The 111875-nt window shown below is 65.2% G+C and carries 108 protein-coding genes and 1 other RNA gene (1 of these 109 running past the window's edge); 60 read left to right on the top strand and 49 right to left on the bottom strand.

Features of this window, described 5'->3' with window-relative positions; all coding sequences use genetic code 11:
• Window positions 1-54 precede the first annotated feature (54 nt).
• Complete coding sequence (locus A9O65_RS07695) at window positions 55-531, top strand: methylglyoxal synthase (protein ID WP_064699802.1); 477 nt, start codon at window positions 55-57, stop codon at window positions 529-531.
• Between the two features lie 54 nt (window positions 532-585).
• Window positions 586-2250 (top strand): glucose-6-phosphate isomerase, encoded by a 1665-nt coding sequence (gene pgi, locus A9O65_RS07700; protein ID WP_064699803.1) that lies wholly within the window; start codon window positions 586-588, stop codon window positions 2248-2250.
• Window positions 2251-2289: 39 nt separating this feature from the next.
• Here the strand turns inward: pgi and A9O65_RS07705 are convergent, their stop codons facing one another.
• On the bottom strand, window positions 2290-2676 hold the full coding sequence (locus tag A9O65_RS07705) for a fluoride efflux transporter FluC (protein ID WP_064701797.1): 387 nt from the start codon (window positions 2674-2676) through the stop codon (window positions 2290-2292).
• Complete coding sequence (crcB, locus tag A9O65_RS07710) at window positions 2673-3059, bottom strand: fluoride efflux transporter CrcB (protein ID WP_064701798.1); 387 nt, start codon at window positions 3057-3059, stop codon at window positions 2673-2675. Before crcB ends, A9O65_RS07705 begins: the two co-directional genes overlap by 4 nt.
• A 221-nt stretch (window positions 3060-3280) precedes the next feature.
• Between crcB and ybiO the strand changes: the two genes are divergently transcribed.
• The gene (gene ybiO, locus A9O65_RS07715) at window positions 3281-5623 is read left to right on the top strand and encodes a mechanosensitive channel protein (RefSeq protein ID WP_064701799.1); all 2343 of its coding nucleotides are present in this window, start codon (window positions 3281-3283) and stop codon (window positions 5621-5623) included.
• 290 nt (window positions 5624-5913) lie between these two features.
• On the opposite strand, the gene A9O65_RS07720 is transcribed toward ybiO, so the two are convergent.
• Genes A9O65_RS07720 through hemC form a run of 4 tightly spaced genes read right to left on the bottom strand, consistent with a single transcriptional unit; the run spans window position 5914 to window position 10450 of the window.
• Window positions 5914-7167: a heme biosynthesis HemY N-terminal domain-containing protein gene (locus A9O65_RS07720; protein WP_064699807.1), complete on the bottom strand. Its 1254-nt coding sequence runs from the start codon at window positions 7165-7167 to the stop codon at window positions 5914-5916.
• The gene (locus A9O65_RS07725; protein WP_064701800.1) at window positions 7164-8720 is read right to left on the bottom strand and encodes a uroporphyrinogen-III C-methyltransferase; all 1557 of its coding nucleotides are present in this window, start codon (window positions 8718-8720) and stop codon (window positions 7164-7166) included. The genes A9O65_RS07720 and A9O65_RS07725 overlap by 4 nt, the downstream gene beginning before the upstream one ends.
• A gap of 6 nt (window positions 8721-8726) precedes the next feature.
• Window positions 8727-9515: a uroporphyrinogen-III synthase gene (locus A9O65_RS07730; RefSeq protein ID WP_064701891.1), complete on the bottom strand. Its 789-nt coding sequence runs from the start codon at window positions 9513-9515 to the stop codon at window positions 8727-8729.
• Window positions 9516-9517: 2 nt separating this feature from the next.
• Window positions 9518-10450: a hydroxymethylbilane synthase gene (gene hemC, locus A9O65_RS07735; RefSeq protein ID WP_064699999.1), complete on the bottom strand. Its 933-nt coding sequence runs from the start codon at window positions 10448-10450 to the stop codon at window positions 9518-9520.
• 255 nt (window positions 10451-10705) lie between these two features.
• On the opposite strand from hemC, the gene argH reads away from it, so the two are divergent.
• Genes argH through A9O65_RS07770 form a run of 7 tightly spaced genes read left to right on the top strand, consistent with a single transcriptional unit; the run spans window position 10706 to window position 16855 of the window.
• Window positions 10706-12124 (top strand): argininosuccinate lyase, encoded by a 1419-nt coding sequence (gene argH / locus A9O65_RS07740; protein WP_064701801.1) that lies wholly within the window; start codon window positions 10706-10708, stop codon window positions 12122-12124.
• The gene (gene lptM / locus A9O65_RS07745) at window positions 12124-12306 is read left to right on the top strand and encodes an LPS translocon maturation chaperone LptM (protein ID WP_064699810.1); all 183 of its coding nucleotides are present in this window, start codon (window positions 12124-12126) and stop codon (window positions 12304-12306) included. The genes argH and lptM overlap by 1 nt, the downstream gene beginning before the upstream one ends.
• A 2-nt stretch (window positions 12307-12308) precedes the next feature.
• The gene (lysA, locus tag A9O65_RS07750; protein WP_064699811.1) at window positions 12309-13598 is read left to right on the top strand and encodes a diaminopimelate decarboxylase; all 1290 of its coding nucleotides are present in this window, start codon (window positions 12309-12311) and stop codon (window positions 13596-13598) included.
• A complete protein-coding gene (gene dapF, locus A9O65_RS07755; RefSeq protein ID WP_064699812.1) occupies window positions 13598-14431 on the top strand; it encodes a diaminopimelate epimerase in 834 nt (277 codons plus the stop codon). The genes lysA and dapF overlap by 1 nt, the downstream gene beginning before the upstream one ends.
• Before the next feature lie 36 nt (window positions 14432-14467).
• Window positions 14468-15187: a DUF484 family protein gene (locus A9O65_RS07760; protein WP_064699813.1), complete on the top strand. Its 720-nt coding sequence runs from the start codon at window positions 14468-14470 to the stop codon at window positions 15185-15187.
• Entirely contained in the window at window positions 15180-16106 is a 927-nt protein-coding gene (locus tag A9O65_RS07765) for a tyrosine recombinase XerC (RefSeq protein ID WP_064701892.1), read from the top strand. The genes A9O65_RS07760 and A9O65_RS07765 overlap by 8 nt, the downstream gene beginning before the upstream one ends.
• Window positions 16103-16855: an HAD family hydrolase gene (locus A9O65_RS07770; protein WP_064701802.1), complete on the top strand. Its 753-nt coding sequence runs from the start codon at window positions 16103-16105 to the stop codon at window positions 16853-16855. The genes A9O65_RS07765 and A9O65_RS07770 overlap by 4 nt, the downstream gene beginning before the upstream one ends.
• Before the next feature lie 300 nt (window positions 16856-17155).
• Here the strand turns inward: A9O65_RS07770 and yihA are convergent, their stop codons facing one another.
• Window positions 17156-17770, bottom strand: a complete 615-nt coding sequence (gene yihA / locus A9O65_RS07775) for a ribosome biogenesis GTP-binding protein YihA/YsxC (protein WP_064699815.1) — start codon at window positions 17768-17770, stop codon at window positions 17156-17158.
• Window positions 17771-18000: 230 nt separating this feature from the next.
• Here yihA and A9O65_RS07780 point away from each other — a divergent pair, with 230 nt between their 5' ends.
• The 10 genes from A9O65_RS07780 (at window position 18001) to A9O65_RS07825 (ending at window position 27758) form a co-directional block, all read left to right on the top strand.
• Window positions 18001-18621, top strand: coding sequence for a c-type cytochrome (locus A9O65_RS07780; RefSeq protein WP_064699816.1), 621 nt, complete (start codon window positions 18001-18003; stop codon window positions 18619-18621).
• A 133-nt stretch (window positions 18622-18754) separates the two neighbouring features.
• Window positions 18755-19387 carry a thiol:disulfide interchange protein DsbA/DsbL gene (locus A9O65_RS07785; protein WP_064701803.1) on the top strand — a complete coding sequence of 211 codons (633 nt, stop codon included), beginning with the start codon at window positions 18755-18757 and terminating at the stop codon, window positions 19385-19387.
• Window positions 19388-19389: 2 nt separating this feature from the next.
• Complete coding sequence (locus A9O65_RS07790) at window positions 19390-20211, top strand: endonuclease/exonuclease/phosphatase family protein (RefSeq protein ID WP_064699818.1); 822 nt, start codon at window positions 19390-19392, stop codon at window positions 20209-20211.
• Window positions 20212-20373: 162 nt separating this feature from the next.
• Window positions 20374-20934 (top strand): TRAP transporter small permease subunit, encoded by a 561-nt coding sequence (locus A9O65_RS07795; RefSeq protein WP_064701804.1) that lies wholly within the window; start codon window positions 20374-20376, stop codon window positions 20932-20934.
• Window positions 20934-22337, top strand: coding sequence for a TRAP transporter large permease (locus A9O65_RS07800; protein WP_064701805.1), 1404 nt, complete (start codon window positions 20934-20936; stop codon window positions 22335-22337). Before A9O65_RS07795 ends, A9O65_RS07800 begins: the two co-directional genes overlap by 1 nt.
• Window positions 22338-22523: 186 nt before the next feature.
• Window positions 22524-23588 carry a TRAP transporter substrate-binding protein gene (locus tag A9O65_RS07805; protein WP_425292858.1) on the top strand — a complete coding sequence of 355 codons (1065 nt, stop codon included), beginning with the start codon at window positions 22524-22526 and terminating at the stop codon, window positions 23586-23588.
• Window positions 23589-23800: 212 nt separating this feature from the next.
• Entirely contained in the window at window positions 23801-24631 is an 831-nt protein-coding gene (thiD, locus tag A9O65_RS07810; RefSeq protein WP_064701806.1) for a bifunctional hydroxymethylpyrimidine kinase/phosphomethylpyrimidine kinase, read from the top strand.
• Between the two features lie 72 nt (window positions 24632-24703).
• A complete protein-coding gene (locus tag A9O65_RS07815) occupies window positions 24704-25549 on the top strand; it encodes a universal stress protein (RefSeq protein WP_064699823.1) in 846 nt (281 codons plus the stop codon).
• Window positions 25550-25649: 100 nt separating this feature from the next.
• Entirely contained in the window at window positions 25650-26090 is a 441-nt protein-coding gene (gene dtd / locus A9O65_RS07820) for a D-aminoacyl-tRNA deacylase (RefSeq protein WP_064701807.1), read from the top strand.
• Window positions 26091-26393: 303 nt separating this feature from the next.
• A complete protein-coding gene (locus A9O65_RS07825) occupies window positions 26394-27758 on the top strand; it encodes a uracil-xanthine permease family protein (protein ID WP_367888821.1) in 1365 nt (454 codons plus the stop codon).
• Window positions 27759-27779: 21 nt separating this feature from the next.
• Here the strand turns inward: A9O65_RS07825 and A9O65_RS07830 are convergent, their stop codons facing one another.
• The gene (locus A9O65_RS07830) at window positions 27780-29723 is read right to left on the bottom strand and encodes an ATP-binding cassette domain-containing protein (RefSeq protein ID WP_064701809.1); all 1944 of its coding nucleotides are present in this window, start codon (window positions 29721-29723) and stop codon (window positions 27780-27782) included.
• 55 nt (window positions 29724-29778) lie between these two features.
• On the opposite strand from A9O65_RS07830, the gene A9O65_RS07835 reads away from it, so the two are divergent.
• From A9O65_RS07835 to bamJ, 6 genes are all read left to right on the top strand, one after another.
• Window positions 29779-30309 (top strand): TIGR02444 family protein, encoded by a 531-nt coding sequence (locus tag A9O65_RS07835; protein WP_064699827.1) that lies wholly within the window; start codon window positions 29779-29781, stop codon window positions 30307-30309.
• Between the two features lie 102 nt (window positions 30310-30411).
• Window positions 30412-31455 (top strand): TRAP transporter substrate-binding protein, encoded by a 1044-nt coding sequence (locus A9O65_RS07840; protein ID WP_064699828.1) that lies wholly within the window; start codon window positions 30412-30414, stop codon window positions 31453-31455.
• 344 nt (window positions 31456-31799) lie between these two features.
• Window positions 31800-32378 carry a TRAP transporter small permease gene (locus tag A9O65_RS07845; RefSeq protein WP_064699829.1) on the top strand — a complete coding sequence of 193 codons (579 nt, stop codon included), beginning with the start codon at window positions 31800-31802 and terminating at the stop codon, window positions 32376-32378.
• A gap of 30 nt (window positions 32379-32408) precedes the next feature.
• On the top strand, window positions 32409-33692 hold the full coding sequence (locus tag A9O65_RS07850; protein ID WP_064699830.1) for a TRAP transporter large permease: 1284 nt from the start codon (window positions 32409-32411) through the stop codon (window positions 33690-33692).
• Between the two features lie 34 nt (window positions 33693-33726).
• A complete protein-coding gene (locus A9O65_RS07855) occupies window positions 33727-34170 on the top strand; it encodes a universal stress protein (RefSeq protein WP_064699831.1) in 444 nt (147 codons plus the stop codon).
• A gap of 124 nt (window positions 34171-34294) precedes the next feature.
• Window positions 34295-35044 carry a BamJ family beta-barrel-assembly machinery protein gene (gene bamJ, locus A9O65_RS07860; RefSeq protein ID WP_064701810.1) on the top strand — a complete coding sequence of 250 codons (750 nt, stop codon included), beginning with the start codon at window positions 34295-34297 and terminating at the stop codon, window positions 35042-35044.
• A 75-nt stretch (window positions 35045-35119) separates the two neighbouring features.
• Here bamJ and A9O65_RS07865 read toward each other — a convergent pair whose 3' ends face one another.
• Window positions 35120-35719: an SCO family protein gene (locus A9O65_RS07865; protein ID WP_082920142.1), complete on the bottom strand. Its 600-nt coding sequence runs from the start codon at window positions 35717-35719 to the stop codon at window positions 35120-35122.
• A gap of 176 nt (window positions 35720-35895) precedes the next feature.
• On the opposite strand from A9O65_RS07865, the gene A9O65_RS07870 reads away from it, so the two are divergent.
• Window positions 35896-36810: an AEC family transporter gene (locus A9O65_RS07870; protein WP_064701811.1), complete on the top strand. Its 915-nt coding sequence runs from the start codon at window positions 35896-35898 to the stop codon at window positions 36808-36810.
• Window positions 36811-37065: 255 nt separating this feature from the next.
• Here the strand turns inward: A9O65_RS07870 and A9O65_RS07875 are convergent, their stop codons facing one another.
• Window positions 37066-37950 carry a LysR substrate-binding domain-containing protein gene (locus A9O65_RS07875; RefSeq protein WP_082920143.1) on the bottom strand — a complete coding sequence of 295 codons (885 nt, stop codon included), beginning with the start codon at window positions 37948-37950 and terminating at the stop codon, window positions 37066-37068.
• A 92-nt stretch (window positions 37951-38042) separates the two neighbouring features.
• Between A9O65_RS07875 and A9O65_RS07880 the strand changes: the two genes are divergently transcribed.
• Window positions 38043-39170 carry a DMT family transporter gene (locus A9O65_RS07880; RefSeq protein ID WP_254783112.1) on the top strand — a complete coding sequence of 376 codons (1128 nt, stop codon included), beginning with the start codon at window positions 38043-38045 and terminating at the stop codon, window positions 39168-39170.
• On the opposite strand, the gene trmB is transcribed toward A9O65_RS07880, so the two are convergent.
• The 3 genes from trmB to thiS form a co-directional block, all read right to left on the bottom strand.
• Window positions 39094-39825, bottom strand: a complete 732-nt coding sequence (gene trmB, locus A9O65_RS07885; RefSeq protein WP_064701813.1) for a tRNA (guanosine(46)-N7)-methyltransferase TrmB — start codon at window positions 39823-39825, stop codon at window positions 39094-39096. The genes A9O65_RS07880 and trmB overlap by 77 nt on opposite strands.
• A gap of 75 nt (window positions 39826-39900) precedes the next feature.
• Window positions 39901-40698 (bottom strand): thiazole synthase, encoded by a 798-nt coding sequence (locus tag A9O65_RS07890; RefSeq protein WP_064701814.1) that lies wholly within the window; start codon window positions 40696-40698, stop codon window positions 39901-39903.
• A gap of 151 nt (window positions 40699-40849) precedes the next feature.
• On the bottom strand, window positions 40850-41050 hold the full coding sequence (gene thiS / locus A9O65_RS07895) for a sulfur carrier protein ThiS (RefSeq protein WP_064699837.1): 201 nt from the start codon (window positions 41048-41050) through the stop codon (window positions 40850-40852).
• Window positions 41051-41151: 101 nt separating this feature from the next.
• Between thiS and A9O65_RS07900 the strand changes: the two genes are divergently transcribed.
• Window positions 41152-41535 (top strand): DUF423 domain-containing protein, encoded by a 384-nt coding sequence (locus A9O65_RS07900; RefSeq protein WP_064701895.1) that lies wholly within the window; start codon window positions 41152-41154, stop codon window positions 41533-41535.
• Window positions 41536-41552: 17 nt separating this feature from the next.
• Here A9O65_RS07900 and A9O65_RS07905 read toward each other — a convergent pair whose 3' ends face one another.
• Window positions 41553-41966 carry a PaaI family thioesterase gene (locus A9O65_RS07905; RefSeq protein WP_064699838.1) on the bottom strand — a complete coding sequence of 138 codons (414 nt, stop codon included), beginning with the start codon at window positions 41964-41966 and terminating at the stop codon, window positions 41553-41555.
• Between the two features lie 102 nt (window positions 41967-42068).
• Entirely contained in the window at window positions 42069-44243 is a 2175-nt protein-coding gene (locus tag A9O65_RS07910; RefSeq protein ID WP_064701815.1) for a malate synthase G, read from the bottom strand.
• A gap of 239 nt (window positions 44244-44482) precedes the next feature.
• On the opposite strand from A9O65_RS07910, the gene A9O65_RS07915 reads away from it, so the two are divergent.
• On the top strand, window positions 44483-45463 hold the full coding sequence (locus A9O65_RS07915; protein ID WP_064699840.1) for an alpha/beta hydrolase: 981 nt from the start codon (window positions 44483-44485) through the stop codon (window positions 45461-45463).
• Entirely contained in the window at window positions 45460-45945 is a 486-nt protein-coding gene (locus tag A9O65_RS07920) for a hypothetical protein (protein WP_249260703.1), read from the top strand. The genes A9O65_RS07915 and A9O65_RS07920 overlap by 4 nt, the downstream gene beginning before the upstream one ends.
• Before the next feature lie 137 nt (window positions 45946-46082).
• Here the strand turns inward: A9O65_RS07920 and A9O65_RS07925 are convergent, their stop codons facing one another.
• Together A9O65_RS07925 and A9O65_RS07930 are read right to left on the bottom strand one after the other, a co-directional pair.
• The gene (locus A9O65_RS07925; RefSeq protein ID WP_064701896.1) at window positions 46083-47588 is read right to left on the bottom strand and encodes a YifB family Mg chelatase-like AAA ATPase; all 1506 of its coding nucleotides are present in this window, start codon (window positions 47586-47588) and stop codon (window positions 46083-46085) included.
• A gap of 93 nt (window positions 47589-47681) precedes the next feature.
• On the bottom strand, window positions 47682-48026 hold the full coding sequence (locus A9O65_RS07930; protein ID WP_064701817.1) for an accessory factor UbiK family protein: 345 nt from the start codon (window positions 48024-48026) through the stop codon (window positions 47682-47684).
• A 294-nt stretch (window positions 48027-48320) separates the two neighbouring features.
• On the opposite strand from A9O65_RS07930, the gene A9O65_RS07935 reads away from it, so the two are divergent.
• The 3 genes from A9O65_RS07935 to glnK all read left to right on the top strand — a co-directional run bounded on the left by A9O65_RS07935 (window position 48321) and on the right by glnK (window position 50435).
• Complete coding sequence (locus tag A9O65_RS07935) at window positions 48321-48659, top strand: P-II family nitrogen regulator (RefSeq protein WP_013330858.1); 339 nt, start codon at window positions 48321-48323, stop codon at window positions 48657-48659.
• Window positions 48660-48704: 45 nt separating this feature from the next.
• On the top strand, window positions 48705-49946 hold the full coding sequence (locus A9O65_RS07940; RefSeq protein WP_064701818.1) for an ammonium transporter: 1242 nt from the start codon (window positions 48705-48707) through the stop codon (window positions 49944-49946).
• Between the two features lie 150 nt (window positions 49947-50096).
• On the top strand, window positions 50097-50435 hold the full coding sequence (gene glnK, locus A9O65_RS07945) for a P-II family nitrogen regulator (RefSeq protein WP_064699844.1): 339 nt from the start codon (window positions 50097-50099) through the stop codon (window positions 50433-50435).
• Window positions 50436-50601: 166 nt separating this feature from the next.
• On the opposite strand, the gene A9O65_RS07950 is transcribed toward glnK, so the two are convergent.
• Window positions 50602-51378: a ferredoxin--NADP reductase gene (locus tag A9O65_RS07950; RefSeq protein ID WP_064699845.1), complete on the bottom strand. Its 777-nt coding sequence runs from the start codon at window positions 51376-51378 to the stop codon at window positions 50602-50604.
• A 145-nt stretch (window positions 51379-51523) separates the two neighbouring features.
• On the opposite strand from A9O65_RS07950, the gene A9O65_RS07955 reads away from it, so the two are divergent.
• A complete protein-coding gene (locus A9O65_RS07955; protein ID WP_064699846.1) occupies window positions 51524-52450 on the top strand; it encodes a LysR family transcriptional regulator in 927 nt (308 codons plus the stop codon).
• A gap of 176 nt (window positions 52451-52626) precedes the next feature.
• A complete protein-coding gene (locus A9O65_RS07960; RefSeq protein ID WP_064701819.1) occupies window positions 52627-53118 on the top strand; it encodes a hypothetical protein in 492 nt (163 codons plus the stop codon).
• Window positions 53119-53142: 24 nt separating this feature from the next.
• Here the strand turns inward: A9O65_RS07960 and speE are convergent, their stop codons facing one another.
• Entirely contained in the window at window positions 53143-54003 is an 861-nt protein-coding gene (gene speE, locus A9O65_RS07965; protein WP_064699848.1) for a polyamine aminopropyltransferase, read from the bottom strand.
• Window positions 54004-54087: 84 nt separating this feature from the next.
• Window positions 54088-55152 (bottom strand): uroporphyrinogen decarboxylase, encoded by a 1065-nt coding sequence (hemE, locus tag A9O65_RS07970; protein WP_137055260.1) that lies wholly within the window; start codon window positions 55150-55152, stop codon window positions 54088-54090.
• 129 nt (window positions 55153-55281) lie between these two features.
• Between hemE and ribA the strand changes: the two genes are divergently transcribed.
• Both ribA and A9O65_RS07980 read left to right on the top strand, forming a co-directional pair.
• A complete protein-coding gene (ribA, locus tag A9O65_RS07975) occupies window positions 55282-55917 on the top strand; it encodes a GTP cyclohydrolase II (RefSeq protein WP_064699850.1) in 636 nt (211 codons plus the stop codon).
• A gap of 124 nt (window positions 55918-56041) precedes the next feature.
• On the top strand, window positions 56042-56332 hold the full coding sequence (locus tag A9O65_RS07980) for a hypothetical protein (RefSeq protein ID WP_064701820.1): 291 nt from the start codon (window positions 56042-56044) through the stop codon (window positions 56330-56332).
• 87 nt (window positions 56333-56419) lie between these two features.
• Here the strand turns inward: A9O65_RS07980 and A9O65_RS07985 are convergent, their stop codons facing one another.
• From A9O65_RS07985 to A9O65_RS08005, 5 genes are all read right to left on the bottom strand, one after another.
• Complete coding sequence (locus tag A9O65_RS07985) at window positions 56420-57973, bottom strand: Na+/H+ antiporter NhaC family protein (RefSeq protein ID WP_064699852.1); 1554 nt, start codon at window positions 57971-57973, stop codon at window positions 56420-56422.
• Window positions 57974-58208: 235 nt separating this feature from the next.
• Complete coding sequence (gene djlA, locus A9O65_RS07990) at window positions 58209-58979, bottom strand: co-chaperone DjlA (RefSeq protein ID WP_064699853.1); 771 nt, start codon at window positions 58977-58979, stop codon at window positions 58209-58211.
• Between the two features lie 127 nt (window positions 58980-59106).
• Window positions 59107-61059, bottom strand: a complete 1953-nt coding sequence (gene dxs / locus A9O65_RS07995; protein ID WP_064701821.1) for a 1-deoxy-D-xylulose-5-phosphate synthase — start codon at window positions 61057-61059, stop codon at window positions 59107-59109.
• A gap of 14 nt (window positions 61060-61073) precedes the next feature.
• Window positions 61074-61955, bottom strand: a complete 882-nt coding sequence (locus A9O65_RS08000; RefSeq protein ID WP_139180667.1) for a polyprenyl synthetase family protein — start codon at window positions 61953-61955, stop codon at window positions 61074-61076.
• Entirely contained in the window at window positions 61942-62226 is a 285-nt protein-coding gene (locus A9O65_RS08005) for an exodeoxyribonuclease VII small subunit (RefSeq protein WP_064699855.1), read from the bottom strand. Before A9O65_RS08005 ends, A9O65_RS08000 begins: the two co-directional genes overlap by 14 nt.
• Window positions 62227-62493: 267 nt before the next feature.
• Here A9O65_RS08005 and serA point away from each other — a divergent pair, with 267 nt between their 5' ends.
• The 3 genes from serA to A9O65_RS08020 all read left to right on the top strand — a co-directional run bounded on the left by serA (window position 62494) and on the right by A9O65_RS08020 (window position 66910).
• Window positions 62494-63744: a phosphoglycerate dehydrogenase gene (serA, locus tag A9O65_RS08010; RefSeq protein WP_064699856.1), complete on the top strand. Its 1251-nt coding sequence runs from the start codon at window positions 62494-62496 to the stop codon at window positions 63742-63744.
• A gap of 401 nt (window positions 63745-64145) precedes the next feature.
• A complete protein-coding gene (locus tag A9O65_RS08015; RefSeq protein ID WP_064699857.1) occupies window positions 64146-65501 on the top strand; it encodes an 8-oxoguanine deaminase in 1356 nt (451 codons plus the stop codon).
• Window positions 65502-65563: 62 nt separating this feature from the next.
• Window positions 65564-66910 carry a uracil-xanthine permease family protein gene (locus A9O65_RS08020; protein ID WP_064699858.1) on the top strand — a complete coding sequence of 449 codons (1347 nt, stop codon included), beginning with the start codon at window positions 65564-65566 and terminating at the stop codon, window positions 66908-66910.
• Window positions 66911-66990: 80 nt separating this feature from the next.
• Here A9O65_RS08020 and A9O65_RS08025 read toward each other — a convergent pair whose 3' ends face one another.
• The 3 genes from A9O65_RS08025 to A9O65_RS08035 form a co-directional block, all read right to left on the bottom strand.
• Window positions 66991-68727 carry an OFA family MFS transporter gene (locus tag A9O65_RS08025; protein ID WP_064701822.1) on the bottom strand — a complete coding sequence of 579 codons (1737 nt, stop codon included), beginning with the start codon at window positions 68725-68727 and terminating at the stop codon, window positions 66991-66993.
• A gap of 244 nt (window positions 68728-68971) precedes the next feature.
• Window positions 68972-70981, bottom strand: a complete 2010-nt coding sequence (locus A9O65_RS08030; protein WP_064701823.1) for a sensor histidine kinase — start codon at window positions 70979-70981, stop codon at window positions 68972-68974.
• A gap of 1 nt (window position 70982) precedes the next feature.
• The gene (locus A9O65_RS08035; protein WP_064701824.1) at window positions 70983-72362 is read right to left on the bottom strand and encodes a sigma-54-dependent transcriptional regulator; all 1380 of its coding nucleotides are present in this window, start codon (window positions 72360-72362) and stop codon (window positions 70983-70985) included.
• A gap of 174 nt (window positions 72363-72536) precedes the next feature.
• On the opposite strand from A9O65_RS08035, the gene A9O65_RS08040 reads away from it, so the two are divergent.
• A complete protein-coding gene (locus A9O65_RS08040; RefSeq protein WP_064701825.1) occupies window positions 72537-73373 on the top strand; it encodes an IclR family transcriptional regulator in 837 nt (278 codons plus the stop codon).
• A gap of 22 nt (window positions 73374-73395) precedes the next feature.
• On the opposite strand, the gene A9O65_RS08045 is transcribed toward A9O65_RS08040, so the two are convergent.
• A complete protein-coding gene (locus A9O65_RS08045) occupies window positions 73396-73857 on the bottom strand; it encodes a MarR family winged helix-turn-helix transcriptional regulator (RefSeq protein WP_064701826.1) in 462 nt (153 codons plus the stop codon).
• Window positions 73858-74005: 148 nt separating this feature from the next.
• On the opposite strand from A9O65_RS08045, the gene hmgA reads away from it, so the two are divergent.
• The 4 genes from hmgA to A9O65_RS08065 all read left to right on the top strand — a co-directional run bounded on the left by hmgA (window position 74006) and on the right by A9O65_RS08065 (window position 78451).
• Window positions 74006-75313 carry a homogentisate 1,2-dioxygenase gene (hmgA, locus tag A9O65_RS08050; protein ID WP_064699864.1) on the top strand — a complete coding sequence of 436 codons (1308 nt, stop codon included), beginning with the start codon at window positions 74006-74008 and terminating at the stop codon, window positions 75311-75313.
• A gap of 55 nt (window positions 75314-75368) precedes the next feature.
• Window positions 75369-76388: a fumarylacetoacetate hydrolase family protein gene (locus A9O65_RS08055; RefSeq protein ID WP_064701827.1), complete on the top strand. Its 1020-nt coding sequence runs from the start codon at window positions 75369-75371 to the stop codon at window positions 76386-76388.
• Window positions 76389-76407: 19 nt separating this feature from the next.
• On the top strand, window positions 76408-77052 hold the full coding sequence (maiA, locus tag A9O65_RS08060; protein ID WP_064699866.1) for a maleylacetoacetate isomerase: 645 nt from the start codon (window positions 76408-76410) through the stop codon (window positions 77050-77052).
• Between the two features lie 181 nt (window positions 77053-77233).
• On the top strand, window positions 77234-78451 hold the full coding sequence (locus A9O65_RS08065) for a multidrug effflux MFS transporter (protein WP_064700006.1): 1218 nt from the start codon (window positions 77234-77236) through the stop codon (window positions 78449-78451).
• A gap of 13 nt (window positions 78452-78464) precedes the next feature.
• Here the strand turns inward: A9O65_RS08065 and A9O65_RS08070 are convergent, their stop codons facing one another.
• Together A9O65_RS08070 and A9O65_RS17190 are read right to left on the bottom strand one after the other, a co-directional pair.
• The gene (locus A9O65_RS08070) at window positions 78465-79334 is read right to left on the bottom strand and encodes a PhzF family phenazine biosynthesis protein (RefSeq protein WP_064701828.1); all 870 of its coding nucleotides are present in this window, start codon (window positions 79332-79334) and stop codon (window positions 78465-78467) included.
• Window positions 79335-79445: 111 nt separating this feature from the next.
• The gene (locus tag A9O65_RS17190; RefSeq protein ID WP_211598228.1) at window positions 79446-79613 is read right to left on the bottom strand and encodes a DUF1127 domain-containing protein; all 168 of its coding nucleotides are present in this window, start codon (window positions 79611-79613) and stop codon (window positions 79446-79448) included.
• Between the two features lie 166 nt (window positions 79614-79779).
• Between A9O65_RS17190 and A9O65_RS08075 the strand changes: the two genes are divergently transcribed.
• The 3 genes from A9O65_RS08075 to A9O65_RS08085 all read left to right on the top strand — a co-directional run bounded on the left by A9O65_RS08075 (window position 79780) and on the right by A9O65_RS08085 (window position 83077).
• On the top strand, window positions 79780-81231 hold the full coding sequence (locus A9O65_RS08075; RefSeq protein WP_064701829.1) for an aminotransferase-like domain-containing protein: 1452 nt from the start codon (window positions 79780-79782) through the stop codon (window positions 81229-81231).
• Window positions 81232-81276: 45 nt separating this feature from the next.
• Window positions 81277-82305 carry an aspartate carbamoyltransferase gene (pyrB, locus tag A9O65_RS08080; protein WP_064701830.1) on the top strand — a complete coding sequence of 343 codons (1029 nt, stop codon included), beginning with the start codon at window positions 81277-81279 and terminating at the stop codon, window positions 82303-82305.
• Window positions 82306-82432: 127 nt separating this feature from the next.
• The gene (locus tag A9O65_RS08085) at window positions 82433-83077 is read left to right on the top strand and encodes a hypothetical protein (protein WP_064701831.1); all 645 of its coding nucleotides are present in this window, start codon (window positions 82433-82435) and stop codon (window positions 83075-83077) included.
• Here the strand turns inward: A9O65_RS08085 and ruvX are convergent.
• The 7 genes from ruvX to A9O65_RS08120 form a co-directional block, all read right to left on the bottom strand.
• On the bottom strand, window positions 83074-83508 hold the full coding sequence (gene ruvX, locus A9O65_RS08090; protein ID WP_064699874.1) for a Holliday junction resolvase RuvX: 435 nt from the start codon (window positions 83506-83508) through the stop codon (window positions 83074-83076). The genes A9O65_RS08085 and ruvX overlap by 4 nt on opposite strands.
• Before the next feature lie 62 nt (window positions 83509-83570).
• A complete protein-coding gene (locus A9O65_RS08095) occupies window positions 83571-84128 on the bottom strand; it encodes a YqgE/AlgH family protein (protein WP_064699875.1) in 558 nt (185 codons plus the stop codon).
• 183 nt (window positions 84129-84311) lie between these two features.
• The gene (gene gshB / locus A9O65_RS08100; RefSeq protein ID WP_064701832.1) at window positions 84312-85271 is read right to left on the bottom strand and encodes a glutathione synthase; all 960 of its coding nucleotides are present in this window, start codon (window positions 85269-85271) and stop codon (window positions 84312-84314) included.
• A 204-nt stretch (window positions 85272-85475) separates the two neighbouring features.
• Entirely contained in the window at window positions 85476-86207 is a 732-nt protein-coding gene (locus A9O65_RS08105) for a CvfB family protein (protein WP_064701833.1), read from the bottom strand.
• A 54-nt stretch (window positions 86208-86261) separates the two neighbouring features.
• Window positions 86262-87008, bottom strand: coding sequence for a 16S rRNA (uracil(1498)-N(3))-methyltransferase (locus A9O65_RS08110; protein WP_074749313.1), 747 nt, complete (start codon window positions 87006-87008; stop codon window positions 86262-86264).
• Between the two features lie 26 nt (window positions 87009-87034).
• Entirely contained in the window at window positions 87035-87550 is a 516-nt protein-coding gene (gene secB, locus A9O65_RS08115) for a protein-export chaperone SecB (protein ID WP_064699879.1), read from the bottom strand.
• A gap of 47 nt (window positions 87551-87597) precedes the next feature.
• Window positions 87598-88020, bottom strand: coding sequence for a rhodanese-like domain-containing protein (locus tag A9O65_RS08120; protein ID WP_064699880.1), 423 nt, complete (start codon window positions 88018-88020; stop codon window positions 87598-87600).
• A gap of 208 nt (window positions 88021-88228) precedes the next feature.
• Here A9O65_RS08120 and gpmI point away from each other — a divergent pair, with 208 nt between their 5' ends.
• From gpmI to A9O65_RS08135, 3 genes are all read left to right on the top strand, one after another.
• Window positions 88229-89803 (top strand): 2,3-bisphosphoglycerate-independent phosphoglycerate mutase, encoded by a 1575-nt coding sequence (gene gpmI / locus A9O65_RS08125; protein WP_064701834.1) that lies wholly within the window; start codon window positions 88229-88231, stop codon window positions 89801-89803.
• A complete protein-coding gene (locus A9O65_RS08130; protein ID WP_342039355.1) occupies window positions 89800-90957 on the top strand; it encodes a murein hydrolase activator EnvC family protein in 1158 nt (385 codons plus the stop codon). Before gpmI ends, A9O65_RS08130 begins: the two co-directional genes overlap by 4 nt.
• Before the next feature lie 114 nt (window positions 90958-91071).
• Window positions 91072-92367, top strand: coding sequence for a S41 family peptidase (locus A9O65_RS08135; protein WP_064699882.1), 1296 nt, complete (start codon window positions 91072-91074; stop codon window positions 92365-92367).
• A 10-nt stretch (window positions 92368-92377) separates the two neighbouring features.
• Here the strand turns inward: A9O65_RS08135 and A9O65_RS08140 are convergent, their stop codons facing one another.
• The 4 genes from A9O65_RS08140 to A9O65_RS08155 form a co-directional block, all read right to left on the bottom strand.
• Complete coding sequence (locus A9O65_RS08140) at window positions 92378-93610, bottom strand: UbiH/UbiF/VisC/COQ6 family ubiquinone biosynthesis hydroxylase (protein ID WP_064701835.1); 1233 nt, start codon at window positions 93608-93610, stop codon at window positions 92378-92380.
• A 33-nt stretch (window positions 93611-93643) separates the two neighbouring features.
• Window positions 93644-94867: a 2-octaprenyl-6-methoxyphenyl hydroxylase gene (gene ubiH / locus A9O65_RS08145; RefSeq protein WP_064701836.1), complete on the bottom strand. Its 1224-nt coding sequence runs from the start codon at window positions 94865-94867 to the stop codon at window positions 93644-93646.
• Between the two features lie 65 nt (window positions 94868-94932).
• Window positions 94933-96270, bottom strand: coding sequence for an aminopeptidase P N-terminal domain-containing protein (locus tag A9O65_RS08150; protein ID WP_064701837.1), 1338 nt, complete (start codon window positions 96268-96270; stop codon window positions 94933-94935).
• 35 nt (window positions 96271-96305) lie between these two features.
• Window positions 96306-96887 (bottom strand): UPF0149 family protein, encoded by a 582-nt coding sequence (locus tag A9O65_RS08155; RefSeq protein ID WP_064699886.1) that lies wholly within the window; start codon window positions 96885-96887, stop codon window positions 96306-96308.
• A gap of 137 nt (window positions 96888-97024) precedes the next feature.
• Between A9O65_RS08155 and A9O65_RS08160 the strand changes: the two genes are divergently transcribed.
• From A9O65_RS08160 to A9O65_RS08170, 3 genes are all read left to right on the top strand, one after another.
• Complete coding sequence (locus A9O65_RS08160) at window positions 97025-97324, top strand: cell division protein ZapA (RefSeq protein WP_064699887.1); 300 nt, start codon at window positions 97025-97027, stop codon at window positions 97322-97324.
• A gap of 48 nt (window positions 97325-97372) precedes the next feature.
• Window positions 97373-97557, top strand: a non-coding RNA gene (ssrS, locus tag A9O65_RS08165) — 6S RNA.
• 8 nt (window positions 97558-97565) lie between these two features.
• Window positions 97566-98186, top strand: coding sequence for a 5-formyltetrahydrofolate cyclo-ligase (locus A9O65_RS08170; RefSeq protein WP_137055263.1), 621 nt, complete (start codon window positions 97566-97568; stop codon window positions 98184-98186).
• Between the two features lie 430 nt (window positions 98187-98616).
• Here the strand turns inward: A9O65_RS08170 and ilvA are convergent, their stop codons facing one another.
• Entirely contained in the window at window positions 98617-100131 is a 1515-nt protein-coding gene (gene ilvA / locus A9O65_RS08175; protein ID WP_064701838.1) for a threonine ammonia-lyase, biosynthetic, read from the bottom strand.
• 192 nt (window positions 100132-100323) lie between these two features.
• Here ilvA and rpiA point away from each other — a divergent pair, with 192 nt between their 5' ends.
• Entirely contained in the window at window positions 100324-101004 is a 681-nt protein-coding gene (gene rpiA / locus A9O65_RS08180) for a ribose-5-phosphate isomerase RpiA (RefSeq protein ID WP_064701839.1), read from the top strand.
• Between the two features lie 8 nt (window positions 101005-101012).
• On the opposite strand, the gene waaA is transcribed toward rpiA, so the two are convergent.
• Genes waaA through A9O65_RS08195 form a run of 3 tightly spaced genes read right to left on the bottom strand, consistent with a single transcriptional unit; the run spans window position 101013 to window position 104828 of the window.
• Window positions 101013-102311, bottom strand: coding sequence for a lipid IV(A) 3-deoxy-D-manno-octulosonic acid transferase (gene waaA, locus A9O65_RS08185; protein WP_064701840.1), 1299 nt, complete (start codon window positions 102309-102311; stop codon window positions 101013-101015).
• Window positions 102311-103741 (bottom strand): bifunctional D-glycero-beta-D-manno-heptose-7-phosphate kinase/D-glycero-beta-D-manno-heptose 1-phosphate adenylyltransferase HldE, encoded by a 1431-nt coding sequence (gene hldE / locus A9O65_RS08190; RefSeq protein WP_064701841.1) that lies wholly within the window; start codon window positions 103739-103741, stop codon window positions 102311-102313. Before hldE ends, waaA begins: the two co-directional genes overlap by 1 nt.
• Window positions 103731-104828, bottom strand: coding sequence for a glycosyltransferase family 9 protein (locus A9O65_RS08195; protein ID WP_064699892.1), 1098 nt, complete (start codon window positions 104826-104828; stop codon window positions 103731-103733). The genes hldE and A9O65_RS08195 overlap by 11 nt, the downstream gene beginning before the upstream one ends.
• On the opposite strand from A9O65_RS08195, the gene A9O65_RS08200 reads away from it, so the two are divergent.
• Window positions 104827-105537 (top strand): 3-deoxy-D-manno-octulosonic acid kinase, encoded by a 711-nt coding sequence (locus A9O65_RS08200; RefSeq protein ID WP_064699893.1) that lies wholly within the window; start codon window positions 104827-104829, stop codon window positions 105535-105537. The genes A9O65_RS08195 and A9O65_RS08200 overlap by 2 nt on opposite strands.
• Here the strand turns inward: A9O65_RS08200 and A9O65_RS08205 are convergent.
• Window positions 105513-106655, bottom strand: a complete 1143-nt coding sequence (locus A9O65_RS08205) for a glycosyltransferase family 4 protein (protein ID WP_244534482.1) — start codon at window positions 106653-106655, stop codon at window positions 105513-105515. The genes A9O65_RS08200 and A9O65_RS08205 overlap by 25 nt on opposite strands.
• A gap of 39 nt (window positions 106656-106694) precedes the next feature.
• Here A9O65_RS08205 and A9O65_RS08210 point away from each other — a divergent pair, with 39 nt between their 5' ends.
• Genes A9O65_RS08210 through A9O65_RS08220 form a run of 3 tightly spaced genes read left to right on the top strand, consistent with a single transcriptional unit; the run spans window position 106695 to window position 110198 of the window.
• The gene (locus A9O65_RS08210) at window positions 106695-107783 is read left to right on the top strand and encodes a glycosyltransferase family 9 protein (RefSeq protein ID WP_064701842.1); all 1089 of its coding nucleotides are present in this window, start codon (window positions 106695-106697) and stop codon (window positions 107781-107783) included.
• Window positions 107780-108547, top strand: coding sequence for a glycosyltransferase family 2 protein (locus A9O65_RS08215; protein WP_064701843.1), 768 nt, complete (start codon window positions 107780-107782; stop codon window positions 108545-108547). The genes A9O65_RS08210 and A9O65_RS08215 overlap by 4 nt, the downstream gene beginning before the upstream one ends.
• A complete protein-coding gene (locus A9O65_RS08220; RefSeq protein ID WP_064699896.1) occupies window positions 108537-110198 on the top strand; it encodes a sulfatase-like hydrolase/transferase in 1662 nt (553 codons plus the stop codon). The genes A9O65_RS08215 and A9O65_RS08220 overlap by 11 nt, the downstream gene beginning before the upstream one ends.
• 37 nt (window positions 110199-110235) lie before the next feature.
• Here the strand turns inward: A9O65_RS08220 and waaF are convergent, their stop codons facing one another.
• Both waaF and rfaD read right to left on the bottom strand, forming a co-directional pair.
• Window positions 110236-111252 (bottom strand): lipopolysaccharide heptosyltransferase II, encoded by a 1017-nt coding sequence (gene waaF, locus A9O65_RS08225; RefSeq protein WP_064699897.1) that lies wholly within the window; start codon window positions 111250-111252, stop codon window positions 110236-110238.
• Window positions 111245-111875, bottom strand: the 3' portion of a protein-coding gene (rfaD, locus tag A9O65_RS08230) for an ADP-glyceromanno-heptose 6-epimerase (protein ID WP_064699898.1). 326 nt of this gene lie beyond the right edge of the window; 631 of the gene's 957 nt are visible here — the last part of the coding sequence; its start codon lies off the right edge, out of view; its stop codon occupies window positions 111245-111247. Before rfaD ends, waaF begins: the two co-directional genes overlap by 8 nt.

The raw sequence follows: 111875 nt of genomic DNA on the forward strand, positions 1-111875 counted from the left end.
TGAACGCCCACGGCGGCACCGATACCCTGAAGATCCTGGCCGTGGAGAACCGCCATGCCTGATGCACGCCCGCAACGCAACGTCCGCCGCACCCTGCCGGCCCGCAAGCGCATTGCCCTGATCGCCCACGACGGCAAGAAGGAAGAGATGCTCGAGTGGGCCGGGCGCTGGCGGGATACCCTGGCCGAGCACGAACTGATCGGCACCGGCACCACGGCCAACCGCATCTCGCGCCAGCTGGGGCTCGAGGTGGAACCCTTGATGAGTGGCCCGCTGGGCGGCGACCAGCAGATCGGCGCCCGCATCGCCGAGCAGGGGCTCGATTTGCTGGTCTTCTTCTGGGACCCCTTTGCGCCCCAGCCCCATGACCCGGACGTCAAGGCCCTGCTGCGTCTGGCCGCCCTGTGGAACATCCCGGTGGCCTGCAATCCGGCCAGCGCGGATTTCCTGCTCAGCTCGCCCTTGCTCGACCGGGACTACGAGATGACCGTGCCCGATGCCGGCAGCTGGGTGTCGGCCCGCAATCCCTGACATAACGCCACCGATGCACGACAACAACGCACGATAACCGAGAGGAACATTGGCATGTTTCAGCTCACTCGCAGCGTCACCTGGCAAGCCCTGAAACAGCTCCAGGCCCAGACCGCCGGCGACCGCATCCGCGATTACTTCACTGCCGACCCGCAACGCTTCGAGCGCATGAGCCTGAGGGTCGGAGGCCTCTTCCTCGACTACTCCAAGCATCACATCTCCGATGCGGTGCTCGACAAGCTGCTCGAACTGGCCGACCACTCCGCACTGGTCCAGCGCCGCGCGCAGATGTTCTCCGGCGACATCATCAACGTCACCGAAAACCGTCCGGTGCTGCATACCGCACTACGCAACCTGGGCGACGATCCGCTGATGGTCGACGGCCAGGACGTGATGCCGGAGATCCACCGCACCCGTGAGCAGATCAGGCGTTTTTCCGAGGAAGTGCGCAGCGGCGAGTGGAAGGGCTACAGCGGCGAACGCATCCGCGACGTGGTCAACATCGGCATCGGTGGCTCCGACCTCGGCCCCAACATGGCCTGCCGGGCCCTGCTCAAGCATCGCCACCCGGAGATCAACTTCCACTTCGTCTCCAACGTCGACGGCACCCACATTCAGAAGGTGTTGTCGCGCCTGGACCCGGCCACCACCCTGTTCATCGTCTCCACCAAGACCTTCTCCACCCAGGAGACCCTGCTCAACGCCAAGACGGCGCGTCGCTGGTTCCTGGAGAACGCTGGCGAGGACGCCGACGTGGGCGCCCACTTCGTCGCCGCCTCAACCAATCGCAAGGCCGCCATGGAATTCGGCATTCGCGAGGAGAATGTCTTCGAATTCTGGGCCTGGGTCGGCGGGCGTTACTCGATGTGGTCCTCGATCGGGCTGCCCATCGCGCTCTCCATCGGCTTTGACGGCTTCATGGAAATGCTCGAAGGTGCCCACGAAATGGACCAGCATTTTCTGAATGCGCCCAACAGCGCCAACATGCCCGTGCTGATGGCGCTGATCGGCATCTGGTACATCAACTTCCAGGGCGCCGAGACTCATGCCATCGTGCCCTACGATCAGGCACTGCATCAGTTGCCGGCCTTCCTCCAGCAGCTCGACATGGAGTCCAACGGCAAGTCGGTGGATATCTTCGGCCACCCCGTCGACTACAAGACCGGCCCCATCGTCTGGGGGCAAACCGGCTCCAACGGCCAGCACGCCTTCTTCCAGCTGCTCCACCAGGGCACTCGCTACGTGCCGATCGATTTCATCGCCTCGCTGAAGCCGGAACCGGGGGTCGAGGATCACCACTTCGCGCTGCTCACCAACATGTTGGCCCAGGCCAACGCCTTCATGGAGGGCAGCCAGGAGGGGAGCCGGCTCGACCCCTACAGCTGTCCGGGCAACCGGCCTTCCAGTACCCTGCTGCTCGACGAGTTGACGCCGAAGAACCTCGGCGCCCTGATCGCCCTGTACGAGCACAAGGTCTTCGTGCAGGGCGTGATCTGGAACATCAATTCCTTCGATCAGTGGGGCGTCCAGCTCGGCAAGCGCATTGCCGGCGAGATCAGCGAGCGCATCGACGAGCAGAGCCAGGACTTCGACGGCTCCACCCAGGGCCTGCTGAAGCTGGTACGCGAGCATTTCACCGCCCGCCAGGCCGGCGATGGCGACGCAACGCCCACCGAGGCACAGGCGAAGAACGCTGCTCGAAACAAGAAGAAGGCGTGAAGACCGGCCGGCACGCCGCTCAGGGGAGGCTTGCTCGAGTCACGACGGTGTGCCGACCCGCTGCCCCAGCCAGGCCGCGCCCAGCCACAAGGGCACACTGCCGACACCATAGGCCAGCGCCAGCCAGGGATGGCCGGTGTTCAGGAGATGGAAGGTCTCCAGGCCGAACAGCGAAAAGGTCGTGAAGCCGCCGCAAAAGCCGGCGACCAGGAAAGGCTGCCAGCGCGCCGCATGCCCGCTGATACGGTGCGAGGCCCGGGCGGCGAAGGCGGCGATCAGCCAGGAACCGACCAGGTTGACGACCAACGTCCCCCAGACGAAGGCGCTGCCCCATAACGCCCACGCCCCCTGAGCAACCAGCAGCCGCAGGGCCGCTCCCAGACCACTGCCCAACCCGACGGATAGATAATCGCGCCAGCTGGTCATACGCCACCTCCCACGGCCCACCAGCCCAGGCCCGCCATGGCGACACCCGGCACCAGAGTGGCCATGATGTTGAGCAGGGCGGCGTTCTTTCGCCCCTCCTGAAAGAGCGTCAGGGTCTGCAGACTGAAGGAAGAAACCGTGGTAAAGCCACCCAGCACGCCGACGGCCAGGAACGTCCAGCCGACCGCGCCGGCCTCGGGCCAGCCCACCAGGGCGGCCAGAGCGCCGATGCCCAGCGTGCCGCCCAGATTGACGACCAGGGTGCCCCAGGGGAAAGTGCGCCCCCACCAGAGGGCCGTCAGCTCCGTGACTGCCAGGCGTGCCATGCCGCCCAAAGCGCCGCCGAGCACCACCAGTAGCCAATCCAGCGGGCCGAGTGTCATCGTGATCTCCTCCGAATGTGCGCCGTCATGTTAGCGAAGCCAGTGAATGGCCACCAGACAGCCGACGCCACCTCCGCACCACGCCCACGTATTCTTCTCTTGTATAAGTTTCGTACACTGCTCTAGGGTCATGTCAGAATACCCCTCTGTGATAGCCTGACCGGCCTTTATCGAACTCCCACGCTTCACTCACTCAAACGCCCTGACACGGAGGCCATAGCGTGAGCAAGACACGACTCCTACCCCTGGCCCTCGGCTGGCTGGTGATCGCCCTGCTGGCGTTCGCAGGCCCGGCCTTGGCGCAGTCGTCGGATCCCGGAGCCAATGCTCCGGCCAATGCCGCCCTGGCCGACATGCTCGAGAATCCCGAGACGCGCCAACAGCTCATCGATCAGCTGCGCGGTATGGCCGATGCCAATGCGACCGAGGAGCAGGCCGACACCAGCACGGCTCCCGCGGTAAAGGAACCCTCCCTGCCACGCCGCCTGGCAGAGCTCACCAGTCACGCAGCCGGTAACATCGGCCTGCAGGCCAGCCTGTTGTACAGCAGCCTGGCCAACCTGTTCACCGGTGGCGAAGAAGGGGCCTCCATCGACCTGGCCGTGGTGACCAGCGCTGCCATCAACCTGGGCCTGGTCATCCTGGCCACCTTCGCGCTATTCCTGATCATCCGACGGCTGGTGCGCCCCTTGTTCGCCCGCCTGAGTCTCTGGTCGATGAACGGTCCGGCACTCCAGCCGCTGCTCCGACTGGTCATCTGTGTGGCCCTGGCCGCGCTGGTCGACATCCTGGTCGTGGCACTGGCCTATATCGGCGGCAACTTGCTGGCCACCTTCGTGGTGGGAGAAAGCGGTGAGCTGACCACTCGCGCCTCGCTGTTCCTCAATGCCTTCCTGGTGATCGAGCTGCTCAAGGCCGGCGTGCGCATGCTGTTCGCTTCGCGCTATGAGGGCCTGCGTCTGCTGCCCGTGGCGGCAAGGGATGCCTCGTACTGGAATCGCTGGATCGCGCGCCTGATCGGCCTGGCCGGTTACGGCCTGATGGTGGTCGTGCCCTTGATCAGCGCCTATCTCTCGCCGACCCTCGGCCAGAGCGTCGGCACCCTGATTATGATCGGGGCCTTCATCTATGCCGTCGGCGTGGTCCTGCGCAATCGTCAGCGCCTGCGCGATGCCCTGCATCGGCAGGCGGCCCGGGCCAGCCTGTCCGCTTCGCGCGTCGCGCTGACCCTGCTGGGACGCATCTGGCACCTGCTGGCCATCGCCTATTTCTTCATGGTGCTGGTGCTGACCCTGACGCGCCCCACCGATGCCCTGCCCTTCGTGCTGATAGCAACGCTGGAGACTCTGGCCGCCGTCTTGATCGGGCTTTGGCTCTCGAAGCTCCTGACCCAGACCATCGGCCGGCGCGTGACGCTCAGGGACGACCTGCGACAGAAGCTGCCGCTGCTGGAAGGACGACTCAACGCCTACATTCCCAAGGCGCTGCGCGTCGTGCGCATCGTCCTGCTGATCCTGGTGGTGATGGTGTCGCTGAACGCCTGGCAGGTCTTCGACCTGGCCGGCTGGTACGCCTCCGAAGCGGGCCGCGGCCTGGTCGCACGCTTGTTCAGCATCGCCGTGATCCTGCTGGTCGCTCTAGCCATCTGGCTGGTCCTGGCCAGTCTGATCGAGCACAAGCTCAATCCGGCCACCGGCCGCGGCGAGCCGTCTTCGCGTGCCCAGACGCTGCTCTCGCTGTTCCGCAATGCCATCGCCATCACCCTGATCACCGTGACCATCATGGTGGTGCTGGCCGAGATCGGCATCAATATCGGCCCGCTGATCGCCGGCGCCGGGGTACTCGGCCTGGCCATCGGCTTCGGCGCACAAAAGCTGGTGCAGGACATCATCACCGGTGTCTTCATCCAGGTGGAGAATGCCCTCAATGTCGGTGACGTGGTCACGCTCGGCGGCATCACCGGTACCGCCGAGCGCCTGAGCATTCGCTCGGTGGGTCTCCGCGACCTGAGCGGCACCTACCACATCGTGCCCTTCTCCAGCGTCGATACCGTGTCCAACTATATGCGCGAATTCGCCTATCATGTTGGCGAGTACGGCATTGCCTATCGCGAGAACATCGATGAGGCGATCCAGGCCTTGAATGCCGCCTTCGACGACCTGGCCGAGGACGAGGAACAGAAGGTCAACCTCCTCGAACCGCTGGAAGTGGCTGGCGTGATCGCCCTGGCCGACAGCTCGGTGAACATCCGGGTGCGCATCAAGACCACGCCTGGCATGCAATGGGCCGTGGGTCGCGCCTACAACCGACTCGTCAAGTATCACTTCGACGAAGCCGGTATCGAGATTCCCTTCCCGCATACCACCCTCTACTTCGGGGCGGACAAGGATGGCGGTGCACCGCCGGCCAACCTGCGCATCATGCAGCAGGACTTCACCATCGACGGCAGCCCCGCCGGTCAGCCGAAGCATCCCGAGACACCGACGCGTACCACACCGCCGGTATCGCAAGAGGTGCACAACCAGGACGACGACGGCGGCGTCGGCAACCCTGGCGGCACCTGATGCCGCCTCCCTCGCCGCGATGGCGGCGAGGGCCACTCACAACAACGCCACAAAGGGCCGCCGGAAGGCGGCCCTTTGTCGTCTCTCGTCTGCCTCTTTCTCGCCCTGACCCTTTCGCTTCCTGATCTTTTGTCACCCTGACGCTTGCCGCCCCCGAGTCACTGACGAGCTCGCCGGTGGCGTGCCTCGTCATGCCGGATCGAAACGCTCAGCGATGCCGTAAACGACGACGGGGCGGCCCGAAGGCCGCCCCGTCACAAGTCGTATCGCCGAAGCGCCATCGGCGAGTGTCAGGACGCCTTGCGCGCGCCTTTCGACAACGTATCTTCCGGTTCGGTGGGCTGTGGCAGCGAAGGAAGCGACTTGTCGAGCAGCTCGACGCTCTGCCGATAGTAGAGCTGGCTCTTGTTGTGCTCGCCCAGGCTGGCATAGAGCCGCGCCAGTTCCGCACAGACCACGCCACTGGGACGCTGACGATGGCTGGCCTCGAAATACTCCTGTGCCTTGCCCCAATAGGCATTGCGCAACGACAGGCGCCCCAGGGTCAGCAGCAGGTCAGGATCATTGGGACGCTCCTGCAGCCACTTCTCGGCCACCACCAGCTGACGCGCCGCGTCGACCTCGAGCAACCCGTAGCGCAATACCAGACGGCTGTCCCAGTGCTCCTTGAGCGACTGGCGCAGCAGGCGCTCGGCGATGGCCTGCTGATCCCCGCGCACCAGCGCCTCGGCATAGAGCACGATCAAATCGACATTGCCGCGCAGGTGATCGGGCATATCCGCCCAGAGGGTGCGCACCTGCTCGATATCGCCGGCATCCCGTGCCTCCTGGGCAATCAATTCGCGATAGGCCCGCTGTTCGAGCTGCTCGCGCTCTTCCTGGGAAATCAACTGCTGGGCGCCCAGGCGAGGCATCAGGCGCCGTAGCCCTTCCCAGTCGCTGACGCTGAGGTAGGCCTGCTTGAGTTGCTTGAGCACCTGCGGGTGATTGGGCAGATGGCGGTCCAGCCGCGTCAGGATCGCCAGTGCCTCTTCATACTGCTGGCGATCCAGCATCAACTGGGCCTGCATCATGCCCACTGCCGTATCGGCGCCCTCGGTACTCAGGTGGGCTCGCTTGAGCAGGGTATCGGCCTGCTCGTAACGCCCCTGGTAATGGGCCGCCAGAGCGGCGGAAAGGTAGTTGACCAAGGGTGTGCTGGAATCGTCGGCGGCCTTGACCAGCGCCTTCTCGGCGCGCTTCCAGCGCCCCTCGGCCAGGGCCACCAGGCCTCGCACGGTGCGCCGCATGGCGCTGCGATTGCGCGACCGGCTGCTCCAGCCCTTGAAGCGGCTGACCGGCCGCGACAGACGCATGATCAGCCTCAGCAAGAAGTGCAACACCACGAAGGCCGCCAGCAGCAGTACCAGGCCGAACCAGAAGGTGGTCTGGTAGGAGGTGTCGCCGACCCTCACCAGCCAATAGCCGGGTACCGACATCATCAACTGGCCGAGCAGCGCCCCGATCGCGAGGCCGACGACCACGATCAGAATCAGCTTCCTCATGCCTCGTCTCCCTGGCCGTCGCCACCCGCCTCGAAGCGGTTCTCGATGAATGTCTGCAACGCCTGCTGCGAGCCGCTGATATCCGGCAACTCAGGGCGAATACTGCGTCCCTTGAGCTCCTCGAGCTGCGACAGAACGCCCTGGACGCCGCTGTCATCGGTATCGTAGTAGCCACGAATCAGCTTCAACGCCTTGTCGAGGCTGGCGTCATACAGTTCCTGTTCTTCCTTGAGCAGCGCCAGTTGGGCCTGCTCCAGCACCAGACGCACGCTCTGACGCAGGTAGGACTCCTGTTCCGGCGAGATCAGCGCCTCCAAGGCCTCATCGTGCTTGCGCACCGTGACCAGATCCTTGAGTTCCTCGCCGACTTTCGACAGCTGCTTCTGCCAGCCACCGGACGGAGCCTCCTCGATGGACGCATCGCCGGTGATCTCCTCGACATCCTGAGCCAGGGGGCGGCCGGCGATCTGTTCCTGCTGGGCATTGAGCGTCAAGAACAGGCCCGTGCGATCGACACGTGGCACCGAACGCAACGCGGCCAGCTCCGAGGCGATCTCGCGACGCACCGGCATCAACGCCGGATTATCGGCTTCCTTCAGACGGGCATCGGCGGTGCGCAACAGGGCAGCGGAGCCCTCGACATCCCGCTCCAGTTGCAGCCGCTGATTGGCCAGGCGCAGCAGATAAGCGGCTTCGGCATGCAGCCAATCCCGCTCGTCGGTCTGCTGCTCCCGAGATAGTTGCTCGAGCACCTTGTCGAGGTTCTCGTTGACATCGCTGCGGTACGTCTCGAACTCCTGACGCAGCGAGTCGGCTGCCGATTTCCGCTCGCTCTGGGCGCTCTGCAGCTGCTTCGACAGATCGTCCACCTGTGCCTGAGTCGCCGGTTGCTCGGGCAACTCGGCCAGACGCTGCTGCTGGCCTTGCAGGCGCTGCCACCCCAGCCAGCCGAACACACCGACGGCAATCGCCAGCAGGATCACCAGCACCAGGGCCAGGACCCCGGCCTTGCCTCCTTTGCCTCCCTTGCCGCTATTGCCATCACTGCCGCCGCCTGATTTTCCGTTACCGGCACCCGTCTTGCCGCTCGCGGCCTTGCCCGTATCCGCCTTGCTGCTTGTCGACCGAGTCGTGCCCTTGTCGGTCGCGCTCTTGCTGCCAGCCGTGGCAGCAGAAGCCGATGCGCTCGACGTTGTCGAACTGGACGACTTGGTATCGCGCTTCTTCTCGGCCTCCCCCGATGACTTGGCGGTCGCTACCGCCGCCTCGCTCGCCTGGGTCGAGGAGCTGGTGCCACTCGCGGCATCGGGCTTGCCCGTTCCGTCCTCCCCGGCGGAGGCATCGCCAGCAGCATCATGGGAGGCGCTACCGGCCCCGGCAGACGACGTGGACGTGCCACCGCCCTTGCCACGTCGACGCGAGCGGCGCGACGATGAGCCCCCGGTCTTGCCGCTCTCTTCCGGCTGGCGCTCAGTGGTCCCTGCATCGGCACCGCCCTGGGCTTCGCCGGAGGGCGCTTGCTGTTCATCCTGATCTTGTGATTGCTTGCTCATCTGTCGCTAGCCCTTTTCGAGATCGTCATGATCGACATCGGCCTCTTTCGGGTCCCGGGCCCTTGCCACGGCGGCCGCGAGTGCGGTGGGCGTGGCTCCCGATGCCACGACGGGAACACGAAACCCCAGTGTGCCGGCCAGTGTAGCCAACCGGTGACTGGATACGATTAACGGTTGGTCCAAGGCGGTACACGAACACCATCTTGCCAGATGTTCGAGGATTTCTCCGCTACTCACCACCAACGCATGATAGTCGCCTTCTCGCAGCCGGTGCCGTAGCGTCGGCGACGGTTCGAGAAGACGTCGCCGATAGACCGCCAGATGCGTCAACCGTGCGCCGCGCTCAGCGAGCGTCTCGCCCAGCAGCGCTCGCCCGCCCTCACCGCCAACCAGCAGGGTACGCTGCCCTGTCAGTCGCTGCAGCGACCCCAACGATAGCAGCGCCTCGCTGGAATGCTCCTTACCGCTCGGCGGCACATGCACGCGCACTCCCAATGTATCGTGCAGCGCGGCCGCGGTACTCGGCCCCACACCGTAATACTCGATCCCCACAGGCAACTGTGGCCAATAGCGATCCAGTGCCTCGGCGAGGCATTCGGCGGCGAAGGGGCTGGTCACCACCACCCGCCGGAATTGATCGAAATCCAGCCAGGCGGCACGCATCGCCTGGGTTTCGGGCAGCGCCTCCAGCGCCATGACCTCAGCGCGCTCGACGGCGAAGCCCTCGGCGTCGATGGCCTCCGCCAACGGCGCGGCACGCGCACCCGGGCGACAGATCACAACCGGCAGGCTCATCATCAGCCGGCGCCGTAGACCTCGGCAAGGATGTCCCCGGCCCCCTGGTCGAGCAACTCTTCCGCTACGCGAATGCCCAGTGCCTCGGGTTCATGGATGGAACCCCGGCCCTCGGCGCGCAACACCTGCGTGCCATCGGGATTGCCGACCAGGGCACGCAGCCAGAGCGTCTGGCCATCGTCCTCGAATACGGCATGGCCGGCAATCGGCACCTGGCAGCCACCTTCCAGGCGCGTGTTCATGGCCCGTTCGGCACGTACCCGAGTGGCGGTGTCCGGATCGTCGAGTGGCGCCAGCAGGCCGATCAACTCGGCATCGTGCATGCGACACTCGATGCCCAGCGCGCCCTGCCCACAGGCCGGCAGGCAGACCTCGGGCGGCAGTTCCTGGGTGATACGTGCTTCGAGACCCAGCCGCTTGAGGCCGGCTGTGGCCAGCAGGATGGCATCGAACTCGCCATCGTCGAGCTTGCCGAGCCGGGTCTGGACATTGCCACGCAGGCTCAACACTTCCAGGTCGGGCCTGCGCTCACGCATCTGCAGGCCGCGCCGCAGGCTGGAGGTGCCGATTCGCGCCCCTTCGGGCAGCTCGTCGATCGAGGCGTAGTGATGGGAAATGAAGGCATCGGTGGGCTCGGCCCCGGCCAGGATCACCGACAGGCCGAGACTCTCGGGAAACTGCATGGGCACGTCCTTCATGGAGTGCACCGCGATGTCGGCCCGGCCATCGAGCATCGCCTCCTCGAGCTCCTTGACGAACAACCCCTTGCCTCCCACCTTGGCCAGCGGCGTGTCGAGAATCTGGTCACCGCGCGTGGACAGGGCCACAAGCTCCACCTTCAGCTCCGGATGGACCTCCATCAAACGGTCGCGGACATGTTCGGCCTGCCACATGGCCAACTGACTCTTGCGAGTGGCGATACGCAGCGTCTGCATGGCTTGTTGCACCTGGTTCCCCCATACCGGTTCGCGTGTCGCGGCGCCGCCGCGACCGGGCCCGGTGGTGATGACATGATTTTCCATCATCATAAAGTACCGGAAGGAACAGGAAAAATCGCCGCCTCCGGGAACACCGGCCCGCACGCCCCTCGCCTGTTCTCCGGACTCTGGTACACTTTCGGCATGTCAACCAGCGCGGCCAGGCATCGCCGTCGCCGTCACCCATCGAACAGTCAGCAGGATGTCAGCCCGATGAGCTCAAGCCAGACGAGCAACAGCACCAACCAGTCCTGGGGCGGCCGCTTCAGCGAGCCCACCGACGCCTTCGTCGCCCGCTTCACCGCCTCTGTCGACTTCGATCGCCGGCTGGCCCTGCACGACATTCAGGGCTCGCGTGCCCATGCCACCATGCTCGCCCGGGTGGGCGTGCTCACCGAGGATGAGCGCGACGCCATCCTCGGCGGCCTGGATGAGGTCGCCGCCGAGATCGAAGACGGCCGCTTTGAATGGTCGGTGGCGCTCGAGGACGTGCACATGAACATCGAGGCGCGCCTGACCGAGAAGATCGGCATCACCGGCAAGAAGCTGCACACCGGCCGCAGCCGCAACGACCAGGTGGCCACCGACATCCGCCTGTTCCTGCGCGACGAGATCGACACCGTGGCCGCCGAGCTGGCCCGGCTGCGCGAGGGGCTGATCGAGCTGGCCGACCGCGAGGCCGACACCATCATGCCCGGTTTCACCCACCTGCAGACCGCCCAGCCGGTGACCTTCGGCCACCACCTGCTGGCCTGGCAGGAGATGCTGGCCCGCGATCATGAGCGCCTCCTCGACTGCCGCAAGCGCGTCAACGTACTGCCGCTCGGGGCCGCCGCCCTGGCCGGCACCACCTACCCCATCGACCGCCACGTCACCGCCGAGCTGCTGGGCTTCGAGCGTCCCGCCGAGAACAGCCTCGACGCCGTGAGCGACCGTGACTTCGCCATCGAGTTCACGAGTTTCGCCAGCCTGCTGCTGATGCACCTGTCGCGGATGAGCGAGGAGCTAGTGCTGTGGACCAGCGCCCAGTTCGACTTCATCGACCTGCCCGACCGCTTCTGCACCGGCTCGTCGATCATGCCGCAGAAGAAGAATCCCGATGTGCCGGAGCTGGTGCGCGGCAAGTCCGGCCGGGTCTATGGCCACCTGATGAGCCTGCTGACGCTGATGAAGTCGCAGCCGCTGGCCTACAACAAGGACAATCAGGAGGACAAGGAGCCGCTGTTTGACACTGTCGCCACCGTGCAGGATTGCCTCAAGGCCTTCGCCGACATGGTGCCGGCCATCGAAGCCAAGGCAGACAACATGTTCGAGGCGGCTCGCAAGGGCTTCTCCACCGCTACCGATCTGGCCGACTACCTGGTGCGCCGCGGCGTGGCCTTCCGCGATGCCCACGAGATCGTCGGCCAGTCCGTGGCCCATGGCCTGCGCGAGGGCAAGGACCTCTCGGAGATGAGCCTCGAGGAACTGCAGGGCTTTTCTTCGGCGATCGACGAAGACGTCTTCGAGGTCCTGACCCTGGAAGGTTCCGTGGCGGCTCGCCAGCATATCGGCGGCACGGCCCCCGACCAGGTCCGCGCCGCGGCCCAACGGGCCCGCGAAGCGCTCACCGCGCTGAGGAGCCGTGACTGATGCGCCGCTTGCCCATCCTCCTGTTGCTGGCCGTCTTGCTGGCCGGCTGCGGTCAGAAGGGACCGCTCTATCAGCCCGACAACGAGGCCGCGGCCGAGCGCTACGCTCCGCCTGACGAGAGCGCCACCGAACGCGACGACACCACCACGCCCGAGCGGGCCGCCGACGAAGAAGGCGACTAGACATGGATCATTTCGACTATCGGGACGGTGTCCTGCACGGCGAGGATGTCGACCTCACACAAATCGCCGACGCGTTCGGCACGCCCTGCTACGTCTATTCCAAGGCCACCCTGGCACGCCATTTCCGCGCCTACACCGAAGCGCTCGGCAGCCACCCGCACCTGATCTGCTATGCGGTCAAGGCCAACGCCAATCTGGCGGTGCTGAACCTGCTGGCACGCCTTGGCGCCGGCTTCGACATCGTCTCGGTGGGCGAGCTGGAACGCGTGCTGGCCGCCGGCGGCGACCCCGCCAAGGTGGTCTTCTCCGGTGTCGCCAAGCAGGAAAACGAGATGGCCCGGGCGCTCGAGGTCGGCATCAAGTGCTTCAACGTCGAATCCCGGGCCGAGCTGGAACGCCTCGACGCCGTGGCCCGAGGGCTCGGCCAGGTGGCGCCGGTGTCGCTGCGCGTCAACCCGGATGTCGATGCCGGCACCCACCCTTATATTTCCACCGGCCTGAAGGACAACAAGTTCGGCATCCCGGTGGACGAGGCCTTCGAGGTCTATCGTCAGGCCGCCACCATGGAGAATGTGCGCATCGCCGGCCTGGATTGCCACATCGGCTCCCAGCTCACCGAGCTCTCGCCCTTCCTCGATGCCCTGGATCGCCTGCTCGCCCTGCTCGAACGCCTGCGCGACATCGGCATCGAGGTCGAGCATCTCGACCTCGGTGGAGGACTCGGTGTGCCCTATCAGGACGAGAACCCGCCCCAGCCCTTCGACTACGCCACCTCGCTGCTCGAGCGGCTGTCGCGCTGGCCGGGCAGCGAGCGGCTGACGCTGCTGTTCGAGCCGGGGCGCTCCATCGCCGCCAATGCCGGTGTTCTCCTCACCCGGGTGGAATTCCTCAAGCCCGGGGAGACCAGGAACTTCGCCATCGTCGACGCCGCCATGAACGACCTGATCCGCCCGGCACTCTATCAGGCCTGGCAGGCGATTCTGCCGGTCGATACCCGTCAGGCACGAGAGACGGACACCTACGACGTTGTCGGCCCGGTCTGCGAGACCGGCGACTTCCTCGGCAAGGAGCGCCGCCTTGGCATCGCCGCCGGCGATCTGCTGGCGGTACGCTCCGCCGGCGCCTACGGTTTTGTCATGGCCTCGAACTACAACAGCCGCCCGCGTCCGCCGGAGGTGATGGTGGATGGTGACCAGGTTCACCTGGTCCGCCGCCGCGAGCGCCTGGAGGACCTCTGGGCGGGCGAGATGACGCTGCCGGACGACGCGACGACCGGGGGAGAGACACCCTGATGTTGCTGCATTTCACCAAGATGCACGGCCTGGGCAACGATTTCATGGTCGTCGACCTGGTCACCCAGCGAGCCCGATTGCGCGACGAGCAGATCCGCGAGCTGGCCGACCGGCGCTTCGGCATCGGCTTCGATCAATTGCTGGTGGTCGAGCCGCCCCGCGATCCGGACATGGATTTTCGTTACCGGATCTACAACGCCGACGGCAGCGAAGTGGAAAACTGCGGCAACGGCGCCCGCTGTTTCGCCCGGTTCGTGCTCGACCAGCGCCTGACGCATAAGCGCGAGATCCATGTCGAGACGGCCGGCGGCCCCCTGACCCTGGTCATCGGGGACGACGGTCGTGTCAGCGTGGACATGGGCCAGCCTCGCTTCGATCCCCAGGCACTGCCCTTCGACGCCGACGGCGACCGTCCCCTGCACGACCTTGAGGTGGATGGGCAGCAACTCTCGATCGGCGTCGCCTCGCTCGGCAATCCTCATGCGGTGCTGCGTGTGGATGATGTGGCGACCGCGCCGGTGGCGACCCTGGGACCGGCCATCGAGGGACACCCCCGCTTCCCCAGACGGGTCAATGCGGGGTTCATGCAGGTCGTGTCCACACACGAGATACGCTTGAGGGTCTACGAGCGGGGCAGCGGCGAAACCCTGGCCTGCGGAACCGGCGCCTGCGCCGCCGTGGCCTGCGGCATTCGCCAGGGGCTGCTCGAAAGCCCGGTCACCGTGCACTTGCCCGGCGGCAAGCTGAGGGTCGACTGGCCCGACGCCGAGGCCAACCTGATCATGACAGGCCCCGCCGAGCGCGTCTTCGATGGACGCGTGGTCATCAACTGACGTCCAGGCCCGACCGCACACCAAGGAGATCCCGCCATGACCCGAGCCGCTCCCGAGCCACGCAAGACCCTGGACCCGGATGTCGTGGCCCAGTGGCTGGCCCGGCATCCCGATTTCTTCGTTGGCCGTGAAGGTCTGTTGCAGCAGCTCCGGGTACCGCATCCCGAGGCCCGGGGCGCGACGTCACTGCTCGAGCGCCTGGTGGCCGACCTGCGCAGCCGCGCCGAGCATGCCGAAGGCCGCCTCGAGCAACTGCTGGATTCCGCTCGCCACAACGAGGCTCAGTATCGGCGCACGCGCGAATTGATCCTGGCACTGCTGGAAGCCGAGGACGGCGATGCCCTGGGGCAAGCCCTGGCCACTCAACTGAGCGAGCACTTCCAGACACCGGCGGTGGCCCTGTGGTGTTCTTCCGCGCTCACTGACCGAGAGGCCCACCCCCCTCAACCACCGCGTCACGTCCTCGATGACCATACGACACAGCGTCTGTCTTGCCTGCTCGACAACCGCACCAGCCGCTGCACCCGGCTGACGCGCTCCGACTGGCAACGCCTGCTGCCTCATGTCCCGGCCCCCGAGAAAGGCGGCTCCTGCGCCCTGACGCGCCTCGCCGTGGGTGAGCCTCTGGGGTATCTGGTATTGGCCAGTCCCGCGCCGGACCATTTCCGCGCCAGCATGGACACCCTGTTCACCGAATACGTCGGGGATGTGGTCGCCCGGCTGCTGGCACGACCGACGCCTTCGGATCATGGCTAGAGTGCCTGGCGCCTCGACGCCGCTCGGTCGAGAAGCGGAGGCCTTTCTCGGCGACCTCGCACGCACCGCCAGCCCGGGCACGGTGGAGGCCTACCGCCGGGATCTGACGGCGCTGCTCGAATTCCTCGACCGCCATGGCCTCGGGGAGCCCGCCGCGCTGGATGCCGCCTTGTTGCGCCGCTTCCTCGGCGGCGAACGCGCCCGGGGCCTAGCGCCGCGCAGCCTGGCCCGGCGCCGCGCGGCCCTGTCTCGTTTCGCCGAACACCTGATGGCCCAGGGGCACCTGGACCACAATCCCGTGTCGCTGGTCCGCACCCCGCGCGTACCCCGCGACCTTCCTCGTCCCGTGGATGTCGATGCGCTCGCGCACTTTCTCGACACGCCCCATGACGGCTCGCCCCTGGCATGCCGCGACCAGGCCATGCTGGAACTGTTCTATTCCAGCGGCCTGCGCCTGGCCGAACTGGCCGCGCTCGATCTCGACGACCTCCATGCCCAGCGGGTTCGCGTGCTCGGCAAGGGCCGCAAACCGCGCCAGGTACCGGTGGGCCGGCGTGCCGACCAGGCACTCACCGCCTGGCTGTCGTTGCGAGGCGCCCTGGCGGCCGACGATGAGCCGGCCCTGTTCGTCGGTATCCGGGGCCATCGCCTCGGCCATCGAGCGATCCAGCAGCGTCTGAAGCACCTGGCTCTCACCCGCGGACTCGCCGAGCACCTGCATCCGCACCGTCTGCGCCACTCCTTCGCCAGCCATCTGCTCGAATCCAGCCAGGACCTGCGCGCGGTCCAGGAACTGCTCGGTCACGCCAACCTTTCCACCACCCAGGCCTATACGCGACTCGACTGGCAACACCTGGCGGCCGGCTACGACGCTGCCCACCCTCGTGCCCGCCGCCGACGCGACCCCGACGACACATGAACCGACACGATACCCGGCTTCGCGCCCTGACCTTCGACCTCGACGACACCCTCTGGGACAACCAGGGCGTGATGTCCCGCACCGAAGCACTGCACTGCGCCTGGCTCGACGAACAGCTGGCCGACTGGCTCGCCGCCCATGGCGAAACGCCGCGGCGTTTCGCCGAGGCCATGCCGATCACCCACTACCAGACCCATCGCCGACGCCTCGCCGAGCAACATCCGCTGCGGCGGGGGGATTTCACCTGGATACGCGAACGCACCCTGGTCGAGCTGCTGGAAGCCTTCGGTCTGTCGCGGGCCTCAGCCTGGCTCTGGGCTTCGCTCACCATGGCGCGCTTCCATGCACTACGCCTGGAGGTTGCGCCCTATCCCGAAGCGGAGCCCTTGCTCGAAGCCCTCGCGCAGGATTACCGCCTGGGCGCCATCACCAACGGCAACCTGGCCTTCCATCGCCTGGCGCTGTCGCGTCACTTCGAGGTGGTCATCGCCGCCGGCGAGATGCCTGCCCCCAAGCCCGACGCTCGCCCCTTCCTGGCGACGCTCAGCCGCCTGGGGGCAACGCCGGCACAGGCCCTGCACGTGGGAGATTCATGGCAGGAGGACATTCTGCCGGCGATCCGGCTGGGCATGCGCGCGGCCTGGATCGCACCGCACGCCCCGGCCGACACACCGATGCCGAAGGGCGCGTATCGACTGGAGCATGTCAGGGAACTACCGGACCTGCTGGAGTGGATGGAGCGGGAGTAGGACATCGTATCGGCCAGTGAGCCTTCCCGGGGACAAGCCTCCGCGAGGGCGCTGTAAACCCATCCATGGGCGCGACATCCGCCCTGCAGCGCTCCCGCTTCCTGCTCCGCTTGCAGGACCCGGGCTGGCCCCCTGGCCAGCCCGTTCGGCGGCATGCGCCTCACCCATGGCGGATGACCCTCGCCTCCACCTTGTCCCCGGCGCTCACTCGACGCCTGCCAGCCACAACTGCTGATTACTGGCCTTCAATGAACCTTCTAAGACGGCGATTAACGCCGCATGGCCGAGTGCAGCCAGTTTTTACTGGCGTTCACTCAGCAGCCAGTCGTCCAGGCGTGCATGCACCTCCTCAATGCCCTGCTTCTTGAGCGCCGAGAACAACTGGATGGACACCAGGTCTTGCCATTCGCGCAACTGGGAGCGTACCTGCTGCAGGGCATTCTTGGCGGCACCGCTCTTCAGCTTGTCGGCCTTGGTCAGCAGGATGTGCACGGGCATGTCCTGCTCATCGGCCCAGCCGAGCATGGTCTGGTCGAATTCGGTCAGCGGATGACGCACGTCCATCAGCAATACCAGGCCACGCAACGAAGTGCGGTGCTGCAGATAATCGGACAGGTGGCGTTGCCACTCCAGCTTGACGGCATCGGGTACCTTGGCATACCCATAACCAGGCAGGTCGACCAGACGCAGCTCGGTGTCATCGCCCAGCGTGAAGAAGTTGATGAGCTGGGTTCGTCCGGGGGTCTTGGAGGTTCGCGCCAGGGCTTTCTGGCGAGTCAGGACGTTGATGGCGCTGGATTTGCCGGCGTTGGAGCGGCCCGCGAAGGCGACCTCGGCCCCCGTATCCGCCGGGCATTTCGCCAGGGTGGGCGCACTGGTGAGAAAACGGGCAGCCTGGTAGTTGAGTCGCGACATGGCAGTTCCTGATGTTGGTCGGGGACAGCGTGAAACCGGCGTCGTTTCCGCGTTCCGGGGGCTCCGTTATACTGCAGCATCATGTGTCTGCGACCCGGGCGACGGCATTATATCACCGGGCCCGCGCCAGCGACGACCGGCGTGACGCGCGTCGACTGCCATCATGATCCGACTGCCACGACGGTCGGTACAAGACAATGACATGGCAAGACAACAACAGTGGGACAGCGATGAGACAGCTACTGGCAAGCCTGGTCATCCTCATGGCCGCATGGAACGCCGCCGCGGCGGACACCGTCAGGGAGGCGGACGCCGACGCCGGACGCGAGAAGGCTCAGCCCTGTGCGGCCTGCCACGGCCAGACCGGCATCAGTCCCTCCGGCCTGTTTCCCAACCTCGCCGGCCAGAAGGCCTCCTATCTGGTCAAGCAGCTCGAGGAGATCCGCGACGGCGTCCGTGAAGTGCCTCAGATGACCGGGCAGCTGGAGGACTTCTCCGATCAGGATATTCGCAATGTGGCCGCCTTCTATGCCGAGCAGGCACCTGCCCTGGGGCAGGCCGATCCCGACGAGGAACTGGTGGCCCACGGCCGCGAACTGTATCGTGCCGGCGACCTGGAACGCGGACTGCCCGCCTGCAGCGCCTGCCATACCCCCACCGGCGCCGGGATCGGCAGTGCGGCTTATCCAGCATTGTCGGGCCAGAAGACCGATTATACCATCGCCGCCCTGAAGGCCTTTGCCGAGGGCAGTCGCGACAACGACCCCAACGGCATCATGCGTGACATTGCCGCCAAGTTGAGCGAACGTGACATGAATGCCCTGGCCAACTATTTGCTCGGCCTGCATTGAGCCTGGCCTGCCCGCGCCGGGCACTCCGGCAACGGCGCCAGGGGAACCACCGCGCCGCGTCGGACTCCAATCCGGCGATGCCATACCGATGGCTCACGTCGGAACCCGATTCATGCAAGGAGAGATTCGCATCATGCTCAAGTCCCTGATGGTTGCCCTGGCGGGCCTCGGCTTGTCCACCATCGTCATGGCTGCCCCCCCGGTGGAAGGCCAGCATTACAGCACCCTCGATGAGCCGGTGAAGACCCATGTCGAGGATGGCAAGATCGAGGTCACCGAAGCGTTCTGGTATGGCTGCCCTCACTGCTATGACCTGGAAAGCACGCTCAATGCCTGGGTCGATGGACTGCCCGACGATGTGGTCTTCGAGCGCATGCCGGCCACCATGGGCGGCGCTTGGAACAAGCACGCCGCCGCCTTCTACGCCGCCAAGGAGCTCGGCATCCAGAAAGATCTGCATGGCGATTTCTTCGATGCCATCCATGAACAGGGACGCCAGCTGACCGATCCCGAGGAGATCGCGACCTTCTTCAGCGATTACGGGGTCAGCAAGGACGAGGCCCTGGAGGCCTTGGACTCCTTCGGCGTGAAGAGCCAGGTCAACCAGGCCCATGCACGCATGCGCAACATGCAGCTGATGGGCGTTCCCGCTCTCATCGTCGATGGCCGTTACGTGGTGACGCCGAGCAGCGCCGGCAGTCTCGACAACATGCCCCGGATCGCCGGTGAGCTGGTGGACAAGGTGCGCGAGGAGCGAGCGAACTGACGATGGGCTCATCCCTGGCCGAGGTGCGATGGCCGGCTCTGGAGGATGGCCATCTCAAGCTGCTGACCTTCAACCTGCAGGTAGGCATTCAGACCTCGGCCTACCATCACTATCTGACGCGGAGCTGGCAACACCTGCTGCCCCACCCGCGACGCCTCAAGCGCCTCGACATGATCGGCGAGGTGTTGAGTCGCTTCGACGTCGTCGGCCTCCAGGAGGTCGACGGCGGCAGCTTCCGCTCAGGCCGGGTCAACCAGGTCGAGTACCTGGCCAGCCGCGCCGGTTTTCCTCATCACTTCCAGCAGCTCAACCGCAACCTGGGCCAGCTCGCCCAGCACAGCAATGGCCTGCTTTCCAGGTTGTCGCCCCAGCATATCGAAGAGCACAGCCTGCCCGGCCCGATGCCCGGTCGAGGTGCCATCCATGCCCGTTTCGGCGAGGGCCCGGACGCCCTGCACCTGTTCGTCGCACACCTGGCACTGAGCCATCGTGCCCGAGTGCGCCAGCTCGACTATCTCAGCGAGCTGGTCCAGCCATTGCGCCACGTGGTGGTAATGGGAGATCTCAACTGCACGCCCGACCAGTTGCACGCCCATGCGCGTTTCCGCGAGTCATTGCCACTGCATCCGGTACGGCCACCGCTCAGCTACCCCTCCTGGCAGCCACGTCGTGCCCTGGACCACATCCTGCTGTCCGACTCCCTGCAGGCCGACCGCGTTGAGGTGCTCGAGCACCTGTTCTCCGACCACCTGCCCGTGGCGATCGACGTGCGAGTGCCGGATGCCTGCCGTGATGCCTTGCTGGGCCGCGACACACCGGCCTAGGCCGGTTCATCGTCGAGCCGCCGCCGGCAGCCCCGGGCAAGGCATAAGACCAATGTTGCCCCCGCTCGCCTGACAGAATCTCGCCCTTTCCCGTATAGTCTTCGTTGACTGCGTCGGCGCATCGCGCCGGTTCGACGCCCTTGGCTGCTCAGCGAGAATCTCATGTCCCAAACCAGCGAGTTGCCGCGCCTCCTCGCCCGGCTAGACTATCTCTCCGAATGGCTCGGCAGGAGCCTTTCCTGGCTGATCCTGGTCATGATGCTGATCCAGTTCCTGATCGTGGTGCTGCGTTATGCCTTCAGCATCAACAGCATTCCCATGCAGGAATCGGTGATGTACCTGCACGCCACGGTATTCATGCTCGCCGCTTCCTATACCCTCCGCCACGACGGCCATGTGCGGGTGGACATCTTCTATCGGGGCATGTCGGCCCGAGGCAAGGCGTTGGTCGACCTGCTCGGCACCCTGCTGTTGCTGATGCCGGTGATGATCTTCGTGATCCTGGTCAGCCTCGGCTATGTGGGCAAGTCCTGGGCGATTTTCGAGGGCTCGCCCGATTCCGGCGGCATTCCCGGCGTCTTTCTGCTCAAGACCCTGATTCCGTTGTTTGCCGCACTGATGCTCCTGCAAGGGCTGGTGGAGGCCGGCCGCAACGTCCTGATCCTGACGGGCCGCCTCTCCCCCGAAGACGACACGCCGAATCAGCACGAGGAACACCTGTGATGATGGAATTCATGCCGCTGGTGCTGTTCGCGGTAATCTGCCTCGTGCTGATGTTCGGCTATCCGGTCGCCCTGTCGCTGGCCGGTACCGCCCTGACCTTCGCCGGCTTGGGCTTCGGGCTCGAATCACTGGGCATCGACGCCAACTTCGACGGCGGCTACCTCTCCGCCTTCCCCAACCGCCTCTACGGCATCATGACCAACCAGACGCTGCTGGCAGTGCCGCTTTTCGTGCTGATGGGCGTGCTGCTGGAGAAATCCAAGGTCGCCGAGACGCTGCTCGATGCCATGGCGCTGCTGTTCGGCTCGCTGCGCGGGGGCTTGGGCATCTCGGTGACCCTGGTGGGCATGCTGCTGGCGGCCTCCACCGGCATCGTCGGCGCCACCGTGGTGACCATGGGCCTGATGTCGCTGCCAACCATGCTCAAGCGCCACTACAGCCCTTCGCTGGCCACCGGCACCATCTGCGCCACGGGCACGCTCGGGCAGATCATTCCCCCATCCATCGCCCTGGTGCTGCTCGGCGACGTTCTGTCATCGGCCTATCAACAGGCCCAGCTTTCCATGGGCATCTTCAGCCCCAAGACGGTATCGGTGGGCGATTTGTTCATGGGCGCTCTCGTGCCGGGCCTGATCCTGGTCGTGCTGTATATCGTCTATGTCACCGTCATCGCCTGGCTCAAGCCCAGCACCGCGCCGGCCGCCGACCGCCAGGAGCTGATGGAAGAGCTCGGTCACGACAGTGGCCTGGGATGGCTGTTGCTGAAAGGGCTGGTGCCGCCCATCGTGCTGATCGTGGTGGTGCTCGGCTCGATTCTCGGCGGCTTTGCCACCCCCACCGAAGCCTCGGCGGTCGGGGCTTTCGGCGCCCTGATGATGGCCCTGGCTTATCGTCGCCTGGATCTCGCCACTCTGCGGGAAGTACTGCGTTCCACTGCCAACGTCACCACCATGGTCTTTCTGATCCTGATCGGCGCGGCCCTATTCTCGCTGGTATTTCGCGCCTACGGCGGCGAGGAACTGGTAACGCATCTGTTCGAGAACATGCCCGGCGGGGTGGTCGGCGCAACACTGGTCGTCATGCTGGTGATCTTCCTGCTCGGCTTCATCCTCGACTTCATCGAGATCACCTTCGTGGTCGTGCCGATCGTCGGGCCGATCCTGCTGGCCATGGGCCTGGACCCGATCTGGCTGGGCATCATGATCGCCATCAACCTGCAGACCTCCTTCCTCACGCCGCCCTTCGGCTTCGCGCTCTTCTACCTGCGCGGCGTGGCACCGGACTCGGTGACGACCTCATCCATCTATCGCGGGGTCATCCCCTTCATTCTGATCCAGCTGGGCATGCTGCTGGCCCTGGCTGTGTTCCCGGAACTGGCCACCTGGCTGCCCGATCAGTTCTGAACCGGGACGAACCGTGGACAAGGCGCCAGCGGTCCAACGGGCAAGGCCAGCTATAGTGTTCCGGACAGGTTCCAATGAGGCAGGTGTGTGTCACCTGCCTCCCCAAGGCCCGCCTCATCGGGTCTCTCCGCACGACCAACAACATCAATAAGGGGAGCGATGCATATGCAATCGAAAGCACTCGTCATGGCCATGGCCGGCGTCGGCCTGACCCTGGCTGCCGGCAGTGCCCAGGCCCAGGACACCTTCGAGTGGAAGCTGGTGACCTCCTGGCCGAAGAACTTTCCCGGCGTCGGCCAGGGGCCGGAGCGTCTGGCCAAGCTGGTCGAGGAAATGTCCGACGGACGACTGCAGATCGAGGTCTTCGGCGCCGGTCAGCTGGTGCCCGGTTTCGAGGTCTTCGACGCCGTCTCCGAAGGCACCGCGGAAATGGGGCACTCCGCCTCCTATTACTGGAAGGGCAAGGCACCGGCCGCCCAGTTCTTCGCCGCCGTCCCCTTCGGCATGAATGCCCAGGAGATGAACGCCTGGTTGCACTATGGCGGCGGCCTGGAACTGTGGAACGAACTGTATGATGACTTCGGCGTCGACGTCATGGCCGCCGGCGCCTCCGGCGTGCAGATGGGCGGCTGGTACAACAAGGAAATCAACTCGGTCGACGACCTGGACGGCCTGAAAATGCGCATGCCAGGGCTCGGCGGCGAGGTCATGAACCGCATGGGCGTGGCCATCGTCAACATGCCCGGCGGCGAGATCTTCACCTCGTTGCAATCCGGTGCCATCGACGCCACCGAATGGATCGGCCCCTACAACGATCTGGCCTTCGGCCTGCACCAGGCCGCCGACTATTACTATTATCCGGGCTGGCACGAGCCGACGGTGATGTTCGAGGCCATCGTCAACGAAGAGGCCATGGCCTCGCTGCCGGCGGACCTGCAAGCCATCCTGCGCACCGCGGTGCGCGACGTGAACCAGGACGTGCTCGACGAGTACACGGCGCGCAACAACGACGCCCTGCAGACACTGATCAACGAGCATGACGTCGAACTGCGTCGCCTGCCGGACGACGTCCTGGCCAAGGCCAAGGAGATCTCTGCCGATGTGGTCGCCGAACTGGCCGAGTCCAGCGACATGGCGAGCAAGATCTACGACTCCTACAGCGCCTTCCAGGACAAGGTGGAGAGTTATCACGCCATCTCCGAACAGGCCTACTACAACGCCCGCAATCCCGACGGCGACACCACCCAGTAGCTGCCGGCCATCACGCTTCCACGGGCCACCTCCGGGTGGCCCGTCGCGTTGCCGCCATGGCCGGCACCCGGAGCGCAAGAACCGGCACCTATGCGGTACAGGTGAGGGCACCGCGGCCGCGATTTGCCCACACAGACATTTGTGCAGCGCTTGCCTTGCAGTATGCTGGACGCCGCCTCCGGCGATCTCAGAACAGCACGGACAACACGACCATGCCAGCCTCGAATGCCATTCCCCACACCCTGACCATCGCCGGCTCCGATCCTTCCGGCGGTGCCGGCCTGCAGGGCGATATCAAGACCCTTTCTGCCCTGGGCACCTACGCCACCAACGTCATCACTGCCGTGATTGCCCAGAACACCCAAGGGGTGGCCCGGGTGCACCCGGTTTCCGCCGCGGCGATCGGCGAACAGCTCGACAACCTGCTTGACGATGTACGCATCGACGCCGTGAAGATCGGCATGGTGGCCAGCCGCGAGGTCGCCGAGACGATCGGTGAGGCCCTGACCCGCCACCGTCCACGCTGGATCGTGCTCGACCCGGTGATGGTCGCCAAGAGCGGCGACATTCTGGTGGACAACGCCGGTATCGGCGCGGTGCGCGATATCCTGGTGCCACTGGCCGACGTGATCACCCCGAACCTGCCGGAAGCCGCCGTGCTGCTCGACACCCAGGCCCCCAGCAACCCCGATGCCATGGAAGCCATGATCCCCGGCCTACAGGCGCTATCGGCCCCCTATGTATTGCTCAAGGGTGGCCACCTGCCGGGCGAAGCATGCCCCGACCTGCTGGCCACGCCCACCGACAGTGCCTGGCTGCCGGCCCCACGCATCGATACCGACAACCTGCACGGCACCGGCTGCGCCCTGTCTTCCGCCATCGCCGCGCACCTCGCACATCTGTCGGCGGACGCCGGCCACACCGAGATCGTCGCCGCCATCGGCGAGGCCAAGCAGTGGCTGCATCGTGCCCTGGACGCCAGCCAACGGCTCGCCGTGGGGCACGGGCGGGGCCCGGTGCATCACTTCCACGCCTGGTGGTGATCCCCACCACTTGCGCGGGACGCCGGGGCCACCCATCCTGAAGGTCTCTCCCGGCATCAAGAGGGCTGTGCCATGACCCGCACCCTGCTGTTCGCCTGCGACCTCTCCGCCGAAAACCGTGCCGCCTTCGCCCGGGCCATTCGCCTGGCTGGTGAGAGCGGCGCGCGTCTCGACATCGTCCATGTACTCGATCCCTACCTGCCGAGGCGGGTATTGCACGATCTCGAGGAAGCCGTGGTGACGGACATCGGGGCCACCCTCACCGATATCCGCGAGGACTATGCCCTGGCCGAGCCGGCCAGCCTGATCCAGACCGTGGCCGGCGAGCCCTATACCGAGATCATTCGCGAGGCCCACGAGCGCGAGGCGGACATGATCATCCTCGGTGCCCACCGCAAGCGCGGCCAGCCCGACCTAGTGCACGGCACCACCCTAGCTCGGGTACTGCGCAGTGCCCCCTGTCCGGTGCTTTCCGTCAGCCAGCCGGCCAACCGCGACTGGAACGACATTCTGGTCCCGGTGGATTTCTCGTTGACCTCGCGACATACCCTGCGCGAGACCCTGAAGCGCTTTCCCGAAGGACGCCTTACGCTGCTGCACGCCTGGAACATTCCTGGCGAACGGGAGCTCGGGTCCGATACCGGCTACGCACGCTGGCGTGACCGCGAGGTCGAACGGCTTAGGTCTCATCTGGAGCAGGAAACCGAACAACTGATGGCCGAGCTCGACGACGTGCCGGAACTCAGCCTCGAGCTGCAACAGGGCGATCCGCTGGAAGTGCTGATGACACAGTTGCGACGCCAGTCGCCGGATCTGCTGGCGCTGGGCAGCCGCGGCCAACTGGGCCGTCACAGCCAGATCACCGAGCGCCTGCTGGCCGAACCCCATTGCGATATCATGCTGTGCCGGCCCTGGTGACACCGCCAGCGCTGGAAGCCTGACGCCGCCAACCCGGTGGGTCGTGGAACCGAGGCATGCTACGCTCCCGGGCGATCACCTCGTTGCCCGGAGTTCGCCCATGAAAGCCTTGATCCAGCGCGTCACCCAGGCCAGCGTCAGCGTCGACGATGAGTGCGTCGGTGCCATCGAGCATGGCCTGCTGGCCTTGATCGGTGTGGAGCGGGAAGACAACGAGACCAAGGCCGAGCGCCTCTTGCACAAGCTGCTGCACTATCGCGTCTTCGCCGACGAGTCGGGGCGCATGAACCACGATCTCCGCCAGGCCGATGGCGGCCTGCTGCTGATCTCGCAATTCACCCTCGCCGCCGACACCCGCAAGGGGCTGCGTCCAGGCTTTTCCAGCGCCGCACCGCCCGACGAGGGCGAGCGTCTCTTTCATTACCTCGTCGAACGGGCTCACAGCACCTGGCCCCGGGTGGCCACCGGCCGCTTCGGCGCCAATATGCAGGTATCCCTGGTCAATGATGGCCCCGTGACCTTCTTGCTAGAGAGTCACTGACCCTACCGCCCCACCACCATTCTCCACCGCATGGCGCCACCGGATCGAGGCCACTCGTTGGCCCGTTCTGGTGGACCTTCCGCCACGCTGTCAGCCCGAACTCCACCCGCCATGGCCGCGTCGAACAGGGCGCTTTACCCGGCACCGCCCCCTCCCATAGTTGTACACGAAATTTATGGAAATATATTACACAAAGTGGACAATGGGCTCAGGATAAACTGTGTACAATAACAAGTGGTGATTGTCTCCATGCCAGATTCCGGCCACAGCACTTCCGTCTTCGAATTCCGCGGGCGCCCTCCCGTGACACGCGCTCTACCTCTGTCCCTCCAGCACATCCTGGCCATGATCATGGGCACGGTCACCGTCCCCATCATCGTCGCCGGTACCGTGGGAGCGACCCTCGAGGACAAGATGCTGCTGATCCAGATCTCGTTGCTCGCTTCCGGGGTCTCGACGTTACTGCAGCTCTACGGCATCCGGCGTTTCGGCGCCCGTCTGCCCACCATCTTCGGCGTCGGCTTTGCCTATGTGCCGACCCTGACGGCGGTCGGCGCCCAGTACGGTCTGGAAGGCATCCTCGGCGCTCAGGTCATCGGCGGGGGCGCCATGATCCTCGTGGGGCTCTTCATTCATCGAATCCGCCACTTTTTCCCACCGGTCGTCGCCGGCACAGTGGTACTGGTGATCGGTCTGTCGCTCTATGACATCGCCGTCAACTACATGGCAGGCGGCATCGGGCAACCCGGCTTCGGCGAGCCACGCCAGTGGCTGGTGGCACTCCTCACCCTGGTGGTGGTGGTCGTCGTCTCGCAGTTTGCCCGTAGCTTTCTCAAGCTCTCGGCGATCATCTGCGGCATCCTGGTGGGCTATGTCCTGGCGCTAGCGCTAGGCATGGTGGACTTTGATCCCGTCCGCGAGGCCAACTGGTTCAGTGCCCCGGCGCTGCTGCCCTTCGACCTGGCCTTCCATCCGGCAGCCATCCTGTCCATGGTGATCATCTGCGTGATCAACTCGGTGCAGACCATCGGCGACCTTTCGGCCACTACCGTGGGGGGCATGGATCGCGAGCTGGACCGCAAGGAACTCGCCGGCGGGCTGCTCGGCAATGGCTTGTGCACTGCCGTGGGCTCGGTGTTCGGCGCGCTGCCGACCGCCTCGTTCAGCCAGAATGTCGGCATCGTGGCAATGACCAAAGTCGTCAGCCGCACGGTACTGGCCCTCGCAGCCGTCTTCATCCTGCTGGCCGGCCTGATGCCCAAGTTCGGCGCCCTGATGACCACCATTCCCTATCCGGTGCTGGGCGGGGCCACCATTACCGTCTTCGGCATGATCACCATGACCGGCATCCAGCTTTTGATCCGCGACGAGCTGTCGTCGCGCAACATCACCATCGTCAGCCTGGCGCTGGCCCTGAGCCTGGGCATCTACGCCGCCCCGGACGCCATCGCCGGCCTGCCGGAGATGGTGCAACTGGTGCTGGGCGGCTCGCCTATCGTGGTGGCGGCCCTGGTCTCGATCACCCTGAATCTGATCCTGCCACGCCGCAGCCTCGACGATGAGCGCCGCGAGCGGGAAGCCATCGCCGAGCAGATGCGTGACAAGCCCGGCCGGCGCAGCAGTGCCACCGCTTCCCACCGGAAGGCCGGTCGCGCCTCCTCTCTCTGAAGCCCTTGCATCACCGCGCGGTCAGGAGGCCTGCAGTTCGGCCTCCAGCCGCTCCAGCGCTTCCTCGGCGGCCAGCCACCGCTGTTCGAGCTCCTCGAGTTGCGAGGCCAGCTCACCCCGCCGCGCCAACTGGGCATTCAGTTCGTCCTTGCGCGCGTCATCGGTGTACAGGTCGGCGTCGGCGAGGGCCGCTTCGACCTCTTCCAGCGAAGCCTGTGTCTTTTCCATGTCACGCTCCGCCCGGTCGCGATCGCGCTTGAGTGGCCGCAGCTTGTCACGCAGCTCGGCAGCCGCTCGACGCGAGGCCTTGCGATCCTCCCTAGGCGTCGCGTCGTCGACCTGGCGTTCGGCCTTCTCGGCACGCGCCTCGCGTCGCTGTTCTTCCAGACGCGACTTGAGCCAGGCACGGTAATCCTCCAGGTCGCCGTCGAAGGGCGTCACCCGGTGGTCCGCCACTCGCCAGAACTCATCCACCGTGGCACGCAGCAGGTGGCGGTCGTGAGACACCACGATTACCGCGCCTTCGAAACTGGCCAGGGCCTCGGTCAAGGCCTCACGCATCTCCAGGTCGAGATGGTTGGTCGGTTCGTCCAGCAATAGCAGGTTGGGACGCTGCCAGGCGACCAGGGCCAGCGCCAGCCTTGCCTTCTCGCCTCCCGAGAAGCGTGACACCTCCTCGAAGACGTCATCGCCATGGAAGCCGAATCCCCCCAGGAAGCGACGAATCTCCGCCTCGGGGGCCGTGGGCGAAAGTCGCTGCACGTGGAGGAAAGGCGACGCCAACAGATCCAACCCCTCGAGCTGGTGCTGCGCGAAGTAGCCGATGGCCAGATGCTCGCCTTCAACCCGATGGCCCGCCAGTAGCGGCAGCTCGGTCGTCAGCGACTTGATCAGGGTCGACTTGCCTGCGCCGTTGGGGCCCAGCAGGCCAATCCGCTGTCCCGGCTGCAATGCCAGGTTCACGGCCTCGAGCTGCCGCTTCTCGCCGGCTTCATCGCGATACCCCAGGGTAGCGTCGTCCAGCACGAGCAGAGGATGCGAGACCTTGTCTGCGGCGGGAATGCGGAAATGAAAGGGTGAGTCAGCATGCGCCACCGCGATGTCGCCCATGCGTTCGAGCATCTTCAAGCGGCTCTGGGCCTGCCGTGCCTTGGTGGCCTTGTAGCGGAAACGCGCCACGAAACGCTCGATCTCTTCCTTGCGCGCCTGTTGCTTGGCAGCCTCCGCCTGCTGCAAGGCCAGCTTCTCGGCCCGGGTCCGCTCGAAGGTGGTGTAGTTGCCTCGATAGAGCACCAGGGAGCGCTGCTCGAAATGCACGATGTGATCGCACACCGCATCGAGGAAATCGCGATCGTGAGAGATCAGCAGCAAGGTGCCGGGATAGCGGGACAGCCATTGCTCGAGCCACAGCAAGGCATCCAGATCCAGGTGGTTGGTCGGCTCGTCGAGCAGCAGGACATCGGACGGCGTGAACAGGGTTCGTGCCAGGTTGACACGCATGCGCCAGCCCCCGGAGAACGACGCCAGCGGGCGATCCAGGTCAGCCTGACCGAAGCCCAGGCCGACCAGCAACTGAGCCGCACGGGCCGGCGCACTGTAGCCATCCAGTGATTCGATGGCCCCGTGCAACTCGGCCTCGCGGTGTGCGTCTCCGCGTGCCTGCGCTTCGTGCAAGGCCGCTTCGGTCTCGCGCAGGGCGCGGTCACCATCGAGCACATAGTCGAGGATGCTGCGATCGAGCGCTTCCACCTCCTGAGCCATGTACGCGATGCGTTGACCGCCACTCATCTCCAGTTCGCCGCGATCCGGCGATAGCTCGCCCAGCAGCAGCCCGAACAGGCTCGACTTGCCCGCGCCATTGGCACCGACGATGCCCACCTTGTAGCCGGCGTGCAGGGTCAGGTCGGCCGCGTCGAGCAGGCTCTGGGGGCCGCGTTGCAGGGATACTTGGCGCAGTGCGATCATGCGGACTCCACTCGTCTGCGTGAGATCACCGCCCGGAGGCGGCCACCTTGTCGTGATGAACGACGATTCTACCGAATTATCCACGCGCTTGCGGTCACGTCTCGCCGGCGATTCGCTCTGGGACTTCGCCCTTGCGCTCTATGCCCGCGACGGCATCGAGCCGGCCTGTCTGACCTTGCAGGATGAAGCCGGAATCGATGTCGCCGAGCTGTTATGGCATTGCTGGCTGTATCAGCATGGCCTGCGTGCCGACGATACGCCCTCGGACGTGAGGCAATGGCAACGCACGGTTACCACGCCCCTGCGAGACCTGCGCCGAGAGCTCAAGCCGGCCGCTCGTGAACGGTCGGGCGTGGCCACGGTTCGTCAGCACATCAAGCAAGCCGAGCTGGACGCCGAACGCGAGTGTCTGCTACGCCTGGAAGCCCATAGCCGCAGTGGTTCCGTCCCCCTTTCCGAGCTTCCCCGGCCATGTCCAACTCTCGAAAAAGTTCTGCCATTCGGCCCTCAACTTCAGAAAAAATCACATCTTTTGGCCTTGGGGACGCTACAAAGCCAGCTTGACCCCCTATACCCCCCACGCTAGCCTGAAATTACCTGCGTAAACGGCGAGCAAACGACAACTTCGATTTTGCGCCGGTCGATGAATCATTGATTTCCCGGCAAAACCTGCAGAGGAACCATAAGAATGAAGGCACACAAGTTGCTGACTACTGCGAGCATCGGCGCTCTGATGCTCGGCATGTCCACCGCCGCCTATTCCGACAACTGGCGTTATGCTCACGAGGAATACGAAGGCGACGTCCAGGATGTCTTCGCTCAGGCTTTCAAGGGTTATGTCGAAGATAATTCCGACCACACCGTACAGGTCTATCGCTTCGGCGAGCTGGGTGAGTCCGATGACATCATGGAGCAGACCCAGAACGGCATCCTGCAGTTCGTGAACCAGTCGCCCGGCTTCACCGGTTCGCTGATCCCCTCGGCGCAAATCTTCTTCATTCCCTATCTGATGCCAACGGACATGGACACCGTCCTGGAGTTCTTCGACGAGAGCAAGGCCATCAACGAGATGTTCCCGAAGCTCTACGCCGAGCACGGGCTGGAACTGCTCAAAATGTATCCGGAAGGCGAAATGGTGGTGACCGCCGACGAGCCGATCACCTCGCCTGAGGACTTCGACAACAAGAAGATCCGTACCATGACCAACCCGCTGCTGGCCGAGACCTACAGCGCCTTCGGTGCCACGCCGACGCCGCTGCCCTGGGGCGAGGTCTACGGTGGCCTGCAGACCGGCATCATCGACGGCCAGGAAAACCCGATCTTCTGGATCGAGTCCGGCGGCCTCTACGAAGTCTCGCCGCACCTGACCTTCACCAGCCATGGCTGGTTCACCACCGCGATGATGGCCAACCAGGACTTCTACGAAGGGCTTTCCGAGGAAGACCAGCAACTGGTACAGGATGCTGCCGATGCGGCCTACGACCATACCATCGAGCACATCAAGGGCCTGTCCGAGGAATCCCTCGAGAAGATCAAGGAAGCGTCCGATGAGGTTACCGTCACGCGTCTGGACGATGAACAGATCCAGGCCTTCAAGGAGCGCGCTCCCCAGGTCGAGGAGAAGTTCATCGAGATGACCGGCGAGCAAGGCCAGGAGCTGCTCGACCAGTTCAAGGCCGACCTCAAGGCCGTGCAACAGGATGAAGGCGGAGAAAGCCAGGACGAAGGCTGATCACGCACTTCACCCGCATCCACCGGGGGCAGCCAGGCTGCCCCCGATTTGTTTACGCGGCCCCGAAGGGTACATGCCAATATCACCCGCCAGACCGTAACGATGTCCGACGCGCCTCTCGCCACGCCACCCGAGCTTGGCATACCCGCCGCTCGAGGAGCGCGCGACAGGGAAGCTCCAGGACAAGACGCGGGTACAGGCGCATGGACGAGCACGGTGATCGGCAGGCACTCTCTCAGCGTTCATCCAACGTTGACCTGTGGCACACCGTGCCGCATCGCCAGCGGTTACGCTGCTGAACGGGGCCCCATAATTTCGCCATGTCTGCTGAAGGGAGCGCGGCCATGACCGACGAAGAATCCGAAAAGCACTATCACTCAGGCCTGCCTGGCATACTGGGCACCATTGATACTCTTATCAGCAAGCTTGAAGCGATCATTCTCGCCATCGGCGTGCTGCTGATGGCCACCAACACCATCGCCAATGTCATCGGGCGCTTCGTGCTCGGCGAGAGCCTGTTCTTCACCGGCGAGGTCAACCGCATCCTGATCATCATGATCACCTTCGCGGGCATCGGCTACGCGGCGCGCCATGGCCGCCACATCCGCATGTCGGCGATCTACGATGCCTTGCCGGTAGGTGGTCGTCGCGCCCTGATGGTCCTGATCTCGCTGTTCACCTCCCTGGTGATGTTCTTCCTGATGTACTACTCGCTGCTCTACATCCTCGACCTGTATGACAAGGGACGTATCCTGCCGGCACTCGGCTTTCCGATCTTCATCATCTATGTCTGGGTGCCCCTGGGCTTTCTGATCACCGGCATCCAATACCTTTTCACGGCCATCAAGAACCTGACGTCGCGCGATGTCTACCTGTCGACCTCGGTGGTCGACGGTTACAAGGATACGGAAACGGAAGTCTGACGCAGGGCAATTCGCCCGGGGGAATGCAAGATGACGACAATAATGGTTGCGACCATGATCGGCCTGCTGTTGCTGGGCTTTCCCATGATGATTCCGCTGGCGACGGCAGCGATCATCGGGTTTTTCATGATGTTCGGCGGATTGGGCCAGATGGAGACCCTGATCCAGCAACTGATGGCCGGCATACGACCGGCATCGCTGATCGCAGTGCCCATGTTCATTCTCGCCGCGGATATCATGACGCGCGGTCAGTCGGCCAATCGACTGATCAATATGGTGATGGCCTTCATCGGCCACATAAAGGGCGGTCTCGCCGTCAGTACGGCAGCGTCCTGCACGCTGTTCGGGGCCGTCTCCGGCTCCACCCAGGCCACCGTGGTCGCGGTGGGCTCCCCGTTACGTCCACGTATGCTCAAGGCCGGCTACTCGGACTCCTTCAGCCTGGCGCTGATCATCAACTCCAGTGACATCGCCTTCCTGATCCCGCCCAGCATCGGCATGATCATCTACGGGATCATCTCCGGCACTTCCATCGGTGAGCTGTTCATCGCCGGAATCGGCCCGGGCCTGATGATCCTGGCCATGTTCGCTACCTACTGCGTGATCTATGCCATCGTCCGTGGCGTGCCCACCGAGCCCAAGGCGAGCTGGGGAGAACGTTTCTCGGCCGTACGCCTGGCACTGTGGCCGCTGGGCTTCCCGGTGATCATCATCGGCGGCATCTATGGGGGCATCTTCAGTCCTACCGAAGCCGCGGCTGCCTGCGTGCTCTATGCCATCCTGCTGGAGTTCGTGGTCTTCCGCTCGCTGAAGATCAACGATATCTACACCATCGCCAAGTCCACCGGCCTGATTACCGCCGTGGTCTTCATTCTGGTGGCGGTCGGCAACAGCTTCTCGTGGATCATCTCCTTCGCCCAGATTCCCCAGGCCATTCTCGAGGCCGTGGGCATCAACGAAGCGGGGCCGACCGGGGTGCTGATCGCCATCTGCATCGCCTTCTTCGTCGCCTGCATGTTCGTCGACCCCATCGTGGTGATCCTGGTGCTGACACCGGTCTTCGCACCGGCCATCGAGGCCACCGGCCTCGACCCGGTGCTCGTCGGTATCCTGATCACACTGCAGGTGGCCATCGGCTCGGCGACGCCGCCCTTCGGTTGCGATATCTTCACCGCCATCGCCATCTTCAAGCGTCCTTATCTGGACGTGATCAAGGGCACGCCTCCCTTCATCTTCATGCTGGTACTGGCGGCCGCGTTGCTGATCCTGTTCCCGCAGATCGCCCTGTTCCTGCGCGACCTCGCCTTCAGGTAAGCGGCTCTACACGGACACAAGGAGTAAGGTGACGATGTTCAATCGGATCATGGTGCCGGTCGACGGCTCCAAGGGCGCCGTCAAGGCGCTGGAAAAGGGCGTGGGTCTGCAGCGATTGACCGGCGCCGAACTCTACATCCTGTGCGTGTTCAAGCATCACAGCCTGCTCGAAGCCTCGCTGTCGATGGTCCGCCCCGAGAAGCTGGATATTCCGGACGATGCTCTCAAGGACTACGCCACGGAGATCGCCGTCCAGGCCAAGACACGCGCCGCCGAGATGGGCGTGCCGGTGGACAAGATACGCGCCTTCGTCAAGGGCGGGCGCCCCTCGCGTACCATCGTGCGCTTCGCCCGCAAGCGAGAGTGCGACCTGATCGTGATCGGCGCCCAGGGCACCAACGGTGACAAGAGCCTGCTGCTGGGGAGTGTCGCCCAGCGTGTGGCAGGCTCCGCGCACTGTCCCGTCATGGTCGTCTGACGGCTTTCCGACGGGGGCCGGAAGCGGCATCCGGCGCATGCGTGCGGAACCTCTCCGGCCCTGTTAGAGTCCCATGGGTTCCATACACTCATGGCGCCAAGGCGCCGGACCACAAGGCTTTTTCATGAAGACACTGCTGACTTCCGCTTCACTGGCGGCCCTGTTGACCGCCGCTCCCTTGGCACTGGCCGCGCCCGAGTCCGACCAGGAACGTCTGGGCTACAGCCTCGGGGTGACCCTGGGTCAGAGCATCCAGCAAGATGTTTCCGATCTCGATATCGATGCGTTCACCCAGGCCATCCGCGACGTCTACACCGGCGACGAGCTGGCCATGACCGATCAGGAAATGGCCGATACCCTGGCCCAGTTCCAGCAACAGGCCCAGGAAAAGCGTGCCGCCGAAGCTGAGAAGCGCGCCGAGGCCAATCAGGCCGAAGGTGAAGCCTATCTCGAGGAGAACGCGGAAAAGGACGGTGTCACGGTCACCGATTCGGGCCTGCAGTATCGTGAGCTGGAATCCGGCGACGGCGCCACGCCGAGTGCCGAGGACACCGTCAAGGTCAACTATGAAGGCAAGCTGATCGATGGCACCGTCTTCGACAGCTCCTACGAGCGCGGCGAGCCGGTCAGCTTCCGAGTCGGCCAGGTCATCGATGGCTGGCAGGAAGCCCTGCAGCTGATGAGCGTGGGCGACACCTGGGAGATCGCGATTCCCGCCGACCTGGCCTACGGTGCCCGCGGTCAGGGCCCGATCGGCCCCAACGAGACGCTGATCTTCAAGGTTGAGCTGCTCGACGTCACTCCCGCCGAAGCAGCGGAAGACGCCAACGGCGAACAGAGCGGCGACACCGAAAGCGCCAGCGACGCCGAGTGATCCCTCGCACTCAACGCCTTTCGCACGGCCGGCTCCTATGAGCCGGTCGTCATCGTTCAGGGCCGACGATGCCGTTCACATGGCGTCGAGCACATCGTTCAACGCTGCCTTGAGCGGGCCCGGCGTCGGTGAGTGGAGAACACGCCGGCGAATCTCGCCATGCCGGTCCACCAGATAGAGCGAGGCGGTGTGATCGACGGTGTAGTCCATAGCCGACTCCGGCGCCTCGACCTTGCGCCACACGACTCCATACCGCTCGGCGATCTCCTCTACCTGCTCGATGCTGCCGGTCGCACCGATGAAGTCCTCGCCGAAGGAAGCGAGGTATTCCTCGAGCCGCGACAGGGTATCGCGCTCGGGATCGACGGAGATCATCACCGGCACTACCTGCTCTCGGCGCGGGTCGGATAGCTGCTGGCGTACCTGGCGGACCACCGCCAGGCTCATGGGGCAGACATCCGGACACCAGGTATAGCCGAAGAAGACCACCGCAAGCTGGTCCTCATCCAGTTGGGAGAGCGCAAACTCGTCTCGCGTCGACGGCAGCGAGATAGGGCCGCCTTCCAGCTCCGCCTCGCTGCCCTTACCGCTCCACCACTGATGAGCCAGCAGGCCGAATAACACCGACAGCGCAATGGCACCTGCCGCCAGATACCGCCAACGCCGTGTCATCATGGCCGCTCCTCGTCTGCTCGACGCCACCCGGCGTCATGATCGGTCTCCGGTCCGCACATGACAGTGAAGTCACGCCGCCGATGATGGCAAGATAGCTGTCTGGACGGCGCGAATCCAAGCCATCCCGACGAAATCCGGGACGCTCCATCGCGTGACGGACCCAATGAGGAGGTGTCATGGAAGGCGTGGCGGGAGCCCTCGGGCCCCTCTTTCTGTTGATCCTGCTGGGCGCGTTGCTCGGCCGCCTCGACCAGCCGGGCGGCGATTTCTGGCCACGGATGGAGCGGCTGATCTATTTTCTGCTGTTCCCCGCCATGCTGGTCTCGACCCTGGCAGGTGCCGATATCCAGCAAGTCCCGGTGGGACGCCTGGCCCTGGCCCTGCTCGGTGCGATGGGCATGCTGGGGGGCGCGCTCTGGGCCGCGAACCATCGGCTGGGTCTGGCGGCCCCGGCCTTCACATCGGTGTTCCAGGGCTCGCTGCGTTTCAATACCTATGTCGGCGTGGCAGGTGCCGCGGCGCTGCATGGCGAGGCCGGTGCCACTGTCGCAGCAGTGGCCGTGGCCTTGATGGTACCGGTCGTGAACGTCCTGTGTGTCGCCAGTTTCATCGCCGCCGGCACACTCGGTACCGCCGGCATGCGCGCCAGCCTGGCCGCCCTGGCACGCAATCCCTTGATCCTGGCGTGCCTGCTGGGCATCGCCCTGAACCTCAGTGGTATCGGCCTGCCCGGCTGGAGCGCCCCCGCAACGGAGCTGCTCGGTCGGGCCGCCCTGCCGCTCGGCCTGGTGGCGGTAGGCGTCGCTCTGCGGCCACGAGCCCTGCTGCGCCTCGATCTCGGTGTCTGGGCGGCCAACCTGGCCAAGTTGATCCTGATGCCGGCCCTGGTTCTCGGTTTCGCCCTGTTGCTCCGGCTGGATCCGGTGAGTCGCGATATTGCGCTGCTGTTCGCCGCCTTGCCCACCGCCACTTCCGCTTACATCCTGGCTCGTCAGCTCGGTGGCGATGCCGAGTTGATGGCCGCGCTGATCACCGGCCAGACCCTGATCGCCATGGCCTCGCTCCCCTTTTGGCTACGCTTGGTCGGCTGATAGGGCCCGTCCCCGAAACGTAATAAAAAAAATTCTCGTTTGCGTTGACAGATCAAATGAGAATGATTTACTCTACAAACATGGCGTTGATGAGGCGCCATGCCGGGGCAAGGTTCCTGCCAGTTTCTTGCCCAGGTTTCTCCTCCTCATTGCTAGTCACGGTCTTTTGCCGCCCCGCCCAGGGCGGCTTTCTTTTGTTGGTTCGTCTCGTGGCGTTGGTTTGTCTCTCGGCTGCGCGTCGCTCGCCTCGCACCATCATTCCCGCTGACCAAGCTGCCGTTTGACCAGTTCGCCCAGCGCCTCGACTGCCGGCCAGGACGCAGCGGAAACCTGCCGCCCATAGTGCAGTTGCGCCTCACAGCCACGCAGCACCGGCAACCCCTCCGCCGCACCAAGCTCTCGCATGGCCGGCGTCAATCGGTCACGCTCGAGAATGCTCACCGCCAACCCCGACTCCACCGCCGTTTCCACCGCGTGGATGCTGGTGCTGGTGAAGACGGCGTGCCAGGGGCGATCCATCGCGCTCAATGCCTCGACTCCCAACTGCCGATAGGGGCAGTCCTCGGGGTGAAGCGCCAGTGGCAACGGTTGCTCCGGCGTCAGGACGAGTTCTCGCGCCCCGGCCCAGACTGGCGTGGAGCGCCACAACGGCTCGCCACCACTGAGCCGGTGAGGACGGTCGAGCGCCACGATCATCGATAGCTCTCCCCGCTCCAGGCGACGTGCCAGCTCGCCGCTGGGCGCCGTCACCGCTTCCAGCACCACATCCGGATGCCGTGCCAGAAAGTCTGGCAACAGACGCCCCACCAGGCGACTGGCGTAGTCTTCCGGCATGCCGAAACGTACGCGGCCGCTCAACCCTCGCCCACTGATCCTGGCCACCAGGCCATCGTGTCGACGCAACAGTTCCCGCGCCTCGCCCAGCAAGGCCTCGCCGCTGGGCGTCGGGCTCACCCCTCGCGCCCCCCGTATCAGCAAGGTGGTATCCAGCCGCGCCTCCAGGCGCTTGATCTGCATGCTCAGTGCGCTGACGGTGCGATGACGCTGCTCGGCCGCCGCGGCCAGCGTACCCAAGCGCACGACCGCCACGAAGCTGCGCAGCGCCTCGAGATCCAGCGAGTCCGAAATGCCTTCAGCCATATTGAATGCTCGGTCCAATAAGTTTCGATTCACGAAACACTCTAGACCAGTCAACCTGTGCGGACCAATCCACCCCCAGGACCGGAGGTATCATGACGGGCACCGTGCATCGACTGCGACACATCACGCTCTCATCGCTTTCCCCCGCCCTGGGAGGCCTGATCGTGGCGGTCGGTTTCGTGGTGTGCTGGAGCAGTGGTTTCGTGGGCAGCCGGCTGGCCGTTGCCATCGATACGCCAGTCCTGGCGCTCTATGCCTGGCGCTTCGCCCTGGCCACGCTGCTGGCGGGCGGCTGGTGGTGGTGGCGTTGCCGGCAACGTCACCAGCCCCGCTTGAACCCTCGGGCGCTGGCGCACGAAGCGTTGATCGGCAGCCTGACCGTGGGAGGCTATCTGCTGACCATGCTGCTGGCCGTCAAGGCAGGCGTCAGTGCAGAAGTGGCGGCATTGATCGGCGCTCTCCAACCACTGGCGGCCATCACCCTGGCCAGCGGCTGGCTCGGCGAACGCACCCGCCCCCTTCAGTGGCTGGGCATGACGGTGGCGACCCTGGGAGCCGCCCTGAGCGTGCTGGACGACCTGCAAGGCGTCGGCGGCGCTCCGCTCTGGGCGTATGGTCTGCCACTGCTGGCCGTGGCCTGCGTGACACTGGGCAGCGCCCTCACGACACGGCAACCCGCGACGCTGCCTCTGGAGGCTCGCCTGACGGCACAACTGATGGCCGCCACCGGCGTCTTCTTCCTCGCGGCCCTTGGCACGGGAGGCTCCCTGGCACCGCCGACGCCGAGCCCCGACACCCTGACGGCTCTGGTCTGGCTGATCGTGCTGGCCACCTTCGGCGGTTACGGCTTCTTCGTGGAGAGCCTGCGGCGTTTCGGCGTGGGGCACAGTGCCGGCCTGGTCGCGCTGACCCCGGCGGCGACACTCGCCTGGACGGCGCTGATGTTCGGTGAGCTCCCCGGCACCATGGGCGCCATCGGCATGCTGCTTGGACTCGTCGGCGCCGGCAGCGCCCTATATGCCGGCCGCCATCAGGGACGCGGCGCCGGCGGCCATGGCGGTACGGCGAGCCCGGCCGGCCGTCGGAGCGAACGTCCCGCCATTCGGCCCGCCGCCCCGGCGTCGACCCTCGACCGGAATGGGGTCAGTCGTCGTCACGACGGTGAATCAGATCCCAGACACCATGTCCCAGACGCTCCCCGCGGGCCTCGAACTTGGTGAGCGGCCGGAAGGCAGGGCGCGGCACATAAGGCGCGGTGTCCGCATCGGCAGTATTGGCATAGCCCGGCGCCTCCGCCATCACCTCGGCCATCCACTCGGCGTAGGCTTCCCAGTCGGTGGCCATGTGCAGGGTACCGCCCGGCTTGAGGCGAGTGCGTACCAGTTCGACGAAAGCCGGCTGAACGATGCGCCGCTTGTGGTGCTTCTTCTTCGGCCAGGGATCGGGGAAGAACAGCTGCACGGTGTCCAGGCTGGCCTCGGGCAGGCAGCGCTCAAGCACCGCCAGGGCATCCTCGCGGTAGACCCGCAGGTTGGTGAGGCCACGCTTGTCGACCTCGTCGAGCAACTTGCCGACACCTGGCGCGTGCACCTCGATGCCGATGAAGTCGGTGTCGGGGTGCGACTCGGCCTGTTCGATCAGCGACGCCCCCATGCCGAAACCGATCTCCAGCACGCGAGGCGCCTGGCGCCCGAACAGGACATCCAGATCCTGACGCCCCGCATCGAGCGTCACCCCCAGACGCGGCCAGACCTCATCGAGGCCCCGGGTCTGGGCGGTGGTCATGCGTCCGGCGCGCAACACATAACTCTTGATGCCGCGGCGATGCCGCGGTGCGTCTGGACGTTCGGGGCCGGTGGTATCGGGTTCGTTCATGCGTGGTTCACTATTGGGTCACTAGGTCGAAAAGCGGCATCGGAAAACCGAGCCGGCAAACAGGATCGCGTCGGTTCAGGCGTTGATACGGCCCGCCATGGGCGACGATGCCTCGGCTTCCCGGCGACGCGGCATGCGGCCAGCCAGGAAGGCCTCGCGCCCGGCGCTGACCGCCTGTCGCATGGCACTGGCCATCAGCACCGACTGCCGGGCATGGGCGATGGCGGAGTTCATCAGCACGCCGTCGCACCCCAGCTCCATGGCCTGGGCCGCTTCGGAGGCGGTACCGATACCGGCATCGATCAGCACCGGCACATTGGCCTGCTCGATGATCAAGCGAATGTTGTAGGGATTCTGGATGCCATGACCGGAGCCGATCAGCGAGCCGAGCGGCATCACCGCACAGCACCCCAGGCGCTCGAGCTCGCGGGCGACGATAGGATCGTCACTGGTGTAGACCATCACATCGAAACTATCGTTGACCAGCGTCTCGGCGGCGGCGAGGGTCTCCACGACATTGGGGTAGAGCGTCGATTCATCGCCCAGCACCTCGAGCTTGACCAGGTTGTGACCATCCAGTAGCTCCCGGGCCAGGCGGCAGGTACGCACCGCATCCTGGGCGGTGAAGCAACCGGCCGTGTTGGGCAGCAGGGTATAGCGCTCCGGGGAGACCACATCGAGCAGGTTGGGCGCCGATGCATCCTGCCCCAGATTGGTGCGGCGAACCGCGAAGGTCACCACTTCGGCCCCGCTGGCGGTGATCGCCGCACCGGCCTCGTCGAAATCGCGATACTTGCCGGTGCCCACCAGCAGTCGGGAACGGAATTCACGGCCGGCGACCCGCAAGGGCGTGTCCTGGATGAAATCGGTCATGCGTGTCTTTCTCCTATGGCGCAGGGACAGCGCTGATGTGTATTGCCAGTGAAGATGGGGTACACCAGTACATGAGGATGTTGACCGGGCTCGCGCACGAGTGCCGCTGGCAGCCTGGAGTTCGCTCGCCGCACGGAAGCCGTCTTACCCCTCAGCCTCCGCCGATGGCATGGACGATCTCCACTCGATCCCCATCCGCCAGACGCGTATCACCGTGGATACTCTTCGGCACGATCTCCTCGTTGACCTCCACGGCAATACGGCGACCGGTCAGGCCGAGGGTATCGACCAGCTGGGCCACCGACATCTCGCTGTCCAGATGTTTCGCTTCGCCATTGAGATGGATCTGCATGGCATCCTCTTGCATCTTTGGCTATGGCTGTAGCAGGCCCCTATTGTAGCGCCTCAGCCTCGTGGCGGGTACGGTAAGGCGTCATCGATGGAGGATCCATGATGCATGACCGACCCTGGTGGTTGACAACGGCGCTGTCCGGCGCCCTGATGGTGATGATCGGCGCCCTGGGCGCCCATGTCCTGGCGGCGGAGCTGACGCCCCGCCTGATGGCTGCCTTCGAGACCGGCGTGCGCTACCAGGCCTGGCACACCCTGGCGATGCTTGGCGTGCTGGCCTGGCGAGCGACCTTGCCCTTGCCCGGTCAACGCCTGGTGCTGGCCCTCTGGGCGGCCGGTATGCTGCTGTTCTGCGGGTCGCTTTACGGTCTGGCACTCTCCGGTATGGACTGGCTCGGGCCACTCACCCCGATGGGAGGCCTGCTGCTGATACTCGGCTGGCTGACGCTGGCCGGCGTCGTGCTGCGAAACCGCTCGAAAGTCTGACCCCCGGGCGGTGCGCCTCAGTCACTGTCGGGCAGTGCATAGGTTGCCGTCACCAGTGCCACCGGCGCCTCGTCCCCAGCGGAGAACAACTGTACCTCGCCGACGGCCAGGCGACGGCCCAGCTTGAAGATTCGCGCATTGGCAATGAGGTCACGGTCACCTCGGGCCCGCCTCAGGAAGCGACAATGCAGGTCACTGGTGACCGCCATCGGCTCCGGCCCGATCTGCGCCAGGATCGCCACGTAGAGACAGACATCGGCCAGCCCCATCATGGTCGGCCCGGAGACACAGGCTCCGGGCCGCAGGTGCTCGTCCTCGATGGCCAGACTCATGGTGGCGCGCATCTCATCGACACCCTCGATGGTGCCGGCCCGTTGTGGAAAGACCTCATCGAGAAACTCCTCGATGGCAGTGGCGGACATCACGGTCATGGGGCTCTCCCTGCGACGGTTGCTCGAGCATTGGCCCCAAGATAGCCCAGCTACCGGCAACGAGCACCAGGATATCCCGCCAACCGCACGGCCCGCCGCCGGTCAGGCTCCCTTGTGGACCGCACGCCAGTGGTGCAACAGCGGCTCCGTATAGCCGGCAGGCTGCTCGAGCCCCTTGAAGATCAGATCGGAGGCGGCCTGGAAGGCGTGGGAGGCCGAGAAGTCGGCACTCATCGCCGTATAGGACGGATCGCCAGCATTCTGCTCGTCGACGACCTTGGCCATGCGCTCCAGGGTATCCCGCACCCGCGCCTCATCCACCACGCCATGGTGCAGCCAGTTGGCCACGTGCTGGCTGGAAATCCGCAGGGTCGCGCGATCCTCCATCAGGCCGACATCATGAATGTCCGGCACCTTGGAGCAGCCCACACCGTGCTCGACCCAGCGCACCACATAGCCAAGAATGCCCTGACAGTTGTTATCGAGCTCCTGCTGGATCTCGTCGTCGCTCCACGCCGGGTGCTCGGCCACTGGTACGGTCAGCAGCTCGTCCAGGCAATCGGGTTCCCCCTGGGCCTCGAGTTCGCGCTGCACCTCGGCCACGCTGACCTGGTGATAATGCAAGGCATGCAGGGTAGCCGCCGTGGGAGATGGCACCCAGGCGGTGTTGGCACCGGCCTTGGGATGGCCGATCTTCTGCTCGAGCATCGCCGCCATCAGATCCGGCATCGCCCACATGCCCTTGCCGATCTGCGCATGGCCGCGCAGCCCGCAGGCCAAGCCGGTCTGGACGTTGCTCCGCTCGTAGGCGCCGATCCAAGCGCTGTTCTTCATGTCACCCTTGCGGATCATCGGACCGGCCTCCATGGTGGAGTGCATCTCGTCGCCGGTACGATCGAGGAAACCGGTGTTGATGAACACCACGCGCGAAGCTGCCTCGGCGATACACGCCTTGAGGTTCACCGAGGTCCGGCGCTCCTCGTCCATGATGCCCATCTTCAGGGTATCGCGGGTCATGCCCAACAGGTCCTCGACGCGCGCGAAGAGCGTATCGGCAAAGGCCACTTCCTTCGGGCCGTGCATCTTGGGCTTGACGATGTACACCGATCCTTCGCGGGAATTGCGCGGCTCTCCCTCGCCCTTCGCGAGGTCGTGCAGGGCGATCAGGCTGGTGACGACAGCGTCGAGAATGCCCTCCGGCAATTCATTGCCATCGGCATCGAGTACCGCCGGTGTGGTCATGAGATGGCCGACATTACGAACGAACAGCAATGAGCGTCCCGGCAGGGTCACGTCGCCACCCGCGGGATTGCGCCAAGTACGATCATCATTGAGACGACGCGTGAAGGTCTTGCCCCCCTTGTCGATCTGGGCCTCCAGGTCGCCCTTCATCAGGCCCAGCCAGTTGGCATAGACCTCGACCTTGTCTTCGGCGTCCACCGCCGCCACGGAGTCCTCGCAATCCATGATGGAAGTCAGCGCCGCCTCGACGACCACGTCCTTGACGCCGGCGGGATCGGTCTTGCCGATGGGGTGGCCGGCATCGATCTGGATCTCCAGATGCAGGTCGTGATTGACCAGCAGGACCGCGTCGGGCGCCTCGGCCTCGCCCTGGTAGCCCACCAGCTTGCCGGGTTCCTTGAGACCGGTCTCGCGGCCGCCCTCCAGGGTCACGACGAGATGGCCATCGCGCAGCGCATACTTGACCGCCTCACCATGGGAACCGGTCGCCAGGGGCGCGGCACGATCCAGCACGCCCCGGGCATAGGCAATGACTTTCTCGGCCCGCTTGGGGTTGAAGCTCTCACCGCGCTCGGCGCCATCCTCATCGGCGATGGCATCGGTGCCGTACAGGGCATCGTACAGGCTTCCCCAGCGCGCATTGGCGGCGTTCAGGGCATAGCGGGCATTGTTGACCGGCACCACCAACTGCGGCCCCGCCTGCACGGCGATTTCGCGATCGACATTGGCCGTGGTGACCTCGACATTCGCCGGCGCCTGGGCCAGATAACCGATCTCCTCGAGAAAGGTACGATAAGCCGCCATGTCACGCACCGGCCCTGAATGCTCGCGGTGCCAGGCATCGAGTTCGGCCTGCAGGCGGTCACGTTCGGCGAGTAGTTCGCGGTTCTTCGGTGTCAGATCATGAAAGAGGGCATCCACGCCGGTCCAGAAGGCCTCGGGATCGACACCGGTTCCCGGCAGGGCCCGTTCGTTGATGAAACGGTCCAGCTCGGCGGCCACTTGAAGGCGATGGCGGGTAATGCGTTGGGTCATGGGTCGTTCTCCTGATGCGTGGCAGCTCGGCGCCCCCTGGCACCGATCGGCCGGACAGCGAAGGGTGACTGCTCCTGAATAATTTTGTGGAAAATTATTCCACATGTAAAGCCAAGGAAGGCGCACCTCGTCTCGATATCGACCAAATGACGAGACGTGGCCAGCGCTTTTCCCTCGATAACATGACTGGCTCCGCCGCTGCCATGACGCTAGCATGGGCGAGTACAGCAGAGGATGCGATGAGCGACTTCACTCCCTTACAGGCACTTGGCCCCATTGCACCGGCCGAGCAAGCCGGCCAGGCGCTGGAATGCTACCTGGACCATTATGGCCTGAGTCCGTTGCTCGCCGAGACGACGGACCTTCACGTCGGCTACGTAGATACCCACGGCTTCCGGCTGTGGACCCAGGTCTGGACCCCGCGGGAGCCCATCGGCACGGTCTGGGTCGTGCACGGCTACTATGACCATCTGGGACTCTACCGCCACCTGCTCGAATGCCTGCTGGAGCGCAATTGGCGTGTCGTGCTGTGGGACCTGCCCGGACATGGTCTCTCCAGCGGCCCCCGCGCCTCCATCGGCGATTTCGACGAGTACGGCGCCTGCCTGAGCGACCTGTGCCGAGAACTCGAGTCCCGCGGCCTGGCCGCCCCTCCCCGAGTCGGTGTCGGCCAGAGTACCGGAGCGGCAATACTGGCCACCGATGCCCTGGCGCGAGGCGACGACGGCCACTGGCAGGGCGTGGCCCTGCTGGCCCCGCTGGTCCGACCCTGGGGCTGGTCGCAATCCAGCTGGCTGCACCGACTGGTGGGCCCCTTCGTACGCTCGGTGCCACGCCGCTTCCGCGCCAACTCCACCGACAGCGACTTCGCTACCTTCCTGCGCGAAGGCGATCCATTGCAACCGGACCGCCTGGCCATGGAATGGGTCGATGCCATGCGCCGCTGGATGCCCCGACTGCTGGCCCTTCCTCCCAACCGCGTGCCCACCCTCATCCTGCAGGGCGAGCAGGATTCGACCGTGGACTGGGAATGGAATCTCGACGTGCTCGACCGCAAGTTTCCCAATGCTGAAATCTGCCGACACCCCGAGGCCCGGCACCACCTGGTCAACGAAGCCGAACCGATACGCCGCACGCTGTTCGCGGACCTGGCGCGCTTTCTCGCCGACCTGGAGGAAGGCTTCGAGGCTCAGCCCCCCGAAAGGCGCCGATGTTCATGAACGCTCGCACACTGATCTGCCTGGCACTGTTGCTCGTCCTCGCCGGCTGCACCGCCGCCCCGGAACGCCCCAAGACCGTTCGGCAGGCGCTGCTCGGGCTCGGCGAGCGCGCCGCCGAGCAGGTAGCCGCCTCGCCGGCCCTGCCCAAGCCCACCACCGATCAGGTGCTCCTGCTGGCCATGCCGAAGGTCGACCCCGAACTGGGCCTCTCCGACGAGCGACTGATGGAAAGCCTGACCCGCGCCCTGCTGGGGCTCGACGATAGTCCTCAGGTACTCGACTGGCGACCCGCTCTGGGCGATGGCGCAGGCGACAATCAATGGCGCCTGGAAAGCCGTCTGAATGCCTCGGCCCCGCGACTGCAACTCTCCGACCGGGAGTTGCTGCCCTACCGCTTGACCCTGACCCTGCGACGCCCCGGCGGCGAGCAGCCGCTCTGGCAGGCCCATATCGACGGCGCCCTCGACGCCACGGCGCTATGAGCCAACGATTTCACGGCCGTTGGGCCAACTCACCGACGGGAAGACTTCCCCACGTCAGCGGGGCCGCGCCTTCATCACCCCGCAAATCGGCGAGTCACTGACACGCCTCTCGGTGATCAGAGGCGGCATCGTCCAGGTCAGCCACCCTTGAGCAACCGATCGAGCTGACGATAGCCGATGGCCTCGATCAGGTGTTCGCGGGCCGGCTGCGGGGCGCCGGCCAGATCGGCGAGGGTCAGCGCCACCCGCAGCACTCGATGGAAGGCGCGTGCCGAGAGTTGCAGCCGCTCCAGCACTTCGGCCAGCCAGGCACGGTCCTCGCCGCCCAGCGCGCAAGCGGCCTCCAGGTCGGGTCCCGCCAGGTGGGCATTGAGCGCCCCTCTCGCCCACTGGCGCTCGCGTGCCGCCAGAACCCGCTCGCGCACCATCGCCGAATCCTCGCCCGGCTCCCGCGAGGTCAACTGCTCCGCCGGCAGCGCCGGCACTTCCACCTGCAGGTCGATGCGATCCAGCAGCGGCCCCGAAAGCCGTGCCTGATAGCGCTGGATCTGAGCAGCCGTGCAATGGCAGGCCTGGCGCGGATCGCCGAGATGACCGCAGGGGCAAGGGTTCATCGCCGCCACTAGCTGAAAGCGCGCTGGATAGCGACGCTCATGGTTGGCTCGAGCGATGTGGATCTGTCCGGATTCCATCGGCTCGCGCATCACTTCCAGCACGTGCCGCGAGAACTCGGGCAGTTCATCGAGAAACAACACGCCATGGTGCGCCAGGGAGATCTCCCCCGGCTTGGGGCGAGAACCCCCGCCGACCAGCGCCACGGCACTCGCGGTATGGTGTGGCGCCCGAAAGGGACGACGCCCCCACTGCTCGGCCAGCGGCAGGCCACTGACCGAGCGTATCGCCGCCACTTCCAGGGCTTCGTCCTCGCCGAGCGGCGGCAGGATGCCGGGCAGGCGGCTGGCCAGCATGGTCTTGCCGGTACCGGGCGGGCCGGCGAACAGCAGGTTGTGCCCACCCGCCGCGGCGACTTCCAGAGCTCGACGCGCCTGGTGCTGGCCCCTGACCTCACGCAGATCTGGCTCCGCCGCGTCACGGCGTGGCGGCGTTCGCAGCCGGTGGGCAGTAATGGGTTCCTGTCCGAGCAGATGGGCCACCACCTCCAGCAAGTGCTCGGCGGGCAGGACTTCCAGATCGCCGGCCAGGGCCGCCTCGTCGGCGTTGGCTCGGGGCACGATCAAGCGACGCCCCGCTTGCCGGGTGGCCATGGCCAGCGGCAGCACACCGCTCGCCGGGCGCAGACCACCGTCCAGCGCCAACTCCCCCACGCACTCCACATCCGCCAGCGCCTCAGGGGGAATCTGACCGGACGCGACCAGCAGTCCCAGCGCAATGGGCAGATCAAAACGCCCACCGTCCTTGGGCAGGTCGGCGGGCGCTAGATTCAGGGTAATACGCCGCAGCGGAAACTCGAAGCCGGCATTGACCAGGGCGCTGCGCACCCGTTCCCGGCTTTCCTTGACGGCTGCCTCCGGCAGCCCGACCAGCGTAATGCCCGGCAGGCCGTTGGCCAGGTGTACCTCGACAAGCACCTCGGGTGCCTCCAGGCCAAGGCCCGCCCGGGTGCGAATGATCGCCAGTGTCATCGGCATTCCCTCGCGCCACTGTTGTTGCTCGGTGCGACATCCTTGTCGCGCCTTCTTCAGGCTAGACCAGAGGCACAGGGCACGCCCAGGGTTTCATCGTCCGGTTTCGCCGGCGCCGGCGTCCGCCTCGGGAGAGTCGATGTCCGCCGCAACCTCGCGGACTTCTTCGGCATCTTCGTCGGTGGCAGCCGCCGGTGTGTCCAGGGCATCTTCCAGGGCGGCGACCTGCTTCTCCAGCGCCTCGACCCGCCCTCGCGTGCGCTGCAGGACATCCATCAGGATGTCGAAATCCTCACGCGAAACGAGTTCGAGGCGGTCAAAGGCGCCTTTCACGACCTGCTGCACGCCTTTCTGTACCTCTTCCGGGGCCTGGGAGGCGCCTTGCAGGCGCTCACCGATCTGCTGGGCCAAGCGGCTGATACGGTCCTGGCTGACCATACTGCTTCTCCTGAATGGATGGTGGGGAAAACCTTCTGACAGGATACGCAAGGCGTCCTTTCACCGCATTCCTCTCGTCCGCCACCTTATGGAGCATTGCGCCGCCACCCAGGCACCAATCCAGTGCATGGACCTTCTCCGTACTGCACGCGGCGCGTTCAGCAACACCTCGCGCTTTTCACAGACTCATGAAAAATCAGGATTATCCCGTCACCTGGCACGATTCGCGCTTCATCAGAACAACGATGCACCGCGTGGCAACGTGCCGCGCCCACCGAACAAGGGAGTACCGGGATGAAGCTGATCACCGCCGTTATCAAGCCCTTCAAGCTCGACGACGTCCGCGAGGCGCTCGCCGACAACGGCGTTCAAGGCATCACTGTCACCGAAGTCAAGGGCTTCGGTCGCCAGAAAGGCCACACCGAACTCTATCGCGGCGCCGAGTACGTCGTCGACTTCTTGCCCAAGGTCAAGGTCGAGGTCGCCGTGGACGACGACCGCCTGGATACCGTGCTGGACGCCATCTGCAATGCCGCCAACAGCGGCAAGATCGGCGACGGCAAGGTCTTCGTGACCCCGCTGGAAGACGTCATCCGCATCCGCACCGGCGAGCGTGGCGCCGACGCCGTCTGATCGCCGACCGCCTTCCTGCCTGTTCCCGATACGGAGACATTCGTCATGACAGAGCTCGCTTACGCGCTCGACACCTTCTACTTCCTGGTCTGCGGTGCCCTGGTGATGTGGATGGCCGCCGGTTTCTCGATGCTCGAGGCCGGCCTGGTCCGCTCCAAGAACACCGCCGAGATCCTGACCAAGAACATCGCCCTGTTCGCCATCGCCTGCACCATGTACTTGTTGGTCGGCTACTACCTCATGTACTCCAGCAGTGCCGGCGGCGTCCTGCCCAGCCTGGGCTTCCTGCTGGGGGGCGAGAATTCCGTGGACGCAGTGCTGGCCGGCGGTGACGACGCCCCCTACTACTCCGCCCGCGCCGATTTCTTCTTCCAGGTCGTGTTCGTGGCCACCGCCATGTCGATCGTCTCCGGCGCGGTCGCCGAGCGCATGAAGCTGTGGGCCTTCCTGATCTTCGCCGTGATCCTGACCGGCTTCATCTATCCGGTATCCGGTTACTGGACCTGGGGCGGCGGCTGGCTGGCCGAGATCGGTTTCTCCGACTATGCCGGCTCCGGCATCGTGCACCTGGCCGGCGCCTCCGCCGCCCTGGCCGGTGTGCTGGTCCTCGGCCCCCGCAAGGGCAAGTACGGCAAGGACGGCACCATCTACGCCATTCCGGGCGCCAACATGCCGCTGGCGACACTGGGTACCTTCATCCTGTGGCTGGGCTGGTTCGGCTTCAACGGCGGTTCCGAGCTGAAGGTGTCCGACGTGACCTCCGCCAACAATATGGCCCAGGTCCTGGTCAACACCAACGCGGCCGCCGCCGGTGGCGTGATCGCCGCCTTGATCCTGGCCAAGGCCTGGTTCCGCAAGGCCGACCTTACCATGGCTCTGAACGGCGCCATCGCCGGCTTGGTCTCCATTACCGCCGACCCGCTGTCGCCCAGCGCCCTGGGCGCTACCCTGATCGGCGGTTTCGGTGGCCTGCTGGTCGTTGTCTCCATCGTCTGCCTCGACAAGCTGAAGCTCGACGATCCGGTCGGTGCGATTTCCGCTCACGGCGTGGTCGGCATCTGGGGCGTCCTGGCCGTTCCGTTGTCCAACGGCAGCGCCAGCTTCGGCGCCCAGATCATCGGCATCTTCGGCATCTTCGCCTGGGTGTTCGTGGCCAGCCTGATCGTCTGGCTGATCCTCAAGACCGTCATGGGCATCCGGGTCAGCGAGGAAGAAGAATACGAAGGCGTCGACCTGACCGAATGCGGCCTCGAAGCCTATCCCGAGTTCAATGTCGCCAAGGCATGAGGCGATCCCGAGTGAGCTGGCGTGCTCCTGCTGGCCCCCGCAAGGGGGCCTTTTTTATTCTATTCGCTGCGGGTGTATGCTCTGTCACAATGAGGCCAGCAAGGACGGCGTGCGTCGCCGTCGGCACACGAACCATGCGAGGACAAGACCATGAAACTGGTGACCGCCATCATCAAGCCGTTCAAGCTCGACGACGTACGTGAATCGCTCTCCGAGATCGGCGTCCAGGGCATCACCGTCACCGAGGTCAAGGGCTTCGGCCGCCAGAAGGGCCACACCGAGCTCTATCGCGGTGCCGAATACGTGGTCGACTTCCTGCCCAAGGTCAAGCTCGAGGTCGCGGTGGACGACGACATGACCGAACAGGTCATCGACGCCATCACCCAGGTGGCCAATACCGGCAAGATTGGCGACGGCAAGATCTTCGTCACGCCGCTCGAACAGGTCATCCGCATCCGTACCGGCGAGACCGACAAGGACGCGGTGTAATCTCAGGAAGGAAAGAGGAAAGCCAGACTCAACCTCACAACCGTGAGTTCTTAGGGTTTTCTTCCCTCTTTCAGCGGTGCAGCCGCGTTCTTCAGACTTCCAGCCCGGACAACGTCCGGGCATTTTTCCAACTCACGGCTCACAGCTCCCGGCGCAGCCGAGTGGCTTACTTCTCGACGAAGGCCCGTTCGATGACGTAATCGCCCGGGTCGCCCATGCGCGGCGAGATGTTGAAACCCAGCTCGTCGAGCAGGGCACTGGTTTCGTCGAGCATCGCCGGACTGCCGCAGATCATGGCGCGATCCTGTTTCGGATCGATGGTCGGCAGGCCGGTATCCTCGAACAGTTTCCCCGTACGGATATGATCGGTCAGGCGACCGGTGGTGTGGAACTCTTCCCGCGTTACCGTCGGGTAGTAGACGAGCTTTTCGCTGATCTCCTCGCCCAGGTACTCATGCGCGGGCAACTCCTTGGAAATGAAGTCGGCATAGGCAAGTTCACTGACGGTACGCACACCATGGACCAGCACGATCTTCTCGAAGCGCTCGTAGGCCTCGGGGTCCTGGATCAGGCTCATGAACGGCGCCAGCCCCGTGCCGGTGGACAGCAGGTAGAGGTTGCGGCCCGGCAGCAAGTCGTCAGTGACCAGCGTACCGGTGGGCTTGCGGCTGACCATGATCTTGTCGCCGACCTGAAGATGCTGGAGCCGCGAAGTCAAGGGACCGTCCGGCACCTTGATGCTGAAGAACTCGAGATGATCCTCGTAGTTGGGGCTGGCGACGGAGTAGGCGCGCATCAGCGGCTTGCCCTCCACCTCCAGGCCGATCATCACGAACTGGCCGTTCTTGAAGCGCAGGCTACGCTCGCGGGTGGTACGAAAGCTGAACAGCGTGTCGTTCCAGTGATGCACGCTGAGGACTTCTTCCTCGGCAAACTTGCTCATGTCGGCTCCTACATATTCCAGAAGCGCATATGTGCGCCATTCACTCTTTGCAACTGATTCTAAGGAAGGCCAGAATATCTGTTAAATGGATTGTATGGATAAAGCTTATCTATACTTTGAATAGAAATGCTCTGGAGCCAGTCGAATGCGCTATACCCTGCGTCAGCTCGAGGTCTTCGTGGCCGTGGCCCAGCACGAGAGTGTCTCCCGAGCCGCCCGCGCCCTGGCACTCTCCCAGTCGGCGGCCAGTACCGCCCTGGCCGAGCTCGAGCGACAGTTCGACTGTCGATTGCTGGACCGCATCGGCAAGCGGCTCAAGCTCAACGCGCTGGGCTTCCAGCTACTTCCCAAGGCCGTGGCGCTGCTCGACCGCGCCGAAGAGGTCGAGGAGTTGCTGCGCGGGCAGCAAGGCATCGGCACTCTGGACGTAGGGGCCACGCTGACCATCGGCAACTATCTGGCCACCTTGCTGATCAGCGACTTCATGCAGCGCCATCCCGGCAGTCGCGTCCGCCTGCAAGTCCGCAACACCCGCACCATCATCGAAGAGGTGCGCCAGCATGAGCTCGACCTGGGGCTGATCGAGGGTCAGTGCGAGGAGGACGATGTCATCACTCAGCCGTGGGTGGAGGACGAACTGGCGGTGTTCTGCTCACCGCGCCACCACTTGGCAAACCAGGGACCGGTGGAACTGGATCGCCTGCTGCGGGAGGCCTGGATCATGCGCGAGCAAGGCTCGGGTACTCGCCTGACGCTGGAACAAGCCGCTCGCCACCGCCGCGGGCGCTTCAACACCCTGCTGGAACTGGAACACACAGAGGGCATCAAGCGTGCCGTCGAATCGGGGCTGGGCATCGGCTGCGTCTCCAAGCTGGCCCTGCGCGACGCCTTCCGTCGTGGCAGCCTGGTTCAGATCCCGACGCCCGATCTGGACCTGAGTCGCCAGTTTGCCTTCATCTGGCACCGTCACAAGTACCTGGCCACCGGCATGCGGGAATTCCTCAAGCAGTGCCGACACATGACGGAGGGCATTCGCAGCAGCGACCAGATCGATCTGCCCTATTACTCCTGAGGCCACCATTGCACGCGATCATGCAACGCGGGAGACGGCTCTTGGCGACACCCGGCGTCGGCCTTCGCGGACACTGCCCTGCCGTCGCCGTCTAGGGTAGGATGCGGGCTCACCGGCAAGGAGCGCCGGCGCAACCTCGGCCCCCTAACCGCCGACGCTATCCGGAGGACTCGAATATGCGGCAATTCTTCTTTCCACACCGTCCCCTGCCGCGACGCACCCTGTTGTTCTGCCACGCCATCATCCAGCTCGGCCTGCTGGTAGCCGGCGGCCTGTGGCTGGCGCCACGCACCCCCTGGCTCGCCGATACCACCTGGCTGGCCGCCTGGCCGCCGCTGGCACTCGGGGCCGGCATGCTGCTGCTGGCCATGATCGGCGTCCGCCTGCTCGCCGAGCTGTGGCTGCTGCCTTACCACCTGGCGGGCCTGCGCAACGGCTTCGCCCCGGGCGATGTGGTCACCCGATCCTTCGATCGGCGCCCGGCCGTCCACGACGCCGAACGCGCCTGGACATCCTCGGCCCGCCCGGTCTCGATGGACGATGAGGTCATCGGCAGTGCCCGCGTCGCCCGGCCGGCATCGACCCGGCGCCGGGGGGGCGATGAACCGACCCTGACGCCGGGTGACGGCGAAGCGGAGCCCGCTTCCCGCCACGAGCCGCGACTATAGCGATACCGCCGGCGGCACCGGTGCTCAGTCGAACGCTCGTCGCATGAAGGGCGGCAGCGCCAGGGCTCCCCGGTGTATCTCAGCGGTGTAGTAGTCGAGCGGCAGATCAGCCTCCCGGGCGTCGCGCTCACGGAAGTCATTCACCTCGCAGCCCTTGCCGGCCAGGGTGACGCTCCACCATCCGGAAGGATAAACGGGCTGCGGGAACGGCAGGGTCGCCACGCTGCCGAAACCGGCCTCGCGCATGTCACGGCGCAGCTCCCGGATGATCGAACCGCTGTGGTAAAGCGGCGACTCACTCTGCTGCACCATCACCCCACCGGGACGCAGGATGCGATGGCAACGGCGCAGGAAGTCGGTCGTGAACAGGCCTTCTGCCGGCCCCACCGGGTCGGTGGAATCGATGATCAGCACATCGACGCTCTCGGCCTCTGCCTCGTCGACCCAGCGCACGCCGTCGGTAAAGGCCAACTCGGCGCGGGGATCGTCGTTCGACTCGGTCAGGGAAGGGAAGAAGCGCTCGGCGGCCCGGGTCACTTCCTCGTCGATGTCGATCTGGGTCACTTTCTCGACACCGGGATGGCGCAGCACTTCACGCAGCGTACCGCAGTCACCGCCGCCGATGATCACCACGCGCTTCGGATCGGCGTGGGTGAAAAGCGCAGGATGCGCGATCATCTCGTGATAGAGAAAATTGTCGCGATCGGTCAGCATCACGCAGCCATCCAGCACCAGGAGGTTGCCGAATGTCTCGGTGGCGTAGACCTCGAGATGCTGGTAGTCGCTGCGCACCTCATGCAACTTGTCGGTCACCTTCAACGCGAAGGCACTGCCCTGGCTGTCGAAGACTTCGGTGAACCAGCCGGAATCAAGAGACGTGCTCATCATGGATCCTCGAGGTAACGAATGGTGACGGGCCACGCATGCATGTTCGCGACGGCCCGCAAGATAGGATGATCCGGTGCGCCATCATCCCCGATGATAGGCAGGACTCAACTCGTGCAGGGCCTCGATGAAAGCCGTGACGCGCTCGGGATCGGTGAACTGGCTGATACCATGCCCCAGGTTGAAGACATGGCCAGGTCCCGTGCCGTAGCTGTCGAGGATCCGCGCCACTTCGTCACGGATCGCCCGGGGATGGGCGAACAGCACATTGGGATCCAGGTTGCCCTGAAGCGCGACACGCTGTCCGACCCGTTCCCGGGCGCCGGCAAGCTCGGTACTCCAGTCCAAGCCCAGCGCATCGGCACCGGACGCCGCCTGCGCCTCGAGCCACTGGCCACCGTTCTTGGTGAACAGGATCACCGGCACGCGCCGCCCCTCGCGCTCGCGGATCAAACCATCCACGATCTGCTTCATGTAGCGCAGCGAGAAGGCCTCGTAGGCCGGTGTCGACAGCGCCCCGCCCCAGGTATCGAAGATCTGCACGACCTGGGCACCGGCGCGAATCTGGGCATTGAGATAGTCCGTCACCGCCCGTGCCAGCAGGTCGAGCAACCGATGCATGGTGTCCGGCGTGTCATAGAGCATGGCCTTCACATGGCGGAAGTCCTTGCTCGAGGCACCTTCCACCATGTAGGTAGCAAGCGTCCAGGGACTGCCGGAAAAGCCGATCAACGGCACACGCCCATTCAGTTCGCGACGGATGGTCGCGACGGCGTTCATCACGTAATCCAGGTCGCGTTCGACATCGGGCAGACTGAGGGCTTCCACCGCTTCGGCCGTACGGACCGGCTTGCGGAATTTCGGCCCCTCACCGGTCTCGAAGTACAGGCCCAGCCCCATGGCATCGGGGATGGTCAGGATGTCCGAGAACAGAATGGCGGCATCCAGCGGGTAGCGCTCCAGTGGTTGCAGCGTCACCTCGCAGGCCCTGTCACGGTCACGACAGAGGTCCATGAAGCTGCCCGCCTGGGCACGCACTTCGCGATATTCCGGCAGGTATCGGCCTGCCTGGCGCATCATCCAGACCGGCGTGCGGTCCACGGGTTGACGCGCCAGGGCGCGCAGCAGGCGGTCGTTCTCGAGTTCCATGCGTTCGCTCATCCACGGAAAATGTGGCCGCCATTGTAACTCATCAGACCCGACCGTGAGCCTGACTCACCTTCCTGATAGAATGAAACCATCCCGACGGCCACGCCCGGTCCTTCATCGAGGTACATCGTGACGATTCGCTACATCGCCGCTTCCCGGCTACCCACACCCTGGGCCACCTTCACCATGCACGGTTTCGAGGACGAAGCCACCGGCAAGGATCACGTCGTCCTCACCCTGGGCGATGTCGCCGACGGCCAGCCCGTGCTCGGCCGCGTGCACTCCGAGTGCCTCACCGGCGACGCCCTGTTCTCGATGCGCTGCGATTGCGGCTATCAGCTCCAGGAGGCGCTCAAGCGCATTGCCGAGGCGGGCCGAGGCGTGTTGCTCTACCTGCGCCAGGAAGGCCGCGGCATCGGCCTGCTCAACAAGATCCGTGCCTACCATCTCCAGGACCAGGGTGCCGACACCGTCGAGGCCAACGAGCAGTTGGGCTTCTCCGCCGACCTGCGCCGCTACGACCTCTGCCTGCCAATGCTCGAACACCTGGGCATCAATTCGCTCAGGCTGATGACCAACAATCCCCGCAAGGTCGAGGCCCTGACCCGGGTCGGCGTGGACGTGGTCGAGCGAGTCGGCCTGACCACGGGACTCAATCCGCACAACGAGCATTATCTGTCCACCAAGGCCGGCAAGCTCGGTCACATGATGGCACTGGGCGATTTCACGCCGGCCGACGCCGTGGATATAGAACGAAAGCCCTGACAGCACCCCCCGAACGATATAAATAGCCTGTATCGATCGCATCGATCGATATATTTCTCTGGTCTCACACTTAGCTCGCTAATAGAATGCATGTTATCAAAACATCGCAAGCGAGGTACCCGAGATGAAAGCCAAACTGATGACCGCCAGCCTGCTGCTCGCCGCCCTGCCCCTGGCCGCCCAGGCAGATCACGCTACCGAGCGGACCCTGCAGTTCAGCGAGCCGCTGTCCGCCGTCAGCCAGCATGCACCGACGGCTCAGGTCCAGGCAGATGCGTCTTCCGATCTCGTCGCCGAAGGTGGTAGCGACGCCATGGCCAAGGCCCGTCTCAAGCTGCGCGCCCAGCAGCAACATGAGACAGACATCGCCGTGACAGGCGATCCCCTGGCGCCGGCTCGAAAAGCCACCACCTGAGCCAGGCACTGAAGCACTGGTGCTTTTGCCCCGACGCAAAAAGGCCCCTCTCAGAGGGGCCTTTTTCATGCACGATAACAACTCGGTTCAATCGGCAAGTGCCTTGTCACGCGACCGGGTCCCACCCCAGAGGGAGCGCAGCACGACGGCGGTCACCACGAGTACCACGGCACCCGCGAGGCCGCCGATCAAGGCGCTATCGGTCAGGCCGGCGATGAAGAAAGCCAGGATGCCGGCCAGCCCGGCGCACATCGCATAGGGCAGTTGCGTGCGCACATGATCGATATGATCGCAGGAGGAGCCTGCCGAGGAGAGAATGGTGGTATCGGAGATCGGCGAGCAGTGATCCCCGAAGATGCCACCACTGAGTACCGCGGCGATGGCCAGCGACAACGACAGGTCCATGGCCATCGCCACCGGCATGGCAATGGGGATCATGATCGCGAAGGTCCCGTAGGACGTGCCGGTGGTAAAGGCAACCAGGGCACCGATCAGGAACAGCAGTACCGGCACCAGGCTCGGCGCAATGTTCGCCTCCGCCAGGGTCACCAGATAATCGGCGGTTCCCAGCTCCGAGGTCACGCTGCCGATCGACCAGGCCAGCGTCAGGATGATGTAGACCAGCGTCATGCTCTTGATCCCGGAGACGACGATATCCATGGACTCGCGGAAATTGAAGAGCTTCTGCTGCATGCCCATGACCAGGCCGACGACTACCGCCACGAAGGTGGCAATCAGGATCGACAGGCCGCCATTGGCCTCACCCACGGCGGTGACCAGACCATTCTCGGGATAGTTGCCGGTCCACAGGAACATCGGCGGAATCATCAGCACCAGCACGGCGATCGGCACCAGCATGTTGCGCTTGCGTGCCTGGGCCTCCGGAATCACGTCCATCTCGGCAACCTCCCGGTCGGAAGGCGGCGTGGCATCCTTGGCCAGTACTTCTCCGGTCGTCCGGGCGCGATGTTCGGCACGCGCCATGGGGCCGAAATCCCACTGGGTGATGACGATGAAGGCGATCAGGCCAAGTGCCAGCCAGGCATAGAAGTTCAACGGGATGGAAGAGAGATAGATCAGGTACTCGGAACCGTCCACCCCCATCGAGGTCAGCTGCGTGCCGATCAGCCCCATCACGAAGACCACCCAGGTGGACACCGGACCCAGCAGGCACATGGGAGCCGACGTCGAATCGACGATGTAGGCCAGCTTTTCACGGGAGACCTTCATTCGATCGGTGATCGGACGCATCACGCTGCCCACCGTCAGGGCATTGAAGTAGTCCTCGAAGAAGATCAGCACCCCCAGGCCCAGGGTCGCGCCCTGGGCGCCGCGGCGCGAGGCAACTCGCTCGGAAATGGCTCGGGCGATGGCCTGGGCACCGCCGGTGCGCTGGAGCACCGTGATCAGCACACCGAACAGGCCACAGTAGATCAAGACGGTGACGCTCCACTCATCCCCCACGCTTGGAATGATGAAGTCGTTGAAGCTGGCATAGAGGCCAGCCGCCGGATTGCCACCGCTGAGCATGGTGGCACCCAGCCAGACGCCGCAGAACAGCGCTGGTATCACGTTGCGCGTCACCAGCGCCAGCACGATGGCCAGCACGGGCGGCAGGAGGGAAAACAGACCGAAAGACATCTGGGGTCTCCTTGGAATTCTTGTCGATCACCGCAAGAACGCCTCGGAATCGCTTGGCCGGACCGAGGCAGGGCGACGTCCCCACCGGGACGGCGGGTCGCCGCGCATCCTATGCCGGCCCAAGCGCCCCGGCAACCGTCATGTCACATTCCGGAAAGCGTGGGCTCTGATGAAGAAAGAAGACGAAGGCCTGGTCTGACAAGTGTCCGTAAAGGCCGCTTCGCCGCCAGCCCCCTCAAGCAGCATCGGCGGAACGTGCCTTGCGAATACGCTCGTAGGCATTGCCGATCTCGCTGGTGCGCTCCTTGGCCATCTCGCGCATATTCTCCGGCAATCCCTTGGCGGCCAGCTTGTCGGGATGATTCTCGCTCATCAGGCGGCGATATTGACGCTTGATCTCGGCATCGCTGGCCTCGGACGACACGCCCAGTACCTGGTAGGCATCTTCCAGCGACACTTCATGCGTGGTGCCGCCGCCTTCGGCCGCGCCTCTCAGCATGGCCTCGATCTGGGCAATCTCGGCCTCGGAGCAGCCCAGCCCGCGCACCACCCGCATCAGCATGTCGCGCTCGGAGGGATGAAGCTGACCATCGGCGGCGATGGCCGCAAGCTGCACCTGCAGGAACACCTGCCGCAAGGCCGGCTGGCTGCCCACGATCTGGCGGATCTTGGCCAGTTCCGCCTCGAGGTCGAAGTCCTCGCGCTTGCCACGGGTGAAATCGGCCCGCGCCTTGGCACGCTGTTCCTCACTCAGTCGCAGGCGATCCCACAGTTGCCGGGAGGCATCGAGCTCGGCCTCGGATACCCGGCCATCGGCCTTGCACATGCACCCCATGACCGCGAAGGTCGATTCGAGAAACTGCGCCTGCACCCCGGCCAAGCGGCCCAGCATGCTCCGGCGCAACCGCCGGACGAGCCAGTAGCCAAGGCCGCCCCCGATCAACAGGCCCAACGGACCGCCGACCAGAAAACCCAGCAACCCACCAATCAGCACCATGGCCAGCATGTCGACTCCTTGAAGCACGTCTCGCAAAGATGGCGGGGAGCATAGCACCCCGGAAAGAACCGACGCGATGCGGCTGGCGTCTTCGACTGCCGTCGAGAGACGCCGTTCATCGTGGGGCGCATGCCCCTCAGCCGAGGCGGCGCTTGATCGAGGCCTCGATCCCGTCGGCGTCGAGCCCACACTCGACGAGCAACTCCGCCGGCTTGCCGTGCTCGACGAAGGCATCGGGCAGCCCCAGGTGGAGCAGCGTCGTCCGGCGTCCTTCCGCTGCCAGCAGCTCACCGACACCGCTACCGGCGCCACCAGCCACCACGTTTTCCTCCAGGGTCACCAGCAGGTCATGTTCGTCGGCCGCCGCCAGCACCGCCTCACGATCCAGCGGCTTGACCGACCGCATGTTGAGATGGGTGGCATCGAGGCGCTCTGCCACCTCGGCGGCAGGACCGTTGAGGCTGCCGAAGGCCAGCAGCGCCACCCGAGGGCCATCGCCGCCGGCACGGCGACGCACCTCGGCCTTGCCGATCGGCAGCGCCTCGAGATGCTCGGGAATCTCCGAGCCGGGACCGGTGCCGCGCGGATAACGCACGGCAGCCGGCCCCGGATGATAATAGGCGGCACTGAGCAACGCACGGCACTCGGCCTCGTCGGCAGGCGCCAGTACCACCATGCCCGGTACGCAACGCAGGTATGCCAGATCCAGCGCCCCATGGTGGGTAGGGCCATCCTCGCCCACCACACCGGCACGATCGATGGCGAAGGTCACGTCCAGATCCTGCACCGCCACGTCATGGATGAGCTGATCGTAGCCGCGCTGCAGGAAGGTGGAATAGATGGCCACCACCGGCTTCATCGCCTCGCAGGCCAGACCGGCCGCCAGGGTCACCGCATGCTGCTCGGCGATCGCCACATCGTAGTAGCGTTCCGGGTACTCCTGGGAGAAGCGGACCAGATCCGACCCCTCGCGCATGGCCGGGGTGATGCCGATCAGGCGGTCATCCACCGCCGCCATGTCACACAGCCAGTCGCCGAAGACGTTGCAATACTTGCGCGGCTTCGGGCGCGATATATCGTTGCGCGGCGTCGGTCCCACTGGCTCGCTCGGCTTGAGCGGTGGCGGCGTATTGCGCTTCTTGTCGGGCTCGCCCTTTTCCAGCTTGGTGATGGCGTGATAGCCGATCGGATCGGCCTCGGCGGGCAGGAATCCACGCCCCTTGCGCGTCTTCACGTGCAGGAACTGCGGACCTTCCATATCGCGCATGTTGCGCAACGTCTGAACCAGGGTCGGAAGATCGTGACCGTCGAGCGGACCGATATAGTTGAAGCCCATCTCCTCGAACAGCGTCGCCGGACTGACCATGCCCTTCATGTGCTCTTCGGTGCGTCGGGCCAGCTCCAGGGCACCGGGGAGATGCGACAGCACCTTCTTGCCGCCTTCGCGCATGCTGGTGTAGGGCTTGCTGGTCAGGATCCGCGCCAGGTAGCTGGCCATGCCGCCGACATTCTCGGAGATCGACATCTCGTTGTCGTTGAGGATCACCAGCAGATTGGCATCCACATGGCCAGCATGCGCCAGGGCCTCGAAGGCCATCCCGGCGGACAGGGCGCCATCGCCGATCACCGCGCAGACCCGGCGCTCCTCGCCGCGGGTACGTGCGGCCAGCGCCATCCCCAGGGCAGCGGAAATGGAGGTGCTCGAATGTCCCACGCCAAAGGTGTCGTACTCCGACTCGCTGCGGCGCGGGAAGGCCGCCAGACCGCCGAACTGGCGGATCTGCTGCATCGCTTCGCGGCGGCCGGTGAGAATCTTGTGTGGATATGCCTGATGGCCCACGTCCCAGACAAGGCGGTCATGGGGCGTTTCCAGGGCATGATGCAGTGCCACCGTCAACTCCACGACACCGAGCCCGGCACCGAAATGGCCGCCGGAGACGCCCACGCTGTAGAGCAGATACGCCCTCAGTTCGTCGGCCACCTGCGCCAGCTGGGCCTCGTTCATGGCACGCAGCGCGGCCGGTGTTTCCAAGGTGTCGAGCAACGGCGTAGCCGGGCGCTCGACCGGAATGTCATCGAACAGCTTCATGTTGGCCCTGTGGTTCAGTGGTCACGCTCGATCATGTATCGGGCCAGGTTGGCCAGCACGCTGCCGGCCTCGCCCAGCGGCGCCAGGGCCGATACGGCCTCGTCCACCAGGGAGCGGGCCTTCTCATCGGCCCCCTCCAGCCCCAGCAGCGTGGGATAGGTCGGCTTGTCACGGGCAGCATCCGCCCCCGACGCCTTGCCGAGAACGGTCGTGTCGCCCGTCACGTCGAGCACGTCATCGCGAATCTGGAACGCCAGGCCGATGGCGGCGGCGTAGCGTTCCAGCGCATTCAGCCGCTCATCGTCCTCGCCCACTGCGGCCAAGCCGCCCAGGCGCACGGCGGCACGAATCAGCGCACCGGTCTTGTGGCGGTGCATCGTCGCCAGCGCCGTCAGGTCGGGATGGCCGCCCACGGCGTCCAGGTCCAGCGCCTGCCCTGCCGCCATGCCATCGCGTCCGGCGGCACGTGCCAGGGTTCCGACCATCGCCGGCAGGCGCGGATGCCCCGTATCGGCCAGCACCTCGAAGGCCAGGGTCTGCAACGCATCGCCGGCCAGGATGGCGGTAGCTTCGTCATAGGCGCGATGCACGGTGGGACGCCCTCGACGCACATCGTCATCGTCCATGGCCGGCAGGTCGTCGTGGACCAGGGAATAGGCGTGCACCAGCTCGACCGCCATCGCCGGCCCGTCGAGCGACGCGTCGTCAGCCCCCAGGGCGCGACCCGCGGCATAGGCCAGCACCGGCCGCAGGCGCTTGCCGCCGACCAGCACGCCATGGCGCATTGCCGCATCCAGACGCGCCGAGGGCACCGTCTCGCCACGCGCGAGCAGCGCTTCCAGGCGCTCGTCCACCCGGCGTCGATCCATGGCCATCAGGCGTTCAATGTTCACCATCGGCCTCCTCGGATGACGCGAAAGGCTTGAGATCGATGCCGCCGTCCTCGCCTTCGGTCAGCGTCCGGACCTTCAGCTCGGCCTCGTCGAGACGCCGCTGGGCATCACGGGTCAGGCGAACCCCCTGCTCGAAGGCCGTCAGCGACGCCTCCAGCGACAACTCACCGGATTCCAGTTGTTCCACCAGCGCTTCCAGCCGCTCGACAGTCGCCGCGAAATCCGCCGGCGCCGTCTCCTCGGTGTCCTGTCGCTGCTTGTCCTGTCCCGCCATGGCTACCCTCGTCGGCCATCCCACCATGAGGGCGATAGTATACACCTTCCCCCCCGGGGGTCGTCTGCCCCGCCCCTGGGCCGGCCATTGCATCATGCAGACCGCTCATGCAGACAACGCGGCATTTTCATCCGCAACGGACCTGGCTGTGGTAGGATATTGGCCCTCCTAGAGCCTGTCGCGGCCAGGGCCAAGGGCGTCTGGCAAGCTCAGGCTTCACCTGCTCAACCGCATGCGGCGCGCACCAAAGAAGGGGTTGATTCGACCATGGCCAAAACGTCCCTGGACAAGAGCAAGATCAAGATCCTGCTGCTCGAGGGCGTCCACCAGAGCGCGGTGGACAATTTCCTGAATGCCGGGTACACCAACATCGAACACCTGTCGACCTCGCTGGACGAAGAAACGCTGATCGAGAAGATCCGCGATGTCCACTTCATCGGCATCCGTTCCCGTACCCAGCTCAACGAGCGCGTCTTCGCCGCCGCCGAGAAGCTCGTGGCCGTGGGCTGTTTCTGCATCGGCACCAACCAGGTCGATCTCGATGCGGCCCTGGTGCGCGGCATCCCCGTCTTCAACGCGCCCTACTCCAACACCCGCTCGGTGGCCGAACTGGTGCTGGCCGAGGCCATCATGCTGCTGCGCGGTATCCCCGAGAAGAGCGCCAGCGCCCATCAGGGAGGTTGGCTGAAGTCAGCCAAGAATTCCCATGAGGCCCGAGGCAAGACGCTGGGCATCATCGGCTATGGCAGCATCGGCGCCCAGTTGTCGGTACTGGCCGAGGCACTGGGCTTCGATGTCATCTACTACGACGTGGTGACCAAGCTCGGCATGGGCAATGCCCGGCAGGTGGGCAGCCTCGAGGAGCTGCTGGCCCGCGCCGACATCGTCAGCCTGCACGTGCCGGACCTGCCTTCCACGCGCTGGATGATCGGCGAGGAGCAGATCGGCCTGATGAAGCCGGGCAGCATCCTGATCAATGCCTCCCGCGGCAGCGTGGTGGTGATCGAGGCGCTGGCCGAGGCCCTCCAGGCCGGCCGCCTCAACGGTGCGGCCATCGACGTCTTCCCGGTCGAGCCCAAGGGCAACAACGAAGAGTTCGTCAGCCCGCTGCGCGGCCTGAACAACGTCATCCTCACCCCGCACATCGGTGGCTCTACCCTGGAAGCCCAGGAAAACATCGGCATCGAGGTCTCCGAGAAGCTGGTGACCTTCTCCGACAACGGCACCACCATCACCTCGGTGAACTTCCCCGAAGTGGCCCTGCCGGCTCATCCGGGCAAGCACCGCCTGCTGCACATCCACGAGAACGTGCCCGGCGTGATGTCCGAGATCAACCGGGTGCTCTCCGAGGACGACATCAACATCCTCGGCCAGTACCTGCAGACCAACGAGCGCATCGGCTACGTGGTCATCGATGTGGACAAGGAATATGGCCCCCGCGCCCTGGAAGCCTTGAGCAAGGTGTCGCACACCTTGCGCGTGAGGGTGCTCTACTCGGAAACCAGCTTCGAGGGTTGAGCCGCTGCGAGCGCGGGTGCCTCTGCCGTCGCATCCGCCCGCTCAGCCTCCACCTTTCCGATCGGCCGGCGCCCTTCCGTGTTTCGCTACCGCGCCGAGCCGCACCTTTCCTCCCTTTCGTCCGCCACAGGCGGGCGAGCTGCCGGCCACTATCCTTGAGCTCGAGGATAGTGGCCCGGTGCGCCGAACGACATTCCATGATCCCTCACTCTCCGGTATGACTTGACAGTCGCACGCAGGACTCGCATTTTGTACACAATCACTACTCGTGATTGTTGAACCATGAGTACACACAAATACAAAGGCACCTGAACCAAGGCTCAGGTCGATCATGAGACTTGGGTAACCCTTTGCCACTGGCAGGGGCCGCGTGAGCGCGGGACCCGAGGAGGACTCCACTGATGACCTCGAACGAACCGACTCTCTGGATCCAGCATCCACTCGCCTGCAGCGAGACCGGCGCCGCAGGCGGCGTGGTCGTCCAGGGCTCGCGCATCGTCGAAGCGATACCGGCGGGCGGCACCCCCGAGTGCCGAGTCGACGCCACCTTCGATGCCTCCCGCCATGTCCTATTACCGGGACTGGTCAACACCCATCATCATTTCTACCAGACCCTGACCCGGGCCTATTCCCCGGCGCTGAACAAGGAACTCTTCCCCTGGCTGACCAGCCTCTACGATGTCTGGGCCAACCTCGACGAGTCGCAAATGGCCCTGGCCAGCGAGCTGGCCATGGTCGAGTTGCTGATGTCCGGCTGCACCACGGTGGCCGATCACCATTACGTGTTCTCCGGTGCCCTGACCCGGGCCATCGACGTCCAGGTGGAAACCGCCCGCCGTCTCGGCGTGCGCGCAGCCCTGACCCGCGGCTCGATGAGCGTGGGTCGCGACGACGGCGGCCTGCCGCCGCAATCGGTGGTGCAGGACGAGACCACCATCCTCGACGAGAGCGCCCGGCTGATCGACGCCTATCATGAGCGTGGCGACGGCGCCATGATCACCCTGGCACTGGCACCCTGCTCACCCTTCTCGGTCAGTCGCGAGCTGATGCAGGAGAGCGCGCGACTGGCCGAAGCCCGCGACGTGCGCCTGCACACCCATCTGGCGGAGACCGAGGACGAGACGGCTTACTGTCAACGCCTGTTCGGCATGCGCCCGCTGGACTACCTGGAAGCGACCGGCTGGCTCGGCGATCGCACCTGGCTGGCCCATGGCATCCACTTCAACGACGATGAAGTGGCACGCCTCGGTGCCGCCGGCACCGGCATCGCCCACTGCCCCTCGTCGAACATGGTGCTCGGCTCCGGCATGTGCCGCACCCTGGACCTGGAAGCCGCCGGTTGTCCGGTGGGACTGGCCGTGGACGGCTCTGCCTCCAACGATCACTCCAATCTCGCCGAGGAAATGCGCCAGGCGCTGCTGCTTGGACGGCTACGCTATTCGCCGAGCCAGGTGACCCATGACGATGTGATCCGCTGGGCCACCCGTGGCTCCGCAGGCTGCCTGGGACGTACCGACATCGGTGGCCTGGCGCCCGGCCAGCAGGCCGACCTGGCGTTGTTCTCGCTTGACGAGGCACGCTTTTCCGGTGCCGACCACCCGATCGCCGCCCTGCTGCTGTGCGGTGCCCATCGCGCGGACCGCGTGATGGTCGCCGGCCAGTGGCGGGTGACCGAGGGCCGGCCGGTGGGTGTCGATCTCGATGCCCTGCTGGCCCATCACGACGAAGCCGCCGCCGCCTTGCGACGCGCACTCTGAAAGCGCGTCGTCGCGGGACGGCTCACCAACGGGTTTCCAACAACGACAACAGGAGATACCCAATGTCGACACCCGATGCCGCCACCGAGGCTGATCAGCCGCGGGTACGCAGCACCCATGACGTCAATGCCATGCCGCCGCTGGCACGCGCTATCCCCTTGGGCATCCAGCACGTGCTGGCCATGTTCGTCAGCAACGTCACCGTCCCCATCATCATTGCCGGCGCCGCCGATCTCTCGGAGGCCCAGACCACTCTGATGATCCAGGCGGCCATGTTCGTGGCCGGGGTCGCCACCCTGGTGCAGTCGCTGGGGCTCGGCCCCATTGGCGCCCGCCTGCCTATCGTGATGGGTACCAGCTTCGGTTTCGTGCCGGTGCTGATTCCCATTGCCGTGGGCATGGGCGTCCCCGCGGCGCTCGGCGCGGCGCTGTGTGGCGGGGTCGCCATGGCACTGGTGGGCCTGTTCCTGCCCTGGGTACGCTTCCTGTTCCCACCAGTGGTGACCGGCACCTTCGTGATCATGATCGGCACCCTGCTGATGCCGGTCGGCTTCGCCTATGCCGCTGGCGGCTTCGGTGCCGAAGACTTCGGGGCTCCCCATCACCTGCTGCTGGCCGCATTGGTTCTGGTAATCATCCTGGGCCTGCACCAGTTCGGTCGGGGCATCTGGTCCGAAACCGCGCCCTTGATCGGGCTGGTCATCGGGTTCGTCATTGCCGCCGCCTTGGGCTACGTGGACTTCGGCTCGGTCGCCCAGGCGGACTGGTTCTCGCTGCCGGTGCCCCTGGCCATCGGCATCGAGTTCCACCTTGCCGCCATCGTGCCGGTAGTCCTGCTGGCGGTGGTCACCTGCGCCGAATCCATCGGCGACATCGTCGGTACCACCTCGGGCGGCATGGACCGCGAGCCGACCAAGAAGGAGCTCTCCGGCGGGGTGATGGCCGATGGCCTGGCCAGTGTCTTCGCCGCCATCTTCAACGCCTACCCGCAGATCAGCTTCAGCCAGAACGTCGGCATCGTCGCCCTGACCGGGGTCGTCAGCCGCTACGTGGTGGCCATCGGCGGGGGCTTCTTGATGCTGGCCGGCCTGCTGCCCAAGCTGGGTGGGCTGGTCTCGGGCATCCCGAATGCCGTGCTGGGCGGCACAGTGCTGATCATGTTCGGCATGATCGCCAGCGCCGGCATCAAGATGCTTTCCCATATCGACTTCAACAAGCGCAACATGGTGATCATCGGCATCTCGCTGTCGGCGGCCATCGGCCTGCCGGCTCAGGAGGGTATCTACGCCGGCTACAGCGAGAACGTACAAGCGATCATCGAGTCCGGCCTGATCCCCGGTGCGCTGTGCGCCATCGTGCTCAACCTCGTGCTGCCGCGCCAGGATCGCGTCTTCCGCGACGACGTCTGAGTGCACCTTTTCCCTCGATGCAACGGGGCCTCGCGAATGCGAGACCCCGTTTTCGTCGGTCATGCCGACTGCCTGGCGCCTTATTTCGCTGGCGCCGCCTCGGGGTGGGTATTCTCCACATGATGCCGCTCGCCCACCGGGCGGATGAACAGGTTGGCGAAGAAGGCGATCACCAGCAGCGCCGCCATGGCATACATGGTGGTGTTGTAGAGGCTGGACGTCGGATCCATCGTCCCGGGCGGCGCGATCTCCATCAGTCGCGCGATGGTGACCGTGTTCGCCTCGACCAGCGACTCCAGCTGTGCCACCGGCGCCCCGAAGGCCTCCCGGAATGCCGCCGGATCCACCTTGGCGGCCAGCTCGGTGATGGCGTTGTGGCGCGACATGTCACGCAGGAAGGTGATGGCGAAGGGGCCCAGGATACCGGCGGTCGACCAGGCCGTGAGAATGCGGCCATGGATGCCACCCACGTGCAGAGTGCCGAAGACATCGGCCAGATAGGCCGGAATGGTCGCGAAGCCTCCCCCGTACATGGTGAAGATCACCATGGTCGCCGCATAGAATCCTGCCAGATAGATGACATGCGGATTGCTGCTGACGGCCGATGCCAGGAAGGGAATCGACATGTAGAGCAGCGTGCCCAGCACGAAGAAGCAATGGTAGGTGTTCTTGCGACCGATATAGTCCGATGTCGAGGCCCAGAAAAAGCGCCCCACCATGTTGAAGACCGAAATCATGAGCACATAGGCCGAGGCGAACGACGCCGTGACGATGCCTGGCATCGTGGAGCCGAAGATCTCGGTCATCATGGTCTTGGCCACGCCGATGACACCGATCCCCGCGGTCACGTTGAAACACAGCATGATCCACATCTGCCAGAACTGTGGCGTCTTGAGGGACTGGTTGATGTGCACGTGGTTGCGGGTAATCATCACCTTGTCATCGCGCTCCTCGGGCGGCGTCCAGCCTTCCGGCTTCCAGTCGGCCGGCGGCACCCGATAGCTAAAGGAGGCCAGCATCATGATGACGAAGTAGACCACCCCCAGGGTGACGAAGGTCGCGGCGGCCCCGGTATCTCCCGTGCCCACCGCATAGACGCCGGCTTCGCCGCCACCCGGCAGTTCGGCAGCCTGGGCTGCCGAGGCGACGACCACCTCGACCTGACCATTGGCCGTCTCGGCGAAACGACGTCCTGCCTCGGTCATCAGTTCCAGCGCCTCCGCACTACCGAGGTAGGTCGGCGCCTCGGCAAAGGCGTTCAACAGATAGCCGATCAGCGGCGCACCGATCATGGCACCACCGCCGAAGCCCATGATCGCCATGCCGGTCGCCATGCCTCGACGATCGGGGAACCAGCGGATCAGGGTCGAGACGGGCGAAACATAGGCCAGGCCCAGCCCGCAGCCGCCGATGACCCCATAGCCGAGATAGATCAGCCACAGCTGATGACTGACGATGCCCACGGAACCGACCAGGAAACCACCGCCCCAGCAGAAGGCGGAGACTACACCGACCATCCGCGGCCCGACCTCCTCGAGCCACTTGCCACCGAAGGCCGCGGCGAGCCCGAGAGTGAAGATGGCCACGGAAAAGATCCAGACGACGGCGGACAGATTCCAGTCACCGGCGGCCGGCGCCACCACGCCGAGCTGTCGCGTCAAGGCCGGATTGAAGACGGACCAGGCATACACCGAGCCGATGCACAGGTGAATCGCGATGGAAGCCAGGGGCACCAGCCAGCGATTGAAACCAGGTTTGGCGACGATGTGCTCTTTCAGCAGGAAAGAGAACATGCCGCGAGAGTTGGCGTTGCTCATTGTTGTCATGTCTCCCGTGTTGACCGCGCATCCTCTTCGGAGGCGCTTTCAGGTCGTGATGCGACACGCTGTCACACCCACGGAAGAATGGGTCTCCGGCCCATCGCCGTCAAACAAAACTCTTTATTATCAACTAGATAGAAAGACATCTTGTCGTCGACACCAGGCTCTCGACGGCATTGCCGTGGTCGAATTGTCCTCGCCGCTCTACGCCATCGCGGCAGAACGGGACATTCTGACCCTTTCACTGGAAAGCCGGTATCCAGGCGGTGAACCGGCTGCCGGCACCCTCCTCGCTGGTCGCCTCGATCCAGCCCCCGGCACGGGCCACGAGCGTCTGGCTGATCGACAGACCGAGTCCCGTCCCCTGGGCGCGCTTGGTGGTGAAGAAGGGATCGAAGATGCGCTTGAGCACCTCGGGCGCCATCCCTCGTCCGGTATCCGTGACGATGATCGCCACGCCCGCCATCCCTTCGGCCTCGCGATCCTCGGTCTCCAAGGTCAGGGTGCCGCCCTCGGGCATGGCATGGATGGCATTCACCACCAGGTTGATGATGACCTGCTGCAGCTCGGTGCGCTCCACCAGAATGGTCGCCGTGCTGCGGTCATCCCGCTTGAGGGTGACGTCGGCCTTGCTCGACAGGTGGCGCGTCAGTACCAGGCAATCATCGATCACCTCGGCGGGCACCAAGCGATTGGCCGATCCCGAGAAGTCGCCGGGCCGAGCGAACTGCAACAGCTTGGTGACGATCGCCGAGATGCGATGCACCTGATCGTCGATCAGATCGAACTCGGTGGCGACCTCATCGGCCCGCGCGCCGAGCGTCTGGCGGGCTACATCCAGATTACCCTGGATGACCGCCACGGGGTTGTTGATCTCATGGGCGACGCCGGCGGTGATCTCGCCGACCGCAGCGAGCTTCTCCGACATCACAAGCTGCTCGGTGGTGCGCTCCAGGCGTCGATTGGCTTCCTGGAGATCCCGAGTGCGCTCCGCGACCTTGTCGTTCAGTTCGCTTGCCCAGCCCCGCAGGCGACGATCCCGCTCCTGAACCTGATCAAGCAGATCATCGAGATGGCGGGCCACGCGGCTGATCTCGCCACGGCCGCCGCCCGTGCCGATGCGCGCCCCGAGATCCCCCGCCTCGACGCGACCGATGGTGTCGTTCATGCGCTCCAGAGGGCGAAAGATGCGCCGCGCCCAGCGCAGGAAGATCGGCACCGAGAGCACGGCGATCGCCAGGAAGATCGTCGCGATGAGCAACAAACTGTCGATGCGCGCCTCGCGAAACGGCGTCTCGAGGAAGCCGACATAGAGCATCCCGACGCGTTCGCCACGGCTATCGACGATGGGTTCGTAGGCGGAGATGTACCAGTCGTTGACCACGAAGGCACGATCGAGCCAGACCTCGCCCCGCTCCAGCACCTGCGACCGAACCTCCGCCGAGACTCGGGTACCGAGCGCGCGTTCGCCTTCGAACAGTCGCACATTGGTCGAGACGCGGACGTCGTCGAGGAACAGGGTCGCCGTGCCCTGGCTGCCCTCGGGCAGGCTACGATCGCGATAGACCAGGCCATTGATCGTATCGATGAAATCGAGATTGCGATTGAGCAGCCGCCCTCCGACCAGGGCTGCGCGCTGACCGCCCGGCAACCGGACCGGTGCCGCCGCATGCAGCACCATGCCGTCCTCGACCACGTCCCGGGAAGTAGGCTTCGCCGCACGGGTCGGCACGAGCGGTACTCTCGCCCGCTCGGCCAAGGCTGGCGACAAGGCCGCCAATTGCTCATGGTCGAAGACATCGACCGCACTGCGCGTGGCGCCATCGAGCGCCGCACGCACCACCGGCCAGTCGCAAGCCGACACGTCCGCCCCGACGGGCGTGTCGGATGGAATGATGCGCCCGCTGCGCGTGACCACGTAAAGGAAGTCGAACCCGAGCGCGCGGCGGCGCCGCTCGAGGAAGTCCGACGCCGTGCCGGTGTCGGGCCGTGCCATGCCCTCGGCGAAGGCGACGGACGCCCCCAGCGCCTCGATGCGGTCCCCCGAGTTCTCGCGCAGTCGCGCCATGTACTGGTGGGCAATGGTCAGGTCACCATTGACCTTCACCGTCAGCAGATCATCCACCTTGCCGGACCAGCGCCATACGGTCATGCCCAGCAACAGCGGCAACAACACCAGCATCGGCAGCAGGGCAATGACCAGCAGCCGCACGCGCACCGAACGCGCCCAGGATGGCAGCCCCCGCTTCATGTCAGATGCCCCAGGCGGCGCACTTGCGGTCCACCGTCTTGCGCGAGACGCCCAACCGCCGGGCCGCCTCGGCCCGGTTGCCATGGGTCGCCTCCAGGGCATCGAGGATCTGGCGTCGTTCAACGACCTCCAGCGTCTCGATCTCGGTCTCGGGCGGCGGCGCCAGCGTCTCGAGCGGGAAACGGCCGAAGATCAAGGAACGCTCGATGAAGTTCAGCAGCTCCCGAATGTTGCCCGGCCAGCGATGGCGCAGGATAGCCGCCCGCGTGGTGGCATCGATCTCCAGTCGCGCCAGCCCCAGCTGGCGGGCGATCTCGGACATGAACAGCTCGGCCAGCGCCAGGGTATCCGCGCCACGACGGCGCAACGGTGGCATCTTGATCTCGATGACATTGACCCGGAAATAGAGATCTTCCCGGAAACGTCCCGCCGCGACCTCCTGGGCCAGATCCTTGGACGTCGCGCACACGAAGCGCAAATCCAGCGGCACTTCCTGCTCGCCTCCCACCGGTCGCACGGTGCGATCCTCGAGCACCCGCGTCAGCGCCAGCTGCGCGGCGGCCGACAACTCCCCGATCTCGTCGAGAAAGACCGTGCCACCCTGGGCGGAAACCAGCAGCCCCTCGCGATGCCCCTCGGCACCGGCGAAGGCATTGCGCGTATGACCGAACAGCTCGATTTCCAGCATGTCGGCGGGAATCGCCGCGCAATTCACCGCCACGAAGGGGTGCGACTCCCGCTCCGAAGCCGCATGCAGATGCCGCGCCGCGACTTCCTTGCCCGTCCCGGATTCACCGCACACCAGGATCGGCGTCGGCATGTTGACCACCCGCTCCAGGGTTCGGCGCACCTCCTCGATTTCCTCGGAATCGCCGATGAGTTCACTACGGCGCCGTCGCCAGATATCGACACTCTGCAACTCGTGGCGCAGCAGGGCGTTCTCCCGCTTGAGCTGGCCAAGCTCGATGCAGCGACGCACGGCGTTCAGCACCTGGTTGGCACGCACCGGCTTGAGAATGAAGTCCCGGGCGCCGGCACGCATGGCCTCGATGGCGGTATCCAGGTCGGCATAGGCCGTGACGACGATGGTGTCGGCGATGCTCCCCTGACGATACCGTTCGGCCAGCCATTCGATGCCGTTGCGTCCGGGCATGACATTGTCGAGCAGCACGACGTCGATGCTCATCTGACGCATCAGGGCCTCGGCCTGCTCGATGTCCTCGGCCTCGACGACCTCCCGGCAATAGAGACGCAACGTCTTCACCAGGAAATTGCGCATGCCTGGCTCGTCATCGATCACCAGCACGGCAGCCCGGGCCAGCAGCCCGGTCAACTCGTCGCGGCGCGCTTCATCTCCATGTTCTTGATCTTGTTCTGGCATCGCCACACTCCCCCGATAACGACGCGACCCTTCGATGATACGTCAACCGCATGGTCGAACGGGTGCCTCTTCCACCAAAGATGAGTCTGGAAACCATTTCCGAAAGCAAGACAGAATGGCAACGACACGGTATGCTGATGCTTCAACAGCGACAGCAATCCGGGAGACGACGAGGTGAGCGAAGGCAGGCGCAGAACAGCGGGACGACCGGCAACCGGCAAGAGCAGTGGAGGACACAGCCAATCGCTGGTGCGTGGACTCAATCTGCTCGAACGCCTGGCGGGCAGCCCCAGCGGCCTGGCCCTGTCCGAGATCGCCGAGCAAGCGGAGCTCGCGCCATCGACGACCCACAGGTTGTTGCAGGCGCTGCAGAGTCAGGGCTATGTCACCCAGGACAACGAGCTCGGGGTGTGGAAGATCGACGTCAAGACCTTCCGCATCGGCAACAGCTTCCTCGAAGCACGTGACTTCGTCGGCACCAGTCGCCCGTTCCTGCGCCGACTGACCACCCAGACCGGCGAAACCGCCAATCTCGGGGTGCGCGATGGCAGCACGGCGGTCTTTCTCGCCCAGAGCGAGTCACCGCAGATGATGCGCATGATCACGCGTCTCGGCTCCCGCGCGCCCTTGCATGCCTCCGGTGTCGGCAAGGCCTTGATGGCCTGGCTGCCGGACGACGAGTTCGAGCGCATCCTCGACGAACGGGGGCTGGCACGGGTCACCAACAATACCCTGCACGACCCCGCGGCACTGCGCGAGAGCATGGCCGAGATCCGCGAACGGGGCTATGCCTGCGACCGCGAGGAGCATGCCGTTGGCCTGCACTGTGTGGCCGCCTGCATCCACGACGAGCACGGCATCCCGCTGGCCGCCATCTCCGTTTCCGGCCCGGTGGCCCGGATCCCCGAACCCCGGCTGCTGGAACTCGGCGAGCTGGTTCGCGATGCCGCCGGCGATATCACCGCCCGCCTCGGCGGCCGCGTGCCCGCTCCGAACGAAGCCCCGGCCTGACACACCGGGACTCCCGGAGCCCCTATCTCGCGTCGTCGCGAAGCTGCCGCTCGAGCCGTGCCATCATATCGAGCAGCCGGTGGTATTCCTCCGTCGTCAGCGGTGCCACCAGCTCCGCCTCCCATGCCCTGACCTGCGGGACCAGCTCCACCATCAGCGCCTGGCCAGTCTCGGTCAGGCGCAGGTCGTGCAGTCGCTGGTCCCTGGGCGACGGGCGTCGAACGATCAAGCCACGCCCCTCGAGCACCTGAACGGCCCTCGACACCCGCGCCTTGTCCATGCGCGTCGCCGCACGGATCTGCTTGGCGGTCAGCTCGTGGCGATGATGCAGCCAGGCCAGCACCCGCCATTGCGCTACATTCAGGCCGTAATGGGTTTCATAGAGCTGAGCCAGGGCCTCGCTGACGCGATCCGCCAGTCGATCCAGTCGATAGGGCAGGAAGTGATCGAGATCGAAGTCCGTCGGCGGCATTTCGGTGGTCATGGGTCACCCGGGCACCTTGTTCAGGCAGATACGTCGTTCAGGCAGATGCGTCGGATAGCGCTCGCCAGATAGTTGCACATGAAACCATATAGGACTAGCATCCTCCATATAGTTTCATTTGAAACCATATGCCGAGAGGTCGCCCAGAATGACAATATCACTCGACTATCAGCCGGGCTTTCGCAACCACTTCACCACCGAAGCCCTGCCAGGCGCGCTGCCCGACGGACAGAATTCGCCCCAGCGCTGCCCCTACGGCCTCTATGCCGAACAGCTCTCCGGTTCGGCCTTCACCGCCCCGCGCCATCACAACCTGCGCAGCTGGCTGTATCGCATTCGCCCCTCGGTGGTACAGAGTGGCTACGAGCCGTTGGAAGTGGGCAAGGTGGCAACTTCCCCTCTGGACAATCCCGCCGCCGACCCCAATCAGATGCGCTGGGATCCCGCACCGCTACCCGAGGCCCCCACCGACTTCATCGATGGGCTGCTGACCGTGGCCGTCAACGGCGATGCCGACGCGCAGCGCGGCTGTGGCGTGCATGTCTACGCCTTCAACCGCGACATGGTCGAGCGCTTCTTCTACAACGCCGACGGCGAACTATTGGTCGTTCCGCAACAGGGTGGCCTGCGCCTGCGCACCGAACTGGGGGAACTCGACGTCACCGGCGGCGAGATCGCCGTGATCCCGCGCGGCGTCAAGTTCCAGGTTCGCCTCGCCGAAGGCAGCGATACCGCCCGCGGCTATATCTGCGAGAACTATGGCATGCCCCTGGAACTGCCGGGCCTCGGCCCCATCGGCGCCAACGGCCTGGCCAACCCGCGTGACTTCGAAAGCCCGGTGGCCGCCTATGAGGATCGCGAGGGCGACATCGAGCTGGTGGCCAAGTTCTCCGGCCGCTTCTGGGCCACCCGCCTGGATCACTCGCCCCTGGATGTGGTGGCCTGGCATGGCAACTACGCGCCCTACAAGTACGACCTGGCGCGTTTCAACACCATCAACACGGTGAGCTTCGATCACCCCGACCCCTCGATCTTCACGGTACTGACCTCGCCGTCGGACACGCCCGGCATGGCCAATATCGATTTCGTCATCTTTCCACCACGCTGGATGGTCGCCGAGCACACCTTCCGGCCGCCCTGGTTCCACCGCAACCTGATGAGCGAGTTCATGGGGCTGATCCACGGCACCTACGACGCCAAGGCCGAAGGCTTTCGACCCGGCGGCGCCAGCCTGCACAACTGCATGTCGCCCCACGGCCCGGATGCCGAGACGTTCGAGAAGGCCTCGACAGCGGAATTGACCCCACAATATCTCGGCAACACCCTGGCCTTCATGTTCGAGAGCCGTTATGTCTTCCACCCCACCGACGCCGCTCTCGACGCCGACTTCCGTCAACGCGACTACGTCGATGTCTGGTCGACCCTGCGCTCGCACTTCGACCCGGCTACGCGCTAAGCACACAAGATACGCCGGACGACAAGTACCCTCTGATACGTACAGGAATGACATCATGAAACTCGCCACCCTGAACACTGGCCGCGACGGCGAACTGATCGCGGTCTCGCGCGACCTGAGCCGCGCCGTGCGCGCCACCGACATCGCCCCGACCCTGCAAGCCGCCATCGAGAACTGGGATACGCTGGCACCGCGCCTTGAGCAGCGCTATGCCCAGCTCAACGATGGTCAGACCGAAGGTGCCTTCGAGCTCGACCAGACCACCCTGCATTCCCCCTTGCCGCGTACCTACAACTGGGCCGACGGCTCGGCCTATCTCAACCACGTCCAGCTGGTGCGCCAGGCACGGGGCGCCGAGATGCCGGAAACCTTCTGGACCGACCCGCTGATGTACCAAGGCGGCGGCGACCGTTTCATCGCCCCCACCGAGGACATTGAGGCAGTCAGCGAGGAACACGGCATCGACTTCGAGGGCGAGCTTGCCGTGATCACCGACGACGTGCCCATGGGCGTCGGCGCCGAGACCGCCGCCGACCACATCAAGCTGGTGATGCTGGTCAACGACGTCAGCCTGCGCGGCTTGATCCCAGGCGAGCTGGCCAAGGGTTTCGGCTTCTTCCAGGCCAAGCCAGCTTCCAGTTTTTCACCGGTCTGCGTGACGCCGGACGAACTGGGCGACGCCTGGCGTGACGGCCGCGTCCACCTGCCGCTCACCGTGCACCTCAACGGCGACAAGTTCGGCGAACCCGAGGCCGGCCCCGACATGATCTTCGGCTTTCCCGAGCTGGTGGCCCACGCCGCCCGCACGCGCCACCTGGGTGCCGGCGCCGTCATCGGCTCGGGCACCGTCTCCAACCCGGACGCCGATGGCGGCCCCGGCAAGCCAGTCGCGGACGGCGGAGTGGGCTACAGTTGTCTGGCCGAGGTACGCATGGTCGAGAAGATCCTCCACGGCGACAGCAAGACGCCCTTCATGCGCTTCGGCGACCGGGTGCGCATCGAGATGTTCGACCGTGACGGCCAGAGTATCTTCGGCGCCATCGACCAACAGGTCGTGAAGTATCAACCCCAATGAATCTCGAGGAGGCAGGCAAATGACGACACTCTACGGCTATTTCCGTTCGTCGGCCGCCTACCGGGTACGCATCGCGCTGAACCTGAAGAACCTGACCTATGACCAGGCCCCGATCAACCTGGTCAAGGGCGAACAGCGTGACGACGCCTTTCTCACCCACAACCCACAGGGCCTGGTCCCGATGCTGATGACCGACAACGGGATTCGGCTGACCCAGTCGCTGGCGATCTGCGAGTACCTGGACGAGCGCTACCCGGAGCCGGCTCTGCTGCCCATCGAGCTCGAGGCCCGCGCCCGGGTTCGGGCGCTGTCTCAGGCAGTGGCCTGCGAGATCCACCCGCTGAATAACCTGCGAGTGCTCAAGTACCTGGTGAATGAGCTCGAGGTCGACGACGACGCCAAGTTCGCCTGGTATCGCCACTGGATCCATCAGGGCTTCGCCGCCCTGGAGACCATGCTCAGCCGGGAGGCCGGCAGTGGCGACTTCTGCCATGGCGATGCGCCGACCCTGGCCGATGTCTGCCTGGTACCCCAGGTCTTCAACGCCGAACGCTTCGAGTGCGATCTCTCGGCCTACCCGCGGATTCGGCGCATCACCGAGAACGCTCGCGCCCTGGACGCCTTCCGGCTCGCCGCCCCCGGCGAGCAGCCAGATGCAAACTGAGTTATAATGAGCGGTCTAAGAAAGCTCGTCACCCTCGCCGCACCCCGGCGGTAAGGGTGGCGAGCCCGCGATGGCTCGATCCATCCGGCGCCTCAGGGCGTCCACGACGATAGGCGGGCACGGCACAAGCCGGCCCGCCTGTCGCGTCCCTGACGATCCCCTTTCACCCATGGAGCAGCATGTGCTGAGGCTGACCTCGACCGCGACCGTAGCGCTACTGGCCACCCTGACCGCACTGGGCCCCTTGGCCACCGACATGTACCTGCCCGCCATGCCCAGCATGGCCGAGGCGTTGTCGACCGGACCCGACGAGATCCAGTTGACGCTGAGCCTCTACATGGCCGGCTTCGCCCTGGCCCAGCTGTTCTGCGGCCCGATCTCCGACCGCTTCGGGCGCCGTCCGGTGATGATCGCGGGATTCGCCCTGTTCCTGTTCGCCAGCCTGTTGTGCATGCTGGCCAGCAATATCGAAACCCTGCTCGTCGGCCGCTTCCTGCAGGCATTCGGGGGCGCCACCGGGCCGGTACTGGCCCGCGCCGCGGTACGCGACATCTTCGGTCCCATCGAGGCCAGCCGCGTGCTCTCCTACATGGCCAGCACCATGGCGCTGGCACCGGCATTGGCGCCGGTCATCGGTGCCGGCCTACTGCTGTTCTTCGGCTGGCAGGCCATCTTCACACTGCTGGCACTGTACGCCGTGGCCATGCTGCTGTTGCTGGTGTTCGCGATGCCCGAACCACTCCCCATCGAGCGGCGCCAGTCGATCCAGCCCAGCGTGATCCTGGCCAACTTCCGCATGCTGCTGACCCAACGCACCTTCATCGGCTATACCCTGACCAATGCCACCGGATTTGCCGGTTTGTTCGCCTTTCTCTCCGGCTCGTCCTTCGTACTGATCGACTTCATGGGATTGACGCCCTTCGAGTACGGCATCGGCTTCATGCTGATCGTCGCGGGCTTCTTCGTCGGCTCATTGGTCAGCGGCCGCTACAGTCATCGCCTGGGGCGCGACCGCCTGCTGCAATACGCCACCCTGATGTGCGCCCTGGCCGGCACCACCATGGCCGGCCTGGCCTTCGCCGGCGTCTATACCGCCTGGGCGGTCATCGGCCCGCACATCCTGTTTCTCGTCGGCTTCGGCATCCTGATGCCCCAGAGCATGGCGGGAGCCCTCGCGCCCAACCCCCAATGCGCCGGCTCGGCCTCCTCGCTGTTCGGCTTTCTGCAGATGACCGTGGCGGCACTGATCGGCGCCCTGGTCGGCCAGTTCCATGACGGCACCTCCCATGCCATGGCCCTGACGATCGGTCTGGCCGGCGTGCTCTCGATGGTCAGTTTCTGGTCTCTGGCTCGGCCCGCCTCACGGCAGGCCGAAGCCCGCCCCTCGCTGGCGAAGTGAGAAAACTGCCAACTCAGTCCCGTGGGTAGAAGGCACCCTCACCGACGAGACAGGCTTGCCCGGCAACCTCGACCCGGACCTGTTCGCCGTCGCGTCGGGCCCTGGCGATGATCTCGCTGGGGCGCCCCATGTCCACACCCTGGCGAATGCGCCACTGGCGGTCGTCGAGCCGATCCCGGGTTCCCAGGTAGCCGGCCAGCGCCGATGCCGCGCTGCCGGTGGCCGGGTCTTCCTTCAGCCCGGCGAACTCGCGAATGAAGGTGCGTGTTGCCAGTGATTCGCCGTTCTCCACATACAGATAGACCTGGTCGACCCCGCTGGGCGAGACATGCAGCGTCCACTGCCCGACGTCCGGCATTACCTTCGCCAACGAGGCCTCGCTATCCAGGGGGATGAGGTGGAACGGCAACCCGCAGGAGGCCTGGACCGGGTCGCCGGCGATCGCCGGCGCCTCAAGCCCGAGCAACGTGGCGGCGGCAGCACGCCCCAGCGAACTCGCACCGACCTCGACCGGCACGGCGGTGGTGAAACGCGCCAGCTCCCCCTCGAAACGGACCTCCAGCGGCCCGACCGGCGCCCTCAGTATCAACGGCTGCGCGGTATCCACCAACCCCTGGGCGGCCAGCAGGTGCGCCGTGCCGATGGTCGGATGGCCGGCGAACGGCAGTTCGCGGCTCGGTGTGAAGATACGTATCGGAAAGTCGTTCTCTGCCTGCTGCGCTCCCACGAAGACCGTTTCCGCCAGGTTGAGCTCATTGGCGAACGCCTGCATGTCCGAGGCCTCCATGCCCTCGGCATCGAGGAACACGGCCAGCGGATTGCCCGCCAGCGGTGTATCGGTGAACACATCCAGCAGGTAGTAACGCGAGAGTGGACTGGGCATGGAACCTCCTGTATCGAATTGTCGTGTTTCCCTCGAAGCCACCATATCGGCCCCGAATCTTCCAGCATAGGGCGCTTCAGCATAGAGGCCATGGCGCGATTCTGCCGATGTTCAACGTCGCCAGAACGGCTTGCGAGCCTCACGTTCGGCCCGAACCGCACTGATGCCGACATCGTCGAGAAGCCGCGCATCGAGGTCACGCAGCCGGCGGCGGGTGTGATGACGCTGCCACTGGCGCTGCCAGGCCAGCCACCAGTTCGCCAAACGAGCACGCATCATGGCCGGACTCCTGTCGTTGCCCTTCGAGGTGTCTCGACAGGTTAGGCTCGACATCATGCGCGATACAGATTCAGAATCACTCTTTATATAGGGTACAGTTGCATGATCACTCCACCTGTACCGAGCGCTTTTCACTCATCTGTACCGCTTCTACCAGGGCTTCGCGATGACAGCCTCGACACGCTACGACGACATCGCCGACCTTCTCGCCCGCCGCATCGCTCAGGGCACCTATAAAGTCGGTGATCGCCTTCCGTCGATTCGCGAGCTGTGTCGCGAACAGGGCATCAGTGTCACCACCGCACAGAGCGCCTATGCGCGACTGGAAGAAATGGGACTCGCCGCCGCACGCCCCCGCTCCGGTCATTATGTGCTGCCGCGCCCCCGGCTTCGGGATCTGCCGACGGTATCCCGTCCCGCCCAGCGGCCTCTCGAGGTCGCACAATGGGATCAGGTGCTGGCCATGGTCGGCTCCGCACCGAGCGCCGATCAGCCTCGGCGCCTGGGGGCCGGAACGCCCGCCCTGGACGCCGCGACCCTCAAACCGCTCGGTCGTCTGCTATCCGGTCTGCACCGTGATCCGGACCCTCGTGACCTCGGCTACGACAGCCTGGCCGGCCACCCGCCGCTGCGTCAGCAGGTGGCGCGCCTGGCCACGGCATCTGGCTGCCTGCTGCATCCCGACGACGTGGTCATCACCACCGGTTGCCAGGAAGCCCTGGCCATCGCGTTGCGCATGCTCGCCGCCCCCGGCGACGTGGTAGCCGTGGACTCGCCCAGCTTCTACGGCGCTATGCAGATTCTCGAGGCGCACGGGCTCAAGGTAATGGAGATCCCCACCGACCCGCGCCGCGGCATCAGCCTCGAGGCACTGGAGCTGGCGCTGGATCAGTGGCCGATCCGAGCCATCCAGGTCACGCCGACCTGCAACAATCCGCTCGGCTACACCATGCCCGAGTCACGCAAGCGTGAGCTGGTCAGACTGGCCCGACGCTACGATGTGGCCATCATCGAGGACGATATCTATGGCGACCTGGCCTTCGAGTCGCCCCGCCCCAAGGCCATCAAGGCCTTCGACGACGAGGGACGGGTGCTGCTGTGCAGTGGCGTATCGAAGAGCCTAATGCCGGGCCTGCGGGTCGGCTGGATCGCACCGGGGCGATACCGCGACCGCGCCCTGCACGAGAAATACGTCTCCACCGGGGCCTCGGCGACCCAGCCCCAGCGCGCCGTCGCCACTTTCATCGAGAAGGGCCATTACCAGCGCCATCTACGCGAGATCAACCGACGCTACCAACGCCAGCGCGACATCATGATCGACTGGGTCGGCGACTACTTCCCCACTGGCACGCGTATCAGCCAGCCCCAGGGCGGCTTCCTGCTGTGGGTGGAGCTGGCCAATACGATCGACACGCCGTCTCTCAACGAGCGCCTCGCCATCGAACGCCTGCACGTGGCGCCGGGGCCAATGTTCTCCGCCTCGGGCAAGTATCGCCACTGTCTGCGCCTCAATTACGCCGAGCGGCCCACGATGGCGCTCGAGGCCGCGATTCGCCGCGTCGGCGAGCTCGCCGAGGAAATGCAAGGGCACCAAACCCGTGAAGCGACCCTGCCGTGACGTTACACTAGGCCCGCCATCTCCACCGCCAGCCGAGGCCCGCGCATGAGTTCTCACCTGCTCTCCGTCGATTCCCTGTCCCGCGACGATGTCGATTACCTGATACGCGTGGCGGCGCGCATGGAACCGATTGCCCAACGCCGCAAGGTTACCCGCGTGCTGGAAGGCGCGGTCCTCGGCAACCTGTTCTTCGAGGCCAGCACCCGCACTCGGGTCAGCTTCCACGCGGCCTTCTGTCGGCTGGGCGGCAGCGTCTGCGACACTACCGGCTTCACTTTCTCTTCCATGGCGAAGGGCGAGTCGCTCTACGACACCAGCCGGGTGATGAGCGGCTACTGCGACGCCATCGTGATGCGCCACCCGGAGCAGGGCTCGGTGGCCGAATTCGCCCAGGCCACCAATGTCCCGGTGATCAACGGCGGCGACGGTCCCGGCGAGCACCCCAGCCAGGCCCTGCTCGATATCTACACCATCGACAAGGAATTCGCCCGACGCGGCAAGCAGCTGGCCGGCGCTCATATCCTGCTCACCGGCGACCTCAAGTTCGGCCGCACCGTGCATTCGCTGATCAAGCTGCTGTCGCTCTACGCGCCGATGCGGATCACGCTGGTCTCGCCGCCGGGGCTGGAAATGCCGCAGCACCTGGTCGAGCTGGTCGCCTCGCGCGGCCACCGCGTCGAGACCCGCGAGCATCTGGCCGCCGACTTCTCGGATGTGGACGTGGTCTACACCACACGCATCCAGAAGGAACGCTTCACCGCCGAGATGAGCGAGGGCTTCAGCCTCTCGCGCGACTACACCGTGGACAAGGCCTTCATGGACCAGCGTGTCAACGACCACGCCATTGTCATGCATCCGCTGCCGCGCGACAGTCGCCCCGACGCCAACGACCTGGACGTGGACCTCAATGGCGACCCGCGCCTGGCGATCTTCCGTCAGACCGACAACGGCATCCCCATGCGCATGGCGATCTTCGCGACCCTGCTCCAGGTCGAGGATCTGATCGAGAAGGACCTGCGCGACGTGCCCTGGTTCGTGCCGAAGACCCTCGGCGTCGACGACGTCGAGCGCTGAAGAACTACCGGGCACTGAGGCAGGCCCGATCGGTGAGTTTCGCCTAAGCTGGCAGAAAGGCCGCCGACACGGAGCGGCGGCCTGAACGGTTTCAACGCGACAACCTGCGACAAGGAGAGGCGAGCCGATGAATCTACAACGCGCCTATATCCTGCTGGCGATCTTCTATACCGCACTACTCATCGTGGGCGTGATAGCCGTCGTGATGGGCAGCGGCACGACATTCTCGTTGGTCCAGCTGGCCATCGGCGTCGTGGCCGTCGCCGGGCTCTGGGGCTATTTCCTCGGTCGCCAGGTCATGAGCTGGCGCACCTGGCGTCCTTTCGCCGGCCTGCTCACCCTCAGCATCGTGGCGAACCTCTGGCTGTTGTTCACGACCTCTCCCTCCAGCGCTGAACTCACCTGGCTGCTGGCCAACATCATCTTCACCACACTGCCGACTCTGCTGTTGTTCCGCTACGGCAATCGCGATCAGGACGTCTGGGCGACACCAGGCGAGATCGAGGACGGCCGGACCTTGAGCGGGCTGCTCGAGCGACAGGGCGAGTTGAAGGTGGAAAAACGCGACACCGCGCGCCCCGCCACCGTCAATGTCCGCCGGGAGGGCGAGCATTATCGCGCCAGCGTGGTTCGTGGCCAGGGCGATGCGGAAGAGCGTTTCGAGGAGCGCTTCCAGCACCCCTCGACCCTCGCCTTTTTCATCGAGCGGTTTACCTGCATCGAGGTGGGAGATTTCGTGGCCAAGTACCGTGGCGGGTCGGATACGGCCTAGCGCGGCAGCCCCTCTCGGTCGGCCAGCCAACCTTCGAGGATCAACACCGCGGCCAGGCCATCGACGCCATCGTCGCGGTAATTGCCGCGATGCCCGGCGTCGCGGGCGATGGCCTTGGCCTCGCGGGTCGAGCCGCGCTCGTCGGCCATCTCGCAGGGAATGCCGTAGCGACCGAACAGGCGCTTGCCGAACTTGCGCGCCCGGGTGCTCATGTCGCTCTCGGTATCATCCATGTTCAGCGGCAGGCCAACCACGAAAAGATCCGGCCGCCACTCGTCGACCAGCCGGGCGACCTGCGCCCAGTCGGGAATGCCATCACGCGCCGGTAGTGGATCCAGTGCCCTGGCGCTGCGCGTCAGCTCGTTGCCCACCGCCACGCCGATGCGTCGGGTACCGAAATCGAAGCCCAGGATCAGGCGCTGGCTACTCATCGGCACCCTTCCCCAACGGACATGCTCCACGAACCCGCCGAGCGCAGACCGTTCCTTGCATATCAGCTATGCCCCGCCTCGCGGGTCATCAGGTTCAAGTCGACGCCGAGTATGCCGGCGCTGGCACCGAGCCGCTGCTCGGGTTCCACCTCGAAGAGGATATCGGCCCGACCTTCCACGGTAAGCCAGGCATTGTCCTTGAGCTCGGACTCGAGCTGGCCTGACTCCCAGCCTGCGCAGCCGAGACAGACCAGGAAGCGCTCGGGACCACGACCGGCAGCCAAGGCCTGCAGGATATCCATGGAGGTGGTCAGGGCGATGTCATCGGCCACCTGAAGACTCGAATCCCAAGCTTCGCTGCCTCCCTCGTGCAGGATGAAGCCGCGATCCTTGTGCGTCGGCCCACCGTAATAGACGGGCACGTTGCGATGCGGGCTGTCGCCGCCTTCGAGCTCGAGCTGTTCAAAGAGCGCATCGAGGGTCAGTTCCAGTGGTCGATTGACGATCACCCCCATGGTGCCCTTTTCGTCGTGATCGCACAGATAGCTCAGCGTGCCGGCGAAATTGGGATCTTCCAGGTGCGGCATTGCCATCAGGAAGTGGTTTTTCAAACTTTGCATGGGACTCCCCGGCGGACCTAGTGAACGCCGTAATGTTTACCTTCGCCGAATCGCCGGACGCGCGTGATGAACAGGCCCTCGCCATGCCCATGCCTGCCTCGCAGGGCCGACAGGGCACGGCCTCTCGAACGGTGTCCAGCGCCGCCTGGCCGAGTTCGGCATTTCCTGCCGATTGTACCACCTCTACCCGGTGAGACGCCGAGAGATGGCATCCATCAGCGAGCCGGCGATATCGGTGCCGCGCTGATCGTCGATCTCGCGCACACAGGTCGGACTGGTCACGTTGATCTCGGTGATGTAGTCGCCGATGACGTCGAGGCCGACGAACATCAACCCCTTTTCGCGGATCATCGGCTGCACCTGCTCGACCAGCCAGCGATCCCGGTCGGTAAGCTCGCGGCTGACGCCCCGGCCGCCGGCCGCCAGGTTGCCTCGTGTCTCGCCGGCCATGGGCACCCGCGCCAACCCATAGGGCACCGGCTCACCCTCCACCAGGAGAATGCGGGTGTCACCATCCTTGATTTCCGGCAGATAGCGCTGGGCCATGGCCTGGCGAGTGCCCCGCTCGGTCAGCGTCTCGATCACCGCCCCGAGATTGCGCCCCTCGGGGCCGACATGAAAGATCCCGCTGCCGCCCATGCCGTCCAGGGGCTTGAGGATGACGTCGCCATGCTCGGCGTGGAAAGCGCGGATCTCGGTGTCGCGGCAGGATACCAGGGTCGGTGCGCAGCACTGCGGGAACTGCTGGGCGAACAGTTTCTCGTTGCACTCCAGCAGGGCGCGGGTCGGATTGACCACCAGCACGCCTTCGCGTTCGGCGAAGCCGAGCAGATGCACGGCATCGAGGAAGCGACCGTCCACCGGCGGATCCTTGCGCATCAGCACCACGTCCAGCTCGGCGAGCGGCGCGACCCGGGACTCACCCAGCGCATACCAGCGCTCGGGATCGCGATACACCTCGAGTTCGCGCCAGCGGGCGTGGGCCCGGCCATCGCGCAGGAACAGGTCTTCCTGCTCCATGTAGTGCAGCGACCAGCCGCGATCCTGGGCGGCCCACAGCATCGCCAGACTGGTGTCCTTCTTGTAGCTGAGATCGGCGATGGGGTCCATCACCACGCCGACCTTGAGGGGACGATCGTTCATCGAGTCGAGTTCCGGAGTGAAGGGTCAATGTGGCCAGTATGCCGTATGGCCGGCAAGCGCACCAAGACGCTCGGGCTCAAGTAGTACGTAAAGCGCTGATCCGTCGACAGGCCTTTAAGGAGGCGCTGTAAACCCATCCATGGGCGCTACATTTGCCATCCATGGCAAATGACCTCCTTTACGGCCTGCCCCCGGCGCGCTTCGCTACGAGGCTCCGTGAGAGTCTTGGTTCCCGCCAGGCACCAGGCGGATACCCGTCGGCTCCAGGGTGACGATTCCCTGCTTGTAGAGACGGCCGATGGCCTGCTTGAAGGCATTCTTGCTGACGCCCAGCCGCGCCTTGATCTCGTCGGCCGGGCTCTTGTCGCCGAGCGGCAGATAGCCGCCACTCTCACGCAGCGCCTTGAGTACCGTCTCGCCGACTACATCGAGCCGCGCCGGACCGGGCGGCAGCAACGAGAGATCCAGGCGACCATCCTCACGCAGGCGCTTTACATAACCCTTGATCCGTTGCCCGCGGCGCAACGGCCGGGTCACGTCGTCACGATAGAGCAGCCCCCAGAACCGGCCGTCGACGACTGCCTTGTAGCCCAGATCGGTCTGCTCGGCGATGACCAGGTCCACGGCATCGCCGGCACCCAGCCCCTCCGCTACATCGGCGATATGGCGCTCCAGGCGCTGACTGGCCACCGGGCGGCCCTGGCGATCCTCGTGGATCATCACCAGCACGCGGCGGCCCACGATGGGACGAAAACGCTGTTCCCCGTAAGGCAGCAGGAGATCGCGGGCGTGTCCCCAGTCGAGGAAGGCCCCGGTCTCGTTGACCGTCACCACCGGCAGATAAGCCACATCGCCGACACTGGCCTTGGGCTCCCTGGCCCGGCGCATGGGCTCGCGACGCGAATGGCCAGCGCGACGCTCTCGATAATCGGACATGCGAGTCTTCCGGAAGGATGTATGAACATTATGAGGGCGGGACCGAGCCAGTGGCTACAAATCCCCGAAGCGGTTCTGCAGCAGGGACAAGGCGACGACCGGGGCGGTTTCGGTGCGCAGGATGCGCGGGCCGAGGGTCAAGGAGGCGAAGCCGGCATCCGCGGCAGCATCCACCTCGGCGGGGGAAAGGCCGCCTTCGGGGCCGATCAGCAAGGCCGCACGAACGGGGTCGTCATGCCGGTCGAGTTCTCCGGGCGTACCGGGATGCAGCACCAGGCACAGGGGCTCGTCACGCTCGGCCAGCCAGTCGGCCACGCTGCGAGGGGGATGCACCGGCGGCAAGGTGGCTCGACCGCACTGTTCGCAGGCACTGGCCGCAACCGCTTGCCAATGGGCCAGTTTCTTGGCCTCGCGCTCGCCCTTGAGACGCACGTCACCATGGTCAGTGTAAAGCGGTGTGATCTCGGCGACGCCCAGTTCCACGGCTTTCTGGATGGCGTAGTCCATGCGGTCGCCCTTGGAGATGGCCTGACCCAGGTGCACGGCCAGCGGCGATTCGCCACGTCCGGCCGCGACGCGTTCGATGCGAGCCACCACCTGCTTGCGACCGGCCTCGGTCAGGATCGCCTCGGCCTCACAGCCCTGACCATCGAAGATGATCACGGGCGCACCGGGCCCCAGGCGCAGAACTCGCGCCACATGGCGCGCCGCGCCATCAGGCAGAACCACGTCGCCGCCGGCCTGCAGCTCGGCGGCGACATGAATGCGAGGGGCCTTGCCCATCGAATGCTTGGCGCTCATCGCAACCAGCCTCTGACAGCCAACGGTTACTGCGTCGCCTGCTCGCCCTGCTCCTGGGCCTCGCGCTGCTTGCGCTGGGCGTAGATCGCCTCGAAGTTCACCGGCGCCAGCATCAGCGGGGGGAAGCCGCCACGGTTGACCAGGCTATCGACGCATTCACGAGCATAGGGGAACAGCACGTTGGGACAGAACGCTCCCAGGGTGTGATCGAGCTGTGCGCCCTCGAGGCCGCCGATGCGGAACATGCCGGCCTGCTCGACTTCGGCCAGGAAGGAAGTCGTGCCTTCCTCGCTGTGAGTCACCTGGGCGGTGACCTTGACCACCACTTCGTAGAGGTCCTCACCGATTTTCTGGTGGGTAGTGTCCAGGTCCAGGCCGACCTTGGGCTTGAACGGTTGCTGGAATACCGCCGGAGAGTTCGGCGCCTCGAAGGAGAGATCCTTGATGTAGATGCGCTGCAGGGCGAATTGTACCTGCGGCTTGTCCTGCTGGTCGGCGGCCTGGCCGTTGACGCCGCCACCCTGGTTGTTATCTTCCGCCATGGAAATGCGTCCTTTACGTTAAATGGAGAATAGGAGAAACCGGCGTATCACTTCTTGACCAGCGGCAGGCCGTCTGACTGCCACTGCGTCATGCCGCCCTTGAGCTTGAGCGCTCGCTCGAAGCCGGCCTTGGCCAGCTTGCCCTGGACGGCACCGGAACTCTGGCCGTGCTTGCAGACCACGATGACCGGCTTGTCCTTGAACTTGTCGAGCTCGCCGATACGGTCATCGATCCGGCTCTGGGGAATATTGCGCGCGCCGGCGATATGGCCTGCCTTGAAGTCCTTGGTCTCGCGGATATCGAGCACCACGGCGTCCTCACGATTGACCAGCTGGGTGGCCTCGCTGGTGGTCACGCCGTTGGCGCCGCTATTGCGGACCTCGTAGAGGGCCCAGGCGAGCAACACCAGCAGGAAGGCGCCCACCAGCAGCGGATGGTTCTGCACGAATTCGAACAGCTGATCGATCATGGCTTGGAGTAACTCTTCTTCGGGTGCACGGTGAACGGGCCGGCGACTGCCGGCGGCGTCCAGTATACATGATGCAGGCCCCGACCGAGGACGGCCAAAATGACGCCCGGTGGACCCGTGCGATATGATGCCGTATGCAGTGGCAAGTCGCGACCCCGCCGACGGCCCGGAGGCGTCGCGCCCCTCGCTTCTTCACTATGAGGCTCCCATGACCGATACATTGACCCCGACACCCCGCCCGGTGGCACTGATCATCCTCGACGGCTACGGCCACAACCCGGATGCCGCCCACAATGCGGTCCAGGCCGCGCGCACGCCGGTAATGGATCGTCTCTGGGCAGAGCGTCCTCACGCCCTGCTGCATACCGACGGACGCTACGTGGGCCTGCCCGACGGCCAGATGGGCAACTCGGAAGTCGGCCACATGAACCTCGGGGCCGGGCGCATCGTCTATCAGGACTTCACGCGCATCACCAAGGCCATCGAAGACAACGAGCTGGCCGACAACACCGTCCTGACCGACGCCATCGACGCCGCCGTGAGCGCCGGCAAGGCAGTCCATCTGCTGGGCCTGTTGTCGCCGGGTGGCGTGCACAGCCACGAAGACCACATCCTGGCCATGGCCGAACTGGCCGCCCAGCGCGGTGCCAAACGCATCTATCTGCACGGCTTCCTCGACGGTCGCGACACCGCGCCGAAGAGCGCCCTGGCCTCCATCGAGCGCGCCAACGCCAAGCTGGCCGAGCTGGTCGGCGCCGAAAACGGCTTCGTCGCCTCGCTGATCGGCCGCTATTTCGCCATGGACCGCGATAATCGCTGGGATCGTGTCGAGCAGGCCTACCGCCTGGTGACCGAGGGTCACGGCGCACATCAGGCATCCCGTGCCGAAGCCGGCCTGCAGGCCGCCTACGAGCGCGACGAGACCGACGAATTCGTCACCGCCACTGCCATTGCGCCGAACGGCACGCCGATCGCCATGGAAGACGGCGACGCTGCCCTGTTCATGAACTTCCGCGCCGACCGCGCCAGGGAATTGACCCGCGCCTTCGTCGAGGACGGTTTCGACGGATTCGAGCGCCAGGCCCGGCCCCGCCTGGCCAATGGCAGCCTGGTGACCATGACCCAGTACGCCGCTGACATCCCGGCGCCGGCCGCCTTCCCGCCGGCCGACCTGCCCAACACCCTGGGCGAGGTGATGGAGCAGCGCGATCTCACGCAACTGCGTATCGCCGAGACCGAGAAATACGCCCACGTCACCTTCTTCTTCTCCGGTGGTCGCGAAGCCGAGTTCAAGGGCGAGACCCGAATCCTGGTGCCCTCGCCCCAGGACGTGAAAACCTACGACGAGAAGCCCGAGATGAGCGCCGTGGAGGTCACCGATCGCCTGGTCGGCGCCATCGAATCCGACGATTTCGATCTGATCGTGTGCAACTACGCCAACGGCGACATGGTCGGCCATACCGGTGACTTCGATGCCGCCGTGGCCGCCATCGAAGCCGTGGATGCCTGCGTGGGTCGCGTGGTCGAGGCCATCGAGAAGGCCGGCGGCGCCTGCCTGATCACCGCCGACCACGGCAACGCCGAACAGATGGTGCACCCCGAAACCGGCGCGCCGCAGACCGCCCACACCACCTTCCAGGTGCCGCTGGTCTATGTCGGCGAGCGTCCGCTCCGCCTCCTCGACGATGGCAGCCTGTGCGACCTCGCGCCGACCCTGTTGGCAATGATGGATCAGCCGGTTCCCGAGGAGATGACCGGCCGGATTCTGATCGACACCCAGTGAGCAAGGCATTTCCGCGACGGGAAGGCGTGTGCCGCCTGCTACCCCTAGTGCTGTGGCTGGCCGTGACGCCAGCCATGGCCGTCACCGATGAGCGCGAAGCCCAGCAGCGCATCGACGCCATCGGTGAACGCATCCAGGAGGTCACCCGCGAGCTCGACGCCACCGGTCAGGCCCGGGACGAGGCCAGCGAAGCGCTGCGCGAGATCGAGACGTCACTGGCCGAGACGCACCGCCGCCTCGACGACATTCAGGCACAGCGACGCGCGCTGAACGACGAAGTCATCGAACTGGAGGAAGAGCGCAAGCGTCTGGAGGCCGAGCGCCAGGAACAACTCGCCGCCCTGGAGCAACAGGTCGATGCCCTTTATCGTCTCGGGCTGACCCCACAGCTCAAGCTGCTGCTCAACCAGGACGATCCGGGGCGACTGGACCGCCTGCAGACCTACCTCAATCGCCTTGCGGAAGCCCGCAATGCCCGGCTGGCGGAACTCGACAGGCTCGACACGGCACTGGACGACAACCAGCAAGCCCTGGACGAACGAGGGCAGCGCCTGGAACAACTGGCCGGTGAACTGGAAAAGCGCAGTGCCGAGCTGGCCAGCCAGGTGGACGAACGCGAGGCCCTGCTCGCCAAGCTGGACGAGCGCTACGCCACCAAGGAGGCACGGCTGTCCGCCCTCGATCAGGACAGGGCACATGCCGAGCAAGTCCTGCAGCAGGTGCAGGAGCGATTGGCCCGGCTCGAACGTCCACCGCCTTCCACTGCCATCAGCGAAACTCGGGGCGACCTTCCCTGGCCAGTCCAAGGCAAGGTGACCTCGACATTCCGGCAGGGGCGTGGCGTGCACCGCGATGGCATGCTGATCCGTGCGGCGGCCGGCACGCCGGTCGAGGCAGTGCATGCCGGCCGGGTCGTGTTCGCCGACTGGATGCGCGGCTTCGGTAACCTGCTGATCATCGACCACGGCGACGGCGTCATGACCCTGCACGCCCACTTGCAGCACTTCAGCGTCGAGGTTGGCGCGGCCGTCGACACGGGGCAGACCATCGGCGTGGTGGGCGCCAGCGGCGGACAGCCCTCGCCAGGGCTTTATTTCGAAGTACGACGCGCCGGAGACCCCATCGATCCCCAGAGCTGGGTCGCCCAGCGATAGTCCGGGAGACAAGCCCCGGGGAATGCCGAAACGACGGCGCCTCGCTTCAGTGTTTTCTTGGCCGCCATGCCCACGCTATGCTGGGCTTACTCTAATGGAACCGCGAGAGACCGCATGCCCTTACGCCCCGTTGGCCTTCCCACTCTTCGGCATCGCCTGGGCGCCACGCTGCTTCCCATCGCCCTGCTCGTCGCGCCGCTGCCCGCCGTTGCCGCTTCCGAGACGGATGATGACCTGCCGGTGGCCGAGATCCAGGCCTTTGCCGAGGTGTTCGAGCGCATCAAGCGCGCCTATGTCGAGGAAGTCGATGACGCCACCTTGCTGCGCAATGCCATGCGCGGCATGTTGAGCGAACTGGACCCTCACTCCACTTATCTCGATGCCAAGGCCTACGAGAGCCTGCGCGAAACCACCCAGGGCGAGTTCGGCGGCGTGGGTATCGAGGTGGGCAAGCGCGACGGCCAGCTCACCGTGATCACGCCGATCGACGACACCCCCGCTTCCCGATCCGGCCTCCAGGCTCAGGACTCCATCCTGCGCATCGACGACACCCCGACCGAAGGCCTGTCGCTGCAGGAAGCAGTCGAGCTGATGCGCGGCGACCCGGGCACCGAGATCCGCCTGACCATCATGCGTCAGGGCGAGGATGCACCACGCAACGTCACCCTGGAACGCGAGATCATTCGGACCCAGAGCGTGAAGAGCGACATCCTGGCACCGGGCTACGGCTACCTGCGGGTCAGCCAGTTCCAGACCCGCACCGGCGAACAGGTTACCGAGGCCCTGAACGACCTGACCGAGGACGGCCCGCTGCAGGGTCTCGTGCTGGATCTGCGCAACAATCCCGGCGGAGTGCTCCAGGCCGCCGTCGACGTGGCCGATGCCTTTCTGGAGGATGGCCAGATCGTCTACACCGAGGGCCGACTGGCCGACAGCGAACTGAGCTTCTATGCCAATCGGGTCACGACTGCTCCCGATGTGCCGCTGGTGGTGCTGATCAACGGTGGCAGCGCCTCGGCGGCAGAGATCGTCGCCGGCGCCCTGCAGGATCAGCGGCGCGGCGTCGTCATGGGCACCAAGAGCTTCGGCAAGGGATCGGTGCAGCAGATCATGCCGCTGGGCGAGGACGAAGCGCTCAAGCTGACCACCGCACGTTATTTCACACCGAGCGGTCGTTCCATCCAGGCACAAGGCATCGAACCTGATGTCGAGGTGGTGCGCGGGCGCCTTGAGGTCGCCAAGGACAATGGGCTGCAAGTTCGCGAAGCCGACCTGGAAGGCCACCTGACCGGCAACGGCGGGGGCACCCAGGGCGGTGAGTTCAATACCCGCCTGCGCGACGACTACCAGCTCGGCGAGGCCCTGAATCTGCTCAAGGCCTTGAACGTGCTGGACGAACGCAAACGCTGAGCCAGGCCGATCAGCGGCAGGTGGCGGGCAGGCGTCCTCTTTGCCCCGCCGCCTGCTGCATCAGCAACCGCTTGACGGGCCCTAGTCGATCGACACCCGAAAGCCCCAGGTTGCGCGCCAGCGTCAGGGCCGGATGGCGCGCCCCGAACAGTAGCCGGAAAGCATCCATCAAGCGCAGCATGGTGGCGTTGTCGCCCCGGCGGCGACGCGCATAACGCGCCAGCCAGGCCTCGTCGCCCAAGGCGATACCACGCCGTCGCGCCTCGAGCAATGTCTCGGCCAGCACTGCCACGTCCATCAGGCCAAGATTGGCTCCCTGACCCGCCAGGGGATGAATGCTGTGCGCGGCATCGCCCACCAAGGCCAGTCCTGGCAACGTATAGCGCTCGGCGTGACGCTGGGTAAGCGGCAGGCACACAGCACGATCGACCGGCGTCACCCGGCCCAGGCAAGCACCGATGCCGGCCTCCAGTTCCGCTCCCAGCGATTCCGGCGACAGCGCCGTCAGCCGCTCGGCTTCGCCCGGCGACGTCGACCAGACAATGGAACAATGTCGCTCATCGCCGTCCAGGGTCAGCGGCAGAAACGCCAGGGGACCGTCGGCCAGAAAGGCCTGTCGCGCCACGCCGCCATGGGGGAGCTCGGTGCGCACCGAGGTCACCAGCGCCTCCTGGCCGGTGTCATGCGACCGGGTCTCGATCCCGGCCATCTTCCGCAGGGGAGATCGCGCTCCATCGGCGGCCACCACCAGCGGGGCCTGGAGTCGCTCGCCATCTTCCAGATGCAGTACCGGGTCACCATGGCGCGTCTCGAGCCCGACGACCCGGGCAGAGAAGCGCCGCCGTACCGTCGGCAGCTCCGTCAGACACGCCTCCAGGGCCGACACCACGACGTCATTCTCGACGATGTGACCAAGGACCGGCAGGCCTGCCTGATCGGCGGAGAAGCTCACCTCACCGGTACCCTCACCGTCCCAGACCCGCATATGACAATAAGGCGTGACACGGCGCTCACGCATCATTGCCCAGGCGCCCAGCCCCTCCAGCAGGCGCTGGGAAACCGGAGTCAGCGCACTGACCCGAAGGTCGGCGGGACCGCGCCCCGCCGCCTCGGCATCCACGGGGCTCGGCCTGGCATCCAGCAGCGACACCGACATGCCGGCTCGTCCCAGCAAGCCTGCCAGCGTCGCGCCCACCATGCCGCCGCCGACGATGATCACATCGTTCTCCGTTTCACCCGCCATGTCGTCTTCCTGCCCCGATCCCGGTTGATGTCGTCATCGTTCCACGCCCATGGCCCGCCTGGCCAGCGTTCGACGCAATGGCCCGAGCAGGTTTAGCCCCACCAGACCGGCGGCCCGCGCCCGCGACAGCAACGGGTCATCGAAGCCGAACACCCGCACCAGGCCATCGCTGAAGCGGATCACGTTGTCGCGATCTCCACTGCGGCGCGCCTCGAAATCATTCAAGGTCGCGGCATCGCCCGGCGCATCGCCTCGCACCAGCCCTGCCTCGATGGCGGCCACCAGATCCATCACGCCCCGCAGGGCCAGATTGAATCCCTGCCCGGCCACCGGATGCAGGGCATGAGCCGCGTTGCCCATCACCGCCAGGCCCGGGCGCACCGTCTCGCTGGCGGTGACCAACGAGAGCGGATAGGCATGGCGCTCGCCGACACGCCGAAAACGCCCCGCCCGATCCCCGAAAGTGGCTTGCAGGTGTGCCAGGAAGTCAGCATCGGAGCGCGACAGGGCCTCTCGTTCACGGCCGGCGGCAAAGGTCCAGATCAACGCCATGCGCTGCCCGGTCATGGGCAGCAAGGCAATGGGGCCGGCGCTCGTGAAACGCTCATAGGCGATGCCCTCATGGGGGCGATCGAGCCCCACCGTGGTGACCACGGCGACTTGCTCATAAGGGCGCTCCCGACTCTCGATGCCGAGGCGCTCCTTGAGTCCCGAGCGACCACCATCGGCCATCACCGTCAGCCCAGCCTCGAGACAGGCGCCGTCGGAGAGCACCAGCCGATGACCGCCGGCCAGGGGATGAATGCCTTCCACCCGCGCCGGGCAGTGCCAGCCCAGGGGCAACTCGGCGAGCCGACGATGCAGAACACGCCCCACCCAAGCATTGGGAATCACATACCCCATGGCTTCATTGCCGAATTCCTCGGCACGCAATCGTGTCACGCCAAGCCGGCCCTGCTCGCTGACATGGATGCACCGAATCGGCGAGGCACGTTCGGCCATGCTCGACCACACGCCTAGGCGATCGAAGTGATGCGCCGTTCCCCGGGAAATGGCACTGGCCCGGGCATCGAAACTCGGCTGCCAGGGGGCATCCAGGCCATCGGGCAGGGGAGCTGCCTCGATCACGGCCACGGATAGCCCCCGATCACGCATCAATGGCGCCAGTGCCGCCCCCAGGCTGGCACCGACCAGGCCACCACCGATGATCGCGATATCCACGCGCCGCGGCCTCTCAGCCGAGGACGATTCGCTCATGCGCGACCCTCCGATATTTCGTAATGTACATTACATAAAGACTCGATCGACAAATCGCCGAGTGATCACTTTTCATCCATCAGGGCCTCGATATCAGCCACCTGCTTCGGCACCGCTCGCGTCAGCACTTCGCACCCCTCGGGTGTCACGGCCACATCGTCCTCGATGCGAATACCGATGCCGCGAAATGCTGCCGGCAGATCGTCGTTGTCCGGCAGGTAGAGGCCAGGCTCGATGGTGAGCACCATGCCCGGCAGCAGGGTTCGCGGTTCGCCATCCCGGCGATAGCTCCCCACATCGTGGACATCGAGCCCCAGCCAGTGAGAGGTGGCGTGAGGGTAGAAGCGGCGCGCGACGATCGCCTCGGGTGCCTCCTCGCCATCTTCGGCCAGAACTCCCAGAGCCGTGAGGCCGGCGGCGAGATCGCTCACCACGCCTCGATGGATCGCCGCGAGCGTGGCACCGGGACGCACGGCGTCGATGGCTCGTTCCTGGGCCGTCAGCACCACTTCGTACAATGCCCGCTGTGCCGACGTGAAGCGCCCGTTGACCGGAAAGGTCCGCGTGATGTCGCCGGCATAGAGATCGAATTCGGCACCGGCGTCGATCAGCACCAACTCCCCGTCACGCAGGGGATCCCGATTATCAATGTAGTGCAGTACGCCGGCATTGCGCCCGCCAGCGACGATACTGGCATAGGCCGGCCCGCTGCCGCCCCGCCAGCGGAACTCATGCTCCAGCTCGGCCTGGAGCTGGTATTCGGCGAGTCCCGGCCGGGAGACGCGCATCGCGCGCCGATGGGCATGGGCCGAAATCTCACCGGCATGACGCAGCAAGGCGAGCTCGCCTTCGCTCTTGATGAGGCGCTGCTCGTGCAACAGCGGCGCCACATCGGCAAAACCGAGAGGTGTCGGCGCATTCTGGCGCGGTCGGTCCACCAGTTCGGCACGCAACCGCTCCGCCAGGCGCAGCGCCGAACTGTTGCCCAAGGGCAGGTAGAGCGTGGCGTATCCCGCCAGCAGTTCGACCAGACGGGCATCACGCTCGGCATTCTCGAAGGCTTGATCGACGCCATGCACACGAACGGCACCCTCGGCGCCGAGACGCTGCCCCGTCCAGGTCTCCATGGCCGGGTCACGATCCTGGCAGAACAGCACGCATTCCCCTTCGGCGCGGCCGGGCAGCAACAGCAGCAGGGCATCCGGCTCGGGAAACCCTGTCAGGTAGTGAAAGTCGCTGTCCTGGCGGAAAGGAAATTCGCTGTCGCGGGAGCGCGTGACCAGAGAGGCCCCCGGCAACAGCACAGCGGCATCCGCCGGCACGTCATCCATGAGTCGGCGACGTCGACTCCTGTACTCATCCAGACGGATGGCGCGCGGGCGACACTCGGCTTCGATCGACATGGCAGCTCCTGGACACACCAAGATAAGGGTAAGAGTCAGTGGGTCGGGCCCGGCTCCTCGACCTGTTCCACCTGCGGCTTGCCGGGATGCTGCTCGGTATAGAGCAACATGGCAGCCATTCTGGCGTGCTCAGTCAGGGCAAACAGATCGTTCTCGTTTTCAGGGCTGTCATCGAGGTCAGTCTCGATATCCGTCAATCCGCTCAGATCGTCGATGGCTTCCCTGAGCGAATCCGACCAGTTCCTGCGCGGCTCGTCGCCGGCATCCCGCACCACCTCGAGGAAGCCCAGGGTCCATTCCTGGAGGCCCTGCGCACGCTCGGCCAGCGAAAACAGTTCATCGGGCAGCAGGGGTTCGTAGTTCATCTCCGCTGCGGACAAGGCCTCCAGCGTCTGGCGACGCCAGCCCAGGAGACGCTCGGCAGACGGCTCGTCTCTGGGCTGCTCGACGCCAAGGTTGAGGCAGACCATCTCCAGCCAGCCTTCGGCATCGAGATCGTGCAACGCCAGCGAGGCGCACAGGCGGCCGTCCAGGAAGGCCGGAGACTGCATGCTGCCATGCAGCAGGAAGGTGTCGGCGATGGTGGAAAAATCCTGGCGTTCGTTGATCAATGACATGACGCGATCCATGGTGGAGCCCCGCACGCGTTGACCGCGCTTGAACGGCTCTCTTATAGTGACTGAAAGTTCGTATTCCCCTCGATGTTAACGCATCGAGCCCCCGAGACGCGCCCTCGGCCCCCTCCGGAGCACCCATGAGCGACTCTTCACGGCCCACCATCGAGATCACCCTGCTGGATCGGCAGTACGTCATCGCCTGCCCGCCGGACGAGGAGAGCAAACTCGAACGTGCAGCACGTTACCTGGACCGCGCCATGCAGGGCATCCATGCCCAGGGCAAGGTGGTCGACCGCGAGAAGGTCGCCATCATGGCGGCCCTGAACATCGCCAACGAGTTGCTCGAGACCCAGGACGAGCAACGTGCCGGCGAGCAGAGCCTGAGCGAGCTCAACCAGCGTCTCGAGAAGGCGCTTTCCGATGCCCCCGGGCGCTGAAGGGATTCTTCCCTTTGGCCAGGCCGGCGGCTCTGCTAGGATAGGAATCGTTCCCTGGGGTGTTCGCCAGTCGTTATCGTCCCTCGAGCCTATGCGCATTACCCAGGGGGCCAACAGCTAGTCGGACCCGTGTGCATGTCCGTGAGACGGAAAGCCTGACGGTTCGACTGCGGCCACCCACCTTGAACCAATGGGTTCAAGGGCCAGAACGACAGCGGCACTCTGGGGAACTTCATCCATCATGAACGTCATGCAGGATCCAGCCGCACCCACGACACGACGCGAACTGCGCCAAGCACTGCGGCGGCGTCGACGCGAACTCGATCGACGCGAGCAGAAGGCCGCCGCCACGCGGCTATGCCATGCCCTGCGTCGACTGCCGGAAGTCTTCAGAGCCCGGCGTGTGGCGCTCTACCTGCCCAATGACGGCGAAATCGATCCGACGCCTCTGTTGCCCTGGCTCAGGGAACGTGGAGCCCGCGCCTATCTGCCGGTATTGCGCCCCCTGGCACCCAATACCCTCTGGTTCGTCCATTACCATGGCGACACCCCAATGGTGACCAATCGTTTCGGCATTCCCGAACCCGACACCCGTCATGGCGCGCACCGCGCGCGACGTCAGGCAACCTGGACTCTGGATGTCATCCTCCTGCCCTTGGTCGGCTTCGACGATGACGGCCAGCGCATCGGCATGGGAGGCGGCTTCTACGATCGCACTCTCGCCTTCACCCAACGCCCCGGCCCCCGACCTCGCCTGATCGGCCTGGCCCACGACTGCCAGCGCGTCACGCGCCTCCCGGTAGCGCCCTGGGACGTGCCTCTGGACGCCATCGTCAGCGATCGCCGGATTCTACGCCCCTGAGTCGCCCTGCGCGCTAGAGACGGCCCCCAACATCAAGACGGCCGATGCATCACGCATCGGCCGTCTCATGTTCATGCCATCAGAGCGTGCTGATGAAAGTCGCTATCAGTCGCCCGCCAGTGCCTGGGCATAGCCGGTCACCACGACCGCGATGCTGAACAACAGCACCAGTACCATGATCAGATCGGGCTTGCGCTTCATCGTCGACTCCCTGCTCGTCCGGCAGCTTCTGCCGTTATCGTGTTGGAAACGGCCGCGTTTCCCCGGCGACGATGTCGCCATCTCCCGGAAAACACCCCAGCCGATGCTCTTTGGGTTGTGAGAGTAGCCGAAGGACCCGGACATGACAACAGTCACGCCCGGGAAAGTCGCGAAACGCGCCCGATCAGTCAGGCAATTGGAAGTGAGTCAGCGCTCACACCGGAGGGATTCACGCCATGAAGAGGCGATATGCCGGGTTATCGCTCTCCTTCCAGTAGCGATACCCGATCTCATCAAAGTATCCCTCGACATGGCTGTGATCGCCATTGGGCACCTGCATGCCCACCAGCACGCGCCCATAGGCGGCACCGTGATTGCGGTAATGGAACAATGAAATGTTCCAGTCCTGAGGGAGATGCGTCAAAAAGTTCATCAGGGCACCGGGGCGCTCGGGAAACTCGAAGCGATACACCTCTTCCTCGAAGTGTTCCTTCGGGCGCCCGCCCCCCAGGTGCCGGATGTGCAGTTTGGCCAGCTCGTTGTCGGTGAGGTCTTCCACCGGATAGTCGGCACCGCGCAGCTTGTCGATCACGGCCTGGCGATCCTCGCCGCCCGGCTTGACCTGAACACCGACGAAAATGTGCGCCCGCTCGGGATCGGCATAGCGATAATTGAACTCGGTGACCATGCGCTTGCCGATGGTCCGACAGAATTTCTTGAAGCTGCCGGGACGCTCGGGAATGGTCACCGCCAGGATCGCTTCGCGCTGCTCGCCCAGCTCGGTACGCTCGGCGATGTGCTGCAGGCGATCGAAATTGGTGTTGGCACCGGAGTTGATGCACACCAGCGTCTCCCCGGTGGCACCAGTCGACTGGATGTACTTCTTGAGGCCCGCCAGCGACAGCGCCCCAGAGGTCTCGGACACCGCTCGGGTCTCCTCGAAGATGTCCTTCACCGCGGCGCACATCTCGTCGGTGTTGACCGTGATGACATCGTCCACCAGGTCGCGCATGATCGCGAAGGGCGCCTCGCCGATCTGCGCCACGGCCACCCCCTCGGCGAAGACGCCGACCTGATCGAGCGTCACGCGCTCGCCGCTTTCCAGCGCGGCCTTGAGACAGGCGCTGTCCTCCGACTCCACGCCGATCACCTTGATCTCCGGGCGCAGGTACTTGACGTAGGCCGCGATGCCAGCAATCAAGCCACCGCCTCCCACCGGCACGAAGATGGCATCCAGGGGCCCGGCCTGCTGACGAAGAATTTCCATGCCAACGGTACCCTGGCCGGCAATGACGTCGAGATCGTCGAAAGGCGGGATATAGGTGTAGCCGTGCTCCTTGATCAATTCCTGAGCATGAGCGGCGGCGGCGGCGAAGGCATCGCCCTTGAGGACCACCTTGGCACCCCAGCCACGCACGGCCTGAACCTTGATATCCGGCGTGATGCGCGGCATCACGATCACCGCCTTGACGCCCATCTGCTTGGCGGCCATCGCCAGCCCCTGAGCGTGATTGCCTGCTGAGGCGGCGATCACGCCCTTGGCCTTCTGCTCGTCGGTGAGCTGGGCCATGCGATTGTAGGCGCCGCGAATCTTGAAGGAGTGGACCGGCTGCAGGTCCTCGCGCTTGATCAGGATCTGGTTGTGGAATCGACGGGAAAGGAGGGGAGCCGGCGAGATCGGCGTTTCCCGGGCCGCTTCATAGACCCGGGCCTGGAGGATTTTCTTGACGGTGGCTTCGAGCATCCTGATATCCCAATGGGGTAGCGCATGAGAACCGCGGGAGCGGCAGGCGCCACAGTGGCACCCGATGCGTCCCGATGCGGCATGAAGGGAACCCTTATTGGTAGCATTCCGCCTGCTACGGCGTCCAGCACGAGACGACGACATGGCCTATAATGGCGCCGCATTCGCCACCTACCGGACAGCGAGCAGGACATGACTCAAGACGAACTCAAGGATGCCGTGGCCGCCGCCGCCCTCGACGAGATCCGCCCGTTACTCGGGCGCAACGTCGTCATCGGCGTAGGCACCGGCTCTACCGCCAATCGCTTCATCGACAAGCTGGCCACGCTGCGCGGCGACTTTCGCGGCGCGGTGGCCAGTTCGGAAGCGACCGCCGAGCGACTACGAGGCCACGGCATCGATGTCTTCGAGCTCAACGAGACAGGCACGCTTCCCGTCTATGTCGACGGTGCGGACGAAGTGAACGCTCACTTCCACATGATCAAGGGCGGCGGCGCAGCCCTGACCCGAGAGAAGATCGTCGCCGCCTGTTCAGAGCGTTTCGTGTGCATCGCCGACGCCTCCAAGCGCGTCGAGCGCCTGGGCAACTTCCCGCTGCCTGTGGAAGTGATCCCCATGGCGCGCTCCTATGTGGCCCGGGAACTGGTCAGGCTGGGAGCCGATCCGGTCTATCGCGAGGGGGTGATCACCGACAACGGCAACCAGATCCTCGACTGCTATGAATTCATGATCGACGATCCCGAAGCCATGGAGGCCCGGCTCAACAGCATTGCCGGCGTGGTGACCAACGGCCTGTTCGCCGCCCGGGGCGCCGATGTGCTGCTGCTAGGCACTGATCAGGGCGTGGAGCGTCTGACTCCGTCAGGTGAGTAAGTGATCACTCACTCAGGAAGAAGTGCGTCCAGGCCTTCCAGGGTGCGGACCAAGGCGCCCCGATTGGTCTCGACCACCGTTCGGCCGGCCTCGGCGAGCCGGCGCCTCTCCGCCGGCTCGCCGAACAAGCGCGTCAGGGTCGATCCCAGGTCGTTCCCATCGGCCACTTCCACCAGGGCATCGTGCTCACGCAGCATCTCGGCCACATCCTCGAAATTGGCCAGTTCAGGACCAGTCAGTACCGGCACACCCATGGCCGCCGGCTCGAGCAGATTGTGCCCTCCTACCGGTACGAGACTTCCGCCGACGAAGGCCAGGTCCGCGGCACCATAAAGAGCGCGCAACTCGCCCATGGTATCGCCCAGATAAACGGCGGTTTCAGCATCCGGCGTCTCGCTTTTCGATCGCCGAGCACAGGCCAGCCCGTGCTCGGCGCAGAGCTCGGCCACCGCCTCGAAGCGCCTGGGATGGCGCGGCACCAGAATCAGCAACGCCTCGGGCAATGTCTCGCGCACCCTGGCGTGAGTCGCCAGCAGTACCTCGTCCTCACCCGAGTGCGTAGAGCCAGCGACCCAGACCGGGCGCTCACCCAGCATGGTGCGCAAGCGCTCACTCACATCGAAGGCCTCGTCATTCAAGGCAATATCGAACTTCAACGAGCCGGTTATCGTGGTGGCCTGCGCCGCCATGCCGAGCGCCTCGAAGCGTTCGGCGTCCTGGGATGACTTGGCACCCAGCCAAGCGACATGGGACAACGCCTCTCGCATCAGGCGGGGCAGGCGTCGATACGTACGAAAGGCGCGCGTCGATAGCCGCCCGTTGACCACGGCAACGGGCACGCCACGCCGCGAACAAGCGGCCAGCAGATTGGGCCAGAGTTCGGTCTCGAAGAAGATCGCCAGTCCTGGGCGCAGGCGAGTGACGAAACGCCGTGCGGCACAGGGAAAATCCAGCGGCAGGAAGTAATGACTCACTTCGGCGCCATCGCCCGCGTGGCGGAGCTTTTCCGCCAGCGCCACGGCACGTTCGGCACCGGTGGCCGTCATGGTGGTGATCACCAGACGGCGCTGCGGATAGCGGTGGCGCAAGGCCTCGATCAGCGGCCATGCGGTCTGGACCTCGCCGACCGAGGCACAATGCAGCCACAGCGGACGCTCGGCGGCTGACGAGGCAGGAATCCAGCCAAGCCGCTCGCCCCGGGAACGACCGGCACGGTGCTCGCGCCATACGCGCCACCAGAGCAACGGTGCCAGCGCCAGCAAGGCGGCGGAATAGAGCCGGCGCGCCCAGGGGTGGCCGCCGGCCATCAGCGTTCCCGATCGAGGATGGTGGAAATCATCGCGGTCGTGGAGACGCCGTCCTCGAAGCCCAGCACCTTCACCTCTCCCCCGGCGGCACGCACCGCCTCGCCCCCGGCAATCTGCTCGGGGCGGTAATCGCCGCCCTTGACCAGCACATCGGGCAACACCGCCTCGATCAACCGCTGCGGGGTATCCTCGGCGAAGGGCACAACCCAGTCGACGGCGCCCAGGCCGGCCAGCACCTGCATGCGTCGCGCCAGGGGGTTGATCGGCCTGGACGCGCCCTTGAGGCGTGCGATGGAGGCGTCGTCATTGACCGCCACGACCAGCCGGTCGCCCAACTGGCGGGCATGCTCAAGGTAGGCCACATGGCCGGCATGCAGGATGTCGAAGCAGCCATTGGTCATCACCACGCGCTCGCCCCTGGCCTGGGCGGCACGTACCGCATCGCACAATGGCGCCTCGTCGATGACACCGAATTCGGCCAGCTTGTCACCGTGAAGCGCCGTGTAGAGCTCGGCGATGGACAGCGTCGCGGTACCGGGCTTGGCCACCACCAGACCGGCGGCCAGGTTGGCGAGCGTCATGGCCTCGGGGAAGCCATGACCGGCCGCCAGCGCCAGCCCCAGCACGCCGATCACGGTATCGCCGGCGCCGGTCACATCGAAGACCTCCCGGGCCCGGGTCGGCAGGTGAAGCGGTTCGAACCCCTCGCGGATCAGGGTCATGCCCTTCTCGCTGCGCGTGATCAACAATGCCTCGAGCTCCAGCTCGGCGCGCAGTGCCTCACCGCGAGCCGCCAGCGTGGCATCATCGGGGCAAGGGCCCATCACCGTCTCGAACTCGGCCAGGTTGGGCGTGATCACGCTGGCTCCCCGGTACTTGCTGAAATCACTGCCCTTGGGGTCGACCAGCACCCGCTTGCCGGCAGCGCGCACACGGGCGATCAGGGCAGCAACATCGCTCAGAGTGCCCTTGCCATAGTCGGAAAGGATCACCAGGTCGGCCTTGGGCAGCGCCTCTTCCACCTGTACCGACAGCCCATGGGTGTCGACCTTGCCCAACCCTTCCTCGAAATCGAGCCGGATCAACTGTTGGTTGCGGCTCATCACCCTCAGCTTGGTAATGGTCGGTATATCGGGACTACGAGAGAAGTGAGTGCTTACACCGGCATCTTCGAGACGATGCATCAGCCGGTCAGCATTGTCATCATCGCCGACCAGGCCGGCCAGGGCGGCCCGGGCACCGAGCGAGGCGATATTGAGCGCCACGTTGGCAGCGCCCCCGGGGCGATCCTCATCCTCCTCGACCCTGACCACGGGCACCGGGGCCTCGGGAGAGATGCGTGACGTGCCGCCATGCAGGTAGCGATCGAGCATGACGTCGCCCACCACCAGCAGGCGCGAGCGCTCCAGAGCGGTCAGGTCAAGTTTCATCAGGGAACTCCGTTTGCTTGCGAGGCGCGGGCATGGCCAGCAATGCCTCGAGTCGATCGATCACGTCATCGGCACGTATCAGCGACATGGCGTCGGGATGACGGACACGCTGCCCCCAGGACAGGGTGTCAGGATCCTTGTGCAAGTAGGTGCGCACCGCCTCGGGATAGCGATTGACCACGAAATCCTGCCAGCGATAGGGCCCTGCGCGCTCAGGATTGGTGGTGGCGAACAGGCCGACGGTAGGTGTACCCATGGCATTGGCCATGTGCACCGGCCCCGAATCCGGCGCGATCACCGCCCGCGCTCCATCGATCAGTGCCAGCAAACCCTTGAGCGAGGACTCCCCGATCGCATCGATGACCGCGCCGGGCTGGGCCTGCGCCGCGATGCGCTGCCCCATCTCGCGCTCCTGGGTACTGCCGCCACCGGTCAATACCGTCTTCAGGCCGTGCTGCACCCAGGCATGCTCGACTACCGTCGCGTAGCCTTCGGCAGACCAGTTGCGAAAGTTGCGCAGGCGCGGGTTGGCACATGGGCTCATCAGCAGGTAGGGGCTGCCCGACGTGAAACCGGCGGCTTCCCGGCGGGCACTTTCGGGCACGGGTAGCGACCAGTCCAGCGAAAGGTCCTCGACCCCCATCAGGCGGGCGAAGTCGAGAAAGGACTCCAGGACATGGGCGCGCGGGTGAGGCGCAAGCTGGCGATGGGTAAACCAGTGCTGGGCATCCTTGGCACGTGCCTTGTCATAACCGATGCGCAGGTCCGCCTTGAGCCCCAGCGACAGCACGCTGGCGCGCAGTGCCTGCTGCATGTGCAGCAACACATCGAAGCGGGTATCAGCGAGGCGCCGCCAGAGCTCACGCATGCCCGAAAGCCCGGAGGACTTGTCGTAGACGATGAACTCGACCCCGGAAAGCCCGGCCAGTAGACTGTGCTCGCCCTTGCCGATGATCCAGGTGATGCGCGCCTCGGGCCATTGGCGTTGCAGAGCGCGAACCGTCGGTACCAGGTTGCAGACATCGCCCAGGGCGGAGAGACGCAGCACACCGATGTGCTCGGGTCGGGCGGGCAGAGGATGCTTCATGCGATTGGCAACGTATCGAACAGGAAAGGTAAGCATTCTATATGATGCGGATAGTTTATGTGACGCCTGCGGGACGCCACAAATCGGGCCGCATCTCTTCGATCCCGGGTACTGGCGCCAGACGGGCACCGTCATCGGCGAAGCACCGGGGCGCGGCGCCAGCCTGTTTCTTCAGGTTGGCGACGAGCAGTGGGTACTGCGCCCCTACCGCCGCGGCGGACTCATCGCCCGAATCAGCACCGAGCGTTACCTGTGGTGCGGAGCGGAGCGCTCCCGCGCCTTTCGCGAGATGCGCCTGACCGCTCACCTTCATGCGCTCGACCTGCCCGTGCCACGCCCGGTGGCCGCCGGCGTGACCCGCCACGGTCTCGCCTACGAAGCCGGCCTGATCACCGTCCGATTGCCTGGTGCCCGTGCCCTGGCCGACTGTCTTCCCGAGGCTGACGCGGCCTTGCTGCGCCGTGTCGGCACCACCATTCGCCGCTTCCACGATGCCGGGCTGGACCATGTGGACCTCAATGCCCGCAACCTGCTGGTCGATGCCTCGGAAACGGTCTGGTTGATCGACCTGGACCGATGCCGACTGCGCTCCCCGGGCCGCTGGCGGGAAGCCAACCTCGAGCGCCTGGCTCGCTCGCTGACGAAGTTCGATGCGCCCTCAGCCATCGATATCGTCCGGCAGGGCTATGTCTCCGAGGCGCCCTCCTGACCGGCATATTCCTCGACCAGGGCCGCCACATGGCCCGCCAGCGTGAATGCCTCCTGAACGCGCTGCCGACCGGCCGCCCCGAGTCTTTCACGCAGTTGGACGTCCTCCAGGAGTTCGACCAGCGCCGTGACCCAGGCCTCCGGCACATCGGGGTCGGCAAGCCGTCCCGTCTGCTCGTTGATCAGTTCGGGAATGGCCCCGCTCGATGAGCCCACCACCGGGCGGGCAGCCGCCATAGCTTCGATGACCGTCAGGCCGAAGGCCTCGTTGCGCGACGGCACGCAGACGATATCCAGCGCCTTCAGGCAAGACGGCAGGTCGGAGCGGAAACCGACGAAGCTCACTCGCGACGCGAGCCCCAGCTCGCCAACGCGCTCGCGCAGCTCGGCAACGACCGCTTCGTCGCTTCCCTCATCCGCCGCGAGCCCGCCGATCAGCACTCCCTGCCAAGCCTGGCCAGGGCCCCTTTCGGCCAGCCGACCCAGCGCCTCGACCCAGAGCGCCTGCCCCTTGCCCCGAGTAATGCGCCCCGGCAACCCGATGGCCACTGCCCCTTCCGGTATGCCCAGTTCGGCACGCAGCGCCGCCTTCTCGCTGGCCCCGAGATCATCGGCATAAGGCGCCGGGTCGATGCCCAGATAAAGCCGACGGATCCGTTCGGCCGGCAGCGGAAAGGCTTTCAGATTGCGCCGTCGCGTTGCCTCGCTGATCGAGAACAGGCGGCTCACCTTGCCGTAACTCCAGCGATGAAAAGGATCGCGCTTGGGTCGGGTAACGCCCATGTGGTCGGTGAAGACAAGCTTGAGTTCCGGACGTAGACTGACGAGCAGCGCCCCCAGCCGAAGATCGCTGGACTTGTGACAATGCAGCACCCCGATATCATGGGCCCTCAAGTAGGTCAGGATACGCCGGACTCGCCACAGCGCCTGCTCTCGGGAAACGAACGTCAAGGGGTGGACACCAGCCGCCATGAGGCTCGAGGCGACACGTGAGCCTTCGAGGGCCAGGCCATGAGCCTCCCACCCCTGCCGAGCCAGCTCAGGTATAATCCGAGCCGGATACATTTCGAGTCCACCCCAGCCGTCGGAAAGGCAGATCTGCATGACCTTGGGTTTCAAGGCGTCCTCCGTTCGCGGTATCGGGGTTCGGGGGTCCCGATGACACATTTTTCGCACCAACAGCCGCCTCGCCTGCTGGTCGTACGCAACGACAAGCTCGGCGACTTCATGCTTGCCTGGCCGGCCCTGGCTTGCCTGAAGGCCAGTGAACCCACGCCTCACGTCAGTGTCCTGGTGCCCGGCTACACCGCCCCCATGGCGCGGCTCTGCCCCTGGGTGGATGAGGTCATCGTCGATCCGGGCGACGGCGCCGGGCGAGAAGCCAGGCAAGACGTGCTGGCCCAAATTCGCGCGGCCGACGTCGACGCCCTGCTGACCCTGTTCTCCACGCCTCGCATCGGCTGGCTGGGCTGGCGTGCCGGTATCCCGTTGCGCCTGGCGCCGGCCACCAAGTGGGCTCAACTATTCTACAACCACCGCATCACCCAGCGCAGGTCCCGCTCGGCGAAACCCGAGTACGTCTACAACATGGAACTGGCGGAGGCCCTGCTGGATGCCCTCGCACTGCCCAAGCCGACACGTCCAGCGCCGCCCTACTGGCCCCTGTCCGCGCAAGAGCAAGGCGCTCAGCGCCACCGCATCGCCGAGGAACTGGCCCTCGATCCCGAGCGCCCCTGGGTATTCCTGCACGCCGGCAGTGGTGGTTCGGCAGTCAACCTGACAGCGGAAGCCTATGCGCGACTGGCGCAAGATGTCACCTCTCGCCTGGACGAAAACAGCGCGCCATCATGGATACTGACCGCCGGCCCCGGCGAGGAAGACAATGCCGACGCTCTGCACCGGACCCTGAAAGGCATGGCACTCGATGCCCATCGGCTGCCGGCACGCGACGGCCTCGGCGACTTCGCCCTGAGTCTCGCGGCTGCAGACCTGTTCATCGCCGGCTCCACCGGCCCATTGCACATCGCTGGCTGCCTGAACCGTGCCACTGCCGGCTTTTATCCTGCCCGGCGCTCGGCAACGCCCCTGCGCTGGCAGACCTGCAACGACGCGACGCGGCGCCTCGCCTTCCGTCCTCCCGCTGAGGCCGGTGAAACCGACATGCACGCCATCGACTTGGAAGCCGCCGCCGAACAAATCGCCCGACGCCTGGCGTCGTCTCCGACAAGCGAGCCCAGCACAACATGACTTCCATTACCGGTATCATCATCACGCTCAACGAGGCGGACAACGTTGTCGACTGCATCACCTCACTGCAACGCGTCTGCGAGGAGGTCATCGTCGTCGACTCCGGCAGCGCGGACGAGACCGTGTGTCTGGCCGAAGATGCCGGCGCCCGGGTCATTCACCAGCCCTACCTGGGTGACGGCCCCCAGAAGGCCTTCGCCGTCCCTCAGGCAAGCCACGATTGGATTCTCGCTCTGGACGCCGACGAACGCCTTGACGACGATGCGGTCCAGGCAATCCAGGCGCTGGCGCTCGACGATCCCCAGCAGGCTTATCGCTTCAGGCGGCGCAACTTCGCCGGTAACCACTGGATCCGTGCGGCAGGCTTCTATCCCGATCCGGTCACACGACTGTACAACCGCACCACCTCGGGTTATTTGCCCAAGAAGGCGCATTCCTCGGTCCAGGCACCCTCGGTGGTCGATCTCGACGTGCACATCCGCCACTTCACCTATCGCGACCTGTCCCACTGGATCACCCGTATCGATCAGCTCTCCAGCCGCGATGCCTGGGCCATGAAGGAGCGCGGCAAGCCCCCCTCGCGGTATCGCCCCGTGCTCCACGCGGCCAGCGCCACCCTGCGCAAGCTGATCCTCAAGGGGGGGATATTCCAGGGCCCGGACGGTTTCACGGTCGCCATGACTACGGCGTTTCACGCTTACATGAAGTATGCCAAGCTGAACGAACTCTACGAGAACGAACGCGCGACCCCCGATGATGCTTGAACGCCCCCTGCCTGAGGGATTGCGGGAACCCCGCTGGTGGGCACTGCTGACCCTCGGCCTGGCCCTGGGCCATGCCGCCGTGACGGTCACCCGGCTGCCGTACTGGATGCTGCCGCCCATCGCTGCCGGCTGGCTGCTGCTGGCACATGCCCTGCGCTGGGGTGCCCCATCACGCCAGGCGCCGGCACGTGGCTGGCCATGGTCGCTCGTACCGCTCATTTTCTGGGGCATCTATGTCTATCTCGCCGACAGCTTCGGTATCGTCGACCTCGGTGCGGTGTTCTTCCATCTGCAGGCCGGCATCAGCGAGCACGGCGGCGGTGAACGTACCATCGTCGCCGTGCTCTACACGCTGGCCATGTTCCCGATCCTGGCGGCCTTCACCTGGTTGATCCGTCACGACCATCGTTGGCGAAGGCTGGAACGCTGGCTGGCCCTGGCCTTGCTGGTCACCAACCCGCTGCTCTACAACATCGGCCAACGCAGCGCGGCCATCGTCGCCGAGGAAGGCGCCTGGCTCGAACAGCGTTACGTCTCGCCGGTGATTCTCGAGAAACCATCCTCTCCACCCAACCTGCTGGTCATCTACCTGGAGAGCCTGGAGCGTACCTACGCCGATCACGAGCGCTTCGGCGATGTCTATGCACCGCTCGGTGCCCTGGGCGATCAGGGTGTGGTGTTCGAGGGCGTTCGCCAGATCGACAATACCGGCTGGACCATGGCCGGCATGATCGCCAGCCAGTGCGGGGTTCCGTTGATGCCAGCGGGGCTGCTCCACGACAGCCAACTGGAGCCACTCGAGCAGGTCGTACCCGGGGTTTCCTGCCTGGGCGACCTGCTCGCCGAGCAAGGCTATTCTCTGACCTACATGGGAGGCGCCAGCAAGCGCTTCGCTGGCAAGGGCAAGTTCTACGAGGGGCATGGTTTCTCGCGAGTCCTGGGGCGCGACGATCTCGCACCCAGGCTGGACGATCCAGACGACTTGAACAGCTGGGGCCTCTACGACGACGACCTATACTCTCTGACCGTCGAGGAGATTCGACGCCTGGAAGAGACGGATGGCCCCTGGGGACTGGTCAACCTGAGCCTGGCCACGCACCCGCCATACGGCTACCCGCCTGCTGCATGTCGCAAGCACCAAGGCGAATTCGATGGCACGGATATTCTCTACAGTGTCGAGTGCTCCGCCCGCATGGTGCACGAGCTGGTGACACGCCTCGCCGGCGAGGGACTCCTGAAGGATACGCTGGTGGTCATCGCCAGCGATCACCTATCGATGCGCGTCTCGGCCTGGGAGCAGTTGACTGCCGGCCCGCGCAGCAACACCTTCATGCTGCTCGGCAACGATCTCGTGCCGCGACGCATGAAGGTCGAAGCCTCGACCATGGATATCCTGCCCACGGTGCTCGAGGCCATGGGATTCGTCATCGACTGGCATCGCGCCGGGCTGGGCGTGTCGCTGCTCTCGGACGAACCGACCCTGATCGAACAGCATGGCTTGAAGGTTCTCAACGACCAGCTCAGGCGAGAAACCGCGCTTCACGAGCGCCTCTGGCAAGGGCTCGACATCGAGGGCATGGCCCCGGATGACGCATCGCGGACGTCGCCCTGGCGACTCCCCGAGGGGCCGGCGGCGGAAGCGGCGGAGTGAAACCCGCAACCCCGCATCAAGGCCGCCGAGAGCAGGACTAGTCGCAAATGGCGCGCAGCAAACGCTCCGGGGGCAAGTGATTCAGGCAGTTGGTGTGTCCCAGTGGGCAGGTACGCTCGAAGCAGGGCGAGCATTCCAGTGCCAGGTAATGGATCTCGGCATCATCGGTCAGCGGTGGCGTGTAGGCGGGTGAAGAAGAACCATAGATCGCCTGGACCCGAGTGCCCGAGGCCGCTGCCACATGCATCAGCCCGGAATCATTGGTAACCGCCTGCCGACAATCCGCGAGCAGGTCCACGGCATCACCCAGGCGAGTCCGACCGCAGAGATTATGCACCCCCTCGAGCCCCTCGGCGATCCTGTCGCCAGCCGCAGCATCCTTGGGGCCCCCCAAAACGCGAACCTCATGGCCCCTGGCCACCAGCGCTTCGGCCAGTTCACGGAAGTAAGGCAAGGGCCACTGCTTGGCCGGCCCGTACTCGGCTCCCGGCATCATGGCGATGGCCGGGCGCGTACTCAGGCCAAGCGTTTCGCGCAGTCGTTCCAGGTTCGCTGTATCACGACGCAGCTCCGGCCTGGGCAACATGAAATCGCCCCGTTCTGCCTCGTCGGCCGACAGGCCGAGTGCCACGAAGCGCTTGACGGTCTGGTCGAGCACCGACTTGTCGAGTCGGCGTCGATCATTGAGCAGGCCATAGCGTTGTTCGCCGGTAAAGCCGGTGCGATGAGGAATACGCGCCAGAAACGGGACCAGTGCCGATTTCCACGAGCGCGGCAGGACAAGGGCCCGGTCGAAGCGGCCACGCAGCTCTCCAGCCAGTCGACGTCGTGTCGCCCAGCCGAACTCGCCATGCCCGACCTCCAGCGGAGCCACTTCATCGACCTCCTCCATGCGCTCGAGTATCGGGCGCGACCAGGCCGGTGCCACAACGCCAATGTAGGCGCCTGGCTGCCTTGTCTTGAGGGTCTTGAACAGGCTCTGCGCCATGACCATGTCGCCGACCCAAGACGGGCCCACGACCAGGATGCGCTCCCCGGAAGCGGCCTCAGGCATTCAGCCACTCCAGATAGGCTCGCACCCCCTCGGCAACGGTGCGGAACTCACGGTCGTAGCCGGCCTCGCGCAGCCGTTCGATGTCAGCCCGCGTATAGCTCTGGTAACGCCCCTTGAGGTTCTCGGGAAAATCGATGTATTCGATGCGACCGCGGCCATAATAGTCGATCACGGCATCGCCGATGGCCTTGAAGGGTTCAGCTCGCCCGGTTCCCAGGTTGAAGATGCCCGAGGCCTTGGGGTTGTCGAGGAACCACAGGTTGACGTCCACCACGTCGCCCACGTAGATGAAGTCTCGACTCTGCATGCCCGCTTCGTAGCCATCCCAGGCACCGAACAGTTTCAGGTTCTCGCCGCTGCTGATCTGGGTGTGATGGTGATAGGCCACGCTGGCCATCTTGCCCTTGTGCTGCTCCCGGGGACCATAGACATTGAAGTAGCGAAAGCCCACTACCTGGCTCTCGAACTCGTGATGCCGAGCACGGACGTACTGGTCGAAGAGCAGCTTGGAGTAGCCATAGACGTTCAGCGGCTTCTCGTGCTCGGGGTCTTCCCGAAACACCTCGCTACCACCATAGGTCGCGGCGGAGGACGCATACAGGAAGGGAATCCCCTTGAGCTGG

The sequence above is a fragment of the Halomonas caseinilytica genome (genome assembly GCF_001662305.1).
GTDB lineage: Bacteria > Pseudomonadota > Gammaproteobacteria > Pseudomonadales > Halomonadaceae > Halomonas > Halomonas caseinilytica.

Bases quoted from the DNA above. Each gene is read 5' to 3' on its own strand.
- A9O65_RS07695 (WP_064699802.1), top strand. From the start codon at position 55: ATGCCTGATGCACGCCCGCAACGCAACGTCCGCCGCACCCTGCCGGCC.
- pgi (WP_064699803.1), top strand. From the start codon at position 586: ATGTTTCAGCTCACTCGCAGCGTCACCTGGCAAGCCCTGAAACAGCTC.
- A9O65_RS07705 (WP_064701797.1), bottom strand. From the start codon at position 2,676: ATGACCAGCTGGCGCGATTATCTATCCGTCGGGTTGGGCAGTGGTCTG.
- crcB (WP_064701798.1), bottom strand. From the start codon at position 3,059: ATGACACTCGGCCCGCTGGATTGGCTACTGGTGGTGCTCGGCGGCGCT.
- A9O65_RS07720 (WP_064699807.1), bottom strand. From the start codon at position 7,167: ATGAGGAAGCTGATTCTGATCGTGGTCGTCGGCCTCGCGATCGGGGCG.
- A9O65_RS07725 (WP_064701800.1), bottom strand. From the start codon at position 8,720: ATGAGCAAGCAATCACAAGATCAGGATGAACAGCAAGCGCCCTCCGGC.
- A9O65_RS07730 (WP_064701891.1), bottom strand. From the start codon at position 9,515: ATGAGCCTGCCGGTTGTGATCTGTCGCCCGGGTGCGCGTGCCGCGCCG.
- hemC (WP_064699999.1), bottom strand. From the start codon at position 10,450: ATGCAGACGCTGCGTATCGCCACTCGCAAGAGTCAGTTGGCCATGTGG.
- argH (WP_064701801.1), top strand. From the start codon at position 10,706: ATGAGCTCAAGCCAGACGAGCAACAGCACCAACCAGTCCTGGGGCGGC.
- lptM (WP_064699810.1), top strand. From the start codon at position 12,124: ATGCGCCGCTTGCCCATCCTCCTGTTGCTGGCCGTCTTGCTGGCCGGC.
- lysA (WP_064699811.1), top strand. From the start codon at position 12,309: ATGGATCATTTCGACTATCGGGACGGTGTCCTGCACGGCGAGGATGTC.
- dapF (WP_064699812.1), top strand. From the start codon at position 13,598: ATGTTGCTGCATTTCACCAAGATGCACGGCCTGGGCAACGATTTCATG.
- A9O65_RS07760 (WP_064699813.1), top strand. From the start codon at position 14,468: ATGACCCGAGCCGCTCCCGAGCCACGCAAGACCCTGGACCCGGATGTC.
- A9O65_RS07765 (WP_064701892.1), top strand. From the start codon at position 15,180: ATGGCTAGAGTGCCTGGCGCCTCGACGCCGCTCGGTCGAGAAGCGGAG.
- A9O65_RS07770 (WP_064701802.1), top strand. From the start codon at position 16,103: ATGAACCGACACGATACCCGGCTTCGCGCCCTGACCTTCGACCTCGAC.
- yihA (WP_064699815.1), bottom strand. From the start codon at position 17,770: ATGTCGCGACTCAACTACCAGGCTGCCCGTTTTCTCACCAGTGCGCCC.
- A9O65_RS07780 (WP_064699816.1), top strand. From the start codon at position 18,001: ATGAGACAGCTACTGGCAAGCCTGGTCATCCTCATGGCCGCATGGAAC.
- A9O65_RS07785 (WP_064701803.1), top strand. From the start codon at position 18,755: ATGCTCAAGTCCCTGATGGTTGCCCTGGCGGGCCTCGGCTTGTCCACC.
- A9O65_RS07790 (WP_064699818.1), top strand. From the start codon at position 19,390: ATGGGCTCATCCCTGGCCGAGGTGCGATGGCCGGCTCTGGAGGATGGC.
- A9O65_RS07795 (WP_064701804.1), top strand. From the start codon at position 20,374: ATGTCCCAAACCAGCGAGTTGCCGCGCCTCCTCGCCCGGCTAGACTAT.
- A9O65_RS07800 (WP_064701805.1), top strand. From the start codon at position 20,934: ATGATGGAATTCATGCCGCTGGTGCTGTTCGCGGTAATCTGCCTCGTG.
- A9O65_RS07805 (WP_425292858.1), top strand. From the start codon at position 22,524: ATGGCCATGGCCGGCGTCGGCCTGACCCTGGCTGCCGGCAGTGCCCAG.
- thiD (WP_064701806.1), top strand. From the start codon at position 23,801: ATGCCAGCCTCGAATGCCATTCCCCACACCCTGACCATCGCCGGCTCC.
- A9O65_RS07815 (WP_064699823.1), top strand. From the start codon at position 24,704: ATGACCCGCACCCTGCTGTTCGCCTGCGACCTCTCCGCCGAAAACCGT.
- dtd (WP_064701807.1), top strand. From the start codon at position 25,650: ATGAAAGCCTTGATCCAGCGCGTCACCCAGGCCAGCGTCAGCGTCGAC.
- A9O65_RS07830 (WP_064701809.1), bottom strand. From the start codon at position 29,723: ATGATCGCACTGCGCCAAGTATCCCTGCAACGCGGCCCCCAGAGCCTG.
- A9O65_RS07835 (WP_064699827.1), top strand. From the start codon at position 29,779: ATGAACGACGATTCTACCGAATTATCCACGCGCTTGCGGTCACGTCTC.
- A9O65_RS07840 (WP_064699828.1), top strand. From the start codon at position 30,412: ATGAAGGCACACAAGTTGCTGACTACTGCGAGCATCGGCGCTCTGATG.
- A9O65_RS07845 (WP_064699829.1), top strand. From the start codon at position 31,800: ATGACCGACGAAGAATCCGAAAAGCACTATCACTCAGGCCTGCCTGGC.
- A9O65_RS07850 (WP_064699830.1), top strand. From the start codon at position 32,409: ATGACGACAATAATGGTTGCGACCATGATCGGCCTGCTGTTGCTGGGC.
- A9O65_RS07855 (WP_064699831.1), top strand. From the start codon at position 33,727: ATGTTCAATCGGATCATGGTGCCGGTCGACGGCTCCAAGGGCGCCGTC.
- bamJ (WP_064701810.1), top strand. From the start codon at position 34,295: ATGAAGACACTGCTGACTTCCGCTTCACTGGCGGCCCTGTTGACCGCC.
- A9O65_RS07865 (WP_082920142.1), bottom strand. From the start codon at position 35,719: ATGATGACACGGCGTTGGCGGTATCTGGCGGCAGGTGCCATTGCGCTG.
- A9O65_RS07870 (WP_064701811.1), top strand. From the start codon at position 35,896: ATGGAAGGCGTGGCGGGAGCCCTCGGGCCCCTCTTTCTGTTGATCCTG.
- A9O65_RS07875 (WP_082920143.1), bottom strand. From the start codon at position 37,950: ATGGCTGAAGGCATTTCGGACTCGCTGGATCTCGAGGCGCTGCGCAGC.
- A9O65_RS07880 (WP_254783112.1), top strand. From the start codon at position 38,043: ATGACGGGCACCGTGCATCGACTGCGACACATCACGCTCTCATCGCTT.
- trmB (WP_064701813.1), bottom strand. From the start codon at position 39,825: ATGAACGAACCCGATACCACCGGCCCCGAACGTCCAGACGCACCGCGG.
- A9O65_RS07890 (WP_064701814.1), bottom strand. From the start codon at position 40,698: ATGACCGATTTCATCCAGGACACGCCCTTGCGGGTCGCCGGCCGTGAA.
- thiS (WP_064699837.1), bottom strand. From the start codon at position 41,050: ATGCAGATCCATCTCAATGGCGAAGCGAAACATCTGGACAGCGAGATG.
- A9O65_RS07900 (WP_064701895.1), top strand. From the start codon at position 41,152: ATGCATGACCGACCCTGGTGGTTGACAACGGCGCTGTCCGGCGCCCTG.
- A9O65_RS07905 (WP_064699838.1), bottom strand. From the start codon at position 41,966: ATGACCGTGATGTCCGCCACTGCCATCGAGGAGTTTCTCGATGAGGTC.
- A9O65_RS07910 (WP_064701815.1), bottom strand. From the start codon at position 44,243: ATGACCCAACGCATTACCCGCCATCGCCTTCAAGTGGCCGCCGAGCTG.
- A9O65_RS07915 (WP_064699840.1), top strand. From the start codon at position 44,483: ATGAGCGACTTCACTCCCTTACAGGCACTTGGCCCCATTGCACCGGCC.
- A9O65_RS07920 (WP_249260703.1), top strand. From the start codon at position 45,460: ATGAACGCTCGCACACTGATCTGCCTGGCACTGTTGCTCGTCCTCGCC.
- A9O65_RS07925 (WP_064701896.1), bottom strand. From the start codon at position 47,588: ATGACACTGGCGATCATTCGCACCCGGGCGGGCCTTGGCCTGGAGGCA.
- A9O65_RS07930 (WP_064701817.1), bottom strand. From the start codon at position 48,026: ATGGTCAGCCAGGACCGTATCAGCCGCTTGGCCCAGCAGATCGGTGAG.
- A9O65_RS07935 (WP_013330858.1), top strand. From the start codon at position 48,321: ATGAAGCTGATCACCGCCGTTATCAAGCCCTTCAAGCTCGACGACGTC.
- A9O65_RS07940 (WP_064701818.1), top strand. From the start codon at position 48,705: ATGACAGAGCTCGCTTACGCGCTCGACACCTTCTACTTCCTGGTCTGC.
- glnK (WP_064699844.1), top strand. From the start codon at position 50,097: ATGAAACTGGTGACCGCCATCATCAAGCCGTTCAAGCTCGACGACGTA.
- A9O65_RS07950 (WP_064699845.1), bottom strand. From the start codon at position 51,378: ATGAGCAAGTTTGCCGAGGAAGAAGTCCTCAGCGTGCATCACTGGAAC.
- A9O65_RS07955 (WP_064699846.1), top strand. From the start codon at position 51,524: ATGCGCTATACCCTGCGTCAGCTCGAGGTCTTCGTGGCCGTGGCCCAG.
- A9O65_RS07960 (WP_064701819.1), top strand. From the start codon at position 52,627: ATGCGGCAATTCTTCTTTCCACACCGTCCCCTGCCGCGACGCACCCTG.
- speE (WP_064699848.1), bottom strand. From the start codon at position 54,003: ATGAGCACGTCTCTTGATTCCGGCTGGTTCACCGAAGTCTTCGACAGC.
- hemE (WP_137055260.1), bottom strand. From the start codon at position 55,152: ATGGAACTCGAGAACGACCGCCTGCTGCGCGCCCTGGCGCGTCAACCC.
- A9O65_RS07980 (WP_064701820.1), top strand. From the start codon at position 56,042: ATGAAAGCCAAACTGATGACCGCCAGCCTGCTGCTCGCCGCCCTGCCC.
- A9O65_RS07985 (WP_064699852.1), bottom strand. From the start codon at position 57,973: ATGTCTTTCGGTCTGTTTTCCCTCCTGCCGCCCGTGCTGGCCATCGTG.
- djlA (WP_064699853.1), bottom strand. From the start codon at position 58,979: ATGCTGGCCATGGTGCTGATTGGTGGGTTGCTGGGTTTTCTGGTCGGC.
- dxs (WP_064701821.1), bottom strand. From the start codon at position 61,059: ATGAAGCTGTTCGATGACATTCCGGTCGAGCGCCCGGCTACGCCGTTG.
- A9O65_RS08000 (WP_139180667.1), bottom strand. From the start codon at position 61,955: ATGGTGAACATTGAACGCCTGATGGCCATGGATCGACGCCGGGTGGAC.
- A9O65_RS08005 (WP_064699855.1), bottom strand. From the start codon at position 62,226: ATGGCGGGACAGGACAAGCAGCGACAGGACACCGAGGAGACGGCGCCG.
- serA (WP_064699856.1), top strand. From the start codon at position 62,494: ATGGCCAAAACGTCCCTGGACAAGAGCAAGATCAAGATCCTGCTGCTC.
- A9O65_RS08015 (WP_064699857.1), top strand. From the start codon at position 64,146: ATGACCTCGAACGAACCGACTCTCTGGATCCAGCATCCACTCGCCTGC.
- A9O65_RS08020 (WP_064699858.1), top strand. From the start codon at position 65,564: ATGTCGACACCCGATGCCGCCACCGAGGCTGATCAGCCGCGGGTACGC.
- A9O65_RS08025 (WP_064701822.1), bottom strand. From the start codon at position 68,727: ATGAGCAACGCCAACTCTCGCGGCATGTTCTCTTTCCTGCTGAAAGAG.
- A9O65_RS08030 (WP_064701823.1), bottom strand. From the start codon at position 70,981: ATGAAGCGGGGGCTGCCATCCTGGGCGCGTTCGGTGCGCGTGCGGCTG.
- A9O65_RS08035 (WP_064701824.1), bottom strand. From the start codon at position 72,362: ATGCCAGAACAAGATCAAGAACATGGAGATGAAGCGCGCCGCGACGAG.
- A9O65_RS08045 (WP_064701826.1), bottom strand. From the start codon at position 73,857: ATGACCACCGAAATGCCGCCGACGGACTTCGATCTCGATCACTTCCTG.
- hmgA (WP_064699864.1), top strand. From the start codon at position 74,006: ATGACAATATCACTCGACTATCAGCCGGGCTTTCGCAACCACTTCACC.
- A9O65_RS08055 (WP_064701827.1), top strand. From the start codon at position 75,369: ATGAAACTCGCCACCCTGAACACTGGCCGCGACGGCGAACTGATCGCG.
- maiA (WP_064699866.1), top strand. From the start codon at position 76,408: ATGACGACACTCTACGGCTATTTCCGTTCGTCGGCCGCCTACCGGGTA.
- A9O65_RS08070 (WP_064701828.1), bottom strand. From the start codon at position 79,334: ATGCCCAGTCCACTCTCGCGTTACTACCTGCTGGATGTGTTCACCGAT.
- A9O65_RS17190 (WP_211598228.1), bottom strand. From the start codon at position 79,613: ATGATGCGTGCTCGTTTGGCGAACTGGTGGCTGGCCTGGCAGCGCCAG.
- A9O65_RS08075 (WP_064701829.1), top strand. From the start codon at position 79,780: ATGACAGCCTCGACACGCTACGACGACATCGCCGACCTTCTCGCCCGC.
- pyrB (WP_064701830.1), top strand. From the start codon at position 81,277: ATGAGTTCTCACCTGCTCTCCGTCGATTCCCTGTCCCGCGACGATGTC.
- A9O65_RS08085 (WP_064701831.1), top strand. From the start codon at position 82,433: ATGAATCTACAACGCGCCTATATCCTGCTGGCGATCTTCTATACCGCA.
- ruvX (WP_064699874.1), bottom strand. From the start codon at position 83,508: ATGAGTAGCCAGCGCCTGATCCTGGGCTTCGATTTCGGTACCCGACGC.
- A9O65_RS08095 (WP_064699875.1), bottom strand. From the start codon at position 84,128: ATGCAAAGTTTGAAAAACCACTTCCTGATGGCAATGCCGCACCTGGAA.
- gshB (WP_064701832.1), bottom strand. From the start codon at position 85,271: ATGAACGATCGTCCCCTCAAGGTCGGCGTGGTGATGGACCCCATCGCC.
- A9O65_RS08105 (WP_064701833.1), bottom strand. From the start codon at position 86,207: ATGTCCGATTATCGAGAGCGTCGCGCTGGCCATTCGCGTCGCGAGCCC.
- A9O65_RS08110 (WP_074749313.1), bottom strand. From the start codon at position 87,008: ATGAGCGCCAAGCATTCGATGGGCAAGGCCCCTCGCATTCATGTCGCC.
- secB (WP_064699879.1), bottom strand. From the start codon at position 87,550: ATGGCGGAAGATAACAACCAGGGTGGCGGCGTCAACGGCCAGGCCGCC.
- A9O65_RS08120 (WP_064699880.1), bottom strand. From the start codon at position 88,020: ATGATCGATCAGCTGTTCGAATTCGTGCAGAACCATCCGCTGCTGGTG.
- gpmI (WP_064701834.1), top strand. From the start codon at position 88,229: ATGACCGATACATTGACCCCGACACCCCGCCCGGTGGCACTGATCATC.
- A9O65_RS08135 (WP_064699882.1), top strand. From the start codon at position 91,072: ATGCCCTTACGCCCCGTTGGCCTTCCCACTCTTCGGCATCGCCTGGGC.
- A9O65_RS08140 (WP_064701835.1), bottom strand. From the start codon at position 93,610: ATGGCGGGTGAAACGGAGAACGATGTGATCATCGTCGGCGGCGGCATG.
- ubiH (WP_064701836.1), bottom strand. From the start codon at position 94,867: ATGAGCGAATCGTCCTCGGCTGAGAGGCCGCGGCGCGTGGATATCGCG.
- A9O65_RS08150 (WP_064701837.1), bottom strand. From the start codon at position 96,270: ATGTCGATCGAAGCCGAGTGTCGCCCGCGCGCCATCCGTCTGGATGAG.
- A9O65_RS08155 (WP_064699886.1), bottom strand. From the start codon at position 96,887: ATGTCATTGATCAACGAACGCCAGGATTTTTCCACCATCGCCGACACC.
- A9O65_RS08160 (WP_064699887.1), top strand. From the start codon at position 97,025: ATGAGCGACTCTTCACGGCCCACCATCGAGATCACCCTGCTGGATCGG.
- A9O65_RS08170 (WP_137055263.1), top strand. From the start codon at position 97,566: ATGAACGTCATGCAGGATCCAGCCGCACCCACGACACGACGCGAACTG.
- ilvA (WP_064701838.1), bottom strand. From the start codon at position 100,131: ATGCTCGAAGCCACCGTCAAGAAAATCCTCCAGGCCCGGGTCTATGAA.
- rpiA (WP_064701839.1), top strand. From the start codon at position 100,324: ATGACTCAAGACGAACTCAAGGATGCCGTGGCCGCCGCCGCCCTCGAC.
- waaA (WP_064701840.1), bottom strand. From the start codon at position 102,311: ATGGCCGGCGGCCACCCCTGGGCGCGCCGGCTCTATTCCGCCGCCTTG.
- hldE (WP_064701841.1), bottom strand. From the start codon at position 103,741: ATGAAACTTGACCTGACCGCTCTGGAGCGCTCGCGCCTGCTGGTGGTG.
- A9O65_RS08200 (WP_064699893.1), top strand. From the start codon at position 104,827: ATGCGATTGGCAACGTATCGAACAGGAAAGGTAAGCATTCTATATGAT.
- A9O65_RS08195 (WP_064699892.1), bottom strand. From the start codon at position 104,828: ATGAAGCATCCTCTGCCCGCCCGACCCGAGCACATCGGTGTGCTGCGT.
- A9O65_RS08210 (WP_064701842.1), top strand. From the start codon at position 106,695: ATGACACATTTTTCGCACCAACAGCCGCCTCGCCTGCTGGTCGTACGC.
- A9O65_RS08215 (WP_064701843.1), top strand. From the start codon at position 107,780: ATGACTTCCATTACCGGTATCATCATCACGCTCAACGAGGCGGACAAC.
- A9O65_RS08220 (WP_064699896.1), top strand. From the start codon at position 108,537: ATGATGCTTGAACGCCCCCTGCCTGAGGGATTGCGGGAACCCCGCTGG.
- waaF (WP_064699897.1), bottom strand. From the start codon at position 111,252: ATGCCTGAGGCCGCTTCCGGGGAGCGCATCCTGGTCGTGGGCCCGTCT.